This window comes from Streptomyces desertarenae, assembly GCF_042681365.1.
Classification (GTDB): domain Bacteria; phylum Actinomycetota; class Actinomycetes; order Streptomycetales; family Streptomycetaceae; genus Streptomyces; species Streptomyces desertarenae.
Window position 1 is genome coordinate 5001 of sequence record NZ_JBHUFU010000017.1, and the last position, 102665, is coordinate 107665.

Here is a 102665-nt window from a genome sequence, read left to right on the forward strand (position 1 = left end):
CGCTGAGCCACGGCCGTTCGCTGGGGAAGCTGGCGTGCGGGCTGCGGGTGGTGCGGGAGGACGGCGGTCCGATCCGCTTCCGCCACGCGCTGGTGCGCGGGGCGCTGGGCTTCGTGGAGATCCAGATGTCGGCCGGTGTGATCGCCTGCATCGCGTCCCTGGTGTCCGCGCGGGGGCGGCGGCTGGGCGACGTGTTCGCCGGGACGCTGGTGGTCCGGGAGCGGATTCCGGTGGCGCAGCCTGCTCCGGTGCCGCCCCCGCCGCCGTGGGTGGCGGGGCAGCTCGCGGGCCTCGACCTGTCGCGGGTGCCGGAGGGCCTGTGGCTGGCGGTGCGGCAGTACCTGCTCCGGGTGGACCAGCTCGATCCGCAGGTGAGCTGGTCGATGGCGCAGCGGCTGGCCGCGGACGTCGCGGCCCGCACCGGGGCCCCGGTTCCGGAGCGGATGCCCCCGGCCATGTACCTCTCCGGCGTGGTGGCCGAGCGGCAGGCGCGGGACGCCCGGCGGGCCTTCGGGGGCGGGCAGGGGGTGGGACGGCCCGCGGACGAGTCGCCCTTCGCTCCCCCCTCCCCTTCCGCCTCCTCCCCGCCCGCCGTCCCGCCGGCCCCGCCCGGCCCGTTCGGGGCGCCCGCTCCCGCCGCCCCCGAGGAGCCGGCCGGAGCCGTCCCCCCTCCGCCCGGAAGCCCTCCGGCGCCGCGCGGCCGCCCCGGAACCGGCTCCGGGGACGGGGAGCAGGACGCTCCGGAGGTCCGGCGGACCGGATTCGTGCCGCCCGCCTGATGTTCCGGCCGTCCGCGCCGCCCGTCACCGGGTGAAGGACGAGGGCGGCGACTCCAGATCCTCCAGTTCGATGCCGGGGGCGGCCAGGACGACGTCCCCGGCGATGTGGACGGAGTGCCGCTCCCCCGTCTCCAGGTCGTCGACCCGGTAGTGGTCCACGGTCAGGGGCCCGCTGTCGGTGGGGTGCGTCTCGCTGCCCTCCAGCGCCCATGCCTGGTCGAGGGTGCGGGGGGCGAGCACGGGCGGCGCGAACGAGACGAGGCGGACGCGGGTGGCGGGCGCGCCGGGCGCGGGGCGCAGCAGCCGGGCGGCGGCGACGAGGAAGGCCGGTGAGGCGCCGGTGAAGGCGCGGGCGGGCGCGTTGCCCTCCTGCGCGTGCTCGCCGGCCGGATCGGTGCGGACCCAGGTCACGCCGTCGAGGGCGGCACCGCGCACCTGCCAGTGGGCGGTGCGCAGCTCCAGGCGCAGGGGGCGGCCGAGGGCGTCCAGGGTGAGGTCGACGGAGCCCGTGTGGCCGCCGGAGGGCCCGGTGAGCCGTGAGGTGTAGCGCCAGCCGGTGGGGCCGGTGGCGCACTGGAAGTGCTCCTCCCCGAGGGGGGCGCGGTCGTGGGGGTCGTGGAGTGAGTAGCGGCCGCGGGGCATGGCGGGGTCCTTCACGGGTCAGGCCCCCGCCGGGAGCGGGGGCCTGACGCTGTCGCGTACGCGCTGTGCCGGGACGGGTCAGTAGCGGTAGTGGTCGGGCTTGTAGGGGCCTTCGACGGGGACGCCGATGTAGGCGGCCTGCTCCGGGCGCAGGGTGGTGAGTTTGGCGCCCAGGGCCTCCAGGTGGAGGCGGGCGACCTTCTCGTCGAGCTGCTTGGGCAGCACGTAGACGCCGACCGGGTAGGCGTCGGGCTTGGTGAACAGCTCGATCTGGGCGATGGTCTGGTTGGCGAAGCTGTTGGACATCACGAACGAGGGGTGGCCGGTGGCGTTGCCCAGGTTCAGCAGCCGCCCCTCGGAGAGCACGATGATGGCCTTGCCGTCGGGGAAGGTCCAGGTGTGGACCTGCGGCTTGACCTCGTCCTTGACGATGCCGGGGATCCGGGCCAGGCCGGCCATGTCGATCTCGTTGTCGAAGTGGCCGATGTTGCCCACGATGGCCTGGTGCTTCATCCGCGCCATGTGCTCGGCCAGGATGATGTCCTTGTTGCCGGTGGTGGTCACGAAGATGTCGGCGGTCTCCACCACGTCCTCCAACGTGGCGACCTGGTAGCCGTCCATGGCGGCCTGCAGCGCGCAGATCGGGTCGATCTCGGTGACGATGACGCGGGCGCCCTGGCCGCGCAGCGACTCCGCGCAGCCCTTGCCGACGTCGCCGTAGCCGCACACCACCGCCACCTTGCCGCCGATGAGGGTGTCGGTGGCCCGGTTGATACCGTCGATCAGCGAGTGGCGGCAGCCGTACTTGTTGTCGAACTTCGACTTCGTCACCGAGTCGTTGACGTTGATCGCCGGGAACAGCAGCGACCCGGCCCGCTGCATCTCGTACAGGCGGTGGACCCCGGTGGTGGTCTCCTCCGTCACCCCGCGGATCTCCGAGGCGAGGTTCGTCCACTTGGCCGGATCCTCACCCAGCGTGCGGGTGAGCAGCTCCAGGATGACCGCGTGCTCCTCGGACTCGGCCGTCGACGGATCCGGAACGGCCCCGGCCTTCTCGTACTCCACGCCCTTGTGGACCAGCAGCGTGGCGTCACCACCGTCGTCCAGGATCATGTTCGGGCCCCCGGTGGGCGCGTCCGGCCAGGTCAGCGCCTGCTCGGTGCACCACCAGTACTCCTGCAGGCTCTCGCCCTTCCAGGCGAACACCGGCACACCCCTGGGGTCGTCGGGCGTGCCCTCGGGCCCGACCGCGACCGCCGCGGCGGCGTGGTCCTGGGTGGAGAAGATGTTGCACGAGGCCCAGCGCACCCGGGCCCCCAACGCCACCAGCGTCTCGATCAGCACCGCCGTCTGCACCGTCATGTGCAGCGACCCGGTGATCCGAGCCCCCGCCAGCGGCTGCTGCCCGGCATACTCTCGGCGAATCGCCATCAGACCGGGCATCTCGTGCTCGGCCAGCGTGATCTCCTTGCGGCCGAACTCGGCCAAAGACAGATCCGCAACCTTGAAGTCCTGCGCAGTGTCGGTCGATGCGCCGGTGGGCGCGTCGGTCGTCGTCATCGGAAGCTGCTCCTCGGGTTGGTCGAGGTGGTACGGCTGGCTGGTCTGCGGCAGCGGGCAGGTGCGCCGGACCGGGCCCACCGGTGGTGTACCACCGTGCGCCTCGTCCTCGTACGCACCTGGTTGGACGTACGTGTCCCCTGACCGCAGCGCAGTCCGTCGGAGGCCCTCTCTCCCTCGGCCGACCCGTGTGGCCGCCCGACCGCCATCAGCAGCGACGTCTGTGCCCCATCGAATTTACACGCTCGGCCCGTCACCCGGTCGGCCCCGGGCGGAACGGCCACGCCGGACCGCTGTCTTCCGGCCGTACCCGGGCCGCGCTCCGGCCATGCCCGGCGGATGCGCGGAGGCGGCCCGGGGCGTCTTCCGCGCCCCGGGCCGCCTCCGCGATTCGGACCGTCCCCGCCGCCCCGTCACAGGGCCTTGGCGGCCTCCGCCCGGTAGAGGTCCGGCTCCAGGTAGATCACCCGGGCGATCGGGACCGCCTCGCGGATGCGGCCCTCTGCCTCGTCGATCGCGCGGGCGACCTCGGCCGCCGACTCGTGGCTCTCCACCGCGATCTTGGCGGCGACCAGGAGCTCCTCCGGGCCGAGGTGGAGCGTGCGCATGTGGATGATCCGGGTGACCCGCTCACCGTCCACGATCGCCTCGCGGATCTGCTGCAGGGCCTCGGGGGCGGCCGACTCGCCCAGCAGCAGGGACTTCGTCTCCACGGCCAGGATGATCGCGATCAGGACGAGCAGCACGCCGATGCAGACGGTGCCGATGCCGTCCCAGACCGGGTCGCCGGTCAGCAGGGCCAGCCCGACACCGCCCAGGGCCAGGATCAGGCCGACCAGCGCGCCGAGGTCCTCCAGCAGCACGACCGGCAGCTCGGGTGCCTTGGCGCGCCGGATGAACGCCGTCCACGACTGCGTGCCGCGGATCTGGTTGGACTCGTTGATGGCGGTGCGGAAGGAGAAGATCTCGGCGATGATCGCGAAGACCAGGACGCCCACCGGCCAGTACCAGTGGTCGAGGTCGTGCGGGTGCTTGATCTTCTGGTAGCCCTCGTAGAGGGCGAAGAGGCCGCCGACGCTGAACAGGACGATGGCCACCAGGAAGGAGTAGATGTAGCGCTCGCGTCCGTACCCGAAGGGGTGCTCCTCGCTCGCCTTCCGCTGCGACCTCTTGCGGCCGAGCAGCAGCAGCGCCTGGTTGCCGGAGTCGGCCACGGAGTGCACGCCCTCCGCGAGCATCGACGAGGAGCCGCTGAACGCGAATGCCACGAACTTGGCCACGGCGATGGACAGGTTGGCGCCCAGCGCGGCGACGATCGCCTTGGTTCCGCCTGATGCACTCATGGACGGGTGACTCCCCCTGGAAGGACTGCGGACTGGTTCCCGGCTTCCCGGTTCCGTGATCCGGAATCCCCCGGGCGGGCCGGGTTCTCCGGCTGGCTGGTGTTCCGCGCCGCGGCTACAGGGCCACGGTCGCGCGGAAGAGCGTACCGCCGCCCGAGACCGCCACACGCTCGCCCGCCCGGACGAAGGCGGACCGGCCGCCGGTGAGGACCAGCTCGGATCCGCCGCCCGGCCCGTCCGGTCCGCCCGCCTCCCGCAGGACGACCTCGCCGCCGGTGCAGAGCAGGATCTGCGGGGTGCGGTCGTCCAGGAGGCGCGGTTCGCCCTCCGGCACCAGCACGTGGCGGGAGAGCCGGAACTCGTCCACGGGCGTGGCGTACACCTCCTCGCCGCCCGGGGTGGTGCGGGGGCGCAGCACCTCCGGCTCGGTGGGCTCGAAGCGGACGACGCGCAGCAGCTCGGGCACGTCCACGTGCTTGGGCGTCAGGCCGCAGCGCAGCACGTTGTCGGAGTTGGCCATCAGCTCGACGCCGAGGCCGTCGAGGTAGGCGTGCGGGACCCCGGCGCCCAGGTAGAGGGCCTCGCCGGGCTCCAGGCGGACGACGTGGAGGAGCATCGCGGCCAGGACGCCCGGGTCGCCGGGGTAGTGGTCCGCGATCCCGGCGTACGCGGCGCACACGCCGGCGTACGGGCCGTCTCCGTCCGCGAGGCGGCGCGCCGCCCCGGCCGCCGCTCCGACGGTCTCGGCGACCGCGTCCCGGTCGGCGGTCAGGACGGCGGTGAGGACCTCGCTCAGCGCCTCGTCCTCGGGGCGGGCGCGCAGGATGTCCGCGTACGGCTTGAGGCCGTCGACGCCCAGGGCGTCCAGCAGCGCGGCGGTCGCACCGGGGGTGCGGAAGCCGCACAGCCCGGTGAAGGGGGTGAGGGCGCAGATGAGTTCGGGCTTGTGGTTGGCGTCCCTGTAGTTGCGGTGCGGGGCGTCGACCGGGACACCGCGCTCCTCCTCGTCGGTGAAGCCCTCCTTGGCCTGGACGAGGTCGGGGTGGACCTGGAGGGAGAGGGGCGAGGCGGCCGCCAGCACCTTGAGCAGGAACGGCAGCCGGGGGCCGAACGCCTCGACCGTCGCCGCTCCCAGCTCGCCCTCGGGGTCGGCGGCGATCACCTCGGACAGCGGGGTGTCGCCTCCGCCGCGGTCGACGCGGGACGGGGCTCCGGGGTGGGCGCCCATCCACAGCTCGGCCTGCGGTTCGCCGGTGGGCTCGGTGCCGAGCAGTTCGGGGATGGCGGTGGTGGAGCCCCAGGCGTAGGGGCGCACGGTGTTGGCGAGGAGGTCCATGCGGGTCGGCTTCCTTGGTCCTAGTTCCGGTGGTCCGATGGTCCGGTCCCGAACCTCGTCGTTCGGGTCGTCGGGGTGTTCACTTCGTTCGGGCGCCCGGACGCCCGGGGGCGGGGGTCCGGGACGGTCGTCGGTCCGGGACGGTCGTCGGGGTCCGGGGCGGCCGGGACCGGCGCTCCCGGGTCAGCGCCTCCCGCCTCCGGCGAGCCTGAGGTAGACGGCGGCGAAGTCCACGGTGGTGAGCAGTTCGGCGGCCGTCTCCAGCGGTGCGCTGCCCTCGGCCGGCTCCAGTTCGCTGACCTGGGTGCCGTTGGCGTACGCCAGGTCGCGCGCGGCCACGGCGGCGGAGTCCGCCGCCGGGGGCCCCTCGCGCAGCAGGACGACCCGGGCCTGCAGGGGCTCCGGTTCCTCCACGCGGTCCCGGAAGAAGTCCTCGGTGTCGTCGGTGCCGGAGAACGCTCCGGCCAGCAGGGCGCCGTGGAGGGTCATCGCCTCGGGCAGCGCCGCGGTCAGCGCCGGGCGGCCGCAGAGCGCGGCGAGGGTGGTGGCGCAGTGGCGGGCGACGGCCGCCGCGGCGGGGCCCTCGCTCCACAGCAGCGGCAGCGCGTCGGAGAACTCGGCGGCCAGCGTCTTGGCGGGGTTGCCGTAGGTGGGGGCGGCCGGGCCGCAGCGCTCGGCGGTCCGGTCGAGGCGGTCGGCGAGCGCGTCCAGCTCCCCGGAGCCCGCGGCCACCAGGCCGAGCCGGTCGGCGAGGACCAGCAGCGGGGTGAGCAGCGCCCACAGGACGCCGGGGGCGGCGACGGGCGGCCCTCCTCCCGGCCGGCCGGGTCCGGGCGCCACGGGGGCCCGGAGCCCCTCGTAGGTCTCGTCCGGTGTCCGGGCCAGCGGTACGGCGAGGCCGCGGGCCTGGACGGTGGCCTCGGACAGCGGGGCCGACGGGGGGCCGACGGAGACCACGGTGCAGCCGCGGCGGTACGCCTGCTCGACGAGCAGGGCCAGTCCGCCCTCGTGCCCGTCGGGGGTGACGAGCAGCAGCAGGTCCATCGGCCCGGCCCAGCCGGGGAGCGTCCAGCGCAGGGCTCCGGGGTCGGCGAGGGGACCGGTGGGCGGGATCAGGGTGACGGGGAGGGCGCCGCTGCCGAGGGCGCCCAGGAGGTCGGCGGCGCACGGGACGGCGGGGCCGGTGCCGGCGACGAGGACGGCCCGCGGCCTGCCGTCGGGGCGGAGTTCGGTCAGCCCCGCCTCGGTGGCGTACCGGAGGGCCGTGCGGACACGGGCTCCGGACGCGGCGGCTCCGCGCAGCAGGCCGTGGGTGTCGGCGCCGGCCAGGGCGTCGGGAGCGTCGAGCAGGGTCTCGTCCAGCATGTGCGGCCTCTCCGGTCGCCGGGGCGGTGTGGCTGCTCAGGCGGGGCGGCGGGCCTCGTCGACGAGGAGGACGGGGATGCCGTCGCGGATCGGGTACGCCAGCTTGCAGTCGGCGCCCTGGCAGACCAGTTCGTCCTCCTCCTCGCGGAGGGGGGCGTGGCACGCCGGGCAGGCGAGGATCTCCAGGAGGCCGGCTTCGAGCGGCATGGGTCGTCCCTTCGAGCAGGTGCGCGGGGGCGGTCGCGCGGTCGCGCGGTCGCCGTGCGGCCAGCGTACCGCCGGGGCGCCGGGGCCGGCCGGGGGGTGCGTCCGCGCGGGCGGGGCCGGTCCGGGCGGCGGCCCGGCGGCTCCCGTCCGGCGCCCGGACCGCGCGGCCGGCACGGCACGGGCGGCGCCGCGCGGGTGCCGCGTGCGCGGCCGGACGCGCGGGGCGTCCGGCCGCACACCGGGCCGTCAGGCGCGGATGATGGCCAGGACCTCGTCGCGGACCGCGGCGACCGTCTCCGCGTCGCGCCCCTCGACGTTCAGGCGCAGCAGCGGTTCGGTGTTGGAGGGGCGCAGGTTGAACCACCAGTCGGCCGCCGTGACGGTCAGGCCGTCCAGTTCGTCCAGCTCCAGGCCCTCGCGGCCGGAGTAGGCGGCCTTGACGGCGGCGGCCCGGCCGGCCTGGTCGTCGACGGTGCTGTTGATCTCGCCGGAGGCGACGTAGCGGTCGTACCGCGCCACCAGCTCCGACAGGGTGCCCTGCTGGCCGCCGAGCGCCGCCAGCACGTGGAGCGCGGCGAGCATGCCGGTGTCGGCGTTCCAGAAGTCGCGGAAGTAGTAGTGGGCGGAGTGCTCGCCGCCGAAGATCGCGCCGGTGCGCGCCATCTCCTCCTTGATGAAGGAGTGGCCCACCCGGGTGCGCACGGGGGTGCCGCCCGCCTCCCGGACCACCTCGGGGACGGACCAGGAGGTGATGCAGTTGTGGATCACCGTGGAGCCCGGTGCCCTGACCAGCTCGCGGGAGGCCACCAGGGCGGTGATCGCCGAGGGGGAGACCGGCTCGCCGCGCTCGTCGACGACGAAGCAGCGGTCGGCGTCGCCGTCGAAGGCCAGGCCGATGTCGGCGCCGACCTCCCGCACCCGGGCCTGGAGGTCGACGATGTTGGCCGGATCCAGCGGGTTGGCCTCGTGGTTGGGGAAGGTGCCGTCGAGCTCGAAGTACATCGCGTCCAGCTCGACCGGCAGGCCCTCGAGGACGGTGGGGACGGTGTGGCCGCCCATGCCGTTGCCCGCGTCCACCACGACCTTCAGGGGGCGGATGGCGGTGAGGTCCACCAGCGAGCGCAGGTGGGCGGCGTAGTCGGTCAGGACGTCCCGCTGGGTGACCGTGCCCGGCTTCTCCACCGGCTCGGGGGCGCCGGCGTCGGCCCACTCCTCCACCAGGGCGCGGATGTCGGCCAGGCCGGTGTCCCGGCCGACCGGCGCGGCGCCCGCCCGGCACATCTTGATGCCGTTGTACTCGGCCGGGTTGTGGCTGGCGGTGAACATGGCGCCGGGCAGGCCGAGGCTGCCGCTGGCGAAGTAGAGCTGGTCGGTGGAGCACAGGCCGATCTCGGTGACGTCGGCGCCGCGGGCGGCCGCGCCCCGGGCGAAGGCGCGCGACAGGCCCGGCGAGGAGGGGCGCATGTCGTGTCCGACCACGATCGCCTCCGCGCCCGTGACCGTCGCGAACGCCGCGCCGAAGAGTTCGGCGAGCCTGTCGTCCAACTGGCCGGGCACCACACCACGTACGTCGTACGCCTTCACGATCTGTGACAGGTCAGGCACGGTTCACCCCTTCTGGAGTATCTGATGTCGCCCCAAATGTAACGGGGCGGTCAGTTGTCGGGTGAACGGAGTACCCGCAGGTGGCCGCGGCGGGCCACCTCCATCAGGTCCGTCTCGCGCACACGGCCCGGACCGGACTGCTCGGTGGGGGCGGAGGGCCTGCGCTGGGGGGTGCGGGCGGCTTCGCGCACGGCGTTGGCCAGTGCTTCGAGGTCGTCACCGCTCGGGCGCGCGGGGCCGGGGTCCACGGCGAGGCGCACGACCTCCCAGCCGCGCGGGGCCGTCAGCCGCTCCGAGTGCTCGGAGCACAGGTCGTAGCAGTGGGGCTCGGCGTAGGTCGCCAGGGGACCGAGGACGGCGGTGGAGTCCGCGTAGACGTACGTCAGCGTCGCCACGGCAGGGCGGCCGCACGCGGTGCGCGAACAGCGACGTACAGGGCTCACGACGTTGGACGGTACCGCACTCTTGAGCGGGCCGCGACGACTCTCCGGCAGGTCACCCTGTTGTGTCGTCCCGCTCCGCCCGTGCCGCCCGTTCCGGTGACGGCTCGGCTGACCTGCCATGCGACGGAAAGAGCCGATTTGCCGGGGCCGCAGGGGCCGTTATCGGTTCGTTCGCATACCGTCACCGAGGGGCGACCATCGATCGAAGAACTGACCGAAGCCGCATCAGGGGAACCAGGAACGATCAGTGCCCGGCGCCCGCCGGGGACGCCGGAGCGGCCCGGCCCCGCGGCCCCGCGCCACTCCCGCCCGCCCGCGCTCCCGCGCCCCCCGTCACCGCCCCCGCGGCTCGCGGCCCGCGGCCCGCCGGCCGTCCCCGGACGGCTACTCTCAGGGTGATGAGCAACCCCGTACCGCCCCACAGGCCCGACCCGCGGCCACCGCGCCGCCGGGACCGCCACGGGCGCGGCATGCGCGGCCCCCTCGCCCCGCCGCAGGTGCCGCTGGCCATGAGCCGCGCCGACGCCTTCGACGACCTGGTGCGCGACTCCGTCGACCGGCTGGAGAGGCAGTGGCCGCAGCTCGCCGGGGTGGAGTTCGTCGTGCAGGAGGTGCCGCCCGCCCCGGCCGCGGAGGACGGCACGACCGACGGCTGGGTCGACGGCTGGGCCGACGGTCCGGACAGCGTCCCCCTGGGCCGGTACGCGGCCGCGCGGGACGGCCGCCCCGACCGCATCGTCGTCTACCGCCGCCCCATCGAACTGCGGGCCAAGACGCGCGACGACCGGGCGCTGCTCGTCCACGAGGTGGTCGTCGAGCAGGTCGCCGAACTCCTCGGGCTGGCCCCCGAGTCGATCGACCCCCGCTACGGGCAGGACTGAGCGGGCGGACCGGGCGCCGGTCGCGCCGCCCGCCCGGTCCGCCGGGCGCTCAGTCGACCAGGACCGACAGGTCCTGCCCGGCCTCGGGCACCGCCACCGTCCCGCGGTCGTCGGGGAGCGTCTGCACGGTGAACATCGGCAGGCCGTCCTCCTCCAGCGACAGCGTCCGGGCGGCGTACACCTCCCCGCCCGACAGCCGCTCGACGGTGATCGCGTAGCGGCCCCGGCCGCCCTCGGGCCGCAGGTCGTCCACGGACGTGGTGGTGCCGGCCTTGAGGGTGAGCGTCCTGCTGACCGGTTCACCGCCGCCGCTGGCCGCCGAGGCCGTCACCCGCACCTCCGCGGCCCGGCCCGGCGCCACCAGCGACAGGGTCGTCGCGCTGCCCCCGCCGTCCCCGCCGCGCGTCCCGGCGTCGCTCCCGGCGGCCGAGGCCCTCTCCCTGACCGGCTCGGCGGCGGGCACGAAGGCCGACTCCTGGGCGCCGCCCTTGCCGCGCACCACCCGCACGGCCGCCACGACCTGGCCGCCCCCGCCGTCCTCGGCCGGGGACAGCACCAGCGAACCCGCCTCGCCCCGGGTGACGTTCCCCAGGTCCACGGCGACGGTCGTCCCCCGCTTGACGTGCAGGGTCTCCTGGCCCGCGGGGGTGATCAAGCCGGTGGGGGTGGCCAGCCGCACCTTCAGGTCCGCGTCCCGATCGCCGGGCGCGAAGACGACCAGGCGCGTGCTGGTGGCGTCCGGCGGGAGGCCCGGCATCACCAGGTCGCCGCCGGACCGCGCGGAGGCGGTCAGCCAGTCGCCGCCGAACTTCTCGTCCAGCGACTGCACCTGGGCGCCGATCCGGCCGGTGCGCGCCACCACGTGCAGGACCACGTCCTGCACCGGGGCGGTGGAGAGCGCCGAGAGCAGCACCGGGACGGTGGACCGGCCGGGGACGTTGATGCCCTGGCCGCTGTCGGTCCGCACCGAGCCGTCCTCGCCGTACAGCTCCAGGTCGACCACGGCCGGGGAGTCGTCGGGGTTGGTGAGGTGGATGTAGTCCTGGCGCTGCTCGGCGGTGCTGGTGCCGGGGAACCAGAAGTCCGTGCCGGGCACGGTGCACGACAGCCCCTGGAGCCCGCGCCCGCTGCCCGCGGCGACGAGGGTGGTCTGCTGGACCGTCCAGCCGGGCGCGAGGGCGCCGTCCGCCGACCCGGTGAGCGCGGGCGAGGCGCTCCCGTCGGTCTCGGCCGTGACGGGGGTGCCGGGTTCCGCCAGCGGCACGAACGGCTCGGGTTCGCCGGACTCCCCGCCGTTCCCGCCGCCCTCCAGGGTGCTCCCGGCCGGCAGCAGCCCGGCCCCGTCCTTCCCGGCCCCGCCCTTTCCGGAGGCGCCCTTCCCCGAAGCCCCCCGGGGCGTGAAGGCGGTGTAGGCCGTCTCGCCGATCTCCGAACCGGTCGGCTTCGGGCACACCAGCGTGGAGCGCTCCACGGGGAGGCGGCTCGCGGACACGGGGGCGGCGGCCGGCTCGCCGGAGGGCGCGGTCAGCGCGGCGACCCCGGTGACGGCGGCCAGCGCAGTGGCCACGGCGATCAGGGACTGGGCGGTGCGGTTCATGCGTGGTCGCTCCTGTTGCCGTACGCGGTGCCGTCCTGGGGGTGGCCGTCCTGGCCGTAGCCGCCCTGGGGGTAGCCCTCCTGGGGGTAGCCGCCCTGGGGGTGGCCGCCCTGGCCGTAGCCCTCCTGGCCGTAGCCCTCCTGGGGGTAGCCGCCCTGGCCGTAGCCCTCCTGGCCGTAGCCCTCCTGGGGGTAGCCCTCCTGGGGGTAGCCGCCCTGGCCGTAGCCCTCCTGGCCGTAGCCCTCCTGGTCGTAGCCGTGGCCGTCCCGTCCGGTCCCGCCAGTCCGGGCGTACGGGTCGTACGGGTCGTACGGGGGAGCCTGCGGCGGCGGGCCGGCCCGGTCCGCCCGGTACTCGTCCCAGGCGCTCCAGTCCTGCTGCCCGGAGGAGTACGAGGGCTCGGGCTCCGGCCCCGGCCCGTGCGGCGGCTCCTGCCCGGCGGGCACCGGGTCCGCGGCCGCCGGAGGGGCCTGCGGGGCCGGGGGCGCCCCCGGGGTCTGCGGCACGCCGTCCGCGGCGGCCTGGGCCGTCTCCTGCGCCGCCCGCAGCCTGCGGGCCCGGCGGCCCTCGCCCTCGACCGGCCGGTCGGGGACGGTCTCCGCCTCGGGCAGGTCGTCGTCGACCTCGCGGCGCCGGCCGGGCAGCGCCATGACCAGCACGACCAGTCCCAGGAAGCCCTGCGCCCACACCCATCCGGTGTGCGCGGCGGAGGTCTCGTACACCAGGTCCAGCCGGCCGCCCCCGGCCGGGAGCTCGAAGCCCTGGGCCCAGCCGTCCACGGTGACCGGCTTCAGCGGACGGCCGTCCAGCGTGGCCCGCCAACCGGGGTCGGCGGCGTCGGCGATCCGCAGCACCCGCCCGGCGGGACCCGCCGGGACGTCGGTGTGGGCCTCGACGGGGCCCGCCGCGACGGCCACCGGACCGTCCGCCGCGTCCCCGGTGCCGCCGGCCGCGCCCGGCCCGCCCCGGCCCGGCTCGCCGGGAACGATCGTGATGCGGGCGATCTGGGCGTCCACCCGCCACAGCGCACTGCCGTCCTCCTGGCTCAGCCGGGACAGGCCCGGCGTGGCGTCCAGCACCCGGCTCATCTCCCGGGGGGCGCCGTCGCGCACCAGGACGTAGCGGATCGCGTAGCCGCCGAGCTGGTCGGCCTGGTCGGCGCCGGAGCCCGCGACCAGGTTGCCGACCACCCCGTCCAGCCGCCGGTCGGAGCCGATCGCACGGGCCACGTCACCGTCGCCCAGGCGCACCCCGGCGCCGCGCACGAGGGTGTACGAGACCCGCACCGGTCCGCCGGAGACGGCCCTCCCGGCACCGCCCTCGCCGTCGAGGACGAGGGTGCGGGGCTGGTCGCGGGTGGCGCTCTCCTCGGCGACGAACGCCGGGACCTGCACCGGGCTGCGCCGCGACAGCGGGCCGTCGGCTCCGGCCGCCATCCAGCCGACGGCGGCCACCAGGGGTGCGGCAGCGGCCGCGGCCGCGATGAGCACGGCGACCGGCTGGCGCCAGCCGAAGCTCTGGGCGGCGACGCGGCCGCGCGCCCCCTCGGCACCGAGCACCGCCGCCGTCAGCAGCGCCAGCCCGTAGACGAGGGTCGCCGGGCCGGCCCAGCCGGAACCGTTGGAGAGCGCGGCGAAGAGCAGACCGGTCAGGGCCGCCACCCAGGCGGCGCCGATCGCCGCCCGCCGCTCGGCGCGCAGCAGTGCGGCCAGCGCGGCCAGCGGCACGCCGACGAAGAGCAGCCCGATCGTCGTGCCCGGCCCGCCGGGGTTGAGGGCCAGCAGTCCGGCCACGGAGGCGGTGCCCCCGCCGTACTCCAGGCCGGCCTCCTCCAGGAAGGCCGACGGGCCGGTGAGCAGCTCCAGGGACCACGGCGCGAGCAGCACCAGCGGGACCAGCAGCAGCACGGCGACGCGAGCGGCGTACGCCCCCGGGTGCGCGCGCTGCCGCACCCGCACGGCGAGCACGGCCAGGCCCAGCACCGCGGCGACCGGCCAGACCACGGGCGTGAAGGCGGTGGTGAGCGCGAGCAGCAGGGCGCAGGCCCACGCCGGCCGCCACCCCGGCTTCGCCTCGGGTCCGGCACCGGACGGGATCCGCATCCCGGAGGCCGCGACCGCGGCCCGCGCCATCAGGGGCAGCGCCACGGCGAGCACGGCGGTGCCCAGGCGGCCGCCCGCCAGCGCCCCGGTGGCGGCGGGCAGGAAGGCGTAGGCGACCGCTCCCCAGGCGCGCAGCAGGCGTGAGCCGACCAGCGACCGGGAGGCGAAGTAGGCGGTGAGCCCGGCCAGCGGCACCGAGCAGACCAGCAGCAGGGTGAGGGTGAGGCCGGTGCTGCCGAACAGGACCGCGGCAAGCGTGGCCAGGACCGCCAGGTACGGCGGCGCGGCCTCGGTGGCGCCGGTGCCCACCGGCTGCCAGGTCCGGAGGTGGCGCTCCCACAGGTCGGAGACGTCGCCGGGCGCGGGCAGCAGGGCACCGCCCGCCAGGGCGCCGCCGCCCAGCAGGTTGCGGCAGGCGACGAGGGAGACGAGGAGGAGGACGGCGAAGAGCACGGGGGCCGGCTTGCGGGCGATCCGCTTCAGCCGGGCGAACTGCTCGACCTCCAGGAAGTCGGCGTCCTCGTCGCCCGGTCCGGACTCGACGGAGCCGTGCCGGCCGCCGGAGGAGAGGTCGGGGTCGGAGCGGCCGGCGAAGTTGCCCGCGACCTGCTCGACGGTGGCCCGCACCGTGGCGCCGGGCGGCGGGAAGAGGGGGCGCAGGTCGCCGTGGGGGACCACCGGTCTGCCGCGCCTGCGCCGGGCGTTGAGGACGAGGCCGGGGCGCAGCAGGACGCGCGCGAGTCCGCTGAACTCGTCGAGCGCCTGCCCGGGGACCTTGCCGACCAGGTAGGCGACCATCCGCAGCAGGGTGCCCAGCACCAGCCGGAGCAGGATCCAGGGCAGCAGCTTCCCGGGGGCGTTGACGAGGAGCGTGTAGACGGCGCCCGCCTTGTCCACCCGGTGCGGGCTCGCGGCCGAGCGCCCCGCGCAGTCGACGGGGCGCCGCTCGCGGGAGGCCGCCTCGGCGTGCCGCACGACGGCCTCGGGCGCCACGATCACCCGGTGCCCGGCCGCCTGGGCGCGCCAGCACAGGTCCACGTCGTCGCGCATCAGCGGAAGCCTGCGGTCGAAGCCGCCGAGCTGCTCGAAGACGTCGCGGCGCACGAGCATCCCGGCGGTGGAGACGGACAGCACCTGCCGCACCTGGTCGTACTGGCCCTGGTCCTGTTCGCGCCGGTCCAGGCCGGTCCAGCGGCGGCCGCTGTTGGCGATGGAGACGCCGACCTCCAGCAACTGGCGGCTGTTGTACCAGCTGCGGAGCTTGGGGCCGACGACGGCGGCCGCCTCGTCGGCGTCGGCGGCGCGCAGCAGTTCGGCGAGCGCGTCCGGCGCGGGCGCGCAGTCGTCGTGCAGCAGCCACAGCCACTGGACCGGCTCGCCGTGGGGGAGTTCGGGCATGTCGTACGCCTCGTCGCGCCAGCTCCGGGTGACCGGGTCCCAGCCGCTGGGACGCCTGAGGTAGGGCAGGTCGTCGGGGCCGAGGGCGGGCGCGGTGCGCACGGCCTCGTCGACGGCCGCGCCGAACCCGGTGCGGCGGGCGAGGTGGAGCACGCGGTCGGGGCCGAGGGCCTCGGTGACCAGCCGGGCGGAGCCGTCGGCGCTGCCGGTGTCGGCCGCGACGACGTTCTGCACCGGCCTGGTCTGGCCGTTGAGCCCGGCGAGCACGTCGGGCAGCCAGCGCTCGCCGTCGTGGGAGACGAGCACGGCGGTGACGACGTGCCGCGGGAACTCCGGGGGGTTCGAGGGGTCGGACGCCCCGGGCTGCGGGGAAGCGAACGCTGCGGTGGCCGCCTCGTACTGGGCCGCCGGGTGGCTGTGCACGGACATCGGGGTAGGGGCCCTCCGGCCGGGGTCCGGGGGTCGCCCCCCGGAAGGCTGCTGCGTCGGACTGCTGTTGACCTGTGCGGCCCTGTGCGGGCCTGTGTGGGCTGGCCGGACGCGGGGTGCCGTGGGGCGCGCCGCGTCGTGGACGGCCCCCCACACTAATGGCTGAACGGGTCCCGCAGTTCGGCGTCCCGGCAGGCGGCCCCGGACAGCGGTCCGCCCCCCGTGCGGCGCACGGGGGGCGGATGGACCGCCATGGGCGGTTGTGCCGGGCCTGTTCCGCTCCGTCCGGCGCGCCGGGGGGCGCTTCGCCGGACAGCCGCGCAGCCGGTGTCCGGTGTCAGACGGCGGCCTTCTTCAGGCGGCGGCGCTCCCGCTCGGAGAGGCCGCCCCAGATGCCGAACCGTTCGTCGTTGGCGAGGGCGTACTCCAGGCACTCGGAGCGCACCTCGCAGGCGAGACAGACCTTCTTGGCCTCGCGCGTCGAGCCGCCCTTCTCCGGAAAGAAGGACTCGGGGTCGGTCTGGGCGCACAACGCGCGCTCCTGCCAGCCGAGCTCCTCGTCCGCCTCTTCGACCAGCAGTTGTTCGAACAGCTCGGTCATGCGCTCGCCCCTCGTCTGTCTTAGCGTCCCCGTGATGCTGTCGTTATCGATCCCGGCCGAACGACACGAGTGAAATTACAAGTGTGTGCATCCACCCGAGTCAAGCCGAGTTCTGCTAATGGGCCCGTTATTCACCCTGCGGAACCAAGCCCACACAATAAGTGTTTAAATCAGCACAAACCATGACACCCAGATCGGGCATCCCGCCCACTCCTCCCCCCTCGCCCGGGAGGACGCGGCCCGGGCCGGCTCCGTTGCCCACCGCGCTCCGAAGCGATCGAGATCACAGTTGGATCACAGGTCCGCAACGGCGTTCGTGCGCGCGGATGTTGCGCCGCATGTCCCCTCTCGGCGCGCATAAACCTTTCAGCGGCACGGGTGACCGGATGTGGTGAACCTCTCCCCCCAAACCGGCCGGCCGGTTGACAGCGGGACGGGGCACCCGGTCTCCTTGGTCCCATGCCAGCGACTTCCGCGCCCAGCCCGGCCCGCACCCGCGGGTCCCTTCGCGCTGCCCGGGCCCTGTGTCGCTGTCGCTGTTGCCGCCGCCGCTGAGGCAGCCGAGGCGCCGGCGCGTCCGGAGCGTCGCGACACCGCGGCGCTGAAGCCCCGGGGCGTTCGGCCCCGGGAACGGCCCCCTCTCCGCGGGCCTTCCACCGCGTGTCCGCCCCGTTTCCACGGCCGCCTCCGCGCGCCCCTCCCTCCCCCTCCCGGCAGCACCGCCGGGCCGTGGCACCCGTGCGCCGCCGCACAACCCCGCGCCCGCACCGCGCCACCCGCCACCTCCCACCCGCCACCCCAGAGGACCACCCCCCGTGAACAGCGACGTCGAGATCGCCGGAGACCCGCTCGCCCTCCCCCACCTCCTGCCGCCCGCCCCCGCCCACCCTGCCACCGTCGCCGGATTCGCCGGCCTGGCCCGCGCGATCGCCGCCGACCGCCCCTCCTGGGCCCCCCTCGTGCGGTACGACGCCACCACCCGCTGGTACCACCGGCTGCGCACCGGCCCCGGCTACGAGGTCTGGCTGCTGAGCTGGGTGCCGGGCCAGGGCAGCGGACCGCACGGCCACGGCCCCTCCTCCGCGGTGCTCACCGTCCTCGACGGGGAACTGACCGAGCGGACGCCGCGGGGGACCCGCACGCTCGGGGCCGGGACGCAGCGGGTCCTCGCCCCCGGCCACGTCCACGACATCGCCAACGACGCCCTCGAACCCGCCGTCAGCCTGCACGTCTACTTCCCCGGCCTGACCGAGATGCCGGTGCACGGCCCCCGTCCGGCCGCACGCCCGGCCGTCCCGGACGCCGCCGTCCCGGACGCCGCGGCGCCGGGGCTGCCGCTCGGCTGACGCCTCCCCGACCGTCCCCCGGGGCGGGGACCGGAGCCCTCCCGGCACCCGGCCTCCGCTCCGGGCGGCGGCCCCCGGCTGAGAGACTGTCGGGCATGCAGCGCATTGTGGTTCTGGCCGGGGGCATCGGTGGTGCCCGTTTCCTGCGCGGTCTCAAGGCGGCCGCGCCCGACGCCGAGATCACGGTCATCGGCAACACCGGGGACGACATCCACCTCTTCGGGCTGAAGGTCTGCCCGGACCTCGACACGGTGATGTACACCCTCGGGGGCGGCATCCACGAGGAGCAGGGCTGGGGCCGCGCGGACGAGACCTTCACCGTCAAGGAGGAGCTGGCCGCCTACGGCGTCGGGCCGGAGTGGTTCGGGCTGGGCGACCGCGACTTCGCCACCCACATCGTCCGCACCCAGATGATCGGCGCGGGCTACCCCCTCAGCGCCGTCACCGAGGCCCTGTGCACGCGCTGGCAGCCGGGCGTGCGGCTGCTGCCGATGACCGACGACCGCGTCGAGACCCACGTGGTGATCGAGACCGGGGACGGCGACCGCAGGGCCGTCCACTTCCAGGAGTACTGGGTGCGGCTGCGCGCCTCGGTGCCCGCGCGGGCGGTGGTGCCGGTCGGCGCCGAGCAGTCCAAGCCGGCGCCGGGGGTGCTGGACGCCATCGCCGGGGCCGACGTGATCCTCTTCCCGCCGTCCAACCCGGTGGTGAGCATCGGCACGATCCTCGCCGTGCCCGGCATCCGCGAGGCGGTCGCGGGCGCCGGGGTGCCGGTGGTGGGCCTGTCCCCCATCGTCGGGAACGCCCCGGTGCGCGGTATGGCCGACAAGGTGCTGGCCGCCGTCGGCGTGGAGGCCACCGCCGCGGCCGTGGCCCGGCACTACGGCCAGGGGCTGCTGGACGGCTGGCTGGTGGACACCGTGGACTCCGCCGCGGTGGCGGAGGTCGAGGAGGCGGGGATCCGCTGCCGGGCCGTGCCGCTGATGATGACGGACGTCGGGGCCGCCGCCGCGATGGCCCGCGAGGCGCTCGCGCTCGCCGCGGAGGTGCAGGCGTGAGGGGCGTCATGGGGGAGACGGGGACGCCCAAGGTCCCCGCGTACCAGGTGTGGGCGCTGCCCGGCATCCCCGAGGTGCGGCCCGGCGACGACCTGGTGAAGCTGATCGCGGACGCCGCCACCGCACCGGGGCTGCCCGGACTGGCCCACGGCGACGTGCTGGTGGTCACCTCGAAGATCGTCAGCAAGGCCGAGGGGCGGGTGGTGGAGGCCGCCGACCGCGAGGCCGCGATCGACGCCGAGACCGTGCGGGTGGTCGCCCGGCGCGGAAGGGCGCGGATCGTGGAGAGCCGGCACGGCTTCGTGATGGCCGCGGCCGGCGTCGACGCCTCCAACACCCCCGCCGGGACGGTGCTGCTGCTCCCCGAGGACCCGGACGCCTCCGCCCGCCGCATCCGCGACGGCCTGCGGGAGCTGCTGGGCGTGACGGTCGGGGTCGTGGTCACCGACACCTTCGGACGGCCGTGGCGGGTGGGCCAGACCGACGTGGCGGTCGGTGCCGCCGGGGTCCGCGTGCTCCAGGACCTGCGCGGCGGCACCGACGCGCACGGCAACCCGCTGGGCGTGACGGTCACGGCCGTCGGCGACGAGCTAGCCGGAGCCGGCGAGTTGGTGAAGGGCAAGGCGGACGGCCTGCCGGTCGCGGTGGTGCGGGGCCTCCCCCAGCACGTGCTGTGGGACGACGCGCCCGGGGACGCGGACGCGGACGGCGCGCGGGAGGCAGCGGACCCCGACACCCCGCGCCCCGGGGAGGACCCCGGGGCGCGCGCCCTGGTGCGGAGCGCCGCCGACGACATGTTCCGCCTGGGCACGTCCGAGGCCGTGCGGGAGGCGGTGACGCTGCGGCGCACCGTCCGGGAGTTCACCGATGAGCCGGTGGACGGTGCGGCGGTGCGGCGCGCGGTGGCGGCGGCGGTGACGGCGCCGGCGCCGCACCACACCACGCCGTGGCGCTTCGTGCTGCTGGAGTCGGCCTCCTCGCGCCTGCGCCTGCTGGACGCCATGCGCGACGCCTGGATCGCGGACCTGCGCCGCGACGGGAGGAGCGAGGAGAGCATCGCGAGGCGGATCCGGCGCGGCGACGTGCTGCGCAACGCGCCGTACCTGGTGGTGCCGTGCCTGGTGGCCGAGGGGGCGCACTCCTACCCGGACGAGCGGCGCTCCCGCGCCGAGCGCGAGATGTTCGTGGTCGCGGCCGGGGCAGGGGTGCAGAACCTGCTGGTCGCCCTGGCGGGCGAGGGCCTGGGGTCGGCGTGGGTGTCCTCCACCATGTTCTGCCGCGACGTGGTGCGCGAGGTGCTGGACCTGCCCGGCGACTGGGACCCGATGGGCGCGGTGGCCGTGGGGCGTCCGGCGGCCCCTCCGGCGGCGCGCCCGGCGCGGGCGGCCGACGACTTCACCGTCGTGCGCTGACGGGCGCCCTGCGCGGACGCCTCACAGCCGGGCGATGTCGACGCGCGGGAAGCGGGGCGCGCGGCGCGGCGGGGTGCGGCCGGTGGCCAGGAGCAGCCGGGTGGCGCGGTGGCGCTGGCCCGCGTAGGGCGCGAGCAGTTCCAGCATCCGCGCGTCGTCACCGCCGCGCTCGCCGGTGAGGGCGTACACCACGATGCCCGGCAGGTGGAGGTCCCCGACGGTCACCGCGTCCGCCGCGCCGTTGGTGCGCTGGAGGGTCTCCGCCGCCGTCCACGGCCCGATGCCGGGGATCGCGGTCAGGCGGGTCACCGCCGCCGCCAGGTCCATGCCCGCCGCCTCCTCCATGCGCCGGGCGCGTGCGACGGCGCGCAGGATGGTGGATGAGCGCTTGTTGTCCACCCCCGCGCGGTGCCACTCCCAGGAGGGGATCAGCGCCCAGGTGCGGGGCTCGGGCATGACGTGCATCCCCTCGGGGAGCCGGTCGGCCGGGCCGGGCGCGGGTTCGCCGTACCGCCGCAGCAGCCGTCGCCAGGCGCGGTACGCCTCGTCGGTGGTGACCTTCTGCTCCAGGACCGAGGGAATCAGCGACTCCAGCACCAGTCCGGTGCGGACCAGCCGCAGCCCGGGGTGGCGGCGGTGCGCCTCGGCCACCAGCCGGTGGCGGGGGACGAACTCCGACGGGTCGTCACCGTCGCCGAGCAGCGCCGGGAGGCCGTCGAGCGCCCACTGCGCCCCCGGCCCCCACGCCTCGGCGGTGACCTCTCCCGCGGCCGGGTCCGCGGCGATCCTGAGGGTCGCCGGGCCGCAGGGCGTGCGGGTGGCCCGCCAGACCGCGCCGCCGGCGACCCGGTAGGCGGGGTCGTGGGGGCCGCGCTGCAGGACGCGCAGGTTGCGGCGCAGGTCGTCCGGCCCGTACGGCCACGGCGGCGCCCAGCGGCGGACGGACCGGGGGCTCTGCCGGGCGGCGGAGTGCGCTGTGGTGCTCACGAGGGCTCCGGTCTGCGGAGGGTCAGCAGTCGGAGGAGAAGCGTACGGAGCCCGGCGCCAGGCGGGCGTCACACCACACCCGGATGCCGCCGCGCAACTCGTTGTCCTCACCGACGACGGCGCCGTCTCCGACGACCGCGCCGTCCAGTACCGTACGCGCCCCTATCCGCGCGCCCGTGCCGACCAGCGAGTCGCGCACCACGCTACCGGGACCGACCACAGCGCCGTCCAGGAGCGTGCTGCCGTGCACACGCGCGCCGGCGCCCACCACCGCGCCCGTACCGACCGACGTGCCGCCGGTCAGCTTGGCGTCGGACGCCACCTCGGCGCCCGCCAGCACCAGCCGCTCGCCGCGGCGCCCGGGGACGGCCGGGGAGGGCGCGCGGCCGAGCACCAGGTCGGCCGAGCCGCGCACGAACGCCTGCGGGGTGCCCAGGTCCAGCCAGTAGGTGGAGTCGACCATGCCCTGCAGGTGGGCGCCGTCGGCGAGCAGTCCGGGGAAGGTCTCGCGCTCGACGGAGACGGGGCGGTCGGCGGGAATGGCGTCGATCACGGACCGGGTGAAGACGTACGCGCCCGCGTTGATCTGGTCGGTGACGATCTCCTCGGGGGTCTGCGGCTTCTCCAGGAAGGCCGTGACCCGGCCGTCCCCGTCGGTGGGGACCAGGCCGAAGGCGCGCGGGTCGGCCACCCGGGTCAGGTGCAGGGAGACGTCCGCGCCCGAGGAGGTGTGGGTCTCCACCAGGGCGCGGATGTCGAGGCCGGTGAGGATGTCGCCGTTGAAGACCAGGACCGGGTCGCCGGGGGCGGAGCGGAGCCGGGAGGCGACGTTGCGGATGGCGCCGCCGGTGCCCAGCGGCTCCTCCTCGGTGACGTACTCCAGGTGGAGGCCGAGCGCGGAGCCGTCGCCGAAGTACGGCTCGAAGACCTCCGCGAGGTAGGAGGTGGCCAGCACGACGTGCTCGACTCCGGCCGCCCGGGCGCGGGCCAGCTGGTGGGTGAGGAAGGGCACTCCGGCCGCCGGGACCATGGGCTTGGGGGTGTGCACCGTCAACGGGCGCAGCCGGGTTCCCTTGCCCCCGACGAGGAGGATCGCTTCTGTCACCGGTTCTTCTCTGCTTCCTGCTGGGGACCGTGTCGGGTGGCCGGGCCAGTGTAGGCGGCCGTCCGGCACGGTCCCCGGCGCCGGGTGCGCCTACCTGCCCTGGAGGCGGGCCGCGCTCTCCCGGATGGTGCCCAGCTTGGCGTAGAGCCGGCTGCCGGGGCAGTCGGTGACGTAGCCGTCGCGGTGCCCGGAGACGGTCTGGAGCCTGACCTGGGCGCCCTTGGCGTACTTGCCGCCGCCCGACGTCATGACCGCGGTGCCGCGCGGGTTGACGCCGTGCAGGCCGAGCTTCCACGCGACGAGCTTGGAGACGGCGTTCACCGCCGCGGAGGGGGGGTTGGTGCTGTTGAAGGAGCCGAGGACGGCGATGCCGGTGCTGTTGGCGTTGAAGCCGTAGGTGTGGGCCCCCATCACCGGTTTGGCCACGCCGCCGGCGCGGCCCTCGTAGATCTTGCCGCACTTGTCGACGAAGAAGTTGTAGCCGACGTCCCGCCAGCCGTTGCTCTTGACGTGGTAGCGGTAGATGCCGCGGATGAGGGCCGGCGCCTGCGAGCAGGTGTAGCCGTTGCTCATCGCCGTGTGGTGGACGAAGGCGACCTTGACGGTGTTGGTGTAGAGGAACGACCCGCGGATGCTCTCGTCGGCTCCCCAGCCGCGGCGGGTGACGATGGCCGGGCGGGGGCCGATGGGTGCCAGGGCTCCGGCCTCCTCACCGGCGGCCTCCGCGTCGACGGTCTCCGCGTCGACGGCCTCTTCGCCGGCGGCCTCTTCGCCGGCGGCCTCCGCGCCGTCGCGCACCGCCGGCAGGTCCTCGCGGGTCTCCTGCTGGTCCTGGGCGGGGATCTCGAGGGCGCCGAGGGGGGCGAGGGCGGCGTTGGCCTCGCTGCTGGCGCGCGCCTGGGGCGTGAAGTCGTCGGCAGGTGCCTCCCCGGGGTCGACCAGTTCCAGGCGCAGGCCCTCGGGGAGCTTGTGCCAGCCCCCGGACTCCTCGTCCCTCTCCGGCACGACGCGCGCCTGCACTCCGTCGGAGGCACCAACCCACAGCGGCGCGGTGCCGCCGCGCACGCCCTTGCCGCCTTCGGCCGAGGCGGGGTCGGGGGCGTCGGCGTGGGCCTCCAGCTCCTGCCAGGACGTCCAGGTGCCGTCGGTGGCGGACTTGGTGCGCACCTGGATCCGGCCGTGCAGCTCCTCCTCCGGTTCGTTCCAGACCACGCCCAGCAGCGCGAAGGGCTCGACGTCGCGCGCCGGGAGGCCGAGGGAGACGGCGTCGGGGGACTCGGGGGGCTCGGGGGACTCGGGCGATCCGGGCGGGGTCGCCGTGGGGGTCGCGGGCGCCGGTTCCAGCGGTACGAGCGGCAGCGACTGGGTGCTGCCCGGCAGCCGGGGCGCCGTCACGGGAACGGGGGCGGAGGCGGGGGCGGCGGAGGCGCTGTCCGTCATGCCGTCGGGCAGGGACAGCGGCAGCACCGCGGCCGCCGCACACACGACGCCGATCGAGGACGCAATAAATGCACGCATATGACAGATCTTGGACATAAGCGGCGAAGCTGTCTAACGGGGAGCTGACACCCTGTCGCCCTGAGTGCCTCTCACGCGGCCCGCCGGCGAGTCCCTCCCCACGCTCCGGCGGCGGGCGGCCCGCGTACCCTGGCGCCGATGAACACCACCGACCGCACCCCCGCCGACCTGCTGCGATCCGCGCTCGCCGCGGACCCGGCCCGGCCGCTGACGACCTTCTACGACGATGCCACCGGCGAGCGCGTCGAACTCTCCGTCGCCACCCTCGCCAATTGGGTGGCGAAGACCGCCAACCTCCTCCAGGACGAGCTGTCCGCCGAGCCCGGCGACCGCCTCGCCCTGCTGCTGCCCGCCCACTGGCAGACCTCGGTCTGGCTGCTCGCCTGCTCCTCGACCGGGGTCGTCGCCGAGCTGCCCGCCGACCCCTCCGACTCCGCGGCCGTCTCCGCGGCGGCCTCCGCCGCGGACCTCGTCGTCAGCGGACCGGACACCCTCCAGGAGGCGCGCGCCTGCTCGGGCGAGCGCATCGCGCTCAGCCTGCGCCCCCTGGGCGCCCGCTTCCCCCAGCCGCCGGAGGGCTTCACCGACTACGCGGTCGAGGTTCCGGGTCAGGGCGACCACTTCGCCCCGTACGCCCCGGTCGACCCGGACGCGCCCGCGCTGGTGGTCGGCGGCGAGGAGCTGACCGGCGCGCAGATCGTCGAACGCGCCCGCGCGGACGCCGCAGCACGCGGGCTCGAGCCCGGCTCGCGGCTGCTGTCGACGCTGCCGTACACCGGCTGGGACGGAGTCTCGGCGGGACTGTTCGCCCCGCTGGCCGCCGGCGGCTCGGTCGTGCTCTGCCGCCACGCGGACCGGCTGGACGCGGCGGGGGCGAGGCGGCGCGGGGAGAGCGAGCGCGTCACCCACACCGCGGGCTGACCGGACCCCTCCCCGCCCGCGGTGCCCTCCCCCGGGCGGCGGCGCCCCGCCGCCCGGAGAAAATCCGCCCTTTCCCGGACCGATCCACCCGGCCCACCCGGCCCGCCGCCGCACGGACGGGTTTTCCTCGCTCCGGATACAACCACGCGCCTCCCTCCGGTGTCTGTACAGGAGACCGGCAGCCGCACGCCTGTGCACGCCGGACGCCGCCGACCGCGCGAGGGATGGGCTCAGACGTGACCGAACCAGAGGGCACGCCCCAGGCAGAGCACCGGGCCGAGGAGGGCCTCCCGCTCCGGCCGCTCCGGCCCCGCCGCCGCCGGCTGCGCTGGGCCGCCCTGGGCGCGTCCCTCGCCGTGCTCGCGGCCGGAGGAGCGGCCCTGCACCTCTACGACAGGCTCGAAGGCAACATCCGCACCGACGTGGAGGCCGTCAACCAGCTGCGGCGCTTCGAGGGCGAACGCCCGCGGCCGGTCGTGCAGGAGGCGAAGAACATCCTCCTGATCGGCTCCGACGACCGCAGCGGCGAGAACGGCAGGTACGGGCAGGACACCGGCACGCAGCGCTCGGACACCACGATCCTGCTCCACCTGTCCGCCGACCGGTCCGGCGCCACGGGGGTGTCGATACCGCGCGACCTGATGGTGGACATACCCGCGTGCGAGCGACCGGACGGCACCCTCACCGAACCCCTGTTCACCCAGTTCAACTGGGCCTTCGAGAGGGGCGGCACGGCCTGCACGGTGCGCACCGTCGAGCAGTTGACCGGGATCCGGGTCGACCACCACCTGGTGGTCGACTTCACCGGCTTCAAGAAGCTGGTGGACGCGGTCGGCGGCGTCGAGGTCTGCCTGGCCGAGCCCGTGGACGACCCCGACGCCCACCTCGTCCTGGACGCGGGCCGGCAGCTCCTCGACGGCGAGCAGGCCCTCGGCTACGTCCGCGCGCGCAAGGGCATCGGGGACGGCAGCGACACCCAGCGGATGGCCCGGCAGCAGGACTTCCTGAAGTCGCTGCTGAGCGAGGTGCGCGACGACGGGATCCTGACCAGCCCGGCGGAGCTGTACCGGGTGTTGGACGCGGTGACGTCCTCGCTCACCGCCGACCCCGGGCTGGACTCCCTCGCCGAACTCTACGAGCTGGCGGACAGCGTGCGCGGCATCCCCGAGGGCCGGGTGCGGTTCCTCACCGCGCCCCGGCAGCCGTACACCTACAATCCCAACCGCGACGAGCTGGTGCAGCCCGCCGCCGACCGGCTGTTCGCGGCGCTCCGCGACGACCGGCCGGTCCCCGCGGACCTCCTGGCCGGCCCGTCGGACGGCCCTTCGGGGGCCTCGTCCGGCGCACCGTCCGCGAGTCCGTCCGGCGAACCGGCGCCGCGGGGGGCCCTCCGCGCCCAGGAGGCCGCCGCGGACCCCGACGCGGACCCCGGGGCGTCACCGGCGGGGATCACCGTTCCGGGGGACGGCGCCGGGTCCCCGTCCGCCGGGAACCCGTGCGGATGAGCGCGAACGGATTCGAACGGGCGCGGTCGGCCGGAGCCCGGAGAGAAACAGCACAACTTCCACAGCAGGCAAAAGACATGGAATGTCCCGTTCGGGAGGAAAGTTACGTGCAGACAGGGGTGCTTGACACCCGACTGTGACAGATAGTGTGAGCAATCCGGTGCGTTCGCCCAGGCAGCCGCGCACCGCACTGTGACCGACCGAGCGCCTTGCCATCCCGACGGGGAAGGCGCTGCGTGGCACGACGGAGGATTCAGGCAACCGTGGACGCGCACAGCCGTGGGCGAGCGGGGGACGTCGACCCCGCCGACCAGTGGGTCTTCGACCCGGAGACCGGCGACTACAAGCTGCGACCGGCATCCCCCGGAACGCGACCGTCCCCCTCCCCCGCTTCCCCGTCCGCCCCCTCCGCCCCCCGGACGACCGCCTCACGCGCCGCGGGCCGCCGGCCGGCCCCCTCCGGCGAGGTGCCCCGGCAACGCAGGCGGAGCCCGGCCGGCGGCCCCGGGGAGGGCCCGGCGGACGACCCCCCCGCCGAGAGGCCCCCCGGAGGACGGGCCGCGGCGCGCAGAGCCGCCGGCGGCAAGGCGGCGGGAACGCAGCAGGCGGGCGGCAGGGCCGCCGCCCGGCGCAAGGCGAAGGCGAAGCAGGCCGGCAAGAAGAAGGCCCTGAAGTGGACCGGCGGTGTGGCGGCCTTCCTGGTCGTCGGCACCTCGGTCGCCGGGTACCTCGTCTACGACCACTTCAACGGCAACCTCAGCACGGTCGACGTCGGCAGCGCGGGCGACGGCGGGGGCTTCGGCGAGGGCGGCCCCATCAACATCCTGCTGATCGGCACCGACAAGCGCACCGGAGCCGGCAACGAGGGCTACGGCGACAACGACAGCCCCGGCCACGCCGACACCACGTTCCTCTTCCACGTCTCCGAGGACCGCTCCAACGCCACCGTCCTGAGCATCCCCCGCGACCTGATCACCGACATCCCCGACTGCCCCACCCAGCAGGAGGACGGCACCACCAAGGTGATCCCGGGCACCCAGAACACCCGGTTCAACAACAGCCTCGGCCAGGAGGGCCGCGACCCGGGCTGCACCATGCGCACCGTCAAGGAGCTGACGGGCCTGGACGTCCACCACTTCATGATGGCCGACTTCAACGCGGTCAAGACGCTGACCACCGCGATCGAGGGCGTCGAGGTCTGCCTGGAGAAGCCCGTCAAGGACCCCCAGTCCAAGCTGGACCTGCCCGCCGGCGAGAGCACCGTCATGGGCGAGGAGGCCCTGGCCTTCGTCCGCACCCGCAAGAGCTTCGGCAACAGCGGCGACCTGGACCGCATCAAGGTCCAGCAGCAGTTCCTCAGCTCGATGATCCGCAAGTTCCGGTCCAACGACACGCTCACCGACCCGGGCAAGCTGTGGAGCCTGGCGGAGGCGGCCACCGAGGCGCTCACCGTCGACAGCAAGATAGGCAGCATCAAGAAGCTGACCGAGCTGGGCAGGGAGCTCAGCGGGATCAGCCCCAAGAACATCTCCTTCGTGACGCTCCCGGTGAAGGACAACCCCGCGGAGAAGATCAAGGCGACCGTCGTCCTCGACGAGTCCCAGGCGCCGCAGCTCTTCTCGATGCTGCAGAACGACATCTCCCTCACCGAGGTGGAGAAGAAGGAGAAGGACGCCAAGGACAAGGCCAAGAAGGAGCAGGAGGCCCTGCTCCAGGGCGAACGCGCCGACGCCGGCGACGTCCGGGTCGAGGTCCTCAACGGCGGGGAGATCGGCGGCGCCGCGCAGATGACGCTCAACTGGCTGCAGAACAGCCAGGGCGTGCTGAAGTCCAGCAACGGCGGCAACGCGCCCGAACCGGTCGAGAAGACGACCCTGGAGTACGCGCCCAACCAGGCCGACCAGGCCCGCAAGCTCGCCGACATCATGGGCCTGCCCGCCTCCGCCCTGAAGCCGGGGACCGAGGACGCCGTGGGGCTGGAGCCGATGACCCTCACGCTCGGCGCCGACTTCCAGGGGGCCGGAGTGCCCGTCGCCCCCCCGACGAAGGCACCGGAGAACCTCGGCAACGTGGAAGCCGACAAGAAGATATGCGCCGGGTGAGGCCCGGGCGCCGGCGCCCGGGGCTCACCCGGTGAGCGGGGAGGGTCCCTTGGGGCAGCGCACCGCACCGGGGGGCGGAACGCACGACCGCCCGCCGCAGGCGCGGGACTTCGGCTGGGACGACGGGCTGTACGCGGGCGCCCCGGACGCTCCGCCGCCCCCGCCCGCCGACCGCCCGGACGGGTCCGGCGCGGCCGGGGGCACCGGAGGGGACGGCGGACGCGCCCGCACGCCGTCGTCCGGTACCGCCCGGCGCGGCCGCCGCCCCGGCGGGGACGGCGGTGCCGGAGGTGCCGGAGGCGGCAGGGGCAGGCCCGGGGGCGAGGGCGCCGGCGGCCGCCGCCCCGGGCGCGGCACGCGGATCCTGCGCTGGACCGCCCTCGCGGCGGCGGTGCTGATCCTGGGCACCGCGGGCGCCGGCTACCTCTACTACGAGCACCTCAACGGCAACCTCACCAGGAAGCCGCTCACCCTCGGCGGCAACCAGCTGAAGCACCGTCAGAACGCCGACGGCCAGACCCCGGTGAACATCCTGCTGCTGGGGTCCGACAGCCGTAACTCGGCGCGGAACGTCGAACTCGGCGGTGCTCGCGACGAGGTGGGGCGCAAGCCCCTCGCCGACGTGCAGATGCTGCTGCACCTGTCCGCCGACCGCAGCAGCATCTCGGTGCTCAGCATCCCCCGGGACACCCGGGTGACCATCCCCGAGTGCACCGACCCGGAGGACGGCACGGTCCACCCCCAGACCGTGGGGAAGATCAACACCAGCCTCCAGCACGGCGGTCCGGGCTGCACGGTGGCCACCTGGACCGAGCTGACCGGCATCCCCGTCGACCACTTCATGATGATCGACTTCGCAGGCGTGGTGGACATGGCCGACGCCGTCGGCGGCGTTCCCGTCTGCGTGCGCGCCAACGTCCACGACGCCAACTCCGGCCTCCGCCTGGAGGAGGGCGAGACCACCGTCCAGGGCGAACAGGCCCTGCAGTGGCTGCGCACCCGCTACGGCTTCGGCGACGGCACGGACATCGGCCGGGCCAAGGCCCAGCACATGTACATGAACTCGATGGTCCGCCGGCTCAAGGCGGGCAGCAAGCTGACCGACCCGGGCAAGCTGCGGAAGCTCGCCGAGGCGGCGACGGAGGCGCTCACCGTCGACGACGGCATCAAGGGCGTCAAGGACCTCTACGACCTGGCGGGCGAGCTGAGGAAGGTCCCCACCCGGCGCATCACCATGGCCACCATGCCGTGGGAGTACGCCGACGGCGGCCGGTACGTCGTCCCCAAGCCCGGCGAGGCCGAGCAGGTCTTCTCCCTCATCCGCAACGACGTCGCACTCGACGGGAAGGACCCCGCGCCCGGGAAGGACACCGCCGCGCGGACCCGGGACCCCGCCGCGCCCGGCGAACGGATCGCCGTGCGCGTCCTCAACGGCACCCGCACCGCCACCCTCGGCCCCGTCAACGGCCGCGCCGGCGCCGTCACCGCCGAGCTGCACCGGCTCGGCTTCACCCTGGCCGCCGCCGAGCGGACCGAGGCGCCCCAGGCCGACACCACCCTGGTGTACCCCGGCGAGGACCTGCACGGCGACGCCCTCGCCGTCGCCGAGGCCGTCGGCCTGCCCGAACGGGCGGTCCGGCAGTCCGCCGGCGTCGAGGAGATCACCCTGGTCGTCGGCGCGGACTGGCGCGAGGGCGCCGCCTACCCCGCGCGGCGGGGGAAGCCGGGGGGCGGCGAGCGCAAGGCCCCCGAGAGCGCCGACGTGCTGGGCGGCGAGGACCGGGACTGCATGGACGTCAACCCGCGCTACACCTGGTGACGCGGGCCGGCTCCCCGCCCTCCCCGGCCGGAGGGGGCCGCGGGGAGACGGAAGCGGGCCGTGCCCCCGCCGGGGGGACGGCCCGTCACGGCTCCCGCCGGCCCGTCAGCCGCCCGCGGTCACCGGCTCCCTGCGACTGGCCTTCACCTTCTCGGCCAGCTTGCGGGGGCTGGTCAGGAAGCCCCAGCCCCACGACATGTGCATCGTCGCCAGCGCGAGCGGGATCCGCACCCGCGCCCCCAGCGGCAGTCCGCGGCCGGCCGGGACCGACCCCGCGGTGATCGCGGCCAGGTAGCCCGCCGGGACGACCAGCCCCCACGGGGTGACCAGCGCGCCCACCACCAGGCCCGCCGCCATGGCCAGCACCGCGGCGGGCGGCGCCAGGTAGCGCAGGTTGATCGAGCCGGAGTGGTAGCGGGCCACCACGTGCCGCCAGCGGCCGTAGTTGCGGTACTGCTTGGCCAGCGCGCGCACGGTCGGCCGCGGCCGGTAGGAGACCAGCAGCTCCGGCGAGAACCAGATCAGTCCGCCCGCCTGCCGGATGCGGAAGTTCAGCTCCCAGTCCTGGGCCCGGATGAACTCCTCGTTGTAACCACCCTGCTGCTCCAGCACCTCGCGGCGGAAGACGCCCAGGTACACCGTCTCGGCCTCGCCGGCCTCGCCGCCGGTGTGGAAGGCCGCGTTGCCGACGCCGATCCGCGAGGTCATCGCGGCGGCCACCGCCTTCTCCCAGTCGTTCTCGCCCTCGGCGTGCATGATGCCGCCGACGTTGGCCGCGCCGGTCTCCTCCAGCAGCCGCACCGCCGTCGCGATGTAGTTCGGCGAGAGCATCCCGTGCCCGTCCACCCGGACCACGACGGGGTGGCGGGAGGCGGCGATGGCCGCGTTGAGGCCGGCGGGGGTGCGACCGGTGGGGTTGGGCACGGTGCGCACCCGCGGGTCCTCGCGGACCAGTTCGGCGGCGATGGCGTCGGTGCGGTCCTCGGAGGGGCCCAGGGCGATCACGACCTCCAGCTCACCGGCGTACTCCTGGTCCAGGATGTGCCGCACGGAGCTGCGCAGGTACCGCTCCTCGTTGAGCACCGGCATGATCACGGAGACCGCGGGCGGCGCCGCGGCCGGGGAGGGGGATTGGGGTGCAGAGCTCACCGGGTCACGGTACCGCGATCGGGTGACCCCCTCACACGGCAGCCGGGTGGCCGCCGGGCGAGGACGGCGTGGGACCCGCAGTCCGTAGATCGTATGGGCCTATGTTGGCCGCTTCCTGGCCCCCACCGCCGCGGAGGTGCTTACCCCGATGCCCCTACGGTCACGGTCACGTCAACGCGGCCGCCACGCCCGGCCCCGGCCGAAGCGGCGCGGCCCGTCCCGCTGGGGTACCAGGGTCGCCGGGGCCCTCTCGGCGATGCTGCTGCTGGCCAGCGGCGTCGGCCACGCGGTGGTCTCCGGACTCGACGGCCGCCTGCAGCGCGTGGACCCCTTCCACGGACTCAGCCACCGGCCCGGCGGGGGCGGCACCAACTTCCTGGTCGTCGGCGTCGACGACCGCGACGGCCTCACCGAGGAGCAGCGGCGCAGGTACTCGCTCGGCGGCCAGCCCTGCAACTGCACCGACACGATCATGCTGGTGCACCTCTCCGCCGACCGTGACCGGGCCAGCGTCGTCAGCATCCCCCGGGACACCTACGCCGAGTTCCCCGAGCACACCGACCCCGCCACCGGCGAACGCCGCACCGACCGCACCGGGAAGATCAACGCCGCCTACACCATCGGCGGTCCCGGCCTCACCGTCCGCACCGTCGAGAAGCTGACCGGCCTGCGCGTCGACCACTACCTGGAGGTCGACTTCACCAGCTTCATGCGGACCGTCGACGCCCTGGGCGGGGTCCCGGTGTGCACCCCCCGGCCGCTCCGCGACGGCCGCAGCGGACTCGACCTGCCCGCCGGCACCACCCGGCTCGACGGCGGGCGGGCCCTGCAGTACGTGCGCGCCCGCCACGTCGACGCCGAGGGCGACCTCGGCCGCATCAAGCGCCAGCAGCGCTTCCTGGCCTCCGTCATCGGGGAGGCCACCGAGAGGGAACTCCTCACCGAGCCCGCCCGGTTCGGCCGGGTCGTCTCCGCGCTGCTCGGCTCCGTCCGCGCCGACCGGGACTTCGGGCCCGAGCAGTTGCTGGCCCTCGGGCGGGCCATGCGCGGCTTCACCACGGCCTCGGCCGAGTTCGCCTCCGTCCCCCTCGACGATCCGGACCACACCGTGCCCGGCGTCGGCTCGACCGTCGTGTGGGACGACAGGGGCGCCGAGCGGCTGTTCACCGCGCTGCGCCGGGACCGCCCCCTGGCCCCCGCGGCGGGACGGCCCGGGAGGGGGGCCGGGAAGGACGGGTCCGGCGGTGCCGCGGCCGACGCCAAGAACCTCGACGAACCGCCCGGCGGGAGGTCCGGCCGGACCGGGGACCCCCGGGCGGTCGCCCCCCGGCGGGTCGAGGTCGACCCGGGCACGGTCCGCGTGCAGGTCGAGAACGGCACCTCCGTCGCCGCCCTGGGCGCCCGGGTGGACCGCGCCCTGCGCGCCACCGGTTTCGACACCACCGGCGCCCCTCGCGCGGCCGGGCGCCGGGACGCGGAGCACACCGTCGTCCACCACGACCCCGGCTGGGACCGTTCGGCACGCACCCTGGCGGCCGCCCTGCCCGGCGCCCGGCTGAAGGCGGTGAAGGGGCAGGGGCCGGTGATGAGGGTCGTCCTGGGCGACGAGCACCAGGAGGTGCGGCGGGTGCGCGCGGCGCCCTCCGGCAGCCCGTCGCCGCCGCCCTCCCCCTCGTCTCCCTCGTCCCCCTCGCCCTCCCCCGGCGGTGGAGGCGTGCGCGCCGTCACCGGCGACGAGGTGACCTGCCCCTGAGGCCACCGCCCCGGTCCGGCGCCCGCGCACGGGCCGCGCGCCCCGCGCGACGGCCGTCCGGGACGGCGCCCGCCTCCCGGGGCCCGGCGGCCGTCCGTCAGTCGTCGAAGCCCTCGGCCGCCCGCCGGTCGCGCAGCTCCTTGATCGCCCGGCGCCGGGCCAGCCGGTGGGTGCGCCGGATCTGCGCCTCCTGCCAGCGCCGCTTGTCCCGCTCGGTCTCGGGGATCACCGGCGGCACCGGACGCGGCCTGCCGTTCTCGTCCACCGCCGTGAACACCAGGTAGGCGGAGGCGACCTGCGTCGCCGGAGCCGACTCGTTCCAGCGCTCGGCCAGCACCCGCACCCCGACCTCCATCGAGGTCCGCCCCGTCCAGTTCACCTGGGCCTTCACGTGCACCAGGTCGCCGACCCGGACCGGCTCCAGGAACACCATCTCGTCCATCGAGGCCGTGACCGCGGGTCCGCCGGAGTGCCGTCCGGCCACCGCGCCCGCCGCGTCGTCCACCAACTTCATGATCACGCCGCCGTGGACGGTGCCGAGGAGGTTGGTGTCGTTGCCCGTCATGATGTGCGACAGGGTGGTCCGGGACACAGCGGTGGGCTTGCCCGGCAGATCGTGCTGGGGGGCCTGGGCCTGAGTTGTCATGCTTACAACCCTATGCGCACCGCTCCGGGGGGAACCGCACGGCCCCGTGTCCGCCCGCCCCGTCCCGCCTCCCCGCGGGCCGCCGCCCAGTGCATCAGCTCTGCAACAGCCCTGCCCCGGTTCCGCCCCCCTGTCTATGGCTCACCCACCCGGAGCGTGCACACTGCCTCTCATGACTGACTGGCCCAACAGCGGTGGCGTCGGCCCGCGCCCGGACCCCACCCGCGCCATGCCGACCCCCCAGCGCGGCGACCACCACGGCGGCCACGGTGGTTACGGCGGTTACGACGGCCGTGCCGGATACGACTCCGGGTACAACACGGGCCAGGTGTACACCGCCGGATCCGGCCGCGGCACCGGCCCCGGCGGCGGCGGGTACGGCGGCACGCGCCCCGCCCCCGACTGGGGCCGCCGGCTCAAGGTGGGGTCCGTCACCCTGCTCGCCGTCCTCCTGGTGTGGTCCGTCGGCACGTACTTCTGGGCCGACTCCAAGCTGCGCCGCGAGATCGATCTGAGCACCGTCATAGACCGGCCCGAGAAGGGCGAGGGCACCACCTACCTGATCGTCGGCTCCGACAGCCGCGAGGGGATGTCCGACGAGGAGAAGAAGGAACTGCACACCGGGTCGGCCGAGGGGAAGCGCACCGACTCGATGATCCTGCTCCACGACGGCCCCCAGGGCGTCACCATGGTCTCCCTCCCCCGCGACTCCTGGGTCACCATCCCGGAGTTCAAGGGCTCCGAGAGCGGCAGGACGTTCCCCTCCCGCGGCGCCGCCAAGCTCAACGCCTCCTACTCCATGGACGGCGCCACCCTGCTGGTCCGCACCGTCGAGTACAACACCGGCCTCCGCATCGACCACTACGCGGAGATCGGCTTCGGCGGCTTCGCCGAGATCGTGGACGCGGTCGGCGGCGTGGAGATGGACATCCCCCGCGACATCAAGGACAAGAAGTCCGGCGCCGACTTCAAGAAGGGCCGTCAGACGCTGAACGGCGCCGAGGCGCTGGCCTTCGTCCGCAACCGCTACGAGGCCGGCAGCGACCTGGAGCGCACCAAGAACCAGCAGAAGTTCCTGGCCGCCCTGGCCAACCAGACCGCCACCCCCTCCACCGTCCTGAACCCCTTCAGGCTCTACCCGACGATGGGCGCGGGCCTGGACACCCTGATCGTGGACGAGGAGATGGGGCTGTTCGACCTCGCCTCGATGTTCTGGGCCATGAAGGACGTCACGGGCGGCGAGGGCGTCTCGATGAACATGCCGATCGCCGGGGCCGCCCCGCAGGGGTCCCTCAAGTGGGACATGCCGAAGGTCAAGCAGCTCGTCGAGCAGCTCAAGAACGGCGAGAAGGTCACCGTCAGGGGGGAGTGAACCCCGCCGGTGCGGGAACACCCCCCGTACGGCCATGTGACGTGCGGGGCCCCGGACCATCCGGTCCGGGGCCCCGCACGCGTTCCCGGGGCCGCGCGCGAGGCGGCGCTCCCCCGGCACGCGGCCCTACGGCAGGTTGCGGGCCATGACGATCCGCTGGACCTGGTTCGTGCCCTCGTAGATCTGCGTGATCTTGGCGTCGCGCATCATGCGCTCGACCGGGTAGTCGCGGGTGTAGCCGTAGCCGCCGAGCAGCTGGACGGCGTCGGTGGTGACCTCCATGGCGACGTCGGAGGCGAAGCACTTGGCGGCGGCGCCGAAGAAGGTCAGGCCCTCGGACCTGCCGTCGGCACCGAGGGTGACGCGCTCGGAGCGGGCGGCGGCGGAGTAGGTGAGCTGGCGCGCGGCCTCCAGCTTCATCGCCATGTCCGCGAGCATGAACTGGACGCCCTGGAAGTCGCCGATCGGCTTGCCGAACTGCTTGCGCTCGGTGACGTAGCCCTTGGCGTAGTCCAGCGCCCCCTGGGCGATGCCGATGGCCTGGGCCGCGATGGTGATGCGGGTGTGGTCCAGGGTCTTCATGGCGGTGGCGAAGCCGGTGCCCTCCTCGCCGATCATGCGGTCGGCGGGGATGCGGACGTTGTCGAGGTAGACCTCGCGGGTCGGGGAGCCCTTGATGCCGAGCTTCTTCTCCGGGGCGCCGAAGGAGACGCCCTCGTCGCCCTTCTCCACCACGAAGGCGGAGATGCCCTTGGAGCGCTTGGCGGGGTCGGTGACGGCCATCACCGTGTAGTACTCGCTGACACCGGCGTTGGTGATCCAGCGCTTGACGCCGTTGAGCACCCAGTGGTCGCCGTCGCGCACCGCGCGGGTCTTCATGCCGGCGGCGTCCGAGCCGGCCTCGGGCTCGGACAGGCAGTAGGAGAACATCGCGTCGCCCTTGGCGAGCGGGCCGAGGTACTTGCGCTTGAGCTCCTCGGAGCCGGAGAGGACCACCGGGAGGGAGCCGAGCTTGTTGACGGCCGGGATCAGGGAGGACGAGGCGCACACCCGGGCGACCTCCTCGATCACGATGACGGTGGCCAGCGCGTCGGCTCCGGCGCCGCCGTAGGTCTCGGGCACGTGGACGGCGTGCAGGTCGTTGGCGACCAGGGCGTCCAGCGCCTCCTGGGGGAAGCGGCCCTGCTCGTCGACGTCGGCGGCGAAGGGCGCGATCTTCGCCTCGGCGAGCGAGCGCACCGATTCGCGGAGCATCTCGTGCTCCTCGGACGGCCGGTAGAGGTCGAAGTCGGTCGATCCCGCCACGGTGTCTCACTCCCTGGGTGCGCTGCTGCTAACTACCGTTAAGTAACACAATTCTAGTGGCCGGGCCCGTCCGCGGGTACATGAGTTTGCCGACACCGGCGGCCGGGAGTGGGCGGCGGTGTCCGGATATGCTCGCGGACAGCACCCCGCCCGCAGCACAGGAGCACTCCATGGCCCTCAGGATCACCGTGATCGGCACCGGCTACCTCGGCGCGACGCACGCCGCCGCCATGGCCGAGCTGGGGTTCGAGGTGCTGGGCCTGGACGCGGTGCCCGAGAAGGTCGAGGCGCTGGCCCGGGGGCGGGCCCCGATGTACGAGCCGGGGCTGGAGGAGCTGCTGCGCCGCCACGTCGCCGGGGTGGCGGGCTCGACGGGGCGGCTGCGCTTCACCACCTCCTGGGAGGAGGTGGGAGCGTTCGGCGACGTCCACTTCGTCTGTGTGAACACCCCGCAGAAGCAGGGCGAGTACGCCTGCGACATGTCCTACGTGGACGGCGCGGTCGACTCGCTGGCCCCGCACCTGGCGCGCCCGGCGCTGGTGGTCGGCAAGTCGACGGTGCCGGTGGGCAGCGCGGACCGGCTGGCGCGGCGGCTGGCGGAGCTGGCTCCGGCGGGCGAGGCGGCCGAGCTGGCGTGGAACCCGGAGTTCCTGCGCGAGGGCTTCGCCGTCGAGGACACCCTGCACCCGGACCGGATCGTGGTGGGGGTGCGCTCGGAGCGCGCGGAGGAGCTGCTGCGCGAGGTGTACGCGAAGCCGGTCGCGGAGGGGACGCCGTTCGTGGTGACGGACTTCCCGACGGCCGAGCTGGTGAAGACGGCGGCGAACTCCTTCCTGGCGACCAAGATCTCGTTCATCAACGCCATGGCCGAGGTGTGCGAGGCGGCCGGGGGCGACGTGGTGAAGCTGGCCGAGGCGATCGGTCACGACGACCGGATCGGGCGGAAGTTCCTGCGCGCCGGGATCGGTTTCGGCGGCGGCTGCCTGCCCAAGGACATCCGGGCGTTCATGGCGCGGGCCGGCGAGCTGGGCGCGGACCAGGCGCTCACCTTCCTGCGGGAGGTCGACTCGATCAACATGCGCCGCCGCTCCCACATGGTGGACCTGGCCCGCGAGACGGTCGGGGGCGCGTTCCTGGGGCAGCGGGTGGCGGTGCTGGGCGCGACGTTCAAGCCGGACTCCGACGACGTGCGCGACTCGCCGGCGCTGAACGTGGCGGGGCAGATCCACCTCCAGGGCGGCCAGGTGACGGTGTACGACCCGAAGGGGATGGAGAACGCCCGCCGGATCTTCCCCACCCTGGCGTACGCCGACAGCGCGCTGGAGGCGGTGCGCGGGGCGGACGTGGTGCTCCACCTGACGGAGTGGCGGGAGTTCCGGGAGCTGGACCCGCAGGTGCTGGGCGAGGCCGTGGCGCAGCGGCGCATCCTGGACGGCCGCAACACCCTGGACCCGGCGCTGTGGCGCAAGGCGGGCTGGTTCTTCCGGGCGCTGGGGCGTCCGACGGCGTAGGCCCCGCGGGGCTTCAGGCCGCGCCGGAGGCCCGCCGCGCGCGGTAGGTCCGCATCTTCGCCCGGCTGCCGCAGACGGCCATGGTGCACCAGCGCCTGCGGCCGGCCGGGCTGCGGTCGTAGTAGGCCCACCGGCAGTCGTGGGCCTCGCAGACCTTCAGCCGCCGCCAGGTGCCGTCGAAGGCCGCGGCGGCGACGGCGGCCGCGACCCGGGCGGTGAGGACGAGGGCGCCGGCGAGCCCCTCGGCGGGGGCGAGGGACGCCGCCCCGTCCCGGTCGAGGGCGAGCGTGAGGGGGGCCCTGCGCAGCAGCGCGTCCAGTTCGGCCAGCCGTTCCGCGGGCACGGGCGCGCCGGTGTGGGCCAGGCAGGCGGCGCGCAGCCCCTCGCGCAACCGGATGACGTCCGCACGGTCCTGTTTGGCCGTGAACCGTCCGGTCAACCCGTGGTCGTGCGCGAAGACGGCGAGGCCGTCCGCGGCGGCGAGCGCGTCGGCACCCGTCTCCACGTCCAGGGTGTTGATCAGGTCCCGCACCAGGCGGAGTCCCGGCGGCGTGGGATCCCGGTCGTCGGACTCTTCCACGCCGACCACGCTACCGGTCTTGTCGCGTTACCGAAAGGAAGCCATCATGAGGTAACTCGTTACCGGCTGACCCCATGAAGAGGTAACGGGCTTCGGAAACCGCAGGCAGAGGGAGAGCACCATGGCCATCAACACGCTCCGGTCCGTCGTCGTACTGGACTGCCCGGAGCCCGGGAAGCTCGCCGACTTCTACGCCCGGATGCTGGGCGGACGGGTGGAGGGCGAGGGCCGCTGGGTGGAGGTGACGTTCGACTCGGGCACCCTGGCGGGCCGGACGCTGGCGTTCCAGGAGGCCGAGGGCCACGTGCCGCCGCGGTGGCCGAGCGCGGAGCGCTCCCAGCAGTTCCACCTCGACCTCTACGTGCCGAGGGAGGAGCTGGACGCGGCCGAGCGCGAGGTGCTGGAGCTCGGGGCGGAACTCCTGGAGGGCGACGACGGCGGCCGGCGTGACTTCCGGGTCTACCGGGACCCGGCGGGCCACCCCTTCTGCCTCTGCACCGGCTGACCCCCGCAGGAGCCCGGGCGGGAGCGGAGCCCGGAGACGGGACGAGGCGGGTGGGGCGTCCGGTACCCGTGGGCACCGGACGCCCCACCCGCCTCTCGCTGCCCCGGGAAGGGGGCCGCCCGGCCCGCGGTGCCGCGGGCCGGGCGGTGCTGCGACGGTCCGGTCCGGCTCAGATGTTGACGCCGTGGGCCCGCAGGTAGGCCAGCGGGTTGATGTCGGAGCCGTAGCCGGGAGCGGTGCGCACCTCGAAGTGCAGGTGCGGACCGGTGCTGTTGCCGGTGGAGCCGACCGCGCCGATCTGCTGGCCGACACCGACCCGCTGGCCGGCGCCGACGGAGATCGAGGACAGGTGGCCGTACTGGCTGTAGCGGCCGTCGTCGTGACGGATGACGACCTGGTTGCCGTACGCACCGCCCCAGCCGGCGGAGACCACGGTGCCGCTGGTGACGGCCTTGACCGGGGTGCCGGTGGCGGCGGGGAAGTCCTCGCCGGTGTGGCCGTTGGACCAGCGGGCGCCGGCAGCCTTGTAGGAGCCGGACGGGGCGGCGTTCACCGGGGCGGTGTAGCCGGTGGAGACGCCGGTGGAACCGCTGTCGCTCCGGTCGGAGCGGTCGGCGCGCTCGGCCGACTGCTGGGCCGGGGCCTCGGCCTTCTTCTCGGCCTTGGGCTCGGCCTTCGGGGCCTGCTCGGCCTCGGGCTCGGCCTTCGGGGCCTGCTCGGGCTTGGCGGCGGCCTTCTTCTGGGTGGCGGCGCCGCCCAGGGTCAGCTCCTGGCCCGGGAAGATCAGGTCGGGGTCGCCGCCGATGACCTGGCGGTTGTCCTCGTAGATCCGCTGCCAGCCGCCGTCGACGTCCTGAGCGGCAGCGATCTTGAAGAGGGTGTCGCCGCTGACGACCTCGTAGGAGGCGCCCCGGTCCGCCGGCTTCGGCGCGGCCTTCTTCTCAGCCTTCTCAGCCTTCTCGGCCTTCTCGGCCTTGGGCTCGGCCTTCTCGGCGCGCTCACCGCGGTCCGCGCGCTGCGGCGCGGCCTGCTCGCGCTGCTCGGTCGGGTTGCTCTCGCCGTCGGGGGAGACGGCGGGGGCCGGACCGCCCTTGGTCAGGCCGGCCTTGACCGAGCAGACCGGCCAGGCGCCCGGGCCCTGGCCCGCCAGCACCTTCTCGGCGATGGCTATCTGCTGGTCCTTGGTGGCGAGGTCGGCACGCGGCGCGTACTCGGTGCCGCCGAAGGCGGCCCAGGTGCTCTGCGTGAACTGCAGGCCGCCGTAGAAGCCGTTGCCGGTGTTGATGCTCCAGTTGCCCGTGCTCTCGCACTGGGCGACCTTCTCCCAGGTGTCGACGGAGGCGGCGTTGGCTCCGCCGGCGGCGACCAGGGGAAGGGCCATGCCGGCGCCGCCCACGGAGATGGCCAGGGACAGGCGGGTGAGGCGGCTGTTACGGATACGACGGTGACGTCCGCGTGCGGACATAGGTGTGCTCCTCTCCTACGCCTGCGAGGTGAGCTGTCGGGTTCGGGCTGGAGTTGCCCGGCCATGTGCGGCCGCGGCGCTGGGCCGCGGCATGGCTTCACCCCAAGCCGTCCCGCACGGATCCGGGACGGCGACTTACCTTGGGTCCCCCGCTCCTGTCATCGGGTGGTGTGGATGGTCCAGCCCGCCGCCGTTGACAGGATTCGGCGTTCGACAGCGGGCCGCCGCACATTCGTACGGCGCGGCCAGAACGGTAAACACATCGTTTCCGCCGCAACAAGCCGATGGGTCACATGACGTCCGTTTCGGATGCTTTGATGATCGCCGGTCCGTCACCCACCGCGACGCCACCGTGCCGCTGAGTGCTTTTCTCCGCTTCCGGCGCTCCGTCACGCACGCCCCTGAACAGGATCGATGACGCGAACGCACCTCGACCCGCACGCAGAGCGACGGAACGGGAAAGCCGCCCCGTGAAGTGCATCACGAGACGGCCTCCGTCTCAGCCGTCGAGCTGCTCGAGGGTGGCGGTGGACGGGCCGCGGCGGCCCTGTTCGCCGCGGGCGACGTCCTCGGCGTCGCGGAGCACCCGTACCGCGTTCTTCCAGGTGAGCCTGGCGAGGTCGGCCTCGGACCAGTGGCGGTCGAGCAACTCCGCCACCAGATGGGGATATCCGGACACATCACTCAGATCGGACGGGGTGAAGGCCGTTCCGTCGAAGTCGCCGCCGATGCCGACGTGGTCGATGCCGGCGACCTCGCGCATGTGGTCCAGGTGGTCGGCGACCGTGGCGGCCGTGGCCTCGGGGCGCGGGTTGGCCTCCTCGAAGGCGCGCTGGACCGCGAGCCCCCGCTCGGTGCCGTCCAGCGGGTGCAGGCCGTGGGCGCGCATGTTCTCGTCGGCTGCCGCGGTCCAGGCGACGGCCTCCGGCAGGACGAACTTGGGCACGAACGTGACCATCGCCACACCGCCGTTGGCCGCGAGGGCCTCCAGCACGTCGTCGGGGACGTTGCGCGGGTGGTCGCACACGGCGCGGGCCGAGGAGTGCGAGAAGAGCACGGGCGCCGTGGAGACCCGCAGCGCGTCGCGCATGGTGGCCGGTGCCGTGTGGGAGAGGTCCACCAGCATCCCCAGCCGGTTCATCTCCCGCACGACCTCCTCGCCGAAGCGGGTCAGCCCGCCGTGGCGGGGGGCGTCGGTGGCCGAGTCCGCCCAGTCGATGGTGTCGTTGTGGGTGAGCGTCATGTAGCGCACGCCCAGCCGGTACAGGGCGCGCAGCGTGGCCAGGGAGTTGTTGATCGAGTGGCCGCCCTCGGCGCCCATCAGCGAGGCGATGCGGCCCTCGGCCCGCGCCGCCTCCATGTCGTCGGCGGTGAAGGCGAGCCGCAGGTCGTCCGGGTACCGGTCGGCCAGCCGCCGCACCACGTCGATCTGCTCCAGGCAGGCGCTGACGGCGGCGTCCCCGGTCAGGTCCGTGCGCACGTAGACGGACCAGAACTGCGCCCCCACCCCGCCGGCGCGCAGCCGCGGGATGTCGGTGTGCAGGTGGGCCGACTGGTCGGCCCCGATGTCCCGGCGGTCCAGGTCGTAGGCGACCTGCTCGCGCAGCGCCCACGGCAGGTCGTTGTGGCCGTCGGCGACGGGGTGGACGGCCAGCAACTCCCGGGCCCGCTCCAGCAGTTCCGCTGCGGGGGCCACCTCACTTGCTCCCGAAGCCGAACCCCGCGCCGCCCGCGGCCACCTTGGCCCGCAGCCGCCGGCCCTTGTCCTGCGCCTGCTCCCGCAGCTCCGCCTGGAAGCCCTCCATCCGCTCCCGCAGCGCCTCGTCGTGGGCCGCCAGGATGCGGACCGCGAGCAGCCCGGCGTTGCGGGCGCCGCCGACCGAGACCGTGGCGACCGGCACCCCGGCGGGCATCTGCACGATGGACAGCAGGGAGTCCATCCCGTCCAGGTGGCGCAGCGGGACCGGCACGCCGATCACCGGCAGCGGGGTGACGGAGGCGAGCATGCCCGGCAGGTGGGCCGCCCCTCCCGCGCCCGCGATGACCGCCTTCAGGCCGCGGCCGGCGGCGCGGTCGCCGTAGTCGATCATCTCGTGCGGCATCCGGTGCGCGGAGACCACGTCGACCTCGTAGGGGACCTCGAACTCGTCCAGGGCCTCGGCCGCGGCCTCCATGACGGGCCAGTCGGAGTCGGAGCCCATGACGATGCCCACGACGGGGGCGGAGGCGGAGCTGGGGGCGTTGCTCATTCGGTGATGGTCCCTCGCAGATAGGCGGCGGCGTGGGCGGCGCGCTCGCGGACGTCCGCCAGATCGTCGCCGTAGGTGGTGACGTGGCCCACCTTGCGGCCGGGCTTCACGTCCTTTCCGTACATGTGGATCTTCAACCGCGGGTCGCGGGCCATGCAGTGCAGGTACCCCTGGTACATGTCGGGGTAGTCGCCGCCGAGCACGTTGGCCATCACCGTCCACGGCGCGCGGGGGCGCGGGTCGCCGAGGGGAAGGTCCAAAACGGCCCGCAGGTGGTTGGCGAACTGGGACGTCACCGCGCCGTCCTGGGTCCAGTGGCCGCTGTTGTGGGGCCGCATGGCCAGCTCGTTGACGAGGATGCGGCCGTCGCGGGTCTCGAACAGCTCGACCGCCAGGTGGCCGACGACGCCCAGCTCCCTCGCGACCGTCAGCGCCATCTCCTGGGCGCGGGCGGACAGCTCCGGCGACAGGTCGGGGGCCGGGGCGATCACCGTGTCGCACACCCCGTCCACCTGGATGGACTCCACCACCGGGTACGCCACGGCCTGCCCGTGCGGGGAGCGCACCACGTTGGCGGCCAGCTCGCGGACGAAGTCGACCTTCTCCTCGGCCAGCACCGGCACACCGGCGCGGAAGGGCTCGGCGGCCTCCTCCTCGGAGCGCACCACCCACACGCCCTTGCCGTCGTAGCCGCCGCGGACGGTCTTGAGGACGACGGGCCAGCCGCCGGTGCCGTCCGCGGACCCCTCCCGCGCGAACCGGGCCGCGTCGGCCGGGTCGGCCACGATGCGGTGGCGGGGGCAGGGCACGCCGATCGAGGTCAGTTTCTCGCGCATCACCCCCTTGTCCTGGGCGTGCACCAGCGCCTCGGCCCCGGGCCGCACCGGGATGCCCTCCGCCTCCAGGGCGCGGAGGTGCTCGGTCGGAACATGTTCGTGGTCGAAGGTGATCACGTCGCAGCCCCGGGCGAAGTCACGCAGCGTCTCCAGGTCGCGGTAGTCGCCGACGACCACGTCGCGCACGACCTGCGCCGCGGAGTCCTGCGGGGTGTCGCTGAGCAGCCTGAACCTGACGCCGAGCGGGATGCCCGCCTCGTGGGTCATCCGCGCGAGCTGACCACCGCCGACCATGCCGATCACAGGAAATGTCACATCCGTAGCCTATCCGCCGTCCGACGGGTACCCCGTACGGCGCAGGGCCGTGGATAGCATGGCGGGCCGGGGGTGCGGCGGCGTTCCCCGGGGCCCGCGAGAGAGCCGAGAGAACGGGGCAGTGGACCACTATGGGTGAACGGCACGCACTGCGCTCCCGGTTGCTGAGGCTGCGGCGCGAGGTGGCCAGGTTCGGCACGGTGGGGGCCCTCGGCTTCCTGGTGAACGTCGCGGTCTTCAACCTCTGCATCCACGGGCTGGGACTGGCCCCGGTGCGGTCGGGGGTGATAGCCACCGCGGTCGCCATCGCGACGAACTACCTGGGCAACCGCTACTGGACCTACCGGCACGCCGACAAGAACCGGGTGCGCCGGGAGGCCGGGCTGTTCCTGCTCTTCAGCGGCATCGGCCTGGTGATCGAGAACGGCGCGCTGGCGGTCTCCCACTACGGCCTGGGCCTCACCTCGCCGCTGGCCGACAACATCGCCAAGAACGTCGTCGGCCTGGGGGTCGCCACGGTGTTCCGCTTCTGGTCCTACCGCACCTGGGTCTTCCGCGGCGAGCACGCCGGCGGCCGGGCCGGGCGTGCCGCGTCAGCCCCCGGCGGGCTCCTCGGCCGCCTCCCGGCTGAGGAACAGCGCGAAGACCGGCGGGTACTGCTGAAGTAGCTCCAGCCGCCCGCCGTCGGCCTCCGCCAGGTCGCGGGCGACGGCCAGTCCCAGGCCCGTGGAGTTGCGCCCGCTGACGGTGCGCTCGAAGACCCGCGAGCCCAGCGCCGGGTCCACGCCCGGCCCCTCGTCCGTCACCTCGACCACCACCTGGTTGCCGGCGATGCGGGTGCGCAGGGCGACGGCGCCGTCACCGTGCATCAGGGCGTTCTCGACGAGCGTGGCCAGCACCTGCGCCACCGCGCCCGGGGTGCCCACCGCGCGCAGCCCCTCCCGGCCGGAGCGGACGATGGCACGGCCCGCCTTGCGGTACGCCGGGCGCCACTCCTCGATCTGCTGCTTGACCACCTCGTCCAGGTCGAAGCCGACGGCCGAGCCCGAGCGGGGGTCGCGCGCGTTGGTCAGCAGCCGCTGCACCACGTCGGTCAGCCGCTCCACCTGGGCCAGCCCGATCATCGCCTCCTCGCGGATGGTGGCGAGGGCGGTCTTGTCGGTGGTGGGCGAGGCGTCGGCGTCGTCGGCGGCCGTGACGATCTCCTCCAGCCGCATCGACAGCGCGGTCAGCGGGGTGCGCAGCTGGTGGGAGGCGTCGGCGGCCAGCCGGCGCTCGGCGGTGAGCATCCGGGCGATCCGCTCGGCGCTGGCGTCCAGGACGTCCGCCACCCGGTCCAGCTCGGGCACCCCGTAGCGGCGGTGGCGGGGGCGCGGGTCGCCGGAGCCGAGCCGCTCGGCGGTCTCGGCCAGGTCCGTGAGGGGGGCGGCGACGCGACGGGCCTGCCCCACGGCCAGCAGGACGGCCGCTATCACCGCCAGCAGCGCCACCGCCAGGATGATCAGCAGGGTGCGGCCGACCTCCTCCCGGACGGTGCCGCTGTCCTGCCGGACGGTGACGGTCACGCCGCCCGGCCCGGACGAGGCGCGCCCCTCGATGGCGTCCCGGGGCCGGTCACCCAGCTCGATCGGCGCACGGCCGGGCAGCTCGATGCGGACGTAGCGGTCCTCGGGGACGTGGGAGCGCATCGCCTCGGCCGTCACGCCCTCCTCGGCCACGACGCGGCTCTCGACGACCGAGACCAGCCGCGCGGCGTCGGAGCGGACGCTCTCCTCCGCGCTGCCCTCGATGGTGCGGAACTCGATGATGACCAGGGACACCCCGAAGACGGCGATCACGACGAGGACCACGGCCAGCGTGGAGTTGATCAGGCGTCTGCGCACGGCCGGGTCAGCCCTTCCGGGTCCTCGGTGGGCCCCTCGGTGGTTCTTCGGTGGTGGCCGGGGCGCCCCGCGGTGCCCCGGGGGCGCCCGTTCGGTCCGGGCGGGCCGGCCCCCTTCCGGGTCAGTCCTTCTCGAAGCGGAAGCCGACGCCCCGTACCGTGGCGATGTAGCGGGGATTGGCCGCGTCGTCGCCGAGCTTCTTGCGCAGCCACGAGATGTGCATGTCCAAGGTCTTGGTCGACGACCACCAGGTGGTGTCCCAGACCTCGCGCATGAGCTGGTCGCGGGTGACGACGCGGCCCGCGTCGCGCACCAGCACCCGCAGCAGGTCGAACTCCTTCGCGGTGAGCTGGAGCTCCTCGTCCCCCATCCACGCCCGGTGCGACTCGACGTCGATGCGCACGCCGTGGGTGGCGGGGGGCTGGGCCGGCTCGACCGCGCCGCGCCGCAGCAGGGCCCGCACCCGGGCCAGGAGCTCGGCCAGCCGGAACGGCTTGGTGACGTAGTCGTCGGCGCCCGCGTCCAGGCCGACGACGGTGTCCACCTCGTCGGCGCGGGCGGTCAGCACCAGGACGGGGAAGGTGTACCCCTCGGTACGCAGCCGGCGGCAGACCTCCAGGCCGTCCATGCCGGGCAGGCCGAGGTCGAGCACGACCAGGTCGATGTCCCCGTGCTGTCCGGCGTCGAGCGCGCTGGGACCGTCCTCGCGCACCTCGACCTCGTACCCTTCGCGGCGCAGGGCGCGGGCCAGCGGCTCGGAGATGGAGGCGTCGTCCTCGGCGAGCAGTACTCGGGTCATGGCCCGATGGTAGACCTCGCGGAGACGCCCGAGGCGGTCTGCGAACGACTCGCGGCGGCCCGGCGCCGGTTCCCCGCACCGGGTGTGAAATGCGCCTCTTCACGGCGGGCGCCCGTCCTGGGGGCCGCACACCGTGGCGTACCCTGACGGGACGTTGTCCGGCAGCGGTGACCCGCGGCGCACCGAGGTGCCCGGGGTCCTTCCACGGAGGAGCACCGTACACACCACCGTACGGGGGCCCTCCGGACGCCGGGCGTCCGGCCGGTCAGGACCGGACGCGGACAACGCAGCAGGAATGCCGGCCGTCGTCCGGGCGCGGGGGGAGCGCACCGCCGAAGCCGGCGACCACCCGCCCGGGCGCGTGCGCACCCCGTCGTGCGCGTCCCGACCGAGCAAGGAACCACCACCATGGCGTCCAGCCTGACGAAGGACTCCGCCGGTACCCCCGGCAAGACCTTCTTCGGCCACCCCCGAGGTCTGGCCACACTCTTCATGACGGAGATGTGGGAGCGCTTCTCCTGGTACGGAATGCGCGCCATCCTCGTCCTCTACCTGATCGCGGGCGTGCTCGACGGACCGCTCGCCGGCCGCGAGGCCCTGGCGGCGGCGATCTACGGCGTCTACAACGCCGTCGTCTACATGGTCGCCATGCCCGGCGGCTGGGTGGCGGACCGTCTCTGGGGGGCCCGCAAGGCCGTCCTGGTGGGCGGCATCATCATCGCGTCCGGCCACTACACCCTGGCCATCCCGTCCGACGTGGCGTTCTTCATCGGCCTGGGGCTGATCGCGGTCGGCACCGGCCTGCTCAAGCCCAACATCTCGGCGATGGTCGGCGGTCTCTACGAGGACCAGTCCAGCGCACGCCGCGACGCCGGCTTCACGATCTTCTACATGTCGATCAACATCGGCGGCATGCTCGCCCCGCTGGTGGTCGGCTACCTGGGCGAGAACGTCGACTGGCACCTGGGCTTCGCCGTCGCCGGCGTCGGCATGACGCTGGCCGTGATCCAGTACGTGCTGGGCGCTCGCCACCTGGGCGACGTCGGCCTGCGCCCGGGCACCCCGGCCACGCCGGAGGAGAAGCGCTCGGTGCTGCGCAAGACCGGCCTGTGGGCCGGCCTGGCCGTCGCCGCACTGCTGGCGGACATCGCCCTGGGCACCTACGACATCGAGCACATCGTCAACTTCCTGGCCGTCCTCGGCGTCGTCGTCCCCGTCCTGTACTTCGTCTCGATGTACCGGAACCCGCAGCTGTCCGCCGCGGACCGGCCGCGCATCCAGGCGTTCGTGTGGTTCTTCGTCACCGCCGTGCTGTTCTGGATGATCTACGACCAGTCCGGCTCGCTGCTGACGATCTTCGCCGACAACGACACCGACCGCATGATCGGCGGCTGGGAGTTCCCGGCCTCGTGGTTCCAGTCGGTCAACCCGGCCATGATCATCATCCTGGCCCCGATCTTCGCGAGCCTGTGGGTCTGGCTGGCCAAGCGCAACAGCGAGCCCAGCGCCCCGGTGAAGTTCGCCCTGGCCATGCTGCTCATCGGCGGCTCCTTCGGCCTGATGGGCCTGGCGGGCGCCGCCGCGGCGAACAGCGAGACCGGCAAGGTCACCGTCTTCTGGCTGCTGGGCGTGTACCTGCTCCAGACGCTCGGCGAGCTGTGCCTGTCCCCGGTGGGCCTGTCGCTGTCGACCAAGCTGGCCCCGAAGCAGTTCGTCGGCCAGATCATGGGCCTGTGGTTCCTCGCCACCGCGACCGGCAACGCCCTCAACGGCTGGGCGACCCGGCTGAACGAGCCGATGGGCGACGCGGCGTACTACACCATGTGGGGTGTCGTCGCCGTGGCCGCGGGCCTGGCCTTCCTGACCGCCGCGAAGCGGATCCGCGCCCTGATGGGCGGGGTGAAGTGAGGCGGTGACGCGCCGTGCGGGCCCCCGCGGGCCCGCACCACCCCGCCGCACGCGGCACCGGGCCCCGGTCCTTCCGACAGGACCGGGGCCCGGTGCCGTGTGCTGCTCCGCCGGACCGCGTCAGGCCCCCGGCCCGGCGCCGGCCCGTGTGAAGGCGTCCCACTGGGCCGCCACCAGTTCCCGGGGGACCCCGCCCGGATCGTCGAGGGAGAACGCCTCCAGCCGGAAGGAGAGCGTGGTGGCACCCGACCGGACCACCGTCAGGTACTCGGTCAGGACCAGCTCCCGGTCCTTCACGTCCTCGATCCGCAGCCGGTACGCCACGGCCTCGTCCCCGAGGTCCGGCGCCTCCAGCGGCTCGACGGACCGGTAGCGGGCCTCGGCCACCCCCCGCTCCTCCACGAAGCCGCCGGCGCAGGCGGTGCCCGCCTCCCGCAGCGCCGCGAGCACCCTGGCCGCTCCGCCCGAGCCGTACGAGCGCAGCTGGACGCTCACCTGCCGCTGCCCGATCCCCTCGCCGAGCACCGCCTCCCGGTTGACCTCGGCCGCGGGGTCCTCACCGGTCGCCCCGCGGGCGAGGCTGACCAGCGGCTGGCACACGGCCCGGTCGGCGCGGTACTCCAGGAAGTCCTCGGACGGCCCCTCCAGCAGGGGCACGCCGATCTCGTAGGTGCCGCCGGGTCCGCCGATCCGGGCGCCGTCCCGCAGCGCGGCCTCCTCCAGCCGTTCGGCGGTCGGGACCGGGGGCCCCGCAGCCTCCGCCGGCCTCCCGGCGCTCCCCGGCGAAGGGGCCGCCGGGCTCCGCCCGCCGCCGCCCCCGCCGCCGCAGGCCGTCGCCGCCAGCACCAGTGCCGGGACCACCGCGGACAGGACCGCCCATCCGCGCGCGGCCGCCGCTCTCTCCCCCATGTCCGCCCCGTCCGCCCGTGCCCTCGCATGACTGAGCCGAGTCCCGGTCGGGACCCGGCTTGAGGATCGTACGCCGCGCGGCGGCCGGCGGGCGGGGCTCCGGCCGCGGGGGCGGTTCGGGACGGGGGCTCAGTCCTCCTCGTCCGGCCCGGCCAGTTCGGCCCAGACCGTCTTGCCCACGGCTCCGTGGGGGTGGCGCACGACGCCCCAGTCCAGGCAGAGGCGCTGGACGATGAACATGCCGTGGCCGCCCGGCCGCCCGGGACGGTGCGGAGTGCGGGGCGAGGGAAGACCGGCACCCCGGTCGGCCACCTCGATCCTCAGGAGCTTGGGGCCGAAGCCTATGCGCACCTCCTCGGGACCGTCGGCGTGCAGACAGGCGTTCGTCACCAGTTCGGAGACGACGAGCAGGGCGTCCTCGGCGGCGGCACGCTGTTCGGGACTGGAGGCCGGAAGCCAGCCCCAGTCGTGAAGCGCCTGGCGGGTGAAGTCACGGGCACGGGGCACGGCTCCGCTCGCCCCCATGAGCCGCAGCCGTCGAACCTGGCGCATCTCGCGCACCTGACCGACCGGTGCGGCTGCGGTCGCGGCGGTGCCCTCCGGCTCCGGGCCGCGCTCGCCCGCCGGTTGCGGCCGGGTGGTGCTCATCAGTGCTTCACCTCACCGGTTGACCAATTTCGTCGGTTTCGCTTGGTCTGCGGACAACTTGTTTCCGATGGATTTCCACGAGTCTCCTGCCCTGCCCAGGCTGGGGGACACACATGGATTTCCCTGAACCGGCCTCCGGGCGTAACACTCCGGTCACGGTCCGGTGTACGGCCGGGGATCTTCAGGACTGCGCCGTTTCCTTCAGCGCGTCGGCCAGGCTCTCGTGGAGGACGAAGACACCGTCCGCGCCGGTGATCTCGAACACGCGCGCAACGACCGGACGCATTCCGGCCAGGTGGATCCCGCCCCCGGCGGCCTCCGCCTTCAGCCTGGCCCCCAGGAGGACGTTCAATCCCGTGGAGTCACAGAACTCCAGCTTGGAGCAGTCCACGACGAGGAGCTTGCAGCCCTCCTCGAGCGCGTGCTCCAGCGGCTCGCGCAGCAGGTCGGCGGTGTGGTGGTCGAGTTCACCGTCCGGTGTCACCACCAGGCTCGCGCCGTGGCGCTGTACGTCGACCGTCAGCCGACCCCGGTGGCTGGTGCTGCCGGGCACCCCGCGGTCCATGTACACCCCTTCACGTCTTCCTGCAACCGATCACTGCCGTCCGAAGTCGGACGTTCGAACCCTACGCCCTTACAGCCGCAACCGGTAGCCGCACAACCAGCACATTGGGTCATATTCGGACAACCAGCACTTGCCAGCTCCCCACGGGAGCAGGTAGGCGTAGGAGGGACCACTAAAACACGTCGGCTTGGAGGCGCCGCACCCCGTAGTGCAGGAACGGCTTCGGCAGCCATATGCCGAGAACGATGGAGGACCCCATGTCACCCCGGCTCGACGAAACGTCCACCGCATCGTCGGTCGCCCCGCCCGAGCACATCGGGCTCCCCGAGGTGGGGCCGGAGGAGGCCGCCGGCCTCGCCGAGGAGCTCCACCTCCCCGAGATCCCCCCGTACGCCGAGGTGGGGCCGCTGGACGCGCGGGCCCTGTCGAAGACCCTCTTCGAGCGCCTGGAGACGCTCCAGGAGGGCACCCACGAGCACGCCTACGTCCGCAACACCCTGGTCGAGCTGAACCTCGCGCTGGTGAAGTTCGCCGCCGCCCGGTTCCGCTCCCGCAGCGAGCCGATGGAGGACATCGTCCAGGTCGGCACCATCGGTCTGATCAAGGCCATCGACCGGTTCGAGATCGGCCGCGGGGTCGAGTTCCCCACCTTCGCGATGCCGACGATCGTCGGGGAGATCAAGCGCTTCTTCCGCGACACCTCCTGGTCCGTGCGCGTGCCCAGGCGCCTGCAGGAGCTCCGGCTGGACCTGGCCAAGGCCGGTGACGAGCTCGCCCAGCAGCTCGACCGCTCCCCCACCGTCGGCGAGCTCGCCGAGCGGCTGGGCCTGAGCCGGGAGGAGGTCGTCGAGGGCATGGCGGCGAGCAACGCCTACACCGCCAGCTCCCTGGACGCCCAGCCGGAGGAGGACGAGACCGAGGGGGCCCTCGCGGACCGCATCGGCTACGAGGACCACGGGCTGGAGGGCATCGAGTACGTGGAGTCCCTCAAGCCGCTGATCGCCGAGCTCTCGCCGCGGGACCGCAGAATCCTCTCCCTGCGCTTCGTGGCGAACATGACCCAGTCCGAGATCGGCGAGGAGCTGGGCATCTCGCAGATGCACGTCTCCCGGCTGCTCTCGCGGACGCTGGGGAGGCTGCGCAAGGGGCTGCTGGTCGAGGAGTGAGCCCCTCCGCTCCCGGTGCCTCCGGCGGCCTCCGCCGGCGGGCCGGGCGAGGGGCTCCGGGCGCCCTTCCGGGGGCCGCGGGACCGGGGTCGTCCGCGGCCCCCGGAGAGCCGCCCGGAGCCGCACACGCGCACCCCGGGCGCCCCGAGCCCCTCACCGCACGCGGTCGCCGCGCTGCCACACCGCCGCCACCAGCGGCACGCCGGGCCGGTAGGCGAGGTGGACGTGCGAGGGCGCGTCCAGCAGCACCAGGTCGGCCCGGGCGCCGGGGGTGATACGGCCGATGTCGATGCGGCGCAGCGCCGCGGCACCGCCCGCCGTGGCGGCCCACACCGCCTCGTCGGGCGTCATGCCCATCTCCCGGACGGCGACGGCGACGCAGAACGGCATCGAACTGGTGTACGACGAACCGGGGTTGCAGTCCGTGGACAGCGCGACGGTGACGCCCGCGGCCAGCAGGCGGCGCGCGTCGGGATAGGGCGAGCGGGTGGAGAACTCGCAGCCGGGCAGCAGCGTGGCGACCGTGCGGCTGTTCGCGAGGGCGTCGACGTCGTCGTCGGACAGGTGGGTGCAGTGGTCGGCGGAGGCCGCGTCGAACTCGACGGCGAGCCGGGCGCCGGGTCCGGGCCCGAGCTGGTTCGCGTGGACGCGGGGCACCAGGCCGCGGGCCGCCCCGGCGGCCAGGACGGCGCGGGCCTGGTCGCCGTCGAAGGCGCCGCGCTCGCAGAAGACGTCCACCCAGCGGGCGTGGGGCGCGCAGGCGTCCAGCATCGGCCCGGTGGCCAGGTCGACGTAGCCGTCCGGGTCGTCGGCGTACTCGGGGGGCACCACGTGGGCGCCGAGGTAGGTGACCTCGTCCACGTGGTCGGCGGCGATGCGCAGCGCGCGGGCCTCGTCCCGGGGGGTGAGGCCGTAGCCGGACTTGGTCTCCAGGGTGGTGGTGCCCTGGTGCAGCGCCTCGCGGACGTGGCGGGCGAGGTTCGCGGCGAGTTCGGCGTCGCCGGCGGCGCGGGTGGCCTCGACGGTGGTGCGGATGCCGCCGGCGGTGTAGGGGCGGCCGGACATCCGGGCGGCGAACTCCTCGGTGCGGTCGCCGCCGAAGAGCAGGTGGGAGTGGGAGTCGACGAAGCCGGGCAGCATCGCCCGGCCGCCCGCGTCGACGCGGCTGTCGGCGGCCGGTGCCGCACTGCCCGCACCGACCCAGGCGATGCGGTCGCCCTCGATGACGACGGCCGCGTCCCGGACGAGCCCGAGGGGGCCGTGCTCGGCGGCGGCCACGGTCTCGTGGTCGTTGGTGACGAGGGAGGCGATGTTGGTGACGAGGGTGCTGCCGGGGGCGCCGGCTGCGGTGCCGCGGGGGGACCGGCCGCTCATCGGCGGACTCCCCGCCCGATGGCGTCCGCCAGGGCCGCGGGGACGTCCGGCACGCTTCGGTGCACCCCGTCCCGCACGACGTGGCGGCCACCGACGACCGTGTGGCGCACGTCGGCCGCCGTCGCCGCGAACACGGCCGTCTCGACCGCCAGCCGGGGCGGCGGGCCGGCGGTGCGCACCGAGTCCAGGGCGATGGTGGTGAAGTCGGCGAGCCGGCCGGGCTCCAGGCGCCCCGCCTCCGGCCAGCCCAGCGCCGCGTGGCCGGAGGCGGTGGCGGAGTGCAGCAGCTGGGCGGCGGTCCAGTGGCCGCGGGTGCGGGTGCGCAGCCGCTCGTCCAGTTCCATCGCGCGGGCCTCCTCCAGCAGGTCGATCACGGCGTGGCTGTCGCTGCCCAGGCTCAGCGGGGAGCCGGCGCGCATCAGGTCAGCCGCCGGTCCGATGCCGTCGGCCAGGTCGCGTTCGGTGGTGGGGCACATGCACACCCCGGTACCCGTGCCGCCCAGGAGGGCGATGTCGGCGTCGGCCAGGTGGGTGGCGTGGACGGCCGTCGTCCGCGGGCCGAGCACGCCGTGGTCGGCCAGCAGCCGGGCGGGGGTGCGGCCGTGGACGGCCAGGCAGGCGTCGTTCTCGGCGGGCTGCTCGGAGAGGTGGACGTGCAGGGGCGCGTCCCGCTCCCGGGCCCAGCGGGAGACGGTGCCCAGCTCCGCGGCGGGCACCGCGCGCACCGAGTGGATCGCCGCGCCCACCCGGACGTGGTCCCCCGACGGCCGCAGCGCGCAGACGCGCTCGGCCCAGGCGTCGGCGGTGCCGTCGGTGAAGCGGAGCTGGTGGCGGTCGGGCTCGGCGCCGCGGTCGGCGGTGAGCAGACCGGAGGCCAGGTAGCAGGTGTCGAGGAGGGTGATGCGCAGGCCTGCGTCGGCGGCCGCCGCGATCAGGGCGTGGCCCATGGCGTTGGGGTCGCCGTAGGGGGTGCCGCCGGGGCCGTGGTGGAGGTAGTGGAACTCGCCGACGCAGGTGACGCCCGCCAGGGCCATCTCGGCGTAGACGGCGCGGGCCAGCTCGAAGTAGCCGTCGGGGGTGAGGCGGTCGGCCACGGAGTACATCGCCTCGCGCCAGGTCCAGAAGGTGCCGGAGCCCCTCTGCACGGTGCCGCGCAGGGCGCGGTGGAAGGCGTGGGAGTGGGTGTCGGCCAGTCCGGGGACGGTCAGGCCGCGCAGCGGCTCGGCGCCGGGCGGCGGGGCGGCCACCCCGGTGCGCACGGCGGTGAGGCGGCCGCCCGCCGTCTCCAGGAGAGTGCCCGCCTCCACGGCCGTACCGGTCCAGGCGTACTCGGCCCAGTAGACGGCCCCGGGAGGGGGTCCGGGCCGGTGCGCGGGGGCGGGGTCGGGGGCGCCGGGGGGGTTCGGTCCGTCCGGGGTCACGGGCACGCCAGCTCCTCCAGGGTGTCGGCCAGCGCCCGCACCCCGGCCGCGCAGTCGTCCTCCTCGGCGGCCTCGGCGGGCGAGTGGGAGACGCCGGTGGGGTTGCGCACGTAGAGCATGGCGGTGGGCAGCTCGGCGGAGAGGATGCCCGCGTCGTGGCCCGCGCCGGTGGGCAGCAGCGGCGCGCCGCCGAGCCGGGCGGCGATGCGGTCGCGCAGTCCGCGGGCGAACTCCACGACGGGGGTGAAGGACTCCCGGACGACCTCCACCCGCACCCCGTCGCGCGCCCCGCGCTCGACGGCCGCGCGCTCGATCCCGGCGACGACGGCGGCGAGGGTCTCCTCGTCGGCGGCGCGGGAGTCGAGCCAGCCGCGCACGAGGGAGGCGACGGCGTTGACGCCGTTCGGTTCCACGGCGACCTTGCCGAAGGTGGCCAGCGCTCCGGCCAGCCGGGCCTTCTTCCGGGCGGCGAGCACGGTGTTGGCGTAGGTGAGCATCGGGTCGCGGCGGTCCTCCAGCCGGGTGGTCCCGGCGTGGTTGGCCTCGCCGTGGAAGTCGAACCGCCAGCGGCCGTGCGGCCAGATGGCGGAGGCGACGCCCACCGGCCGGTCGCCGGGGGCGTCGGCGAGGGCGCGGCCCTGCTCGATGTGGAGTTCGACGAACGCGCCGATGCGGGCGAGCCGCTCGGGGTCGGCGCCGATCGCGTCGGGGTCGTACCCGGCGCGCTCCATGGCCTGCGGCAGCGTGACGCCGTCGGCGTCGCGGAGTTCGCGGGCCTCCTCGGGTGCGAGGCCGCCGGTGGTCAGCCGGGAGCCGACGCAGGCCAGGCCGAAGCGGGCACCCTCCTCGTCGCCGAAGTTGACCACGGCCAGCGGCCGGGCGGGGCGTGCGCCCCGCGCGTGCAGCTCGTCGAGGGCGGCGAAGGCCGACACCACGCCGAGGGGGCCGTCGAAGGCGCCGCCGTCGGGCACGGAGTCCAGGTGGGAGCCGGTCACCACGGCGTCCCCGTCCTCCGGGGAGCCGAGCCAGGCCCACTGGTTGCCGTTGCGGTCCACCTCGTAGGCCAGGCCGCGCGCGCCGGCCTGCTCCCGGAACCAGGCGCGGCACTCGGCGTCGGCGCCGGTCCAGGCGTGGCGCCGGTAGCCGCCGCCGGGGGCGCGTCCGACGGGCAGCAGGTCGTGCCACATGCCGTGGAAGGAGGGCCCCTGCCGCCACTTCGCGGGGGCGGAGCCGGTCCGGGGGGCCGGGGCCGGTCCGGGGGTCACGCGGCACCCCCGCCGGCCGCGCCGCCCTCGCGCATCGGGACGCGGACGGCCCGCTCGGCGGCGACCTCCTCGGCGCGCTCGTACCCGGCGTCGACGTGGCGGATGACGCCCGTGCCGGGGTCGTTGGCGAGCACCCGGCGGATCTTCTCCCCGGCCAGCGGGGTGCCGTCGGCGACGGTGACCTGCCCGGCGTGGATCGAGCGGCCCATGCCGACGCCGCCGCCGTGGTGGATCGAGACCCAGGAGGCGCCGGAGGCCACGTTGACCATGGCGTTGAGCAGCGGCCAGTCGGCGATGGCGTCGGAGCCGTCGAGCATGGCCTCGGTCTCGCGGTACGGGGAGGCCACCGAGCCGCAGTCCAGGTGGTCGCGGCCGATGACGATCGGCGCGGAGACCTCTCCGGAGGCGACCATGTCGTTGAAGCGCTCCCCCGCCCTGTCGCGCTCGCCGTAGCCGAGCCAGCAGATGCGGGCGGGCAGGCCCTGGAAGCGGACGCGCTCCCCGGCCATGCGGATCCAGCGGGCCAGGGGCTCGTTCTCGGGGAAGAGGTCGAGCACGGCGCGGTCGGTGGCGGCGATGTCCTTCGGGTCGCCCGAGAGCGCGGCCCAGCGGAAGGGGCCCTTGCCCTCGCAGAACAGCGGCCGGATGTAGGCGGGCACGAAGCCGGGGAACGCGAAGGCCCGTCCGTATCCGGCGAGTTCCGCCTCGCCGCGGATGGAGTTGCCGTAGTCGAAGACCTCGGCGCCCGCGTCCTGGAAGCCGACCATGGCCTCCACGTGGCGGGCCATGGACTCCCTGGCCCGCGCGGTGAAGTCGGCGGGCTTCTCGGCCGCGTAGGAGGCCATGTCGGCGAAGTCGACGCCCAGCGGCAGGTAGCTCAGCGGGTCGTGGGCGGAGGTCTGGTCGGTGACGATGTCGACGGGCGCGCCCATGGCCAGCAGGCGCGGCACCACGTCGGCGGCGTTGCCCAGCACGCCGATCGACAGCGGGCGGCGGGCGTCGCGGGCCTCGGTGGCCAGGCGCAGGGCGTGGTCGAGGGAGTCGGCCCGCACGTCCAGGTAGCGGTGCTCGATGCGGCGCTCGACGGCGCGCGGGTCGCAGTCGACGCAGAGGGCGACGCCGCCGTTCATGGTGACCGCCAGAGGCTGGGCGCCGCCCATGCCGCCGAGTCCGGCCGTCAGGGTGATCGTCCCGGCCAGGGAGCCGCCGAAGCGCTTGGCGGCCACGGCGGCGAAGGTCTCGTAGGTGCCCTGGAGGATGCCCTGGGTGCCGATGTAGATCCACGAGCCGGCCGTCATCTGGCCGTACATGGTGAGGCCGAGCTGCTCCAGGCGGCGGAACTCCTCCCAGGTGGCCCAGTCGCCCACCAGGTTGGAGTTGGCGATCAGCACGCGCGGTGCCCACTCGTGGGTGGTCATCACCCCGACGGGGCGGCCCGACTGGACGAGCATCGTCTCGTCCGGCCCGAGGGTGGTGAGGGTGCGGACCATGGCGTCGAAGGAGGGCCAGTCGCGGGCGGCCTTGCCGGTGCCGCCGTAGACGACGAGCTTCTCGGGGTGTTCGGCGACCTCGGGGTCGAGGTTGTTCTGCAGCATCCGCAGGGCGGCCTCCTGCTGCCAGCCCCGGGCGGTCAGCCCGGTGCCGCGCGGGGCCCTGACGGGTCGCGGTCCTGACACCTGTGCCATGGTCCCTGCCCTCCGATTGAATCGGTAACTACAGACACTCTATTCAGTGAATAGAACTAGTCAATGACGGACAGGGGGCCGGGCCGCCGGAGGTGCCGGCCGTGCGGGGGCCCGGAGCGCGCCGGGGGCCGCGGACGTCGCCCTCCCCGCACAGGCGCCGGGCAGAGGACGGCGGCCGCGCGGCCGGCGGGGAGGGACGCCGCCCGGGGCGGCTCCCGCCCGCCGGCCGCACGGCCGCCGTGGTCCCGGGCGGCGGTCTTCGCCCGCCCGGTGGGATCACCTCGCCGCGCTCACCTCGCCGCCGCGGTGACCCTGGCCCGGGGCCGGCGCTCCCGGGCGACCGCGGCGGGACGGCGGCGCGCACCGCCCGGCGCGGCGTCCCCGGCCAGCGGACCGGTGGTCATCCAGCCGCGCACGCCCTTGCGGGCCGGGCTGCGGCCGGCCGCCCACTCCGGGCGCACCCACAGCAGCTTCTCGTGGCGGCGCTCCCAGCGCCCCAGCCACAGCGCCTTGGCCCACAGGCCCGCGCCCGCCCCGGCCAGCAGCATGCCGCCCGCCGCGGGCACGGCCCAGGAGGAGCCCACGGCCGCGGCGAAGGCGGCCGCCAGCCACCAGCGGCGCGTCCGCAGCCAGGCGCGGACGGTCACCGCGCGGTCGTGCAGGACCACCCACTTGCCCGCCGCGGAGGCGGCACCGATCATCCCCGTGCAGCGGCGGCGGCGCGCCAGGAAGGCGGTCGCGGCCGCGACGAGGAAGAGGGCGGCCCCTCCCAGCACCCCGATCCGCCGTCCGGTCAGCCCCGGGAAGGCCAGTCCGGCCCCCGCGGCCACCACTCCGGTCCACCACAGCGCGGTACCCGCCGTCCGCACGTACACCGCGACTCTCGCCAGCGCATACGCCCCGCGCGCCACAGCAGTCCTCCTCGTGTCTCGCTCCGTTCACCCGCCGGCCGGGTCAGGGCGACCGGCCGCGGCCCGTCGGGCGGAAGCGTAGTGAGGGACGATGAGATTCTCCTGAGGATCGCGCCGTCCGGGCGGGCGGACGGCCGCCGCCCCCCGTCCCGCCGGCCGCGCGGTCCCGGCGGGGCGGCCCGGCGGGGCGGCCCGGCGGGGCGGCCCGGCGGGGCGGCCTCACTCGACGAACAGGCCCCGCTCCGCGGCGCGCGCGTCGAACTCCTCCAGACGGGCCTGGACGTCCGGCAGCTCGTCGCACATCGCCTCCAGCAGCACCCGGCCCAGCATCATGGGGGCGCAGACGGTGTCGAAGGAGAGGGCCGTCCCGACGGGCGCGGGCAGCAGCAGGTCACCGGGGCGCACGACGGGCGCGAAGGCGCTGTCGGCGACGGTGACGATCCGCAGCCCGGCCCCGCGGGCGTGCTCCAGCGCGCGGGCCGTCTCGCGCGGGTGGCGCGGCAGGGCGAAGCACAGCAGGGCGCTCGCCCCGGCGCGCACCGCCCCGTCGAGGCGGTCGGCCAGCATCGAGCCGCCCTCGTCCAGCAGCCGCACGTCCGGGTGGACCTTGGCGGCGAAGTAGGCGAAGCCCCGGGCCTGGGCGGCGGCCGCCCGCAGCCCCAGGACGGGCAGGGGGCGGGAGGCCGCCAGCAGCCGCCCGGCCTCGGCGACGGGCGCGGGGTCGGCGAGCTGCGCGGCGAGCTGCCGCAGGTTCTCGATCTCGGCGTGCACGGCCTGCTGGTAGGCGTTGCGGGCCTCGGCACCGGCACCGGCGTCTGCGGTGCCGTCCGCCGCGGGGACGGGCTGCGCCTCGCGCAGGTGCCTGCGCAGCGCCGGGTACCCGTCGAAGCCCAGTGCCACGGCGAACCGGGTCACCGACGGCTGGCTGACCCCGGCCAGCTCGGCCAGCTCCACGCTGGACAGGAAGGGGGCGTCGTCGGCGCGCCGCACCATGCAGTGGGCGATCCGCCGCTGGGTGGGGGTCAGCCGGTGGCCCTCGAACAGCTTCAGCAGCCGGGCGCTCGCGCCGCTCACCGCGTCCCCCCGCATCGGTGCACCCGCATCGCGACCGCCCCTCCTCCGCTCCTCTTCAGCGCTCCGTGTTCCGCATGACTCTATTCAGTATCGGTGCGCCCCGCCGCCCCGGGCCCGGGGCGGGGGGTGTCTCCCGCGGGCCCCCGGGGGGCCGGGGGGCTAGCCCCAGTGCCGCGGCGGACCCGGCCGCGTAGCGTCGGCGCCATGGATGCCCGTGGTCCCGACCCCGAGTTGAGGAAAGAGCTCGACGCGACCCTGCACACACGCGGGGAGCTCGGGCCGGAGTACGAGTCGGAGCTGGTCGACTCCTTCCTGGAGAAGGTCGACCGGCGGCTGGACTCGGTGATAGAGCGCCGGGTGCGGCGCGCGGTGGCCGAGCGGCAGATGGTGGTCGTCGGCGGCGCCTCCCCGTCCCGGGAGGCGGCGGTTCCCGGGGGGCCGGGCGCCGTCTTCGGCCTCGCCGCGGTCTCGCTGGTGCTGGCCGTCCCGCTCTCCGCGATCGCCGCGGCCAACGCCGGCCTGGCCGGACTGGTGGTCTGCTGGGCCGGGATCTTCGGCGTCAACGCCGTCCACGCCGCGTACCGCCGCCTGCCCTGGCTCCGCTTCCGCCGCGAGGAGCGCGACGCGGCGGCGGGGGACTGGGACGACTGACCGGCCGGCGGGCGCGCGGCCCGGTGCGGGCGGCGCCCGGGGTCGCGCGTGCGCGCCGGGCGATGCGCGGGAGGGGGTTGCGCGGGGACCGCCGCACCCCGGTGCGAGCACCGGGGGCGGGACGACGGCGGTCCCCGCGAAGCCGCGCGGCCGGCTCGGGGACCGGTCCGCGACCAGGGCGCTCGAAGGATGTCCGGGAGCCGCTCCGGAGTTCCCCGCGCCGTTGGACACCACAGTGCCCGACGGGTGTTAACCCCTCTTTGCGGAGCCGTGACAGCCGCGTACCACCTGCCGTCCCGCGGCGCCCGGACCGGTCCCTACCGTGCCTCCCCCGCCCCCGTGCCGGCGCCCCGGGCCAGGAACGCCAGCAGGTCCTGGCGGCTGACCACACCGGTCGGCTTGCCGTCGACCAGCACGGTCGCGGCGTCGGCCCGCTCCAGCACCGCCATCAGGTCGGCGACCGGCTCACCCGAGCCGACCTGCGGCAGCGGCGCGCTCATGTGCTTCTCCAGCGGGTCCTCCAGACGGGCCCGCTGGGTGAACAGGGCGTCCAGCAGCTCGCGCTCGACGATGGAGCCGACGACCTCGGCCGCCATCACGTCCGGGTGCCCGGCGCCGGGCTTGACCACGGGCATCTGCGAGACGCCGTACTCGCGCAGCACCTCGACGGCCTCGCCGACCGTCTCCTCGGGGTGCATGTGCACCAGCGACGGCATCCCGCCCTCCTTGTGGCGCAGCACGTCGCCGACGCGGGCGAGGTTGGGCTCGCCCTCCTCCAGGAAGCCGTAGTCGGCCATCCACTCGTCGCTGAAGATCTTCGACAGGTAGCCGCGCCCGCCGTCGGGCAGCAGCACCACCACCGTGTCGTCCGGACCCAGGCGCTCGGCCACGCGCAGCGCCGCGACGACGGCCATGCCGCAGGAGCCGCCGACCAGCAGGCCCTCCTCGCGGGCCAGCCGCCGCGTCATCTGGAAGGAGTCCTTGTCGGAGACGGCGATGATCTCGTCGGCCACGCCGCGGTCGTAGGCGTCCGGCCAGAAGTCCTCGCCCACGCCCTCGACCAGGTACGGGCGCCCCGAGCCGCCCGAGTACACCGAGCCCTCCGGGTCGGCGCCGACGACCCTCACCTTCCCGCCGGAGACCTCCTTGAGGTACCGGCCGGTCCCGCTGATCGTGCCGCCGGTGCCGATGCCCGCCACGAAGTGGGTGATCCGCCCCTCCGTCTGCTCCCACAGCTCGGGACCGGTGGTCTCGTAGTGGGAGCGCGGGTTGTTCGGGTTGCTGTACTGGTCGGGCTTCCAGGCGCCGGGGGTCTCGCGCACCAGCCGGTCGGAGACGTTGTAGTAGGAGTCGGGGTGCTCGGGGTCGACGGCCGTGGGGCAGACCACCACCTCCGCCCCGTAGGCGCGCAGGGTGTTGATCTTGTCCGTGGACACCTTGTCCGGGCAGACGAAGACGCAGCGGTACCCCTTCCGCTGGGCGACGATCGCCAGCCCGACCCCGGTGTTTCCGGAGGTGGGCTCGACGATGACGCCGCCCGGTTTCAGCTCGCCGGAGCGCTCGGCGGCCTCGATCATCCGCAGGGCGATGCGGTCCTTCACCGAACCGCCGGGGTTGAAGTACTCGACCTTCGCCAGGACGGTGGCCCGGATGCCGGTCGCCACACTGTTCAGCTTGACCAGCGGGGTGTTGCCGACAAGCTCGATCATCGACTCGTGATACTGCACCTGGTTCTCCGCTATCGGGGGCAGTCGCCGTCGCCTGCCCGTACAGCCAGCCTAGGGGGGCGCCGGAGCCGCGGTGACGCGCGTTGCACGACGGCCGCGAGCGGGCAACACACCGGTAGCGGGGTTTCGGTGGCGCGTGCGGAGCGCGCGGGAGGCCGCGTACGGGGTGCCGCGGGGCGCGGCGGATCGGAGGGCCCGGTGACCACAGCCATGTCCAGGGCGAGAGTGGCGCGCAGGATCGTGACGGCGGCGGCGTACGGGGGCGGCGGGGTGGGCCTGCTCGGCGGCGCCGCCCTCGGCCTGCTGGTGGCGCAGGCACGGCTGGCCAGGCGGCGGGTGGGCGCGTCGGGCGGGGCGCCGCCGGTGGCCGACGGGCTGTACGGCGCGGCGTTCGCCTCCGACGGGCCCGGCGCGCGGGCCGTACCGCTGCGGCTGGCGCTGCTGGGCGACTCCACCGCCGCCGGACAGGGCGTCCACCGGCCGCGGCAGACCCCCGGCGCCCTGTTGGCCGCGGGGCTGGCGGCGGTGGCGGAGCGGCCGGTGCTGCTGCGCAACGTGGCGGTGCCGGGGGCGCGCTCGGAGGACCTGGACCGCCAGGTGACGCGGCTCGTCGGCGGGGACGGCCGGGGCGGCGGGGACGGCGGCGTGCCGGACGTGTGCGCGATCATGGTCGGCGCGAACGACGTCACCGACCGCGTGCCGCCCGCCGTCTCGGTGCGGCTGCTGTCGGAAGCGGTGGCCCGGCTGCGGGCGGCCGGGTGCGAGGTCGTGGTGGGCACCTGCCCGGACCTGGGAACGGTCGAGCCGGTCTCCCCGCCGCTGCGCTGGCTGGTCCGCCGGGCCAGCCGCCAGCTCGCGGCGGCGCAGACGATCGCGGTGGTGGAGCGGGGCGGCCGCACCGTCTCGCTGGGCGACCTGCTGGGCCCGGAGTTCGAGGCGAACCCCAGGGAGCTGTTCGGCCCGGACAGCTACCACCCCTCGGCGGAGGGGTACGCGACGGCCGCCATGGCCTTCCTCCCCGCGCTCTGCGCCGCGCTGGGCCTGTGGCCGCAGGACGGGCGCACCGGTGCGGCCCGCGAGGACCTCCTCCCGGTCGACCGGGCCGCCGCGGTGGCCGCGGGCGAGGGCGGTACGGAGGTCTCGGGAGCGCGCGGTCCCTGGGTGCTGCTCAGGCGCCGTCGGCGGCGGCCGCGGACCGGCCCGGCGGGCGTCCTGCCGGAGGCCGTGCCGGGCACCGCCGCGGAGGCCGCCCGCCGGTGAGGCGCACCGCCCCGCCCCTACTGAGCAAGCGCTTAGAAAAGAGGCCGGGATCACACGTGGCGGGACGTGACCGACGCCCTACGGAACGGTAGTTTCCAAGCATCCACCGCCCCTCCACCCTCGTCCCCGGGAGCCGTGATGCCCGAAGCCGTGATCGTGTCCGCAGCCCGTTCGCCGATCGGCCGCGCCTTCAAGGGCTCGCTCAAGGACGTCCGCCCGGACGACCTGACCGCCGCGGTCGTCCGGGCCGCGCTCGACAAGGTCCCGCAGCTGGACCCGACCGAGATCGACGACCTGATGCTGGGCTGCGGCCTGCCCGGCGGCGAGCAGGGCCACAACCTCGGCCGGGTCGTCGCCGTGCAGCTGGGGATGGACCACCTGCCGGGCTGCACCGTCACCCGCTACTGCTCCTCCTCGCTGCAGACCACGCGCATGGCGCTGCACGCCATCAAGGCCGGCGAGGGCGACGTGTTCGTCTCGGCCGGCGTCGAGACGGTCTCCCGCTCGGTCAAGGGCACCTCCGACGGCCTGCCCGACACCCACAACCCGCTCTTCGCCGACGCCGAGGCCCGCACCGCCGCCCGCGCGGAGAAGGGCGGCGAGGGCTGGCACGACCCGCGCGAGGACGGCGAACTGCCCGACGTCTACATCGCCATGGGCCAGACCGCCGAGAACCTGGCCCGCCTCAAGGGCGTCACCCGCCAGGAGATGGACGAGTTCGGCGTGCGGTCGCAGAACCTCGCCGAGAAGGCCATCGCCGAGGGCTTCTGGGAGCGCGAGATCACCCCGGTCACCCTGCCCGACGGCACCGTGGTCGCCAAGGACGACGGCCCCCGCGCGGGCGTGACCATGGAGGGCGTGCAGGGCCTCAAGCCCGTCTTCCGCCCCGACGGACTGGTGACCGCGGGCAACTGCTGCCCGCTCAACGACGGTGCCGCCGCGCTGGTCGTCATGTCCGACACCAAGGCGCGCGAGCTGGGCATCACCCCGCTGGCCCGCATCGTCTCCACCGGCGTCTCCGGCCTGTCGCCCGAGATCATGGGCCTGGGCCCGGTCGAGGCGTCCCGCCGGGCGCTGAAGCTGGCGGGCATGACCATCGGCGACATCGACCTGGTGGAGATCAACGAGGCGTTCGCCGCCCAGGTCATCCCCTCCTACCGCGACCTGGGCATCGACCTGGACAAGCTGAACGTCAACGGCGGCGCCATCGCCGTCGGGCACCCCTTCGGCATGACCGGCGCCCGGATCACCACCACGCTCATCAACTCCCTCCAGTGGCACGACAAGCAGTTCGGCCTGGAGACGATGTGCGTCGGCGGCGGCCAGGGCATGGCCATGGTCATCGAGCGCCTGAGCTGAACTCCCGCGGCACAGCGGCACGTTCCGCCGGTGTGGCGCACATCACCGGCCGGCGCCTCGGATGTGACCCGGAACACCCCCGATGCACCGGTGAGACCGAAGAGCCCCCAGGATGTGATCAATGTCCTGGGGGCTCGGCGTCTTCCCTGCTCACAGGGGGAACGCTGGTCCGCACGGGCTGCCGCGGGAGCCCTTTCGGGGGTGCGGGTCCCGGCGTTCGACAGGAGATTCCCGGCGGGCTGCGGTAGGAATTCAGAGGTCGGAGTTCCAACCGGGAGTACGTCAGTGAGCGCCATATCCCTCATCCTGCTGCTGGCCGCCGCCGTCGCCACGGTCCTGGGCGGCGCCGCCCTGCACACCGCGCGCGGGCTGCGCCGCCAGCTCACCGAGCTGCGCGTGCAGCTCGCCGCGGCCGAGGCGCGCGGTGCCCTGGCCCACGCCTCCGTCCCCGCCCCCCGCACCGCCCCGGACGCCGACGAGATCCGCTCCGCCGTCGCCGACGCCCTCGCCGAGGAGCGCGAGCGCGAACTGGCCGAGGCCCGCGCGTTCTGGGCGGCCCAGGAGGCGCGCGACGCGCGCGCCGACCAGGTGCTGCTGGAGGGGCGCGGCGCCGAGTACGAGGGGGCCGGGCTGGACTCGGCGCTGCTGGACGCGCTGCTGGAGCGCACCCTGGGCGGCGTGCACGAGGGCGAGCTGTTCGTGCCGCGCCCGTCGGACCGGGACCTGCCGCGGACCGCCGCGCCCCGGGAGACCGGCGCGGAGGCCGGCGGCGCGCCCGGAGCGGCCGGGGAGCCCGGTACGGGCGCCCCCGGCGAGGCTCCCCCCGCGGACCCGGCCCGCGGGGCTGAGGGGACCGCGGACGACTCCCCCGAACTGGCCGCCGCCCGCCGCCGCCACCCCTCGCAGTCCGGTTACGACCTCAGGGGCGAGCCCGTCGCCCCCGCGCCGCCGCCCGCGGACCACGAGGAGACCCACCGGCGCCTGTCGGAGCTGGCCGATTCCCGCACCCCGCTGACCGACGTGCGCCCCGGCCCGCTGGGCACGCTGGATGTCTACGTCTTCGCCGACGGCACCACCGTCTGCATGACGCCCGGCCACCGCGAGACCGCCGAGCGGCTCGCCGCCGCGCTGCGCGCGGGCACCGCGCCGGTGCTGCTGGGCGGTTCGGGGGTCTCCGGGGCCTACACCCTGACCTTCGAGTGCGGCCGGGAGAGCGTCTACGTCCTGGCCGACCGGATCATCGCCTCGCTGTGAGGGCCCGGCTCTCGGCGGCCTCCACCAGCGCCACGGCCTCCGCCAGCGCCTTCGGCCCCGCGCCGGGGGCGCCGCCGGCCGTGCGCAGCGCCTCCGCCAGGTCGTGACCGGCCACGGCGAGCTGGTCGCCGACGGCGAAGATCCCCGCGTCGGGCAGCTCGGCGGGCGCCCGGCCGGGGAACTCGATCCGCTGGGCGCGGCCGGCCAGCTCCCGGGCCAGCCCCAGCCCCTCCGCCGCGGCGCCCCGTACCAGGGCGCTCTGCGGCATGGCGCGCAGCCGGTCGGCGAAGCGGTCCACGGCGGTCAGCAGGGGGGTCACGTCGAGCACCCCGCAACCCTATGCGCAGCCTGCGCGGGGCCGCCAGGGACCCGGCCCGGCACCCCGGCCCGTCATCTGGGGGTAAAGGCGTGTTTGCGCGCGTCAGGGCAGTGATCCGCCTGTCAGGCATGTAAGGCAGGGGCCGGGAAGCGTCACGGTCGTGACGCTTCCCGGCCCCTGTCCGAACTACCTGGATGGCGACCCCACCGGGGCCATGGCCCGGATGCCGTCGTTACGTTCGAAGGGGCGGTGCACTACCACTACTCCACGCCGTCCAGGTACGCGCCGTCCAGGTTCTTCGCGCCGTTCAGGTTCGCGCGTTCCAGGTTCTTCGCGCCGTTCAGGTACGCGCCGTCCAGGTCCGCGCCGGTCAGATTCGCACCGTCCAGGTCCGCGCCGTCCAGGTTCGCGAAGCTCAGGTCCGCGTCGGACAGGTTCGCACCGGTCAGATCCGCGCCGTCCAGGTTCGCGAAGCTCAGATTCGCGTCGGTCAGGTTCGCACCGTCCAGGTCCGCGCCGGGCAGATTCGCGTCGGTCAGGTACGCGTCGGACAGGTTCGCGCCGGTCAGGTACGCGTCGGACAGGTACGCGTCGGACAGGTTCGCGCCGGTCAGGTCCGCGCCGAACAGGTCCGCGCCGGTCAGGTCCACGTCGAACAGGTCCGCGCCGAACAGGTCCGCGCCGAACAGGTCCACGTCGAACAGGTCCGCGCCGGGCAGGTCCGCGAAGCTCAGATTCGCGCCGCGCAGGACCGCGCCGGTCAAGTTCGCGTCGGTCAGGTTCGCGTCGGTCAGGTCCACGTCGAACAGTTTCGCGCCGCGCAGGTCCGCACCGCGCAGGTCTGTGCGGGCGGTGCTGTCATGGGTGGGGTTCCGGCTGCCGAGTGCGGTGAGGGCCGCCTGGATGTCGCTGGTCGGCTCCGTGGGTCCGTCTGTTCCTTGTTCGGGTTTCTTGGCGTGGTTGCGGATGTAGGTGGACAGGACGTTGATGATGGAGGGCTGGTCGCGGGGGGAGTCCTCCATGATGCGCTGCAGGGCGTAGATGCCGCCCAGGCGCACCTCCAGGGAGTCGTCGCCGATGTTGCCGACGGCGGCGTTGTAGCGGTCGGTGACCTGCCCTTCGCGGGTGAGGCCGTGCTCGTTGCGGATGAGGGCCTGTTCGTTGTCGACCTGCTGGAGCGACAGCCAGGTGAAGGCGATCACGGCGAGGGTGCCCAGGGCGGCCAGGGTGCCCGCGGCCTGCTGAAGGCGCGTCCACCGGTCCGTCGGTGCGGCGACCACCAGCTGCGGGGTAGAGGGCGTGGGCGCGGGGGTGCGGCGGCGGCGCCTTGGTGGGCGGGAGCCGATCGGGGCGGGCGCGCGGCGGGGCGCGGTCCGGGTGCGGCGGCGGGCGACGCGCTGCAGACGGGCGGCGCGGCCGGAGCGGCGGGACGGTGTGGTGGCCATGAGGACGTTGATACGGGCGGCAGGCGGCCGGTGCGCCAGGTGTTGCGAAGCTGTAGCAGTGCGTGAGCGAACGGAGTGGAGATCGGCGCCCAGCCGTACCTGGCGGGCCGCCCTTCCCCGGGAGTCGCTCCCCCTTCCGCATGCAGCGTGGAGGCGAGCGCGACGGCCTCCACCGCAGCGGGTGCGGCACACCGTGGCTCACCTGGCCAACATGCCTCGACAGCACCCGGATACGTGTGAGGCACATACGAGGTGAAGGCACCTGCCTCACATGCCTGAAGCCTTCCGGCGACCCCAGATAACGGCCCCCTCCTCCGCCCCCGGCCGCCCCGCGCGCGGGGACGGCCGTCGCACACGCCGGAGGGCCCCGGGGCACGAAGCCCCGGGGCCCTCCACCGCTCTGCGCGCCGTCCCGCCCCCGGCGGGAGGGGACGGCCGTTCAGCCGCCGGTCAGTCGCTGCTCTGCAGGATCGCGACCAGGCGCAGGAACTCCAGGTAGATCCAGACCAGGGTCAGGGTCAGACCGAAGGCGGCCAGCCAGGACTCCTCACGCGGAGCCCCGTAGGCGACGCCGTCCTCGACCTGCTTGAAGTCCAGCGCCAGGAACGCGGCACCGAGCACGATGCCCAGGACACCGAACAGGATGCCCAGGCCGCCGCTGCGGAAGCCGAGGCCGTCACCGCCGCCGAAGACGGCGAACAGCAGGTTGATGCCCATCAGCAGCACGAAGCCGATGGCGGCGGCCATCACGAAGCGGTAGAAGCGCCGCGTGACGCGGATGATGCGGGCCTTGTACATGAACAGCACGGCGGCGAAGACCGCCATGGTGCCCAGCACGGCCTGCATCGCCGCGCCGCTGGCGATCCGGCTGTCGACGAAGTTGCTGATCGCGCCGAGGAAGAGGCCCTCGAAGGCCGCGTAGGCCAGGATCAGCGGGGGCGATGCCTTGCGCTTGAAGGACTGCACCAGGCCCAGGACCAGCGCGATCAGCATCGCGCCGAGGGCCAGGCCGAGCGACAGGTCCGTCACCCAGGCGACCGTCGCCATGGCGACGACCAGCCCCACCGTCATCGCCGTCCGGGCGACGACGTCGTCCATCGTCATCCGGTCCGTGCGGGCGGGAGCGGCCGGCGGGAAGCCCTGGGGCTGTCCGGCGGTCTGAGGCTGGGCGTACGGGTTGGTGGCGTACGGGTTGGCGGGCTGGGCGCCGGTGGCGTACGGGTTGGCCGCGTACGGGTTCCCGGCCTGCGGCTGCTGCGTGGCGTCGAAGCCTGCGTAGCCGCCGTCTCGGCTGAATCCCCGTCGCGAGAAGACCGGGTTGCTGCTCCTCATCTCACTCCTCCATGGCCGCACCGCGCGGCCCTTCCTCAAGAGTAATGCTTTAGCAAAGACCGCACGGTAGTGCACTGGCAACAACGAAGGAAGGAATCGTGATTGTTCCGGTACCCGGCGCCGGACCGCCGACACCCGCCGGAGGCGGTGCCGGTGCGCCGGGATCCGGCCGGGGCGGGACGCCCGCGGGGACCGGGGGGCGGGCCGGAGGGGACGGGCCGGGACGGCCGGCGGCGGTGCAGCGGCCCCGCAGCTCGTCGGGGGCGCCGGCCGGGGGACGCCGGCGTGCCCGGAGCCGGATTCGAACCGGCACGGCCTGTAGGCCAACGAGGTTTAAGCTCGTCGTGTCTGCATTCCACCATCCGGGCACCGGCTCTCGGACCGTATGGCTGGCTACGGCCCTCCCCAGGACGCTCAACGAGCCTATCGGGGGCGCCTGCCCGGGCAACGGGGTCCTGGGCTCAAGTTGTCTGATTTTATTGGCAACTGATCCCGCATCAGCGGCGCGCGCCCCTCTTCGGAGCAGATCAGCCACTCTCCCAGAGCCACCAGGAATGACGGAAAGTCGCTGCCCAGCCACGGGACGGCATCAGGGTGGTGCCTCATCCTCAGGGATGACGGGCGACCCCCGCCTCCCTCCGCAGGCGCCCTCGAAGACCGGAGCGGGGGCGGACGCGGGTGGCCGATTTCGCACGGACGATGGACGGGAACCGTCAAGCAGCCGTGACAGGAGCAGCCTCCCGTGACCACCAGCACCCGCCCCGCCTCCACCGCGCACTCCGCGTCCTCCGGCACCGCGGCCGCCCGTGCCGTCGACCTGAGCAAGGTCTACGGGCAGGGCGAGACGAAGGTGGTCGCCCTGGACGCGGTCTCCGTGGAGTTCCGGCAGGGACAGTTCACCGCGATCATGGGGCCCTCGGGCTCCGGCAAGTCCACGCTGATGCACTGCATGGCGGGGCTGGACTCCTTCACGAGCGGCTCGGCCTGGATCGGCGGCACCGAGCTGTCCTCGCTGAAGGAGAAGAAGCTCACGCAGTTGCGCCGGGACAAGATCGGCTTCATCTTCCAGGCGTTCAACCTGCTGCCGACGCTCAACGCCCTGGAGAACATCACGCTGCCGATGGACATCGCCGGCCGGAAACCGGACCGGGAGTGGCTGGACAGGGTCGTGGAGACCGTCGGCCTGTCCGGGCGGCTCAAGCACCGGCCCAACCAGCTCTCCGGCGGGCAGCAGCAGCGCGTCGCGGTCGCCCGCGCCCTGGCCGCCCGCCCCGAGATCATCTTCGGCGACGAGCCCACCGGCAACCTCGACTCCCGCGCCGGCGCCGAGGTCCTGGGCTTCCTGCGCAACTCGGTGCGGGAGCTGGGCCAGACGGTCGTGATGGTGACCCACGACCCGGTGGCCGCCTCGTACGCCGACCGGGTCGTCTTCCTCGCCGACGGCCGGATCGTCCACGACATGGCCGACCCCACCGCCGAGGGCGTCCTCGACCGGATGAAGGCCTTCGACGCGCGGGGCCGCACGAGCTGAGACCGCGCCCGGACGCGGCTCCGCCCGCCTCCGGCACGCCGCCCGGCCACCGTCCCGCCGTCCGCCCGGCGCCGCCCGAAGCCGCGCCGCCCAACGACCCCAGGACCACCACACCCATGTTCCGTACCGCCCTGCGCAACGTGCTCGCGCACAAGGCCAGACTGCTGATGACCACGCTCGCCGTCATGCTCGGCGTGGCGTTCGTCTCCGGCACCCTGGTCTTCACCTCCACCCTCTCCGACGCCTACGCCAAGAGCTCCGCCAAGGGCTTCGAGGGCGTCGACGTCGCCATCCGCCCCGGCCACACCGGCGACCGGTCGGAAATCGACCCGGGCGGCGTCCCCGACCTCCCCCGGGAACTGCTGGAGCGGCTGCGCCGGGTGCCCGGCGTCGAGTCCGCCACCGGGGCCGTCTCCGGCTTCGCCGCCCTCGCCGACAAGGACGGCGGGCTGGTCGGCCAGGGCTGGTCCACCCAGGGCGGCAACTACGACACCGGCCCGGACGGAACGGGGCGGGACCCCCGCTACGACCTGCGGGACGGCCGCGCCCCGCAGCGCTCCGGCGAGGTCGCGCTGGACGCGAGGACCGCCGAGCGCACCGGCTACGGCGTCGGCGACACCGTGCGGATGTCCGTCAACGGCCCGGTCCGTGAGGAGAGGGTCGTCGGCGTCTTCGACACCGACGACGGCGGCGTCGCCGCGGGCGGCACCCTCGTGCTGTTCGACACCGCCACCGCGCAGGAGCTGTTCTCCCAGCCCGGCCGGTACAGCGAGATCGTCCTGACGGCCGCCGGCGGCGTGGGCCAGCGGGAGCTGGAGCGGCGCGTCGAGGAGGTGCTGCCCGAGCAGACCGTCGCCACCACCGGCGCGGAGCTGGCCGACGAGCAGGCCCGCATGACCGAGCGGAGCATGGACGGCATGCGCACCGGGCTGCTGGTCTTCGCCGGGATCGCGCTGTTCGTGGGCGTCTTCATCATCGCCAACACCTTCACCATGCTGGTCGCCCAGCGCACCAGGGAGCTGGCGCTGCTGCGCGCGGTCGGCGCGAGCCGCCGCCAGGTGACCCGCTCGGTGCTGGTGGAGGCCCTGGTCGTCGGCGCGATCGCGGCGCTGGTCGGTCTGCTGGCGGGCATCGGGATCGGCGCCGGCATGCGGTCGCTGATGGGTTCCCTCGACGCCACCGTGCCGGACGGGCCGCTGGTCGTGGCGCCGTCCACCGTGATCGCCTCCCTGGTCGTCGGCGTCGGCGTCACCGTCGTCGCGGCCTGGCTGCCCGCCCGCCGCGCCGCCAAGGTCCCGCCGGTCGCCGCCATGGGCAGCGTCCACGCCCCCGCCACCTCCCGCGGCCTGCTCGTCCGCAACACCATCGGCGCCCTGCTGTCCGGTGCCGGCATCGCGCTGGTGCTGTACGCCACCGGCCTGGAGGACGGCGAGATGCCGATGGGCGCGGGCGCCGGGCTGCTGGTGATCGGCGTGTTCGTGCTGACCCCGCTGCTGTCCCGCCCGGTCGTCGGAGCGGCGGCGCCCGTACTGCGCGCCTTCGGGGTCTCGGGCAAGCTGGCCCGGCAGAACGCGGTGCGCAACCCGCGCCGCACCGCCGCCACCGCCGCCGCGCTGATGATCGGCCTCACCCTGATCACCGGCATGACCGTGATCGCGGGCAGTGTCCAGAAGGGCATCGACAAGATGGCCACGGAGGCGATCGAGGCCGACTACACCGTCTCGATGGCCAACTACCTCCCCCTCTCCCCCGAGGTCGAACGGGCCCTGGAGAAGGAGGAGCAGGTCACGGCCCTCAGCCCGCTGCGCAACTCCGCGTCCCGGATCGACGGCGACTACGAGCCGCTCACCGGCGTCGACGCCGAGGCCCTCGACGAGCTGCTCGAACTCGACTTCACCCAGGGATCGTTCGCCGGCCTGGGCGGCGAGAGGGTCATCGTGGACACCGCCACCGCCGAGGCGCACGGCTGGAAGGCCGGCTCCTCCTTCGAGGTGGTCTACGAGGACGGCGAGCGCGGCGAGCTGACCGTCTCGGGCGTCTACGAGGGCAACGAGATGATCCGCGGGATCATGCTCGACACCGCCACCCTCGACCCGCACCTGGAGCAGGTCACCAGCATGCAGGTGATGCTGAAGACCGCCGGCGGGGCGAGCGAGTCGGTGAAGTCCTCGCTGGAGGAGGCGCTCGGCGACAACCCGGCGATCCTCGTCCAGGACAAGGAGGACCTGTCCGAGTCCATCGCCCGGATGTTCACGATGATGCTGAACATGCTCTACGGGCTGCTGGCCATGGCCGTGATCGTCGCGGTGCTGGGCGTGGTCAACACCCTGGCCATGTCGGTCTTCGAGCGGTCGCAGGAGATCGGGATGCTGCGCGCGATCGGCCTGGACCGGCGCGGCACCAAGCGGATGGTCCGGCTGGAGTCGCTGGTGATCTCCCTGTTCGGCGGGGTGCTCGGCATCGGCCTGGGCGTCTTCTTCGGCTGGGCCGCCGGCGAGCTGATCTCCGGCTCGCTGGCCACCTACGAACTGGTGCTGCCCTGGGGCCGGATGGGCGTCTTCCTCGCCATGGCGGCGCTGGTGGGCGTGCTGGCCGCGCTGTGGCCCGCGCGCCGGGCCGCCCGGCTCGACATGCTGGAGGCCATCAAGACCGAGTGACCGGTGTGCTCCGGCACGGTGCGGGGCCCGGACCGTCCGGCGGTCCGGGCCCCCGCGCGTGGAGCGCCCCCGCCGCCCCCGCCGCCTACCGCCAGTCGCGGGTGCGCAGCGGGAGGCCGGAGGCGCCGCCGTCCCGGGTGCGCACGGCCAGGACCTGGTTGACGCCGATGCGGTTGCGCTCGAACGCGAGCGCCGAGGCGGCCATGTACAGCCGCCACACCCGGGCCCGGCCCGGGCCGGCCAGCCGCGCCGCGCCGGGCAGGTCGGACTCCAGGTTGGCCACCCAGCGGCGCAGGGTCAGCGCGTAGTGCTCCCGGATGGACTCCAGGTCGCGCACCTCGAAGCCGGCCTCCTCCAGGATCGTCACCGTGTGCCCCACGGGAGCGAGTTCGCCGTCGGGGAAGACGTAGGCGTCGATGAACGGATCGGCCCGGTGCGTCTCCCCGCTCCCCTCGGGGCGCCGGGCGATCTGGTGGTTGAGCAGCCGCCCGCCGGGCCGCAGCAGGGCGTACAGCCGGTCCGCGTACAGCCGGTAGCGCACCGCGCCGACGTGCTCGGCCATGCCGACCGAGGCGATGGCGTCGTAGGGCCCGTCGTCGACGTGGCGGTAGTCCTGGACGCGGATGTCGACGCGGTCGGTGAGCCCGGCCTCGGCGACGCGCTTGCGGGCGTACCCGGCCTGCTCCCGGGAGAGCGTGACGCCGGTGACCCGCGCCCCGTACTCGCGGGCGGCGTGCACCGCCAGCGCGCCCCAGCCGCACCCGACGTCCAGCAGCCGCGTGCCGCCTCTCAGCCCCAGCTTGCGGCAGACCAGGTCGAGCTTGGCCCGCTGGGCCTCCTCCAGCGTGGTGGCGGTGCCGCCCTCCCCGTCCCAGTAGGCGCACGAGTAGACCATGGACGGGCCGAGCACCAGGGCGTAGAACTCGTTGCCGACGTCGTAGTGGTGGCTGATCGCGCGCCGGTCGCGGTGGAGGGTGTGGCGCAGCCCGGTGCGGCCGCGGACCTCCTCGCGCGGCGGGGGCGGCGGGGGCAGCGGCCCGGCGAGGGCGAGGAGTTCACGGCCGAGCCGGAGCCGTTCCGCCCGGGGCGGGGCGGGCGCGCCGTCCCGCTCCCACACCAGCGGGGCGAGCCGCTCCAGGGCCTCGTACAGATCGCCCTCGACGTCGACCTCCCCGGCCACCCAGGCACGGGCCAGGCCGAGTTCCCCCGGTTTCCACAGCAGCCGGCGCAGCGCGCGCCGGTGCCGTACGACGACGGTGGGCGCTCCCGGGGGGCCGGCCTGGCTGCCGTCCCACGCCCTCACCCGTACGGGCAGGGGCACTCCCAGCGCGCTCTCGATGGATCCGACGAGCCGTGCAGCGGCCTGGGCCATGTTCGTCCGCCTTCCGTGGGAACCGGTGCTCCTTCCTCACCACCGATGCATCCCCCGGCAGGCCCGCCGTCCATGCCTGCGCCGGCCCGGTCGCCCGGTGGGGCCGGGACGCGCGAAGGGGCGCCCGCCCCCCGGGTGGGGAGGGCGGGCGCCCCTTCGCGTGTCCCTGTCGCGCGGGCCGGCGCGGGCGGGAAGCCGCGTGCGGACGGCGGCCGTCGGGCCGCCCGTCTCAGGAGGCCTTGGCCTTCTGGCGGGACTCCTGGGCGGCCGCGGAGACCGGGGCCGCCGCCTCGTAGAACTCCTCGCGGGGGTTCTCCATGGCGCCGAGCGAGACGACCTCGCGCTTGAGGAACATCCCGAGCGTCCAGTCGGCGAAGACCCGGATCTTGCGGTTCCAGGTGGGCACCGCCATGCCGTGGTAGCCGCGGTGCATGTACCAGGCCAGGCGGCCCTTGAGCTTGAGCTTGATCCTCTTGCCCAGGACGATCATCGCGACGCCCTTGTGGAGGCCGAGGCCGGCGACCGCGCCCTTGTTGGCGTGGCGGTACTCGGTCTGCGGGAAGCCCCGCATGCCCGAGATCACGTTGTCGCCGAGCACCTTGGCCTGGCGCAGGGCGTGCTGCGCGTTCGGCGGGCACCAGGCGTTCTCGTTGCCCGCCTCGCGGCCGACGAGGTCCGGGACCTGGGCGTTGTCGCCCGCGGCCCAGATGTAGTCGGTGCCCTTGACCTGGAGCGTCGCCTCGGTGTCCACGTGGCCGCGGGGGCCGAGCGGCAGGCCGTAGCGGGCCAGTGCCGGGTTCGGCTTGACGCCGGCCGTCCACACGATGGTGTCGGAGTCCACCTCGAGGCCGTTCTTGAGCACCACGTGGCCGTCGACGCAGGACTCCATCGACGTGGACAGGTAGACCTCGACACCCCGCTTCTGGAGGTGCTCCAGGCCCCACTTGCCGAGCTCGGGACCGACCTCGGGAAGGATCTTGTCCGCGGCGTCGACGAGGATGAAGCGCATGTCCTCGCGGCGGACGTTGGTGTAGTACTTGCACGCGTCGCGCGCCATGTCCTCGACCTCGCCGATGGTCTCGGCACCGGCGAAGCCGCCGCCGACGAAGACGAAGGTCAGGGCCCGGCGGCGGACGGCCTCGTCGTTCGTGGAGTCGGCCTTGTCGAGCTGCTCCAGGACGTGGTTGCGCAGGCCGATGGCCTCCTCGATGCCCTTCATGCCGATGCCGTTCTCGGCCAGGCCGGGGATCGGGAAGGTGCGGGAGACGGCGCCGAGCGCGACGACCAGGTAGTCGAAGGGCAGCTCGTAGGCGTCGCCCACCAGCGGCGCGACCGTGGCGACCTTGCGGTCCTGGTCGATGCCGGTGACGCGCCCGGTGAGGACCTCCGCCTTGGGGAGCACGCGCCGCAGCGGGACGACGACGTGGCGCGGGGAGATGGAGCCGGCGGCTGCTTCCGGCAGGAAGGGCTGGTACGTCATGTACGAGCGCGGGTCGACGACGGTGACGGTCGCCTCGCCGTACCGCATCTTCTTGAGGATGCGGCGCGCTGCGTACAGACCGACGTACCCGCCACCCACTACGAGGATTCGCGGACGCTCCGTGGTGCTCATGCCATCGAGTATCCCCCGCCGTTCGGAGCAGGGCTCGTGAGGGTCTTCACAAGCACCCAACCCGCTTCTGCTACACTCCGCCGACCCGTGACCGGAGCCACACCCCCCGCGGGGAACCCAGGACCCTCACGGCACGTTGCACACCCCTTGTGAGCTGGGGCATTCCCCCCGCAGCGGAGCCGTCGCGGATTCCACGGCCCGCCAAGGGCGCACCCGGCTGCCGCCGAGGGGGCGGGGCGTCCCGGTGCACGGATCCCCGGAATCCCTGCTACCGGCGCGTAACTTCGGTCGCCTGCGCGCTTTTCCTTGTGAAGAACTTCACGAACCTTTTCGCCGGGTGGCTGCGGAGCGGCGTGTTCCGCCCGGTCCGCACCCTCCGGACCCCCTTCCACCAGCGGGCGGACCCCCCGCGGCGCGCGCGTCCGCCACCGCCCGGAGAACCGCCCCGGGGACCCGGGCCCGTCCGGCGCGCGGACGGGCCCGGGTGGTTCCCGCGCCCGTCACGCCCTCTCGAGCACGCTCCAGGCGATGCCGTCGAGGATGTCGTGCTCGCTGACGACGACCTCCCGCGCCCCGGTGCGCTCCATGACCGCCAGCAGGACGAGGGCGCCGGCGCCGATCACGTCCACCCGGCCCGGGTGCATCACGGGGAGCGCGGCGCGCTCCTCGTGCGTGGAGGTCAGCAGGCGCTCGGTGACGGCGGCGACCTGCCCGGCGGTGATCCGGGAGTGGTGGATGGCCCGGGAGTCGTACGCGGGCAGCTCCAGCGCGATGCCGGCGACGGTGGTGACCGAGCCCGCCAGCCCCACCAGCGTCCGGGCCCCGGACAGCGGGACGGTCTCCCCGGCCAGGTCCAGCGCGGCGTCGGCGTCCGCCCTCATCGCGGCGACCTGCCCGGCGGTGGGGGGGTCGGCGATCCTCCCGTCGCGCAGCAGGTGACGCTCGGTCAGCCGGACGCAGCCGACGTCCACGCTGCGGGCGGCCCGCACCGTGTCGTCGCCCACCACCAGCTCGGTGGAACCGCCGCCGATGTCCACCACCAGGTAGGGCCCGGGCACGTGCTCGTGGCCGGCCAGTTCGCGGGTGGCGCCGGTGAAGGAGAGCCGGGCCTCCTCGTCGCCGGTGACGACCTCCGGCTCCACGCCCAGGATGTCCACCACGCCGCGCACGAAGTCGTCCCGGTTCTCGGCGTCGCGCGAGGCCGAGGTGGCCACGAACCGCGTGTGCTCGGGGGTGACGCCCAGTTCGCGGAGCACCCCGGCGTACTCGCGGCACGCCGCGAAGGTCCGCTCCAGCGCCTCGGGGGCGAGCCGCCCGGTGCGGTCGACGCCCTGCCCGAGGCGGACGATCCGCATGCGGCGGTCGAGTTCGGCCGGCTCGCCGCCGGCCGGGTCGAGGTCGGCGACGAGCAGCCGGATGGAATTGGTGCCGCAGTCGACGGCGGCGACCCGTGTCGTCATTCCGCGTCCTCCTGTTCCCCGGCGCGCCCGTCCGGCCCGCCGGCTCCGTCGGTCCCCCCGGCCGGCTCGCCCGGGCACACGCACGGCCCCTTGCGCCACCACTCGGGCAGCATGCCGATCGCCTCGTCCCCCAGCGGGTTGACGCCGGGTCCGGCGGCCAGCGAGTGGGCCACCAGCACGTGCAGGCACTTCACCCGGTCGGGCATCCCGCCCGCGCTGGGGAAGCCCTCCAGCACCTCGATCGCGTCGCGGCGGGCGATGTAGTCCTCGTGCGCCCGGCGGTAGGCGGCGGCCAGCTCCGGGTCCGTCCGCAGCCGCTCGGTCATCTCCCTCATCACGCCCTCGGCCTCCAGGGTGCCGATGGCGGAGGCCGCGCGGGGGCAGGTGAGGTAGTACGTCGTCGGGAAGGGCGTGCCGTCCTCCAGCCGCGGCGCGGTCTCCACCACGTCGGGCAGCCCGCACGGGCAGCGGTGCGCGATGGCGCGCAGACCGCGGGGCGGGCGGCCGAGCTGCTGCCTGAACGCCTCGACGTCCGCGTCGGTGGGCTCGGTGGGTTCGGTGGAGGGAGGGGGCGTGTCCATGGCGTCCTAGGGTGCTTCGAGGGTGTCGGGGGCCGGGCGCGCGGGGCGCGGCACCGGTTCAGGGGTGCTGGTCGGCCGCGTCCACGCCGTCCCACAGGTGCCGGTACCAGGAGCGGTCGGCGGGACCGGGGGCGGTGGGGCGCCCGGAGCGGGACGCGCCGCCGGCGCCCCCGTCCGCGCCGCGGCCGACCGCGCCCTCGGGGAGCAGGTAGCCGACCTCGCCGGGGCGGACGTACAGCAGGTGCTCGCGGGCCATCCGCTCGACGTAGGCCGGATCCTGCCAGCGGGCCTTCTCGTCGCGCTTGTCCTCGACCCGCTTCCGCAACTCCTCGACCAGGCGCCGCTGCTCGGCGATCTCCGCCCGCTGCGAGAGGTACTGGCGCGTCGGGTAGGCCAGGGCGACCACCAGCGAGCACAGCACGAGGACGAGCAGCGCCGCCCGCCCGGTGAGCCGGCTGCGGCGGGGGCTGCGCATCCGGCGGCTCTGCGCGCGGTAGACGCGCTCCGCCGCCTGTGTGCCCAGCGCCCTGAGCCTGGTCGCGGTGGAGAACCTGTCCCGGTCCGCGGCCACCTCGCCTCCCCTGCCGTTCGCCCTGTCGCCGTTCCGCGCGGCCCGTCGTGCCGCAGCGTCCCCCGCCACCGTACGGGACGGCGGCGGGGGACGCTGCGGCGGCGCTCGGTGGAGCGGCCGGTCCTACCGGCGGCTCACCGGCCGGCGGGGCGGAACCGCGGGAAGGCGGAGCGGCCGGCGTAGACCGCGGCGTCGTCGAGGATCTCCTCGATGCGCAGCAGCTGGTTGTACTTGGCGACGCGCTCGGAGCGGGCCGGGGCACCGGTCTTGATCTGGCCGCAGTTGGTGGCGACGGCCAGGTCGGCGATGGTGACGTCCTCGGTCTCGCCGGAGCGGTGGGACATCATGCACTTGAAGCCGTTGCGCTGGGCCAGCTCGACGGCGTCCAGGGTCTCGGTCAGGGAGCCGATCTGGTTGACCTTGACCAGCAGGGCGTTGCCGGCGCCCTCCTCGATGCCGCGGGCCAGCCGCTCGGGGTTGGTGACGAACAGGTCGTCGCCGACGAGCTGGACCTTGTCGCCGAGCTCGGCGGTGATGGCCTTCCAGCCCTCCCAGTCCTCCTCGTTCAGCGGGTCCTCGATGGAGACCAGCGGGTACGCCTCGACCAGCTCGGCGTAGTAGGAGATCATCTCGGCGGCGGTGCGCTCCTGGCCCTCGAAGACGTAGCGGCCGTCCTTGTGGAACTCGGTGGCGGCGACGTCCAGGGCGAGGGCGATGTCCTGGCCGGGGGTGTAGCCGGCCTGCCTGACGGCCTCCAGGATCAGGTCGAGGGCCTCGCGGTTGGAGCCCAGGTCCGGGGCGAAGCCGCCCTCGTCGCCCAGGCCGGTGGAGAGACCGCGCTCCTTCAGCACCTTCTTGAGGGTGTGGTAGACCTCGGTGCCCCAGCGCAGGGCCTCGGAGAAGGACTCCGCGCCGATGGGGGCGATCATGAACTCCTGGATGTCGACGTTGGAGTCCGCGTGGGCGCCGCCGTTGAGGATGTTCATCATCGGCACCGGCAGCAGGTGCGCGTTCGGGCCGCCGAGGTAGCGGAAGAGCGGCAGGTCCGAGGCCTCGGAGGCGGCGTGGGCGACGGCCAGCGAGACGCCCAGGATGGCGTTGGCGCCGAGCGAGGACTTGTCCGGGGTGGCGTCCAGGTCGAACATCGCCTGGTCGATCAGGCGCTGCTCGGTGGCGTCGTAGCCGACCAGCTCCGGGCCGATCTGCTCGATCACGGCGAGGACGGCCTTCTCGACGCCCTTGCCGCCGTAGCGGCTCTTGTCCCCGTCGCGCAGCTCGATGGCCTCGAAGGCGCCGGTCGAGGCACCGGACGGGACGGCGGCACGACCGGTGCTGCCGTCGTCGAGGCCGACCTCGACCTCGACCGTGGGGTTGCCTCGCGAGTCGAGGATCTCGCGGGCCACTACGACGTCGATGGACGGCACGAGGGTCTCCTTCGTGTGTGTCGGGCATGTGTGTGAGGTCTCAGTGCCCTGAGCCTATCCGGCCCGTGCGCGCCCCCCTGCCGACAGCCCGTGCCATACGGCGGAACGGTGGATGAAATCGCAGCTCAGAGGGGATTGAAGGATTTTGTTTCCATGTTGAATAAACCCGGTGCGGCGCGCCTTCCCCCGAAGGGGGCGGCGTGCCGCACCGGGACGTGGCGGGATCAGACCCTGAGCTGCTGACCGGGGAAGATCAGGTTGGGGTCGTCGCCGACGACGTCCCTGTTCTCCTCGTACACCTGCTGCCAGGTGGTGCCGTGGGCGGCGGCGATGGCGCGGAGCGTGTCGCCGGACCGCACCGTGTAGGTGCCCCCGGCCTCCTCGGTGCTCCCGTCCTTCCCGGCGGTGGCCCCGTCCTTCCCGGCGGTGGTCCCGGCGTTCCCGGCGGACTCGGCGTTCCCGGCGGCACCGGCCCTCTCGGCGCCCGCGGCCTGCTGCGCGTCGGGCCGCGACTGCTCCTGCGCCCGGGGCCGCCGGGCGGGGGGGTGCGAACGGGATTCCTGCTGCCCGGACCGCTCCCCGGCGCCGCCGGGGTCCACGTCCGCCGCCGGCCCGCCGGCGGTGAGGCCGCCCTCGTCCGCGCAGGCCCAGGCGCGCGGGCCCTGCAGGGCCAGCAGGCGCTCGGCCACCGCGATCTGCTGCTCCCTGGTGGCCAGGTCCGCGCGCGGCGCGTACCGGGTGCCGCCGGCGGCCTCCCAGCTGGACTGCGAGAACTGCAGCCCGCCGTAGTAGCCGTTCCCGGTGTTGATCGACCAGTTGCCGCCGGACTCGCACCGGGCCACCCGCTCCCAGGTGTCCACGGGGGCCGCCGAAGCTCCCGGCGCGCCCGCCACCGGGGCGGCGATGGCGGCGCCCGTCAGGGCGGCGGCGCGGACGGCTCGGACGGTACGACTGTCGTGACCCTTGCCAGTGAACAGCATCGACGTCCCTCTCACCGACGCCTGCGAGGTGAGCTGTCGGGTTCGGGCAGTGAGCAACCCGGCCGCGGGGACGCGGTGTCCCGTGCGGCTTCACCCCAAGCCGCCGCTTTCCGTGCGCACGGTCGCTTCCGTGTGCGCGGTCCGCGGCGGCGCCTACCTGGTTCCCCCGCTCCTGCCATCGGCGCTGGCGCGACGACTACCCCACCGGCCGCCGGCAGGATTCGGCGCTGCGGTCGGTGGCACTCGCGGTCGCGAGCGAGACGACGGTAAACACACCGGGGCACACACCTCAAAGCACGTCAGATCCCAACCAAGAGGGCATGTTGCTCCAATAGTGATGAATCACCGCAGGTCAGGCGAGTGACGTTAGGCCCGGCGGGAGGGACACGCCGTGGTACGCCGGGTGGGTCATCCGGCGGCACCCTTTCGGGTTCAGCCGAGGCTGAGTTCCTGGCCCGGCAGGATCAGGTCCGGATCCTCGCCCACCACCTCGCGGTTGTTCTCGTACAGCTCGCTCCAGCCGCCCTCGACCTCGTGCCGGAGGGAGATCGACACCAGCGAGTCGCCGGGCTGCACCCGGTACTCCGGCTCCGGTACGCCGAGTTCCAGGCCGCCCGCGAAGCCCGCGCGCGCGGAGCGGTCGGTGCGCCGCTCCTCCGCGGAGCGCTCCTCCTGCGCGGTCCCGCGGCCGTCCTCCCGGCCGTCCTCCGCCTGCCGCCGCTCCTGTTCCAGCTCGCCCGGGTCGCGCTCGCCGCGGTGCCTGCCGGTGCCCTCGCGGGGGGCGCCGCCGGTCTCCTCGGCCCGGCCGGCCCCGGCGGACGCCCCGTCATCCGCCGCGTCCGCACCGCCGTCCGCACCGCCGTCCGCGCCGGCACCGTCCGCTCCGGAGCCTCCGGCGGCCCCGTCCCCGCCGCTCCCGGCGCCGTCCGCGGGGCCCTCCGCACCGGCGCCGTCCGCGGGTTCCTCCGCGCCGGACCCGTCCTCGCCGGCCCCGGCCGCGGGCTTCTCCGTGCCGGAGCCGTCCGCGGCGCCGGAGCCGTCCGACGGGGCGTCGCGGACGTCGCCTCCGGGAGGCAGCAGGAGGCCCGGGTCGATGGCGGGCGCCTCGCCGGTGGTGTCGTGGCGCAGCCCGGCGTTGATGCCGCAGGAGGGCCAGGCGTCCGGCCCCTGGTCGGCGAGGATCTTCTCGGCGACCGCGATCTGCTGGCTGCGGCTGGCGAGGTCGGGGCGCTCCGCGTAGGCGGTGCCGCCGTACTGCTCCCAGGTCTCCTGGGTGAGTTGGAGGCCGCCGTAGTAGCCGTTGCCGGTGTCGGCGCTCCACAGCCCGCCGCTCTCGCACTGCGCGACCTTGTCCCAGGTGTCGAGGTCGGCCGCCTGTGCGCCCGACGCCCCGAGCAGGGGCATCGCGATTCCCGCGCCGGTCACGCCGGCGGTGACGAAGATGGCGGGAGCCTGGCGGGGGCGGCGGTGTCTACCGTTCCCGGAGAGCATGTGTGGGGCCTCTCGTGCGTGGGGAGCCAACAGGGTTGAGCAGTTGACGGCTGAAGGTAGCGCCCCGGTACGATCATCACAAGCCAGTGTCACGCAGATCACGCTCAGGTCACACAGGTGACTGCGCGTCACCTGGGCACCGGTTCGAACTCCACCGGGAGTTCCCGCAGCCCCCGCATGATGAGGCCGCCGCGCCACCGCAGTTCGGCCGGATCGGCCGCGAGCCGCAGGTCGGGCAGGCGTCCCAGCAGGGACGACAGAGCCGTCCGCCCCTCCAGCCGGGCCAGCGGCGCGCCCAGGCAGTAGTGGATGCCGTGGCCGTAGCCGAGGTGGGGGTTGTCACGGCGCGTGAGGTCGAGCGTGTCGGGGTCGCCGAACCTGTCGGGGTCGCGGTCGGCGGCGGCCAGCACCACCAGCACCGGCTCGCCGGTCCCGATCCGCTGCCCGCCGATCGTCAGCGGCTCGGTGGCGAACCGCCAGGTCGCCAGTTCCACCGGGCCGTCGTAGCGCAGCAGTTCCTCCACCGCCGTCCGCAGCAGCCCGGTGTCCCCCGCGGCCAGCGCGTCCTGCAGGAGCCGCCGCTGCCCGGGGTTGCGCAGCAGCGCGTAGGTGCCGTTGCCGATGAGGTTGACGGTGGTCTCGAAGCCGGCGAACAGGAGGATGAAGGCCATCGCGGCGGCCTCGTTCTCCGTGAGGTGCTCGCCGTGGTCGCTCGCCCGGATCAGCCCGGAGATCAGGTCGTCGCCCAGGTCGCCGCGTTTGCGGTGGATCAGGTCGGCCAGGTAGGCGCGCATCCGCTTGACCGCCCGGCCCACCCCGCCGCGCGGCCCGCCGCCGTGGCGGATCATCATGCCCGCCCAGTCGCGGAAGTCGTCCTGGTCCTCGGCCGGCACGCCGAGCATGTCGCAGATGGCGTAGATGGGCAGCGGGAACGCGAACTCGTGGATCAGGTCGGCCCGGCCGCGCCCCGCGAAGCCGTCGATCAGCCGGTCGGCCAGCTCCCGCACGCGCGGTTCGAAGGCCGCCACCCGGCGCGGCGTGAACGCCGTGGAGACCAGCCGCCGCAGCCGGGTGTGGTCGGGCGGGTCGATGTTGAGCAGGTGCGTCATCAGGTTGGCGCTGCGCTCGCCCGGGATGCCCACCTTGCCCTTGCCGTGCGCGGCCTCGCTGTGGTGGAGGGGGTTCTTGCTCAGCCGCGGGTCGGCCAGCGTCTCGCGGGCGTCGGCGTACCGCGTCACCAGCCACGCCTCCACCCCGCTGGGCAGCACGGTCCGGTGCACGGGCGCGTGCTCGCGCAGCCAGGCGTACGCCGGATAGGGGTCGGCGGCGAAGGCGTGGGTGAACAGGGCGGGCGGGGACGCGGCGGGCGGGGACGGTGGCTTGCCGGCGTCCTCCCCGCGGGATCCCCCGGTGGTTCTCTCGTCGTGCACACCCCGACGCTAACGCGGCCCCTGTCCGGCCGGCGGACGCCCCCGGGACGCGCCGGTTGGCGCACCGCGCCGCGGGTACCGCAGGGCGGTGGAAGCGGCGAACCGCCCGGAAGGAGGTCACCGTGCCCTCGTCCTCCCACCCGCCCCCGCCGGACCGGAGCCCCCGCCCCCCGCAGGGCCCGGGCCCCTGCGGTCCCGTGCCGCGGCCCCGCGACGGGATGGGGATCGCCGCCCTGGTCCTCGGGCTGAGTGCCCTGGTGCTGTTCTGGACCGTCCTGCCCGGCGTGGTGCTGGGCGTGCCGGCGGTGGTGTTCGGCCTCGTCGGCCACCGCAGGGCCGCGCGGGGCGAGGCGGGCAACGGCCGGATGGCCCTCACCGGCGCGGTCACCGGACTCGTCGGCCTGGTGCTCTCCGCCGCCCTGGTCGCCGCGTCGCCGGCCTTCCTCGGCTCCGACGCGGTGGACGACTTCCGCGCCTGTCTGCGCGACGCCTCCGATTCCACCGAGCGCGGCCGGTGCGTGGAGGAGTTCCGCGACCGGCTCTGGTGAGGGCCGCGCCGCTCGCCCCGGGCCTCCGCCCGGTCACCGTGCGGGGGCCCGGGGCGAGCGGCGGCCCTCTCCCGGCAGCGTCAGCAGGATCAGCAGCAGGCAGCCCGCCAGGACGGCCGAACCGGTGCGGAAGGCCAGGGCGTAGCCGGGGGCGAGGGCCTCGGGGGCGTCGCCGGTGATGCGGCCGGCCGCCACCGTGGACAGCACCGCCAGGCCCAGGGAGCCGCCCATGGTCCGGGAGGTGTTCACCATCGCCGAGACCACGCCCGCGTCCCGGTAGGGGGCGCCGGAGGTGGCCAGGGAGGCCAGCGGGGTGGCCAGCAGCCCGGTGCCGAGCATCGCCGTGGCGCCGGGTCCCAGGACGGTGCCCGCGTAGGAGCCGTCCGCCCCCATGGCCAGCCCGTACCAGAGGAAGCCGGCCGCCGACAGCGCCACGCCCGTCAGCGCGGTGCTCCTGGCGCCCAGCAGGTGCATCAGCCGGGGGGCGAGCTTGGAGCCGGCGACGACGGACAGCGAGAGGGGCAGGAAGCCCAGACCCGCCTGGAGGGGCGTGAGCAGCAGGACGTTCTGCATGTACAGGGAGACGAAGTACCAGGAGGAGACCAGTGCGGCGCCGCAGACGAACATCGCCGCGTTGGCGGCCGGCACCGACGGCAGCCGGAAGAGCCGCAGCGGCATCAGCGGCGCCCCGGCCCGGGCCTCGACCGCGATGAAGAGGCCCAGCAGCGCCACCCCGCCCAGCAGCGGCACCAGGGCCGCCGCCTCCCCCCAGCCGGCCGCCTCCGTCTGCACGATGCCGTACGCCAGCGTGCCGAGCCCGGCCGTGACCAGCACCGCGCCGGGCACGTCCATCCTCCCGCCCCTCTCGGCGGGGGTGCCGCCGTCCGCGCCGGGGGCGGTGCGGTCGTCGCCCAGCCGGAGCACCGCCACGAGGAGGACGAGCACCCCGATGGGCACGTTGACCAGCAGCACCCAGCGCCAGGAGAGCAGGTCGGTGAGGACCCCGCCGACGAAGCCGCCCGCCGCGCCGCCGCCCGCGCCCACCGCCGTCCAGGTGCCGATGGCGCGGGCGCGGGCCGGTCCCTCGGGGACGGAGGTGGTGAGCAGGGTCAGGGTGGAGGGCGCCAGGACGGCCGCCCCCACGCCCTGCACGGCCCGTGCGGTGAGGAGCTGCCAGGGCTCCGCGGCCAGGCCGCCCGCGAGGCTGGCGGCGGTGAACAGGCCGAGTCCGGCCAGGAAGACCCGCTTGCGCCCGAAGACGTCCCCGGCCCGGCCGCCCAGCAGCATGAAGCCGGCGAAGGTCAGCGTGTAGGTGTTGACGACCCACTGGAGCTGCGCGGCGTCCATGCCCAGGCCGGTGCGCATGGCGGGCAGCGCCACGTTGACCACGGAGACGTCGAGCACCACGAGGAACTGCCCGGCGCACGCGGCGAGGACCACCAGCCAGGTGGAGCGGGTCCGGCCCGCCGCGTCGGTCCCTCGGGCCTGGGTGTCGGCGTCAGCCGGGTGCTCGACCATGACGCCATGCTAGGGAACCTCCCGGCGCGGAAGGCGCCGCGGACGGCCGGTTCGGCGGGGCGAAGGGCGGGGCGCGGGGCGGTGGCCCCGGTCGCCGCGGGCGCGGGACGCGGCGGTCTCCTTCCGCATGCGTCCCCTCACCCCGGGTATCCGACGTCCGCGGTGCGGGCGGCGCACCGCCCGCACCGCGGACGGACACGACCTGGGGGTGGACCGGATGAGGCGCGGTCTCCTGTCGAGGGGCACCGGGAGGACGGGTGCCGGTACCGGAGCGGGCGGCACCGGAGCGGGCGGGAGGGACGCGGCGGTGCGCGAGGGGCCGCCCGCGCCCCGCTCGCCGGTGGTGCGGTTCCTGGTGATGGCGGCGGCCCTGGCCGCGACGGTGCTCTTCGCCGTCGTCCTCGCCCGGCTGACCCTGACCCCCTCCCACGCCTCGGAGGCCCTGACCCACAGCAACCTGCGTCCGGGCGCCTCCATCCGCGCCTACCTCGACCAGCCCGCGTTCCGCGACACCGTCAAGCAGCTGGGCGGCAACATCGCGCTGGGCGTGCCCTTCGGCGTGCTGCTGCCCGTCGCCCTGCCCCGCACCCGGGGACTGCTGCGGGTGGTGCTGCTGACCGCGGCGGTGATGGCCGCGGTGGAACTGGTGCAGGGGTTCGTCGTCCCGGGCCGCGCCTTCGACGTCGACGACGTCATCCTCAACACCACCGGCGCCCTCCTGGGCTACCTGCTGCTCGGCCGCCGGCTGGGCCGCGCCGTCCACCCGCCCCGCCGCCGGCGGTGGGGCCGCCGGGCGGACCGGGGCCGTGCCGCGGGGACCGGGGACACCTGAGTCCCGCCGTTTCGGCACGCCGCGCCCGGGCACCCGCTGGACACGGCAACTCCCCCGGCGCGGGCGCGGGTTGCCGGTCCGGGCGGTGCGGAAGAGAGCGTGGTTCCGCACCGCTGCCCCGTGCGGGCGGACGGGACGGGACGTGGGCCGGCCGGCCCGCCGGCCCGCCGCCCGCCCGACCGAAAGGACGTCCCGGTGTCTTCGCATCCTCCGCAGTACGACCCTTCCGGCGCCCACGGCCCGGGCGCCGTCCCGTCGGGCCCCGCCGCCGGCGGGCGGCCGCCGCGCAACGGGCTGGGCATCACCGCCCTCGTGCTCGGTGTGGCGGCCCTGCTGCTGTTCTGGACCCTCGTCGGCGGCATCGTGCTGGGCCTGGCCGCGATCGCGCTCGGCATCGCCGGCCGCCGGCGCGCGAAGCGGGGCGAGGCGACCAACGGCGGGATGGCGCTGGCGGGGGCCGTGGTGGGCGCCCTGGGGCTGGTGGCGTCCGTGGTCGTCATCGCCGCGGGGGTCTCGTTCCTCAACTCCGAGGAGTTCGGGAACTTCGAGGAGTGCGTGAACAAGGCCGGCACCGCGGCCGAGCGCGAGCAGTGCGAGCGCGACTTCAACCGGGACCTCGAGGGCTGAGGCCCGGCCCCCGGCCCGGATCCGCGGGACGCCCCGCCGTGCCCGTCCCCGCACGGCGGGGCGTCCCGCGGATCCGGGCGGCGGCGCTCCCGGGGCACGGCCGGGCCGGGGAGGGGGGCCGGGCCGGCCGGCGGATCTCCGGGGAGGCGGGGGATCCCGTCAAGGGATGTCCGGCGCCCCGGCGGCGGGGACGTGCGCGGCGGGGGCGGTGTCGGCGGGCTGCCCGCTCGGGGACGGGGCGGTGGCCGGCAGGCCGGCCGCTCACGGGGACGCCGGAGGCGGCGAGGGCGTCCCGGCCGGTGCCGCCAGCCGGGAGGAGCCGGGCCGCGGTCCGGCGGCCGGAGGGCACGCGGTGTGCCCCCGCGGCCGCCGCGGGGACGGCCGTGGGGGCACGGACCGGCCGCCCCGCGCCCCGGGTTCGACGGTGCCGGGCGCGGGACGGGGGCGGACCGGCTCAGGTGTGGCCGGGGCCGCCGGAGCCGAAGCCGCCGCTGCTGCCCGGGTCCCAGGTGCGCCGGTCGTCGGGTCCGACCGGGTGGGTGTCGTCGTGCTCCTGGAGCTCGTGGGGGTACCGGCGCCGGCCGTCGGTGGGGATGGCGTCGTCGTCGCGGACGCCGTCCTCGTAGCCGATCGGCTTCTCGGGATGCGGGGAGGCCGTGGAGACCCCCTCATCGCCCCGCCTGAGCAGACGCAGCCCGTACACCACGGCCAGGACCAGCAGACTCGCGACCAGGAGCCCGGCGACGAGCGGTCCGATGCCGATCGCCAGGTCGGAGGCCGCCAGGGGAATGTGCTCCGCTGCGTGGATGCCGTTCATGGTCTTCGGGTACCCCCCTCCGGGCCGCTCACTCGGCCCGGCGCACCGGCTCCGCGCCGCGGGCGGCGGCCTCGGCGGCGCGGATGGCGTCGCGGTAGGCGCGCGCCGCGGCCCGCAGCGCCGTCTCCGGGTCGGTGCCCTCCGCCTCGGCCCGGGCGGCCAGGGCCAGCAGTTCGCGGCCGACGCCCTCCCCCGCGGGCGGCACGTCGATGCCCGCGGTGCGGGCCCGGCCGGCCAGCTTCGCGGCCAGGGCGAGGGCCGGCTGCCCCAGCGGGACGCCCTCGGTCACCGACTCCCGCCGCTTCTCCGCCGCCTTGGTGCGCAGCCAGTGGGCCTTGACCTCCTCGGGGGTCTCGGCGGTCTCGTCGCCGAAGACGTGGGGGTGGCGGTGGATCAGCTTCTCCACGATCGTGCCGGCCACGTCGTCGACGGAGAACGGCTCGTCGGGGTCCTCCTCGGCGATCCGGGCGTGGAAGACCACCTGGAGCAGGACGTCGCCCAGCTCCTCGCGCAGGGCCTCGCGGTCGCCCTCCTCGATGGCCTCCGCCAGCTCGTAGACCTCCTCGATGCCGTACTTCACCAGGTCCTCGCTGGTGCGCGTCCCGCTCCAGGGGCACTCGGCGCGGATGCGGTCCATGACCCGCACCAGGTCCAGCAGGCGGGCGCCGGGCAGGTCGTAGGAGCCGGGGAGGAGCTCCAGCTCCGGCATCGCGCCGCGGCCGGAGCCGGCGAGCCGGGCGAGCCCGTCGGTCAGCTCGGGCTCGCCCTCGGCGCCCGCGACCACCACCACCGTGCGGCCGCCGTCCGCGCACAGGTCCACCAGTTCGCGGGCCGCGGGGCGGGCGGTCTCCACCGTGACGCCCGCCTCGCGCAGGTACGGCAGCTGCGGGTGGTCCGGGTCGGCGCACAGCACGCGGTCGGCGGTGCGCAGCGCCTGCCAGGCGGGCCAGGACAGCAGTCCGGGCGCGACGCGGTGGCTGGTGGTGAGCAGGACGATGCGGCCGGTGGCGGGGGCCGGGGCGGCGGGAGAAGCGTTCACGCTCCGAACGTAACCGATGGGCGCGGAGCGCCGTGCGGGCGCCGTGCGGGCGGCTCCGCACCGGCGCCCCGCCCCCATCGGGTGCGCCCCCGGGGCGCCGGGAGCCGGTGCGGGCCGGCCCCGGCGTCAGGCGGGCTGCTGCGGCCCGGGGCCGGAGACGTTCCTGATCCACGGCTCCTCGCTGTCGATCAGGGTGATCTGCCGGTCGTCCCAGGCGCCGTAGCGCGGGTTGATCGTCACGTCCATCGCGCGGGACGCCTCGGCCAGCGCCTCGGTCATGGTCTGCTGGCCCTGGGGCGTCCGCAGGTCGGCGCCCAGCCTCTCGGCCAGCTTCTGGACGAGGACCTGGGCGCGCACCGCCTCGTCGATCTCCCCGGGGGCGACGGCCCGCTGCTGGAGCATCATCCGCTCCAGCTGCTCGGCGCCGCCGGCGTTCTGCTCGGCCCGCGCCCGCGCCCGCTGGACGTCGCGCCGGGTGACCTCCACCCCGGCGTCCTCGGCGGCCCTCTCCAGGACCCGCTGGAAGACGAGGGTGCTGAGGGTCCCGCGGGTGAGCTGCCCGGTGTTCCTGATCAGCTCGGCGCTCTGCTCGTCCCCGTCCTGGGCGCTCCGCACCGCCCGTACCTGCGCCTGCACCTGGGAGACCGTGATCCGCTCGCCGCCGACGACGGCCGCCGCCCCGGGGTGGGCTTCGCTGCCGCAGGCGGTCAGCAGCGGCGCCCCGACGAGCAGCGCTGCCGCGGCGGAGAGGGAGAGCGAGGTCCTGCGGCGGAACATAGAGCCTCCTGAGTGCGGCGGTGGAACGGATGGTGTGGACGGTGCGGGGGGAACACCTGTGCATGGCCGTCCCGGCGGTGATCGATGCTAGGCAGTCCGCGTGGCTCCCACCACCGTTTCGGCGCTGTTTCGGCAAACGAGGGGGCGGGGCCGGAGGATGCGGCGGGACCGGGGACCGGGCCGGAACCACCGGAGGCGGTGGGGCCGCAGGGCCGCAGGGCCGCGGGGGCCGCCGGAGGCGGCGGCACGGCGGGGCCCGGCAGTGTTCGCCCCTCGTTCCCGTTCCGTACACCCCGATGCCCAAGAGTTGCCCCGTGTCCAACGAAACAGCCGTGCACGTCCCGGAGAGCGGTCCCGGTCTCGGCCCGGGCTCCGGGCGAAACGATCCTCCGGCGCCACCCTCCGCGCCGTCCGCCGCTGCGCAGACCCGGTCCCCCCGGCAGGAGAAGCCCCGGGAGCACCGGTACGACATCGACCTGATGCGGCTCGTCTGCTCCTTCGCGGTGATCCTCGGCCACATCGGCGGCGAGTTCCTCGCCGCCGTGGGGCGCGAGGAGGCGAACGGGCCCGGCGTGTACTGGACCGGACACGTCGTGGAGGCCCTCAACCCGTTCGCGGTGCCCATGTACTTCGCCATAGCCGGCTGGGCCGTCCTGGTCGGGGCGCCGCCGGGCGACAGCCGCCGGATGTGGCGCCGGCTCGTGCGCAACACGCTGCCGCTGCTGGTGTGGACGGTCCTCTACCTGCTCTGGGGCCGGCTGTGGGGCACCAACGACGGCCCCGTGTCCCGGCTCGCGGTGGAGGCCCTCTTCGGCTCGGTGCGGCCCGCGTACCACCTGTGGTTCATGTACGCCTACGTCCCCCTCGTCGTCGCGCTGGCCTTCGTGGTGCTGCTGCGGGCCGGGAAGCGGCCGTGGGGGCTGGGCGCGGTGCTGCTGGTGCTCGCCTGCGCGCCGAGCCTGACCGGGGACGTGGAGCGGTGGACCGGCTGGGACGTGCCGTACTTCGGCTGGGGCTTCGGCGTCTACCAGCTGATGTACGCGGTGGTCGGCGCGTTCCTGTTCACGCTCCCCGCCGGCGTGCCCGCCCGGCGGCGGTGGGTGTGGGCGGTGCCGGTCGTGCTGTCGATGGCCGGGGTGTTCTGGTACCACACGCAGGTCCACTACGCGATCCCGAACGCGCACCTCCTGGTCGCCGTGATGACCGGCGGCCTGCTGCTGGCGCTCAACCGGGTGCGGGTGCCCGAGCGGTGGCGCCCGCTGGTGGGGAAGCTGTCCGGCGCCTCGCTGGGGGCCTACATGGTGCACGTGATGGTGATCTCGGTGCTGGTGGAGCCGGCGGTGGCGGCCGACCTGTCCTGGCCGGCGGCGAGCGCGCTGTTCCTGGTGCTGCTGGCCGCGACGGTCGCGGTCTCGTTCGCCGCCAGCCTGCTGTGGGGGCGGCTGGGACTGCGCAAGTACCTGGGCTAGCCGGTGCGCGGGCGCCGCGCACCGCACCCCCGCCCCGCGGCGGGGCCGGACCACGGCCCCGGCCCCGCCGCGGCCTTCCGGCCCGCTCCCCCGGCCCCTTCCCGGGCCGGGGGCGCGGGCCGCGCCGTCCCTACCTGCCGCGCCCGCGGGCGGCGGCCCGCTTGACCCGGCGCGCGGCGCGCAGCGCGGTGTCGCTGCCCGGCAGCCGGCGGACCAGGCCGGGGGTCAGCCCGCCGGGGAGCCCCAGCGCGGTCAGCCGGCGCCGCTTGAAGTAGCGGGCGGTGTCCTCGCCGAAGGAGGCGTTCAGCCACGCCTCGGCCTCGGCGCGCAGACCGGGGTACCGGTCGGCCTGCATGCAGTAGCCGACGGTCCTCACCAGCGGCTCGATCCTGCGCACCGCCTCCGGGGAGTCGGTGACCACCGCGCCGCGCGGCTCCTCCGCGTCCGCCCCTCCGCCCTCCGGCGCCTCCAGGGCGGGCACGAGGGCGTCGACGATGGTCAGCGGGATGCGGTTGCTGTTCTGGTAGGGGGTCAGCCGGTCCAGCAGCGGTTCGGTGCCCACCCGCGCGATGGGCACCCCGTACAGGGCGGACGCGGTGAGCATCGCGGTGGAGAAGCAGCCCACCACCAGCTGCGGGCGGCAGCGGCGGAAGACGGTCTCGGCCAGCATCGGCCGGTCGAGCACCACCAGCCGCACCCCGGTGTCGGCGGCGGCCTTGTCCAGCACCTTCGAGTACCGCGCGGGCGCGGTGGGGTGGGGCTTGAAGAGGACGCAGCGGTGCCCGGCGGCGGCGGCGCCGCGCAGCATCCGCTCGTGCAGGGCCTCCTCCTCGTCCACGGTGAGGATGCCCAGGGCGGCCAGGTACTGGCCCAGCAGCACGGCGGTGGGCGCGCCCTCCCCGTCCGGCCCGGTCAGGCCGTCCCCGTCGCCGTCCGCCGGGGAGGCGTCGTCGAGTTCGTCCAGGACCGCCCGGAAGACGTCGTTGGGCACCAGCTCGGCCGGCACGCCGTACTCGGTGAGCAGCAGCGGCTTCAGACCGGGCACGAGGTCGAGGTGGAGCAGACGCTGGATGCGGCAGGCGGTGGTCTGCGGCAGCTTCTCGCGGGTGGGGCCGTAGCTCATCAGGCCGTCGGCGTAGACGTGGACGGAGGCGTCGGCGAAGACGGTGGCCAGCGCCCTGGCCGGGCTGACGTGGACGGACTCCACCACCAGGTCGATCGGCCCGTCGCCCAGCTCCCAGCTCGCGCGGAGCATCCGCTCCCACAGCGGGGCGTCGCCCCCCGCCGGGTTCCAGGTGCTGGGGTGGTGGGGGCGGATGGTGTCGTTCCAGTCCACCACGCGGTCGAAGCGGGCGGCCAGCCGGTGCCAGCCGCGCATCCCGTCCAGCCGGGAGGCCGTCTCGGGGATCTCGGCGTTGTTGGAGACCAGCAGCACGCGCAGGACGCCGCTCCGGGGCCCGAACAGGCCGGCGTCCAGGGCGGCGGCGAGCGTGGCGGCGCCGTAGAGGGTGGAGACCTCGAAGAGCTGGACGCGAGTGCGTCCGCCGGGCCCGCCGGCGGCCGGGGGGCCCGGGTTCTCGCGGGCGGTCGTCCTCACCGTGTCGGGCATCTCAGGCAGCCTTCCGTGCCGCCGCGCCCAGCAGCCGCCGGAGCGTCCTGGCGCGTTCGTGGTCCATGGAGCGCAGGGTGTCCTCCAGCACCCCGCGCGGCATCCGGCGCAGCGCCGCGGCCGACTCGTGCTTCAGCCGCCGCGCGGCGGAGGGCTCGTAGCGGTGCGCCCCGGCCGCGTGGAAGGCGATCATGGCGCAGTAGGTCCGCACGATCTTGGGCAGGAAGCGCTCGGCTTCCCGGTCGGCGGCGACCTCGGCCAGGATCAGGTCGTGGGCCGGTATGAAGTCCAGCTGCCGGGCGTCGCGGATCTGGGTCAGGGAGGTGGCCACCCCGCGCCGGTAGAAGATCCCGAGCAGGCCGACGGTGGCGAACGTCTTGGCCCGCAGGTGGAGCTGCCAGGTGAAGACCCGGTCCTCGGCGGTGCGCAGGTGGGTGACGAACCGCATCCCTGCCCCGTCCGACGGTCCCGCGGCGGTGTCGAACAGCTCGCGGCGGTAGATCCCGGCCCAGACGAAGGGGTAGTCGACCATCGTCTCCATCTCGGGCGGCGCGATGGCGTCCCGGGTCTCCAGCACGGCGTCCCGCCGCCGTGCGGGCGCCCGCTTGATCCGGCGGTCGCGCCCGGTGCACTGCACGTGGTCGGTGCGGACGAAGTCGCAGCCCAGCTCCTCGATGGAGCGCACCAGGTCGTCCAGGTGGCCGGGGGCGTACCAGTCGTCGCCGTCCAGGAAGGTCAGGTAGTCGCCCTCGGCGGCCTCGATGCCGGTGTTGCGGGCCTGGGCGATGCCCCGGTTCTCCTCGTGCCGCAGCAGCCTGGCGCGCGGCAGGTCGCGGACCGCCCGGTCGAGGATCTCCGAGGTGGCGTCCGTGGAGCAGTCGTCGACCAGGATGAACTCCGTCCCCGGCCGCGCGTTGGCCGCGAGGCTGCGCAGGGTGTCCTGCGCGTAGTCCTGGACGTTGTGGAAGGGGACGATGACTGAGAGCTTCGGCACGTGGTTTCCAGACGCTACGGACAGGTCGGCGGACCGGGCGGACCGCGGGGCCACGGCCGGTCTGCGGTGGAGGGTAGCCCCGCGACGATCACCGCGGGCGCCCTGCGGGGGACGCGCGGGTGAACTCTGGGCGTACGGTCGGTGGCACCGGAAGGGCGGGACGGGGGCCCCGGGCGGGCGCCCGGCGCGGCGGTGGGCCCGCGCGGCGGCGCGGGCCCACCGGGGTGCCGGTCCGTCAGACCAGGTCGCGGGGGAGCCGCTCGTTCCACGTGCGGGAGAACACCCGGTCCCCGCCCTCGTAGCCGTCCAGTGTCGCGTGCACCGCGAACTCCTCCCCGGTGCACCGCAGGACCGTGCGGGTCACGGTCCGGACGCTCCAGTCGCCGCGGGTGAACTCCATGGTCCACTCCGACTCGCCCCGTGCCGAGGTGAAGTCGTCGGCCACCGACTCGTAGCGCTCGTAGGCGCGGCGGCGGGCGTCCAGGCCGATGTCCTCGAAGCGGACCGTCCCGCCGTCCTTGACGATCTCCAGCGCCGACCGGTAGCCGATCAGGTCGCGGGAGACCTCCCAGCGCTGCTCGGGCGCGGCGAGCTGGGAGGTGCGGATCGGCTCGGCGCCCTCCGGCTCGCCGAACGGCGCCCCGGTCACCCCGTCCGGCTCGGTCGTCGGCCGCACCGGCAGCGTCAGGGTGCTGGCGGGCACGTACACCGTCGTCAGCACCGGCCGCGGCGGCGGCCAGGCCAGCGGCCAGTACGACGTCGACAGCGACAGCCGGATGCGGTGGCCGGCCGGGAACGCCTGCGCCACACCGTTGAGCTGCACCGTCGCCCGGTAGCGGCGGCCCGGCACCAGCGGCTCGGGCTCGTCCCCGCCGGCCCGGGTGAGGTTGAGCAGCCCGTAGGTGACGCGGGTGGCGCGGCCGTCGGGGGCCACGTCCGACAGCCGGGCGGCCACCATCGCCACCGGCTCGCTCACCGACAGCTCCAGTTCCACGGTGGGGGCGCCCAGGATCTCCACCCGCTCGGTCAGCGGCTCGGTCTCGAAGACCAGGGAGCCGCCGTCCTCCTCGCGCTGGTCGTAGGGCAGGTCCGGCGGGGCGTTGTAGGAGGCCCACTTCCCGGCGAACTGGCCGACCGACAGCGGCGACTGCACCGTCAGCTCCTCCTCCCGCGCCATCCCCTCCCCCCGCTCGCCCGGGGTGCCGATCCGGTGCCGGCCCAGCGGGTGCACCACGGGGGTGACGTGCGGCGACGGCCAGGAGGGCTCGCCCACCCAGCGGCCGGGCCGCTCCTCGTAGGAGGTGGACGGCGGGACGCTCTCCTGCATCCACGCCCGCAGCATCGGCCCGTCCATCACCCCGTTGTCGGCGCCCTTGAGCCAGTGGTCCCACCAGCGCACCACCTCCTGGAGGTAGCCGATGGCCGGGCCCGGCTCCCCCAGGTGCGGGTACTTGTGCGACCAGGGGCCCACCAGGCCCCTGCGGGGCACGTCCAGGTGCTCCAGCAGGCGCGTGACGGCGTTGGAGTAGCCGTCGGCCCAGCCGCTGGAGGCCAGCACCGGCACCTGGACGGCCGTGTAGTCCTCGCAGACCGAGGCGTGCCGCCAGTAGGCGTCGCGCCGCTGGTGGCGCAGCCACTCCAGGACCCACGGCCGGGTGTTCTCCAGCCGCTCCAGCCACATCGCCCGCCAGCGCTCGCCGACCAGCGCGGGGTCGGGCGGGCAGGTGCCGTAGGCGAACATCGTGCCCGCCTCGGCCAGGTTGTCCGACAGCAGGCAGCCGCCCATGTAGTGCATGTCGTCGGCGTACCGGTCGTCGGTGAAGGAGGAGATGACGATCGCCTTCAGGCTCGGCGGGCGGCGGGCGGCGACCTGGAGGGCCGCGAAGGCCCCCCAGGAGATGCCCATCATCCCCGTGCTCCCGTCGCACCACGGCTGCTCGGCCAGCCAGGCCAGCACGTCCTCGGCGTCGGTCTGCTCCACCTCCAGGTACTCGTCGCGCAGCACCCCCTCGGAGTCGCCGGTGCCGCGCAGGTCCACGCGCACGCAGGCGTAGCCGTGCCCGGCGATGTAGGGGTGGTGGACGGAGTCGCGCACCGAGGTCAGGTCGCGCCTGCGGTAGGGGATGTACTCCAGCACCGCGGGCACCGGCTCGGTGTCGGAGGAGACCGGCCGCCAGATCCGGGCCGCCAGGTGGATCCCGCCGGAGACCGGGATGCGGACGTACTCCTCCTCCTTGACGGCGTGCGGAAGGTTCGTCACATGGCGCACGGCGGACCTCACTCCCCGGCGAACTCGAACGGCAGCATGGCCACGCAGCGGTCGTACTTCGCGCGCATCTCCTCCTCGCTGCCGGCGCCGGTGAAGATGTGCGCCAGCTCGAAGCTGTAGCTGTCCTGGCCCGGCAGGTCGGAGAGCCGCTGCCCCTCACGGGCCTGGACCGTGACCCGCACGCCGGGGATCTCCCGCTCGACGCGCTCGACCTCCTCGGGGGTGGGCACCCGCCGCACCAGGCCGTCGGTGAACTGCCGGAGGTACCACTTGGCGGCCACCTCGTAGGGGCCGCGGCGGTAGGGCAGTTCCGGGTCGCGGCCCAGGGCCAGGCTGAGCATGCAGTGGTGGTTGGGGACGCCGTCGACGAACTCGAACAGCTCGGCGTGCGACTGCGAGTGCCGCGGGTTGATCTCCAGCAGGCTGATCTCGTCCCTGGCGGCGTCGTAGAAGTACTCGATGCTGAAGGTCGCCCAGTCCATGCCGATCTGCTCGATCACGCGCTTCGAGACGTCCTTCAGCCGCAGCACCACCGGGTCGGGCAGCGCCGCGGGGTACTGGTGGCGCAGGAAGCAGGAGGTGTCGGGGTAGTTGATGGAGTCCAGCACCCCGTAGACGGTGACCTCGCCGTCGTGCACGTAGCCCTCGACGGCGGCCTGGACGCCCGACAGGGACTCCTCGGCCAGGCACGCCCGGCCGCCCGCCTCGGCGACCTCCGGCGGCAGGTCGAGGCGCTCCATGACGAACTCGAAGGGCTTGCCGATCCGGGAGACGCCCTTGCGTATCTCGGCGACCGCGCCGGCGAACTCCTCCTCGTCCTTCACGCCGAAGGCCAGTTCGGAGGAGTAGGACTTGACGGGCTTGAGCCACATCGGGAACCGCAGCCCTTCGGGCGGCCTGGGGTCGCCCTCCAGGTCCACCAGCGCGAAGCGCGGGTGCTCGTCGACGACCTTCCGCTGCTCCAGCCGACTCCAGTACTTGTGCTCGCACTTGACCACCGACTCCAGGCTGGTGGCGCGCGTCCCGTAGCGCTCGGCCAGGATCGGCACCAGCGTGCTGACGGGGAAGTCCCAGTAGCCGACGATGGCGTCGATGCTGCCGTCGAAGGCGTCCAGCTCCTTCTCCGCCGTGGCCAGCAGGTCGGCCACCGGGATCTCGCCGTGCTGGAGTTCCTCGACGCTCAGCAGGGGGTGGAAGCGGTACTCCGCCGCGTGCGGCACCGCGCGCAGGGTCCGCAGGTTCTCCTCGTCCAGTCCGATGACGAACACGTTCTTCCGGGTCACGACGTCTCCTCGTGTCGGTTGTCCACGAGTCGTCCCGGCTACCCACGGGCGCGAGTGACCATTCACGCACATGGGGTAAGGGCGGCAAAGGGGATCGATCGGCCGGACCGGGGACGCGGCGGGAACGTGCCGGGAACGCGGCGGGGGGCCGGTCCGGCGCGGCGCGCGCACCGGACCGGCCCCCGTGCCTTCCGGCGGCCGTCCCCGCTCCCCTACCAGCGGTGGTGGACCTGGGCCCGGATCCGCCGGTCGTACAGCTCCTCCACCGCGCGCAGCGTCTCCGGCGGCAGCGGCGCCAGGTCCGCCGCGGCGGCGTTCGCCCGCGCCTGCTCCGGATTGCGCGCGCCGGGGATCACCGACGTCACACCCGGCTGCTGGATGATCCACCGCAGCGCCGTCTGGGCCGCGGTGGCGCCCTCGGGCGCCAGCCCGGCGAACTCCGCGGCGGCCTCCAGGCCGGTGGCGTAGTCCACGCCGGAGAACGTCTCGCCCTGGTCGAACGCCTCACCGCGCCGGTTGAAGGTGCGGTGGTCGTCGGGGGAGAACACCGTCTCGCGGGTGTAGCGGCCCGACAGCAGGCCCGACGCCAGCGGCACCCGCGCGATGATGCCCACCCCGGCCCTCGCCGCCGCCGGCAGCACTTCCTGGAGCGGCTTGAGGCGGAACGGGTTCAGGATGATCTGCACGCTCGCCACGCCCGGACGCGCGATCGCCTCCAGCGCCTCGGCGCAGGTCTCCACGCTCACCGCGTACGCCGCGATCCGCCCCTCGGACACCAGCGTGTCCAGCGCGTCGAACACCTCGTCGGAGGAGTACACCGGCGTCGGCGGGCAGTGCAGCTGCACCAGGTCCAGCGTCTCCACGCCCAGGTTGGTGCGGGAGCGGTCCGTCCACGCCCGGAAGTTCTCCAGGGTGTAGTGCTCGGGGCGCTGCTCCACCCGGCGGCCCATCTTCGTCGCCACGAACACGTCGGCGTCGCCGCGCTCCCTCAGGAACCGGCCGATCAGCTGCTCGCTGCGGCCGTCCCCGTACACGTCCGCGGTGTCGAAGAACGTCACTCCCGACTCCACCGCCGCGTCCAGCACCGCCAGGGCGTCCTCCTCGCGCACCTGGCCCCAGTCGGCACCCAGCTGCCAGGTGCCCAGCCCCACGACGGACACCTCGCGGCCCGTCCTGCCCAGTACTCGCTGTTCCATGGCCCGATCCTACGGGCGGGCCGGTCCGGGGCACCGGACCGGCCCTTCCACATCGAGGCAGGTCACGCCCTACGGGATCGCTCCCACGGGCACGCGCCCGCTCACCGCCCGGCGCCCCGCCCGCAGCGCGTGGCGCGCTCAGCCCAGCACCGAGGTGAGGAACTCCCCCGTCCAGGCCAGCAGTTCGCGCCCCACCACCGGCTTCCCGCCGATCCGGGCCGTCGTCGGACGCGGCACCAGCACCTGGCGCGACGACGCCTTCACCACCGACCGCGGGTACAGCCGCTTCAGCCGCAGCTCCTGCGACTCCCGCAGCTCCACCGGCGCGAACCGGACGTTCGAGCCCTGGAGCGTGATGTCGGTGACGCCGAACGACCGGGCCAGCATCCGCAGCCCCGCCACCAGCAGCAGGTTCTCCACCGGCTCCGGCAGCGGGCCGTAGCGGTCGGTCAGCTCCTCGCGGACCGCCGCGATGTCCTCCTCCGAGTTCGCCGACGCGATCGACCGGTACGCCTGCAGCCGCAGCCGCTCCCCCGGCGCGTAGTCGTGCGGCACGTGGGCGTCCACCGGAAGCTCGACCTTCACCTCCAGCGGGGGCTCCTCCGCCGCCTCGCCGCCGGACTCCAGGGCCGCCCGGTAGTCGGCCACCGCCTCGCCGACCATCCGCACGTACAGGTCGAAGCCCACGCCCGCGATGTGGCCGGACTGCTCCCCGCCCAGCAGGTTGCCCGCCCCGCGGATCTCCAGGTCCTTCATCGCCACGTACATGCCCGCGCCCATCTCCGTGTGCTGCGCGATCGTCGCCAGCCGCTCGTGCGCGGTCTCCGTCAGCGGCTTCTCGGGCGGGTACAGGAAGTAGGCGTAGCCCCGCTCCCGGCCCCGGCCCACCCGGCCGCGCAGCTGGTGCAGCTGGGAGAGGCCGAAGGTGTCGCCCCGCTCCACGATCAGCGTGTTGGCGTTGGAGATGTCGATGCCCGACTCCACGATCGTCGTGGAGACCAGCACGTCGAACTTCTTCTCCCAGAAGTCCACCACCACCTGCTCCAGCGCCGCCTCCGACATCTGGCCGTGCGCCGTGGCGATCCGCGCCTCCGGGACGATCTGCCGCAGCCGGGCCGCCGCCCGGTCGATGGACTCCACCCGGTTGTGGATGTAGAACACCTGGCCCTCGCGCAGCAGCTCGCGGCGGATCGCCGCGCCGATCTGCCGCTCCTCGTACGGGCCGACGAACGTCAGCACCGGGTGCCGCTCCTCCGGCGGCGTGGTGATCGTCGACATCTCCCGGATGCCGGTCACCGCCATCTCCAGGGTGCGCGGGATCGGCGTCGCCGACATCGTCAGCACGTCCACGTTCGCCCGCAGCTTCTTCAGCTGCTCCTTGTGCTCCACGCCGAAGCGCTGCTCCTCGTCCACGATCACCAGGCCGAGGTCCTTGAACTTCGTCTCGGACGAGAACAGCCGGTGGGTGCCGATGACGACGTCCACGCTGCCGTCCCGCAGCCCCTCCAGCACCGCCTTCGCCTCGGTGTCCGTCTGGAACCGCGACAGCGCCCGCACCCTCACCGGGAACTGCGCGTACCGCTCCGAGAACGTCCCGAAGTGCTGCTGCACCAGCAGCGTCGTCGGCACCAGCACGGCCACCTGCTTGCCGTCCTGCACCGCCTTGAACGCCGCCCGCACCGCGATCTCCGTCTTGCCGTAGCCGACGTCGCCGCAGACCAGCCGGTCCATCGGCACCGACTTCTCCATGTCCGCCTTGACCTCGGCGATCGTGGTGAGCTGGTCCGGCGTCTCGGCGTACGGGAAGGCGTCCTCCAGCTCCCGCTGCCAGGGGGTGTCCGGCGCGAAGGCGTGCCCCGGCGCCGCCATCCGCGCCGAGTACAGCTTGATCAGGTCGGCGGCGATCTCCTTGACCGCCTTCCTGGCCCGCGCCTTGGTCTTCGTCCAGTCCGCGCCGCCCAGCCGGTGCAGCGACGGCTGCTCGCCGCCCACGTACTTGGTGATCTGCTCCAGCTGGTCCGTCGGCACGAACAGCCGGTCCCCCGGCTGCCCCCGCTTCGCCGGGGCGTACTCCACCACCAGGTACTCGCGCGTCGCGCCCTGCACCGTGCGCTGCACCATCTCCACGTACCGGCCCACACCGTGCTGCTCGTGCACGATGTAGTCGCCCGCCTGGAGGGTCAGCGGGTCGATCGTCTTCCGCCGGCGCGCCGGCATCCGCCCCAGGTCCCGGCTGGCCGCGCGCTGGCCGGTCAGGTCCGTCTCCGTGAGCACCGCCAGCTTCAGCCCCGGATCGACGAAGCCGCTCTCCACCGCCCCGCACGACACGTGCACCACCGACGGCGCGATCCCGTCCAGCTCCGGCACCAGCCGCGCCGCGATCCCCTCGCCGCCCAGCACCTCCACCGTGCGGGCCGCCGGGCCGTGCCCCTCGGTCAGGTACACGCACCGCCAGCCGTCCGACAGCCACCCCTTGGTGTCCGCCAGCGCCCGCACCGTGTCGCCCCGGTAGCTCTCCGGGGCCCGCATCCCCAGCGTCAGCGAGTCCCCGTCCAGCTCCAGGTCCGCGGCGAACGGGCTCACCGACCACCACATCATCCCCAGCTCGCGCGCCCGGTCCCGCACGTCGGCCAGCGACCGCAGCGACGCCGCCGCCACGTCGATCGGTGCCTCGCCCCCGCCCGCCGACACCGCCCACGACGCCTGCAGGAACTCCTGCGAGGTGGCCACCAGGTCCGCCGCCCGGGTGCGCACCCGCTCCGGGTCGCACACCACCGCCATGCTCCCCGCCGGCAGCACGTCCAGCAGCAGCTCCATGTCGTCCACCAGGACCGGGGCGAGGGACTCCATGCCCTCCACCGCGATGCCCTCGGCGATCTTCCCCAGCAGCTCCTCCAGCTCCGGGTGCTCCCGGGCCAGCTCCGCCGCCCGCGCCCGCACTTCGTCCGTCAGCAGCAGCTCGCGGCACGGCGGAGCCCACAGGCCGTGCTCGGCCACCTCCAGCGACCGCTGGTCGGCGACCTTGAAGTAGCGGATCTCCTCGACCTCGTCGCCCCAGAACTCCACCCGCAGCGGGTGCTCCTCGGTCGGCGGGAAGACGTCCAGGATGCCGCCGCGGACGGCGAACTCCCCGCGCTTCTCCACCAGCTCCACCCGGGTGTACGCGGCGGCCCCCAGCGCGTCCACCACGGCGCCCAGCTCCGCCTGCCGCCCCGCGCGCAGGCTCACCGGCTCCAGGTCCCCCAACCCCTTGACCTGCGGCTGGAGCACCGACCGCACCGGAGCGACCACCACGCTCACCGGGCCCGCCGACGGGTCGTCCGCCCGGGGGTGGGCCAGCCGCCGCAGCACCGCCAGGCGCCGCCCCACCGTGTCCGAGCGCGGCGACAGCCGCTCGTGCGGCAGCGTCTCCCACGAGGGGTACTCCACCACCGCGTCCTCGTGCCCCGACGGCATCAGCGACCGCAGCGCCGCCGCCAGGTCCTCCGCCTCGCGCCCCGTCGCCGTCACCGCCAGCACCGGGCGCCCCGCCGACCGCGCCAGCGCCGCCACCGTGAACGGGCGCGCCGCCGGCGGCCCGACCAGGTCCACCTCGTGCCGGTTGCCGTCGGCAGCGGCACGCACCGCCTCGGTCAGCGCAGGATCGGTTACGACCGCATCAAGAAGACCGGTGAGACTCATGTGGTGGCGTTCCATCCCGAAAGCCGGACGACACAGGCAGGCGACTGCCCCGGACAACACGAACGACCCGACACGCCGCGCGGGCCGGGGGTTCCAGCCTACGACGCCCGCGGCCACCCCGCGGCCCCGGCGGCGCGGACCCGGCGGCCGTCCGCCGGGCGCGGCGGCGGCCCGGGCCGGCGGGCGGTCGGCGCC

82 protein-coding genes, 1 tRNA gene and 2 riboswitches (1 of these 85 only partly in view) are annotated in these 102665 nt (G+C 74.6%); of the genes, 26 read left to right on the forward strand and 57 right to left on the reverse strand.

The genetic code is table 11. The features are described 5' to 3' along the window. Positions 1-779 carry the 3' portion of an RDD family protein gene (locus ACFSJS_RS23400; protein WP_380903605.1) on the forward strand. It extends 229 nt beyond the left edge of the window, so 779 of the gene's 1008 nt are visible here — the last part of the coding sequence; the start codon falls outside the window, past its left edge; it ends in the stop codon at positions 777-779. A 24-nt stretch (positions 780-803) separates the two neighbouring features. Here ACFSJS_RS23400 and ACFSJS_RS23405 read toward each other — a convergent pair whose 3' ends face one another. The 8 genes from ACFSJS_RS23405 to ACFSJS_RS23440 all read right to left on the reverse strand — a co-directional run bounded on the left by ACFSJS_RS23405 (position 804) and on the right by ACFSJS_RS23440 (position 9331). Continuing rightward, positions 804-1421, reverse strand: coding sequence for a hypothetical protein (locus ACFSJS_RS23405; RefSeq protein WP_380903607.1), 618 nt, complete (start codon positions 1419-1421; stop codon positions 804-806). 78 nt (positions 1422-1499) lie between these two features. Further along, positions 1500-2981, reverse strand: coding sequence for an adenosylhomocysteinase (gene ahcY, locus ACFSJS_RS23410; RefSeq protein ID WP_380903609.1), 1482 nt, complete (start codon positions 2979-2981; stop codon positions 1500-1502). Positions 2982-3394: 413 nt separating this feature from the next. Then, the gene (locus ACFSJS_RS23415; RefSeq protein WP_380903611.1) at positions 3395-4324 is read right to left on the reverse strand and encodes a cation diffusion facilitator family transporter; all 930 of its coding nucleotides are present in this window, start codon (positions 4322-4324) and stop codon (positions 3395-3397) included. Positions 4325-4439: 115 nt separating this feature from the next. Next, positions 4440-5660 (reverse strand): mannose-6-phosphate isomerase, class I, encoded by a 1221-nt coding sequence (gene manA / locus ACFSJS_RS23420; RefSeq protein ID WP_380903613.1) that lies wholly within the window; start codon positions 5658-5660, stop codon positions 4440-4442. Positions 5661-5843: 183 nt separating this feature from the next. Further along, positions 5844-7025 (reverse strand): SIS domain-containing protein, encoded by a 1182-nt coding sequence (locus ACFSJS_RS23425; RefSeq protein ID WP_380903615.1) that lies wholly within the window; start codon positions 7023-7025, stop codon positions 5844-5846. A 36-nt stretch (positions 7026-7061) separates the two neighbouring features. Then, positions 7062-7232, reverse strand: coding sequence for a Trm112 family protein (locus ACFSJS_RS23430; RefSeq protein WP_380903617.1), 171 nt, complete (start codon positions 7230-7232; stop codon positions 7062-7064). A 246-nt stretch (positions 7233-7478) separates the two neighbouring features. Further along, complete coding sequence (locus tag ACFSJS_RS23435; RefSeq protein WP_380903619.1) at positions 7479-8837, reverse strand: phosphomannomutase/phosphoglucomutase; 1359 nt, start codon at positions 8835-8837, stop codon at positions 7479-7481. A 50-nt stretch (positions 8838-8887) separates the two neighbouring features. Continuing rightward, positions 8888-9331, reverse strand: coding sequence for a DUF3499 domain-containing protein (locus ACFSJS_RS23440; RefSeq protein ID WP_380903756.1), 444 nt, complete (start codon positions 9329-9331; stop codon positions 8888-8890). A gap of 347 nt (positions 9332-9678) precedes the next feature. Here ACFSJS_RS23440 and ACFSJS_RS23445 point away from each other — a divergent pair, with 347 nt between their 5' ends. Next, complete coding sequence (locus tag ACFSJS_RS23445) at positions 9679-10161, forward strand: metallopeptidase family protein (RefSeq protein WP_380903621.1); 483 nt, start codon at positions 9679-9681, stop codon at positions 10159-10161. Between the two features lie 49 nt (positions 10162-10210). Here ACFSJS_RS23445 and ACFSJS_RS23450 read toward each other — a convergent pair whose 3' ends face one another. From ACFSJS_RS23450 to ACFSJS_RS23460, 3 genes are all read right to left on the reverse strand, one after another. Next, entirely contained in the window at positions 10211-11758 is a 1548-nt protein-coding gene (locus tag ACFSJS_RS23450) for a DUF5719 family protein (RefSeq protein ID WP_380903623.1), read from the reverse strand. After that, on the reverse strand, positions 11755-15687 hold the full coding sequence (locus ACFSJS_RS23455; protein WP_380903625.1) for a glycosyltransferase: 3933 nt from the start codon (positions 15685-15687) through the stop codon (positions 11755-11757). The genes ACFSJS_RS23450 and ACFSJS_RS23455 overlap by 4 nt, the downstream gene beginning before the upstream one ends. A 337-nt stretch (positions 15688-16024) precedes the next feature. Next, positions 16025-16288, reverse strand: coding sequence for a WhiB family transcriptional regulator (locus ACFSJS_RS23460; RefSeq protein ID WP_003950432.1), 264 nt, complete (start codon positions 16286-16288; stop codon positions 16025-16027). 815 nt (positions 16289-17103) lie between these two features. On the opposite strand from ACFSJS_RS23460, the gene ACFSJS_RS23465 reads away from it, so the two are divergent. From ACFSJS_RS23465 to ACFSJS_RS23475, 3 genes are all read left to right on the forward strand, one after another. Then, a complete protein-coding gene (locus tag ACFSJS_RS23465) occupies positions 17104-17634 on the forward strand; it encodes a cysteine dioxygenase (RefSeq protein ID WP_380903629.1) in 531 nt (176 codons plus the stop codon). Positions 17635-17729: 95 nt separating this feature from the next. Then, complete coding sequence (gene cofD / locus ACFSJS_RS23470; protein ID WP_380903631.1) at positions 17730-18692, forward strand: 2-phospho-L-lactate transferase; 963 nt, start codon at positions 17730-17732, stop codon at positions 18690-18692. A gap of 8 nt (positions 18693-18700) precedes the next feature. After that, positions 18701-20104 (forward strand): coenzyme F420-0:L-glutamate ligase, encoded by a 1404-nt coding sequence (locus ACFSJS_RS23475; RefSeq protein WP_380903758.1) that lies wholly within the window; start codon positions 18701-18703, stop codon positions 20102-20104. A gap of 21 nt (positions 20105-20125) precedes the next feature. Here ACFSJS_RS23475 and ACFSJS_RS23480 read toward each other — a convergent pair whose 3' ends face one another. From ACFSJS_RS23480 to ACFSJS_RS23490, 3 genes are all read right to left on the reverse strand, one after another. Continuing rightward, on the reverse strand, positions 20126-21091 hold the full coding sequence (locus ACFSJS_RS23480; RefSeq protein ID WP_380903633.1) for a DNA-3-methyladenine glycosylase family protein: 966 nt from the start codon (positions 21089-21091) through the stop codon (positions 20126-20128). Positions 21092-21113: 22 nt separating this feature from the next. Further along, entirely contained in the window at positions 21114-22196 is a 1083-nt protein-coding gene (gene manB, locus ACFSJS_RS23485) for a mannose-1-phosphate guanylyltransferase (protein WP_380903635.1), read from the reverse strand. A 90-nt stretch (positions 22197-22286) separates the two neighbouring features. Next, on the reverse strand, positions 22287-23714 hold the full coding sequence (locus ACFSJS_RS23490; protein WP_380903637.1) for a peptidoglycan recognition protein family protein: 1428 nt from the start codon (positions 23712-23714) through the stop codon (positions 22287-22289). Positions 23715-23852: 138 nt separating this feature from the next. Here ACFSJS_RS23490 and ACFSJS_RS23495 point away from each other — a divergent pair, with 138 nt between their 5' ends. The 4 genes from ACFSJS_RS23495 (at position 23853) to ACFSJS_RS23510 (ending at position 30061) form a co-directional block, all read left to right on the forward strand. After that, positions 23853-24635 carry a TIGR03089 family protein gene (locus ACFSJS_RS23495; protein ID WP_380903639.1) on the forward strand — a complete coding sequence of 261 codons (783 nt, stop codon included), beginning with the start codon at positions 23853-23855 and terminating at the stop codon, positions 24633-24635. 236 nt (positions 24636-24871) lie between these two features. Then, positions 24872-26140 (forward strand): LCP family protein, encoded by a 1269-nt coding sequence (locus tag ACFSJS_RS23500; RefSeq protein WP_380903641.1) that lies wholly within the window; start codon positions 24872-24874, stop codon positions 26138-26140. 263 nt (positions 26141-26403) lie between these two features. Beyond that, positions 26404-28242, forward strand: a complete 1839-nt coding sequence (locus ACFSJS_RS23505; protein ID WP_380903643.1) for an LCP family protein — start codon at positions 26404-26406, stop codon at positions 28240-28242. 49 nt (positions 28243-28291) lie between these two features. After that, positions 28292-30061: an LCP family protein gene (locus tag ACFSJS_RS23510; protein ID WP_380903645.1), complete on the forward strand. Its 1770-nt coding sequence runs from the start codon at positions 28292-28294 to the stop codon at positions 30059-30061. A 105-nt stretch (positions 30062-30166) separates the two neighbouring features. On the opposite strand, the gene ACFSJS_RS23515 is transcribed toward ACFSJS_RS23510, so the two are convergent. Beyond that, complete coding sequence (locus ACFSJS_RS23515; RefSeq protein WP_380903647.1) at positions 30167-31210, reverse strand: glycosyltransferase family 2 protein; 1044 nt, start codon at positions 31208-31210, stop codon at positions 30167-30169. A gap of 256 nt (positions 31211-31466) precedes the next feature. On the opposite strand from ACFSJS_RS23515, the gene ACFSJS_RS23520 reads away from it, so the two are divergent. Beyond that, complete coding sequence (locus ACFSJS_RS23520) at positions 31467-32963, forward strand: LCP family protein (protein ID WP_465269803.1); 1497 nt, start codon at positions 31467-31469, stop codon at positions 32961-32963. Between the two features lie 97 nt (positions 32964-33060). Here the strand turns inward: ACFSJS_RS23520 and ACFSJS_RS23525 are convergent, their stop codons facing one another. Further along, positions 33061-33609 (reverse strand): acyl-CoA thioesterase, encoded by a 549-nt coding sequence (locus ACFSJS_RS23525; protein ID WP_380903651.1) that lies wholly within the window; start codon positions 33607-33609, stop codon positions 33061-33063. A gap of 172 nt (positions 33610-33781) precedes the next feature. On the opposite strand from ACFSJS_RS23525, the gene ACFSJS_RS23530 reads away from it, so the two are divergent. Further along, the gene (locus ACFSJS_RS23530) at positions 33782-34981 is read left to right on the forward strand and encodes an LCP family protein (RefSeq protein WP_380903653.1); all 1200 of its coding nucleotides are present in this window, start codon (positions 33782-33784) and stop codon (positions 34979-34981) included. Positions 34982-35107: 126 nt separating this feature from the next. Here the strand turns inward: ACFSJS_RS23530 and ACFSJS_RS23535 are convergent, their stop codons facing one another. Next, positions 35108-36286: an acyl-CoA dehydrogenase gene (locus ACFSJS_RS23535; protein WP_380903655.1), complete on the reverse strand. Its 1179-nt coding sequence runs from the start codon at positions 36284-36286 to the stop codon at positions 35108-35110. Between the two features lie 170 nt (positions 36287-36456). Here ACFSJS_RS23535 and ACFSJS_RS23540 point away from each other — a divergent pair, with 170 nt between their 5' ends. Then, positions 36457-37797 carry a UDP-glucose dehydrogenase family protein gene (locus ACFSJS_RS23540; protein WP_380903657.1) on the forward strand — a complete coding sequence of 447 codons (1341 nt, stop codon included), beginning with the start codon at positions 36457-36459 and terminating at the stop codon, positions 37795-37797. Positions 37798-37810: 13 nt separating this feature from the next. On the opposite strand, the gene ACFSJS_RS23545 is transcribed toward ACFSJS_RS23540, so the two are convergent. Next, positions 37811-38377 carry a CGNR zinc finger domain-containing protein gene (locus ACFSJS_RS23545; RefSeq protein WP_380903658.1) on the reverse strand — a complete coding sequence of 189 codons (567 nt, stop codon included), beginning with the start codon at positions 38375-38377 and terminating at the stop codon, positions 37811-37813. Positions 38378-38498: 121 nt separating this feature from the next. Between ACFSJS_RS23545 and ACFSJS_RS23550 the strand changes: the two genes are divergently transcribed. Beyond that, complete coding sequence (locus ACFSJS_RS23550; RefSeq protein ID WP_380903660.1) at positions 38499-38882, forward strand: VOC family protein; 384 nt, start codon at positions 38499-38501, stop codon at positions 38880-38882. A gap of 169 nt (positions 38883-39051) precedes the next feature. On the opposite strand, the gene ACFSJS_RS23555 is transcribed toward ACFSJS_RS23550, so the two are convergent. The 4 genes from ACFSJS_RS23555 to ACFSJS_RS23570 form a co-directional block, all read right to left on the reverse strand. Further along, positions 39052-40347 carry a transglycosylase family protein gene (locus ACFSJS_RS23555; protein ID WP_380903662.1) on the reverse strand — a complete coding sequence of 432 codons (1296 nt, stop codon included), beginning with the start codon at positions 40345-40347 and terminating at the stop codon, positions 39052-39054. Positions 40348-40350: 3 nt separating this feature from the next. Beyond that, a riboswitch (cyclic di-AMP (ydaO/yuaA leader) is annotated at positions 40351-40528 on the reverse strand. Between the two features lie 318 nt (positions 40529-40846). Then, positions 40847-42043 carry a dipeptidase gene (locus ACFSJS_RS23560; RefSeq protein WP_380903664.1) on the reverse strand — a complete coding sequence of 399 codons (1197 nt, stop codon included), beginning with the start codon at positions 42041-42043 and terminating at the stop codon, positions 40847-40849. A gap of 1 nt (position 42044) precedes the next feature. Continuing rightward, complete coding sequence (gene purE / locus ACFSJS_RS23565; RefSeq protein ID WP_380903666.1) at positions 42045-42596, reverse strand: 5-(carboxyamino)imidazole ribonucleotide mutase; 552 nt, start codon at positions 42594-42596, stop codon at positions 42045-42047. Further along, positions 42593-43747 (reverse strand): 5-(carboxyamino)imidazole ribonucleotide synthase, encoded by a 1155-nt coding sequence (locus ACFSJS_RS23570; RefSeq protein WP_380903668.1) that lies wholly within the window; start codon positions 43745-43747, stop codon positions 42593-42595. The genes purE and ACFSJS_RS23570 overlap by 4 nt, the downstream gene beginning before the upstream one ends. 131 nt (positions 43748-43878) lie before the next feature. On the opposite strand from ACFSJS_RS23570, the gene ACFSJS_RS23575 reads away from it, so the two are divergent. Continuing rightward, complete coding sequence (locus ACFSJS_RS23575) at positions 43879-44415, forward strand: GtrA family protein (RefSeq protein WP_380903670.1); 537 nt, start codon at positions 43879-43881, stop codon at positions 44413-44415. On the opposite strand, the gene ACFSJS_RS23580 is transcribed toward ACFSJS_RS23575, so the two are convergent. Together ACFSJS_RS23580 and ACFSJS_RS23585 are read right to left on the reverse strand one after the other, a co-directional pair. Beyond that, positions 44341-45630, reverse strand: coding sequence for an ATP-binding protein (locus ACFSJS_RS23580; protein WP_380903672.1), 1290 nt, complete (start codon positions 45628-45630; stop codon positions 44341-44343). The two genes, ACFSJS_RS23575 and ACFSJS_RS23580, sit on opposite strands and share 75 nt — an antisense overlap. A 121-nt stretch (positions 45631-45751) precedes the next feature. Beyond that, a complete protein-coding gene (locus tag ACFSJS_RS23585; RefSeq protein WP_380903674.1) occupies positions 45752-46429 on the reverse strand; it encodes a response regulator transcription factor in 678 nt (225 codons plus the stop codon). A gap of 408 nt (positions 46430-46837) precedes the next feature. On the opposite strand from ACFSJS_RS23585, the gene ACFSJS_RS23590 reads away from it, so the two are divergent. Next, positions 46838-48337 carry a peptide MFS transporter gene (locus ACFSJS_RS23590; RefSeq protein WP_380903676.1) on the forward strand — a complete coding sequence of 500 codons (1500 nt, stop codon included), beginning with the start codon at positions 46838-46840 and terminating at the stop codon, positions 48335-48337. Positions 48338-48457: 120 nt separating this feature from the next. Here ACFSJS_RS23590 and ACFSJS_RS23595 read toward each other — a convergent pair whose 3' ends face one another. The 3 genes from ACFSJS_RS23595 to ACFSJS_RS23605 all read right to left on the reverse strand — a co-directional run bounded on the left by ACFSJS_RS23595 (position 48458) and on the right by ACFSJS_RS23605 (position 50459). Continuing rightward, on the reverse strand, positions 48458-49246 hold the full coding sequence (locus ACFSJS_RS23595; RefSeq protein ID WP_380903678.1) for a hypothetical protein: 789 nt from the start codon (positions 49244-49246) through the stop codon (positions 48458-48460). A gap of 129 nt (positions 49247-49375) precedes the next feature. Then, positions 49376-49894 (reverse strand): ATP-binding protein, encoded by a 519-nt coding sequence (locus ACFSJS_RS23600; RefSeq protein WP_380903680.1) that lies wholly within the window; start codon positions 49892-49894, stop codon positions 49376-49378. 181 nt (positions 49895-50075) lie between these two features. Beyond that, positions 50076-50459 (reverse strand): STAS domain-containing protein, encoded by a 384-nt coding sequence (locus ACFSJS_RS23605; RefSeq protein ID WP_380903682.1) that lies wholly within the window; start codon positions 50457-50459, stop codon positions 50076-50078. A gap of 257 nt (positions 50460-50716) precedes the next feature. On the opposite strand from ACFSJS_RS23605, the gene ACFSJS_RS23610 reads away from it, so the two are divergent. Beyond that, the gene (locus tag ACFSJS_RS23610; protein ID WP_380903684.1) at positions 50717-51625 is read left to right on the forward strand and encodes an RNA polymerase sigma factor SigF; all 909 of its coding nucleotides are present in this window, start codon (positions 50717-50719) and stop codon (positions 51623-51625) included. A gap of 153 nt (positions 51626-51778) precedes the next feature. On the opposite strand, the gene hutI is transcribed toward ACFSJS_RS23610, so the two are convergent. From hutI to ACFSJS_RS23640, 6 genes are all read right to left on the reverse strand, one after another. Beyond that, entirely contained in the window at positions 51779-52999 is a 1221-nt protein-coding gene (gene hutI / locus ACFSJS_RS23615; protein WP_380903686.1) for an imidazolonepropionase, read from the reverse strand. Next, on the reverse strand, positions 52996-54306 hold the full coding sequence (locus ACFSJS_RS23620) for a formimidoylglutamate deiminase (protein ID WP_380903759.1): 1311 nt from the start codon (positions 54304-54306) through the stop codon (positions 52996-52998). The genes hutI and ACFSJS_RS23620 overlap by 4 nt, the downstream gene beginning before the upstream one ends. Positions 54307-54416: 110 nt before the next feature. Beyond that, a complete protein-coding gene (locus ACFSJS_RS23625; protein ID WP_380903761.1) occupies positions 54417-55607 on the reverse strand; it encodes an allantoate amidohydrolase in 1191 nt (396 codons plus the stop codon). 74 nt (positions 55608-55681) lie between these two features. Further along, a complete protein-coding gene (hutU, locus tag ACFSJS_RS23630) occupies positions 55682-57361 on the reverse strand; it encodes a urocanate hydratase (protein ID WP_380903688.1) in 1680 nt (559 codons plus the stop codon). A 299-nt stretch (positions 57362-57660) separates the two neighbouring features. Continuing rightward, positions 57661-58281 carry a hypothetical protein gene (locus tag ACFSJS_RS23635; protein WP_380903690.1) on the reverse strand — a complete coding sequence of 207 codons (621 nt, stop codon included), beginning with the start codon at positions 58279-58281 and terminating at the stop codon, positions 57661-57663. Positions 58282-58500: 219 nt separating this feature from the next. Then, positions 58501-59370: a MurR/RpiR family transcriptional regulator gene (locus ACFSJS_RS23640; RefSeq protein ID WP_380903692.1), complete on the reverse strand. Its 870-nt coding sequence runs from the start codon at positions 59368-59370 to the stop codon at positions 58501-58503. 189 nt (positions 59371-59559) lie between these two features. Here ACFSJS_RS23640 and ACFSJS_RS23645 point away from each other — a divergent pair, with 189 nt between their 5' ends. After that, a complete protein-coding gene (locus ACFSJS_RS23645; RefSeq protein WP_380903694.1) occupies positions 59560-60006 on the forward strand; it encodes a hypothetical protein in 447 nt (148 codons plus the stop codon). Between the two features lie 317 nt (positions 60007-60323). On the opposite strand, the gene ACFSJS_RS23650 is transcribed toward ACFSJS_RS23645, so the two are convergent. Continuing rightward, a complete protein-coding gene (locus ACFSJS_RS23650; RefSeq protein WP_380903696.1) occupies positions 60324-61733 on the reverse strand; it encodes a cystathionine beta-synthase in 1410 nt (469 codons plus the stop codon). Positions 61734-61943: 210 nt separating this feature from the next. Between ACFSJS_RS23650 and ACFSJS_RS23655 the strand changes: the two genes are divergently transcribed. The 3 genes from ACFSJS_RS23655 (at position 61944) to ACFSJS_RS23665 (ending at position 65606) form a co-directional block, all read left to right on the forward strand. After that, positions 61944-62993, forward strand: a complete 1050-nt coding sequence (locus ACFSJS_RS23655) for an SGNH/GDSL hydrolase family protein (protein ID WP_380903763.1) — start codon at positions 61944-61946, stop codon at positions 62991-62993. A 138-nt stretch (positions 62994-63131) separates the two neighbouring features. Beyond that, positions 63132-64352 carry an acetyl-CoA C-acetyltransferase gene (locus ACFSJS_RS23660; protein WP_380903698.1) on the forward strand — a complete coding sequence of 407 codons (1221 nt, stop codon included), beginning with the start codon at positions 63132-63134 and terminating at the stop codon, positions 64350-64352. Positions 64353-64637: 285 nt separating this feature from the next. Beyond that, positions 64638-65606: a hypothetical protein gene (locus tag ACFSJS_RS23665; protein ID WP_380903700.1), complete on the forward strand. Its 969-nt coding sequence runs from the start codon at positions 64638-64640 to the stop codon at positions 65604-65606. Here the strand turns inward: ACFSJS_RS23665 and ACFSJS_RS23670 are convergent. The 4 genes from ACFSJS_RS23670 to ACFSJS_RS23685 form a co-directional block, all read right to left on the reverse strand. Then, entirely contained in the window at positions 65590-65934 is a 345-nt protein-coding gene (locus tag ACFSJS_RS23670) for a hypothetical protein (RefSeq protein WP_380903702.1), read from the reverse strand. The genes ACFSJS_RS23665 and ACFSJS_RS23670 overlap by 17 nt on opposite strands. Positions 65935-66185: 251 nt before the next feature. Continuing rightward, a complete protein-coding gene (locus tag ACFSJS_RS23675) occupies positions 66186-67370 on the reverse strand; it encodes a pentapeptide repeat-containing protein (protein WP_380903704.1) in 1185 nt (394 codons plus the stop codon). A 450-nt stretch (positions 67371-67820) separates the two neighbouring features. Next, positions 67821-68702, reverse strand: coding sequence for a Bax inhibitor-1/YccA family protein (locus ACFSJS_RS23680; protein WP_380903706.1), 882 nt, complete (start codon positions 68700-68702; stop codon positions 67821-67823). A gap of 286 nt (positions 68703-68988) precedes the next feature. Then, a tRNA-Leu gene (locus ACFSJS_RS23685) sits at positions 68989-69070 on the reverse strand. A gap of 374 nt (positions 69071-69444) precedes the next feature. On the opposite strand from ACFSJS_RS23685, the gene ACFSJS_RS23690 reads away from it, so the two are divergent. Next, a complete protein-coding gene (locus ACFSJS_RS23690) occupies positions 69445-70233 on the forward strand; it encodes an ABC transporter ATP-binding protein (RefSeq protein WP_380903708.1) in 789 nt (262 codons plus the stop codon). A gap of 116 nt (positions 70234-70349) precedes the next feature. Further along, positions 70350-72890, forward strand: a complete 2541-nt coding sequence (locus ACFSJS_RS23695) for an ABC transporter permease (protein ID WP_380903710.1) — start codon at positions 70350-70352, stop codon at positions 72888-72890. An 85-nt stretch (positions 72891-72975) separates the two neighbouring features. On the opposite strand, the gene ACFSJS_RS23700 is transcribed toward ACFSJS_RS23695, so the two are convergent. The 9 genes from ACFSJS_RS23700 to ACFSJS_RS23740 all read right to left on the reverse strand — a co-directional run bounded on the left by ACFSJS_RS23700 (position 72976) and on the right by ACFSJS_RS23740 (position 83727). After that, positions 72976-74262 carry a class I SAM-dependent methyltransferase gene (locus ACFSJS_RS23700; RefSeq protein ID WP_380903712.1) on the reverse strand — a complete coding sequence of 429 codons (1287 nt, stop codon included), beginning with the start codon at positions 74260-74262 and terminating at the stop codon, positions 72976-72978. 229 nt (positions 74263-74491) lie between these two features. After that, complete coding sequence (locus tag ACFSJS_RS23705) at positions 74492-75874, reverse strand: NAD(P)/FAD-dependent oxidoreductase (RefSeq protein WP_380903714.1); 1383 nt, start codon at positions 75872-75874, stop codon at positions 74492-74494. A 500-nt stretch (positions 75875-76374) separates the two neighbouring features. After that, a complete protein-coding gene (locus ACFSJS_RS23710) occupies positions 76375-77334 on the reverse strand; it encodes a Ppx/GppA phosphatase family protein (protein ID WP_380903716.1) in 960 nt (319 codons plus the stop codon). Further along, entirely contained in the window at positions 77331-77915 is a 585-nt protein-coding gene (locus ACFSJS_RS23715; protein WP_380903718.1) for a DUF501 domain-containing protein, read from the reverse strand. Before ACFSJS_RS23715 ends, ACFSJS_RS23710 begins: the two co-directional genes overlap by 4 nt. A gap of 58 nt (positions 77916-77973) precedes the next feature. Beyond that, entirely contained in the window at positions 77974-78486 is a 513-nt protein-coding gene (locus tag ACFSJS_RS23720) for an FtsB family cell division protein (protein WP_380903720.1), read from the reverse strand. A gap of 134 nt (positions 78487-78620) precedes the next feature. Beyond that, on the reverse strand, positions 78621-79910 hold the full coding sequence (eno, locus tag ACFSJS_RS23725; RefSeq protein WP_380903722.1) for a phosphopyruvate hydratase: 1290 nt from the start codon (positions 79908-79910) through the stop codon (positions 78621-78623). A gap of 224 nt (positions 79911-80134) precedes the next feature. After that, positions 80135-80890 (reverse strand): transglycosylase family protein, encoded by a 756-nt coding sequence (locus ACFSJS_RS23730; RefSeq protein WP_380903724.1) that lies wholly within the window; start codon positions 80888-80890, stop codon positions 80135-80137. A 3-nt stretch (positions 80891-80893) separates the two neighbouring features. After that, a riboswitch (cyclic di-AMP (ydaO/yuaA leader) is annotated at positions 80894-81090 on the reverse strand. A 232-nt stretch (positions 81091-81322) separates the two neighbouring features. Next, positions 81323-82294 (reverse strand): transglycosylase family protein, encoded by a 972-nt coding sequence (locus tag ACFSJS_RS23735; RefSeq protein ID WP_380903726.1) that lies wholly within the window; start codon positions 82292-82294, stop codon positions 81323-81325. Between the two features lie 215 nt (positions 82295-82509). Next, entirely contained in the window at positions 82510-83727 is a 1218-nt protein-coding gene (locus ACFSJS_RS23740) for a cytochrome P450 family protein (RefSeq protein ID WP_380903765.1), read from the reverse strand. Between the two features lie 206 nt (positions 83728-83933). On the opposite strand from ACFSJS_RS23740, the gene ACFSJS_RS23745 reads away from it, so the two are divergent. Beyond that, the gene (locus ACFSJS_RS23745) at positions 83934-84359 is read left to right on the forward strand and encodes a DUF4190 domain-containing protein (protein WP_380903728.1); all 426 of its coding nucleotides are present in this window, start codon (positions 83934-83936) and stop codon (positions 84357-84359) included. A 33-nt stretch (positions 84360-84392) separates the two neighbouring features. Here the strand turns inward: ACFSJS_RS23745 and ACFSJS_RS23750 are convergent, their stop codons facing one another. Further along, complete coding sequence (locus ACFSJS_RS23750) at positions 84393-85877, reverse strand: MFS transporter (protein ID WP_380903730.1); 1485 nt, start codon at positions 85875-85877, stop codon at positions 84393-84395. Between the two features lie 217 nt (positions 85878-86094). Between ACFSJS_RS23750 and ACFSJS_RS23755 the strand changes: the two genes are divergently transcribed. Both ACFSJS_RS23755 and ACFSJS_RS23760 read left to right on the forward strand, forming a co-directional pair. Continuing rightward, on the forward strand, positions 86095-86709 hold the full coding sequence (locus ACFSJS_RS23755; protein ID WP_380903732.1) for a VanZ family protein: 615 nt from the start codon (positions 86095-86097) through the stop codon (positions 86707-86709). A gap of 195 nt (positions 86710-86904) precedes the next feature. Continuing rightward, positions 86905-87336 carry a DUF4190 domain-containing protein gene (locus tag ACFSJS_RS23760; protein ID WP_380903734.1) on the forward strand — a complete coding sequence of 144 codons (432 nt, stop codon included), beginning with the start codon at positions 86905-86907 and terminating at the stop codon, positions 87334-87336. 454 nt (positions 87337-87790) lie between these two features. Here ACFSJS_RS23760 and ACFSJS_RS23765 read toward each other — a convergent pair whose 3' ends face one another. The 3 genes from ACFSJS_RS23765 to ACFSJS_RS23775 form a co-directional block, all read right to left on the reverse strand. Continuing rightward, positions 87791-88153, reverse strand: coding sequence for a DUF6479 family protein (locus tag ACFSJS_RS23765; protein ID WP_380903736.1), 363 nt, complete (start codon positions 88151-88153; stop codon positions 87791-87793). A gap of 28 nt (positions 88154-88181) precedes the next feature. Beyond that, positions 88182-89192, reverse strand: a complete 1011-nt coding sequence (locus ACFSJS_RS23770; RefSeq protein WP_380903738.1) for a nucleoside triphosphate pyrophosphohydrolase — start codon at positions 89190-89192, stop codon at positions 88182-88184. 126 nt (positions 89193-89318) lie between these two features. Next, positions 89319-89969: a SurA N-terminal domain-containing protein gene (locus tag ACFSJS_RS23775; protein ID WP_380903740.1), complete on the reverse strand. Its 651-nt coding sequence runs from the start codon at positions 89967-89969 to the stop codon at positions 89319-89321. 314 nt (positions 89970-90283) lie between these two features. On the opposite strand from ACFSJS_RS23775, the gene ACFSJS_RS23780 reads away from it, so the two are divergent. Further along, positions 90284-91438: an acyltransferase gene (locus tag ACFSJS_RS23780; RefSeq protein ID WP_380903742.1), complete on the forward strand. Its 1155-nt coding sequence runs from the start codon at positions 90284-90286 to the stop codon at positions 91436-91438. Positions 91439-91568: 130 nt separating this feature from the next. On the opposite strand, the gene ACFSJS_RS23785 is transcribed toward ACFSJS_RS23780, so the two are convergent. From ACFSJS_RS23785 to mfd, 6 genes are all read right to left on the reverse strand, one after another. Continuing rightward, a complete protein-coding gene (locus ACFSJS_RS23785) occupies positions 91569-93047 on the reverse strand; it encodes a polysialyltransferase family glycosyltransferase (protein WP_380903744.1) in 1479 nt (492 codons plus the stop codon). A 1-nt stretch (position 93048) separates the two neighbouring features. Continuing rightward, a complete protein-coding gene (locus tag ACFSJS_RS23790) occupies positions 93049-94041 on the reverse strand; it encodes a glycosyltransferase family 2 protein (RefSeq protein WP_380903746.1) in 993 nt (330 codons plus the stop codon). 235 nt (positions 94042-94276) lie between these two features. Further along, entirely contained in the window at positions 94277-96310 is a 2034-nt protein-coding gene (locus ACFSJS_RS23795) for a CocE/NonD family hydrolase (RefSeq protein WP_380903748.1), read from the reverse strand. An 8-nt stretch (positions 96311-96318) separates the two neighbouring features. Further along, the gene (locus ACFSJS_RS23800) at positions 96319-97593 is read right to left on the reverse strand and encodes an ATP-grasp domain-containing protein (protein ID WP_380903750.1); all 1275 of its coding nucleotides are present in this window, start codon (positions 97591-97593) and stop codon (positions 96319-96321) included. A gap of 212 nt (positions 97594-97805) precedes the next feature. Then, entirely contained in the window at positions 97806-98789 is a 984-nt protein-coding gene (locus tag ACFSJS_RS23805; protein ID WP_380903752.1) for an aldo/keto reductase, read from the reverse strand. A gap of 138 nt (positions 98790-98927) precedes the next feature. Further along, entirely contained in the window at positions 98928-102470 is a 3543-nt protein-coding gene (gene mfd, locus ACFSJS_RS23810) for a transcription-repair coupling factor (protein WP_380903754.1), read from the reverse strand. Positions 102471-102665 lie beyond the last annotated feature (195 nt).

Excerpts from the sequence above, each read along its gene's own strand:
- ACFSJS_RS23405 (WP_380903607.1), bottom strand. The coding sequence starts at position 1,421 with ATGCCCCGCGGCCGCTACTCACTCCACGACCCCCACGACCGCGCCCCC.
- ahcY (WP_380903609.1), bottom strand. The coding sequence starts at position 2,981 with ATGACGACGACCGACGCGCCCACCGGCGCATCGACCGACACTGCGCAG.
- ACFSJS_RS23415 (WP_380903611.1), bottom strand. The coding sequence starts at position 4,324 with ATGAGTGCATCAGGCGGAACCAAGGCGATCGTCGCCGCGCTGGGCGCC.
- manA (WP_380903613.1), bottom strand. The coding sequence starts at position 5,660 with ATGGACCTCCTCGCCAACACCGTGCGCCCCTACGCCTGGGGCTCCACC.
- ACFSJS_RS23425 (WP_380903615.1), bottom strand. The coding sequence starts at position 7,025 with ATGCTGGACGAGACCCTGCTCGACGCTCCCGACGCCCTGGCCGGCGCC.
- ACFSJS_RS23430 (WP_380903617.1), bottom strand. The coding sequence starts at position 7,232 with ATGCCGCTCGAAGCCGGCCTCCTGGAGATCCTCGCCTGCCCGGCGTGC.
- ACFSJS_RS23445 (WP_380903621.1), top strand. The coding sequence starts at position 9,679 with ATGAGCAACCCCGTACCGCCCCACAGGCCCGACCCGCGGCCACCGCGC.
- ACFSJS_RS23450 (WP_380903623.1), bottom strand. The coding sequence starts at position 11,758 with ATGAACCGCACCGCCCAGTCCCTGATCGCCGTGGCCACTGCGCTGGCC.
- ACFSJS_RS23455 (WP_380903625.1), bottom strand. The coding sequence starts at position 15,687 with ATGTCCGTGCACAGCCACCCGGCGGCCCAGTACGAGGCGGCCACCGCA.
- ACFSJS_RS23460 (WP_003950432.1), bottom strand. The coding sequence starts at position 16,288 with ATGACCGAGCTGTTCGAACAACTGCTGGTCGAAGAGGCGGACGAGGAG.
- cofD (WP_380903631.1), top strand. The coding sequence starts at position 17,730 with ATGCAGCGCATTGTGGTTCTGGCCGGGGGCATCGGTGGTGCCCGTTTC.
- ACFSJS_RS23475 (WP_380903758.1), top strand. The coding sequence starts at position 18,701 with ATGGGGGAGACGGGGACGCCCAAGGTCCCCGCGTACCAGGTGTGGGCG.
- ACFSJS_RS23490 (WP_380903637.1), bottom strand. The coding sequence starts at position 23,714 with ATGCGTGCATTTATTGCGTCCTCGATCGGCGTCGTGTGTGCGGCGGCC.
- ACFSJS_RS23495 (WP_380903639.1), top strand. The coding sequence starts at position 23,853 with ATGAACACCACCGACCGCACCCCCGCCGACCTGCTGCGATCCGCGCTC.
- ACFSJS_RS23520 (WP_465269803.1), top strand. The coding sequence starts at position 31,467 with ATGCTGCTGCTGGCCAGCGGCGTCGGCCACGCGGTGGTCTCCGGACTC.
- ACFSJS_RS23525 (WP_380903651.1), bottom strand. The coding sequence starts at position 33,609 with ATGACAACTCAGGCCCAGGCCCCCCAGCACGATCTGCCGGGCAAGCCC.
- ACFSJS_RS23530 (WP_380903653.1), top strand. The coding sequence starts at position 33,782 with ATGACTGACTGGCCCAACAGCGGTGGCGTCGGCCCGCGCCCGGACCCC.
- ACFSJS_RS23540 (WP_380903657.1), top strand. The coding sequence starts at position 36,457 with ATGGCCCTCAGGATCACCGTGATCGGCACCGGCTACCTCGGCGCGACG.
- ACFSJS_RS23550 (WP_380903660.1), top strand. The coding sequence starts at position 38,499 with ATGGCCATCAACACGCTCCGGTCCGTCGTCGTACTGGACTGCCCGGAG.
- ACFSJS_RS23555 (WP_380903662.1), bottom strand. The coding sequence starts at position 40,347 with ATGTCCGCACGCGGACGTCACCGTCGTATCCGTAACAGCCGCCTCACC.
- purE (WP_380903666.1), bottom strand. The coding sequence starts at position 42,596 with ATGAGCAACGCCCCCAGCTCCGCCTCCGCCCCCGTCGTGGGCATCGTC.
- ACFSJS_RS23575 (WP_380903670.1), top strand. The coding sequence starts at position 43,879 with ATGGGTGAACGGCACGCACTGCGCTCCCGGTTGCTGAGGCTGCGGCGC.
- ACFSJS_RS23585 (WP_380903674.1), bottom strand. The coding sequence starts at position 46,429 with ATGACCCGAGTACTGCTCGCCGAGGACGACGCCTCCATCTCCGAGCCG.
- ACFSJS_RS23590 (WP_380903676.1), top strand. The coding sequence starts at position 46,838 with ATGGCGTCCAGCCTGACGAAGGACTCCGCCGGTACCCCCGGCAAGACC.
- ACFSJS_RS23595 (WP_380903678.1), bottom strand. The coding sequence starts at position 49,246 with ATGGGGGAGAGAGCGGCGGCCGCGCGCGGATGGGCGGTCCTGTCCGCG.
- ACFSJS_RS23600 (WP_380903680.1), bottom strand. The coding sequence starts at position 49,894 with ATGAGCACCACCCGGCCGCAACCGGCGGGCGAGCGCGGCCCGGAGCCG.
- ACFSJS_RS23605 (WP_380903682.1), bottom strand. The coding sequence starts at position 50,459 with ATGGACCGCGGGGTGCCCGGCAGCACCAGCCACCGGGGTCGGCTGACG.
- ACFSJS_RS23610 (WP_380903684.1), top strand. The coding sequence starts at position 50,717 with ATGTCACCCCGGCTCGACGAAACGTCCACCGCATCGTCGGTCGCCCCG.
- hutI (WP_380903686.1), bottom strand. The coding sequence starts at position 52,999 with ATGAGCGGCCGGTCCCCCCGCGGCACCGCAGCCGGCGCCCCCGGCAGC.
- ACFSJS_RS23625 (WP_380903761.1), bottom strand. The coding sequence starts at position 55,607 with ATGTGGCACGACCTGCTGCCCGTCGGACGCGCCCCCGGCGGCGGCTAC.
- ACFSJS_RS23640 (WP_380903692.1), bottom strand. The coding sequence starts at position 59,370 with ATGCGGGGGGACGCGGTGAGCGGCGCGAGCGCCCGGCTGCTGAAGCTG.
- ACFSJS_RS23645 (WP_380903694.1), top strand. The coding sequence starts at position 59,560 with ATGGATGCCCGTGGTCCCGACCCCGAGTTGAGGAAAGAGCTCGACGCG.
- ACFSJS_RS23655 (WP_380903763.1), top strand. The coding sequence starts at position 61,944 with ATGTCCAGGGCGAGAGTGGCGCGCAGGATCGTGACGGCGGCGGCGTAC.
- ACFSJS_RS23660 (WP_380903698.1), top strand. The coding sequence starts at position 63,132 with ATGCCCGAAGCCGTGATCGTGTCCGCAGCCCGTTCGCCGATCGGCCGC.
- ACFSJS_RS23675 (WP_380903704.1), bottom strand. The coding sequence starts at position 67,370 with ATGGCCACCACACCGTCCCGCCGCTCCGGCCGCGCCGCCCGTCTGCAG.
- ACFSJS_RS23680 (WP_380903706.1), bottom strand. The coding sequence starts at position 68,702 with ATGAGGAGCAGCAACCCGGTCTTCTCGCGACGGGGATTCAGCCGAGAC.
- ACFSJS_RS23695 (WP_380903710.1), top strand. The coding sequence starts at position 70,350 with ATGTTCCGTACCGCCCTGCGCAACGTGCTCGCGCACAAGGCCAGACTG.
- ACFSJS_RS23700 (WP_380903712.1), bottom strand. The coding sequence starts at position 74,262 with ATGGCCCAGGCCGCTGCACGGCTCGTCGGATCCATCGAGAGCGCGCTG.
- ACFSJS_RS23705 (WP_380903714.1), bottom strand. The coding sequence starts at position 75,874 with ATGAGCACCACGGAGCGTCCGCGAATCCTCGTAGTGGGTGGCGGGTAC.
- ACFSJS_RS23710 (WP_380903716.1), bottom strand. The coding sequence starts at position 77,334 with ATGACGACACGGGTCGCCGCCGTCGACTGCGGCACCAATTCCATCCGG.
- ACFSJS_RS23715 (WP_380903718.1), bottom strand. The coding sequence starts at position 77,915 with ATGGACACGCCCCCTCCCTCCACCGAACCCACCGAGCCCACCGACGCG.
- ACFSJS_RS23730 (WP_380903724.1), bottom strand. The coding sequence starts at position 80,890 with ATGCTGTTCACTGGCAAGGGTCACGACAGTCGTACCGTCCGAGCCGTC.
- ACFSJS_RS23735 (WP_380903726.1), bottom strand. The coding sequence starts at position 82,294 with ATGCCCCTGCTCGGGGCGTCGGGCGCACAGGCGGCCGACCTCGACACC.
- ACFSJS_RS23750 (WP_380903730.1), bottom strand. The coding sequence starts at position 85,877 with ATGGTCGAGCACCCGGCTGACGCCGACACCCAGGCCCGAGGGACCGAC.
- ACFSJS_RS23755 (WP_380903732.1), top strand. The coding sequence starts at position 86,095 with ATGAGGCGCGGTCTCCTGTCGAGGGGCACCGGGAGGACGGGTGCCGGT.
- ACFSJS_RS23765 (WP_380903736.1), bottom strand. The coding sequence starts at position 88,153 with ATGAACGGCATCCACGCAGCGGAGCACATTCCCCTGGCGGCCTCCGAC.
- ACFSJS_RS23775 (WP_380903740.1), bottom strand. The coding sequence starts at position 89,969 with ATGTTCCGCCGCAGGACCTCGCTCTCCCTCTCCGCCGCGGCAGCGCTG.
- ACFSJS_RS23785 (WP_380903744.1), bottom strand. The coding sequence starts at position 93,047 with ATGCCCGACACGGTGAGGACGACCGCCCGCGAGAACCCGGGCCCCCCG.
- ACFSJS_RS23805 (WP_380903752.1), bottom strand. The coding sequence starts at position 98,789 with ATGGAACAGCGAGTACTGGGCAGGACGGGCCGCGAGGTGTCCGTCGTG.
- mfd (WP_380903754.1), bottom strand. The coding sequence starts at position 102,470 with ATGAGTCTCACCGGTCTTCTTGATGCGGTCGTAACCGATCCTGCGCTG.